This window comes from Streptomyces sp. Je 1-79 (assembly GCF_025195125.1).
Taxonomy (GTDB): Bacteria; Actinomycetota; Actinomycetes; order Streptomycetales; family Streptomycetaceae; genus Streptomyces.
Genome location: NZ_JAMGSL010000017.1, coordinates 57,672 through 150,016, shown reverse-complemented (window position 1 = coordinate 150,016; position 92,345 = coordinate 57,672). Strand labels below are relative to the sequence as shown.

General features: G+C 72.0%; 84 protein-coding genes, 7 tRNA genes, 1 other RNA gene and 4 pseudogenes (1 of these 96 only partly in view). 44 read left to right on the top strand and 52 right to left on the bottom strand.

The features are described from left to right. Positions 1–411 precede the first annotated feature (411 nt). Positions 412–1,299 carry a bifunctional DNA primase/polymerase gene (locus tag M5362_RS29690; RefSeq protein WP_260230895.1) on the bottom strand — a complete coding sequence of 296 codons (888 nt, stop codon included), beginning with the start codon at positions 1,297–1,299 and terminating at the stop codon, positions 412–414. 412 nt (positions 1,300–1,711) lie between these two features. Here M5362_RS29690 and M5362_RS29685 point away from each other — a divergent pair, with 412 nt between their 5' ends. The 8 genes and pseudogenes from M5362_RS29685 to M5362_RS29650 all read left to right on the top strand — a co-directional run bounded on the left by M5362_RS29685 (position 1,712) and on the right by M5362_RS29650 (position 10,108). After that, positions 1,712–2,020: a hypothetical protein gene (locus M5362_RS29685; protein WP_260230894.1), complete on the top strand. Its 309-nt coding sequence runs from the start codon at positions 1,712–1,714 to the stop codon at positions 2,018–2,020. A gap of 361 nt (positions 2,021–2,381) precedes the next feature. Continuing rightward, positions 2,382–3,548 (top strand): acyl-CoA dehydrogenase family protein, encoded by a 1,167-nt coding sequence (locus M5362_RS29680; protein WP_260230893.1) that lies wholly within the window; start codon positions 2,382–2,384, stop codon positions 3,546–3,548. Next, positions 3,545–4,531: a bifunctional MaoC family dehydratase N-terminal/OB-fold nucleic acid binding domain-containing protein gene (locus M5362_RS29675; RefSeq protein ID WP_260230892.1), complete on the top strand. Its 987-nt coding sequence runs from the start codon at positions 3,545–3,547 to the stop codon at positions 4,529–4,531. Before M5362_RS29680 ends, M5362_RS29675 begins: the two co-directional genes overlap by 4 nt. A 1-nt stretch (position 4,532) precedes the next feature. Next, the gene (locus tag M5362_RS29670) at positions 4,533–5,561 is read left to right on the top strand and encodes an acyl-CoA dehydrogenase family protein (protein WP_260230891.1); all 1,029 of its coding nucleotides are present in this window, start codon (positions 4,533–4,535) and stop codon (positions 5,559–5,561) included. Between the two features lie 16 nt (positions 5,562–5,577). Next, positions 5,578–5,955: pseudogene (locus tag M5362_RS29665) on the top strand (MaoC family dehydratase); the annotation flags it as partial. A gap of 182 nt (positions 5,956–6,137) precedes the next feature. After that, positions 6,138–7,304, top strand: a complete 1,167-nt coding sequence (locus M5362_RS29660) for a lipid-transfer protein (protein WP_260230890.1) — start codon at positions 6,138–6,140, stop codon at positions 7,302–7,304. A gap of 352 nt (positions 7,305–7,656) precedes the next feature. Beyond that, positions 7,657–8,202, top strand: a complete 546-nt coding sequence (locus M5362_RS29655; RefSeq protein ID WP_260230889.1) for a SigE family RNA polymerase sigma factor — start codon at positions 7,657–7,659, stop codon at positions 8,200–8,202. Between the two features lie 253 nt (positions 8,203–8,455). Next, a complete protein-coding gene (locus M5362_RS29650) occupies positions 8,456–10,108 on the top strand; it encodes a long-chain fatty acid--CoA ligase (protein ID WP_260230888.1) in 1,653 nt (550 codons plus the stop codon). Between the two features lie 132 nt (positions 10,109–10,240). Here the strand turns inward: M5362_RS29650 and M5362_RS29645 are convergent, their stop codons facing one another. Both M5362_RS29645 and M5362_RS29640 read right to left on the bottom strand, forming a co-directional pair. Next, positions 10,241–14,110: a PAS domain-containing protein gene (locus tag M5362_RS29645; RefSeq protein WP_260230887.1), complete on the bottom strand. Its 3,870-nt coding sequence runs from the start codon at positions 14,108–14,110 to the stop codon at positions 10,241–10,243. Between the two features lie 163 nt (positions 14,111–14,273). After that, complete coding sequence (locus M5362_RS29640) at positions 14,274–14,717, bottom strand: subtilase-type protease inhibitor (protein ID WP_260230886.1); 444 nt, start codon at positions 14,715–14,717, stop codon at positions 14,274–14,276. A 246-nt stretch (positions 14,718–14,963) separates the two neighbouring features. On the opposite strand from M5362_RS29640, the gene M5362_RS29635 reads away from it, so the two are divergent. The 12 genes from M5362_RS29635 (at position 14,964) to M5362_RS29580 (ending at position 26,988) form a co-directional block, all read left to right on the top strand. Further along, a tRNA-Ser gene (locus tag M5362_RS29635) sits at positions 14,964–15,054 on the top strand. Positions 15,055–15,306: 252 nt separating this feature from the next. Next, positions 15,307–15,379, top strand: a tRNA-Arg gene (locus tag M5362_RS29630). Positions 15,380–15,716: 337 nt separating this feature from the next. Beyond that, positions 15,717–16,082, top strand: coding sequence for a PH domain-containing protein (locus M5362_RS29625; protein ID WP_260230885.1), 366 nt, complete (start codon positions 15,717–15,719; stop codon positions 16,080–16,082). A gap of 198 nt (positions 16,083–16,280) precedes the next feature. Next, positions 16,281–17,123, top strand: a complete 843-nt coding sequence (locus tag M5362_RS29620) for a DUF2797 domain-containing protein (protein ID WP_260230884.1) — start codon at positions 16,281–16,283, stop codon at positions 17,121–17,123. 90 nt (positions 17,124–17,213) lie between these two features. Beyond that, on the top strand, positions 17,214–17,549 hold the full coding sequence (locus M5362_RS29615) for an antibiotic biosynthesis monooxygenase (protein ID WP_260230883.1): 336 nt from the start codon (positions 17,214–17,216) through the stop codon (positions 17,547–17,549). Between the two features lie 88 nt (positions 17,550–17,637). Then, positions 17,638–18,513 carry an amidohydrolase family protein gene (locus tag M5362_RS29610; protein ID WP_260230905.1) on the top strand — a complete coding sequence of 292 codons (876 nt, stop codon included), beginning with the start codon at positions 17,638–17,640 and terminating at the stop codon, positions 18,511–18,513. A gap of 40 nt (positions 18,514–18,553) precedes the next feature. Beyond that, the gene (locus M5362_RS29605) at positions 18,554–19,291 is read left to right on the top strand and encodes a response regulator transcription factor (protein ID WP_308354922.1); all 738 of its coding nucleotides are present in this window, start codon (positions 18,554–18,556) and stop codon (positions 19,289–19,291) included. Between the two features lie 188 nt (positions 19,292–19,479). Continuing rightward, the gene (locus M5362_RS29600; RefSeq protein WP_260230882.1) at positions 19,480–21,126 is read left to right on the top strand and encodes a cell wall metabolism sensor histidine kinase WalK; all 1,647 of its coding nucleotides are present in this window, start codon (positions 19,480–19,482) and stop codon (positions 21,124–21,126) included. A 26-nt stretch (positions 21,127–21,152) separates the two neighbouring features. Next, complete coding sequence (locus M5362_RS29595; protein ID WP_260230881.1) at positions 21,153–22,412, top strand: bifunctional glycosyltransferase family 2/GtrA family protein; 1,260 nt, start codon at positions 21,153–21,155, stop codon at positions 22,410–22,412. After that, positions 22,409–24,583: a glycosyltransferase family 39 protein gene (locus tag M5362_RS29590; RefSeq protein WP_260230880.1), complete on the top strand. Its 2,175-nt coding sequence runs from the start codon at positions 22,409–22,411 to the stop codon at positions 24,581–24,583. Before M5362_RS29595 ends, M5362_RS29590 begins: the two co-directional genes overlap by 4 nt. Before the next feature lie 73 nt (positions 24,584–24,656). After that, positions 24,657–26,168 carry an MFS transporter gene (locus tag M5362_RS29585; RefSeq protein WP_260230879.1) on the top strand — a complete coding sequence of 504 codons (1,512 nt, stop codon included), beginning with the start codon at positions 24,657–24,659 and terminating at the stop codon, positions 26,166–26,168. 43 nt (positions 26,169–26,211) lie between these two features. After that, positions 26,212–26,988, top strand: a complete 777-nt coding sequence (locus tag M5362_RS29580; RefSeq protein ID WP_260230903.1) for a TetR/AcrR family transcriptional regulator — start codon at positions 26,212–26,214, stop codon at positions 26,986–26,988. Positions 26,989–27,007: 19 nt separating this feature from the next. On the opposite strand, the gene M5362_RS29575 is transcribed toward M5362_RS29580, so the two are convergent. From M5362_RS29575 to M5362_RS29565, 3 genes are all read right to left on the bottom strand, one after another. After that, positions 27,008–27,811, bottom strand: a complete 804-nt coding sequence (locus tag M5362_RS29575) for a YceI family protein (protein WP_260230878.1) — start codon at positions 27,809–27,811, stop codon at positions 27,008–27,010. 109 nt (positions 27,812–27,920) lie between these two features. Next, positions 27,921–30,335 (bottom strand): MFS transporter, encoded by a 2,415-nt coding sequence (locus M5362_RS29570; protein ID WP_374214547.1) that lies wholly within the window; start codon positions 30,333–30,335, stop codon positions 27,921–27,923. A gap of 16 nt (positions 30,336–30,351) precedes the next feature. Beyond that, positions 30,352–30,795: a MarR family winged helix-turn-helix transcriptional regulator gene (locus M5362_RS29565; protein ID WP_260230876.1), complete on the bottom strand. Its 444-nt coding sequence runs from the start codon at positions 30,793–30,795 to the stop codon at positions 30,352–30,354. Between the two features lie 233 nt (positions 30,796–31,028). Between M5362_RS29565 and M5362_RS29560 the strand changes: the two genes are divergently transcribed. Then, positions 31,029–31,262: a hypothetical protein gene (locus M5362_RS29560; protein ID WP_260230874.1), complete on the top strand. Its 234-nt coding sequence runs from the start codon at positions 31,029–31,031 to the stop codon at positions 31,260–31,262. Positions 31,263–31,372: 110 nt separating this feature from the next. Here the strand turns inward: M5362_RS29560 and M5362_RS29555 are convergent, their stop codons facing one another. Further along, positions 31,373–32,032, bottom strand: a complete 660-nt coding sequence (locus M5362_RS29555) for a formylglycine-generating enzyme family protein (protein ID WP_261366642.1) — start codon at positions 32,030–32,032, stop codon at positions 31,373–31,375. 133 nt (positions 32,033–32,165) lie between these two features. Between M5362_RS29555 and M5362_RS29550 the strand changes: the two genes are divergently transcribed. Further along, positions 32,166–32,504 carry a DoxX family protein gene (locus M5362_RS29550; RefSeq protein ID WP_260230872.1) on the top strand — a complete coding sequence of 113 codons (339 nt, stop codon included), beginning with the start codon at positions 32,166–32,168 and terminating at the stop codon, positions 32,502–32,504. Positions 32,505–32,536: 32 nt separating this feature from the next. Here M5362_RS29550 and M5362_RS29545 read toward each other — a convergent pair whose 3' ends face one another. The 3 genes and pseudogenes from M5362_RS29545 to M5362_RS29535 form a co-directional block, all read right to left on the bottom strand. Beyond that, complete coding sequence (locus tag M5362_RS29545; protein WP_260230871.1) at positions 32,537–32,926, bottom strand: hypothetical protein; 390 nt, start codon at positions 32,924–32,926, stop codon at positions 32,537–32,539. Further along, positions 32,923–33,024: pseudogene (locus M5362_RS29540) on the bottom strand (DUF397 domain-containing protein); the annotation flags it as partial. The pseudogene M5362_RS29540 and the gene M5362_RS29545, both read right to left, overlap by 4 nt. After that, positions 32,996–33,940, bottom strand: a complete 945-nt coding sequence (locus M5362_RS29535; RefSeq protein WP_260230870.1) for a helix-turn-helix transcriptional regulator — start codon at positions 33,938–33,940, stop codon at positions 32,996–32,998. The pseudogene M5362_RS29540 and the gene M5362_RS29535, both read right to left, overlap by 29 nt. Positions 33,941–34,058: 118 nt before the next feature. Between M5362_RS29535 and M5362_RS29530 the strand changes: the two genes are divergently transcribed. Continuing rightward, entirely contained in the window at positions 34,059–34,460 is a 402-nt protein-coding gene (locus M5362_RS29530; RefSeq protein WP_260230869.1) for a hypothetical protein, read from the top strand. Here M5362_RS29530 and M5362_RS29525 read toward each other — a convergent pair. The 10 genes from M5362_RS29525 to M5362_RS29480 all read right to left on the bottom strand — a co-directional run bounded on the left by M5362_RS29525 (position 34,441) and on the right by M5362_RS29480 (position 42,093). Then, positions 34,441–35,190 carry a hypothetical protein gene (locus tag M5362_RS29525; RefSeq protein ID WP_260230868.1) on the bottom strand — a complete coding sequence of 250 codons (750 nt, stop codon included), beginning with the start codon at positions 35,188–35,190 and terminating at the stop codon, positions 34,441–34,443. The genes M5362_RS29530 and M5362_RS29525 overlap by 20 nt on opposite strands. 96 nt (positions 35,191–35,286) lie before the next feature. Beyond that, a complete protein-coding gene (locus M5362_RS29520; protein ID WP_260230867.1) occupies positions 35,287–36,210 on the bottom strand; it encodes an RNA polymerase sigma factor SigF in 924 nt (307 codons plus the stop codon). 235 nt (positions 36,211–36,445) lie between these two features. Then, positions 36,446–37,336 carry an RNA polymerase sigma factor SigF gene (locus M5362_RS29515; RefSeq protein WP_260230866.1) on the bottom strand — a complete coding sequence of 297 codons (891 nt, stop codon included), beginning with the start codon at positions 37,334–37,336 and terminating at the stop codon, positions 36,446–36,448. 255 nt (positions 37,337–37,591) lie between these two features. Beyond that, a complete protein-coding gene (locus tag M5362_RS29510; protein ID WP_260230865.1) occupies positions 37,592–37,885 on the bottom strand; it encodes a Dabb family protein in 294 nt (97 codons plus the stop codon). Between the two features lie 23 nt (positions 37,886–37,908). Continuing rightward, positions 37,909–38,073, bottom strand: coding sequence for a hypothetical protein (locus M5362_RS29505; protein ID WP_175439350.1), 165 nt, complete (start codon positions 38,071–38,073; stop codon positions 37,909–37,911). 359 nt (positions 38,074–38,432) lie between these two features. Continuing rightward, entirely contained in the window at positions 38,433–40,166 is a 1,734-nt protein-coding gene (locus M5362_RS29500) for a VCBS repeat-containing protein (RefSeq protein WP_260230864.1), read from the bottom strand. A gap of 229 nt (positions 40,167–40,395) precedes the next feature. Beyond that, a tRNA-Ser gene (locus M5362_RS29495) sits at positions 40,396–40,480 on the bottom strand. 68 nt (positions 40,481–40,548) lie between these two features. After that, positions 40,549–40,977, bottom strand: coding sequence for a tRNA adenosine(34) deaminase TadA (tadA, locus tag M5362_RS29490; RefSeq protein WP_260230902.1), 429 nt, complete (start codon positions 40,975–40,977; stop codon positions 40,549–40,551). A 155-nt stretch (positions 40,978–41,132) separates the two neighbouring features. Then, complete coding sequence (locus M5362_RS29485) at positions 41,133–41,663, bottom strand: hypothetical protein (RefSeq protein WP_260230863.1); 531 nt, start codon at positions 41,661–41,663, stop codon at positions 41,133–41,135. Between the two features lie 217 nt (positions 41,664–41,880). Next, positions 41,881–42,093, bottom strand: a complete 213-nt coding sequence (locus M5362_RS29480) for a hypothetical protein (RefSeq protein ID WP_260230862.1) — start codon at positions 42,091–42,093, stop codon at positions 41,881–41,883. A gap of 87 nt (positions 42,094–42,180) precedes the next feature. Between M5362_RS29480 and upp the strand changes: the two genes are divergently transcribed. After that, positions 42,181–42,816, top strand: a complete 636-nt coding sequence (gene upp / locus M5362_RS29475; RefSeq protein ID WP_260230861.1) for a uracil phosphoribosyltransferase — start codon at positions 42,181–42,183, stop codon at positions 42,814–42,816. A gap of 42 nt (positions 42,817–42,858) precedes the next feature. Here the strand turns inward: upp and M5362_RS29470 are convergent, their stop codons facing one another. Both M5362_RS29470 and M5362_RS29465 read right to left on the bottom strand, forming a co-directional pair. Further along, positions 42,859–43,488 carry a LytR C-terminal domain-containing protein gene (locus M5362_RS29470; protein WP_260230860.1) on the bottom strand — a complete coding sequence of 210 codons (630 nt, stop codon included), beginning with the start codon at positions 43,486–43,488 and terminating at the stop codon, positions 42,859–42,861. 245 nt (positions 43,489–43,733) lie between these two features. Further along, positions 43,734–44,030: a type II toxin-antitoxin system VapB family antitoxin gene (locus tag M5362_RS29465; protein WP_260230859.1), complete on the bottom strand. Its 297-nt coding sequence runs from the start codon at positions 44,028–44,030 to the stop codon at positions 43,734–43,736. A gap of 98 nt (positions 44,031–44,128) precedes the next feature. Here M5362_RS29465 and M5362_RS29460 point away from each other — a divergent pair, with 98 nt between their 5' ends. After that, the gene (locus tag M5362_RS29460) at positions 44,129–45,694 is read left to right on the top strand and encodes a DUF853 domain-containing protein (protein WP_260230858.1); all 1,566 of its coding nucleotides are present in this window, start codon (positions 44,129–44,131) and stop codon (positions 45,692–45,694) included. Positions 45,695–45,868: 174 nt separating this feature from the next. Here the strand turns inward: M5362_RS29460 and M5362_RS29455 are convergent, their stop codons facing one another. The 5 genes and pseudogenes from M5362_RS29455 to M5362_RS29435 all read right to left on the bottom strand — a co-directional run bounded on the left by M5362_RS29455 (position 45,869) and on the right by M5362_RS29435 (position 51,659). Continuing rightward, positions 45,869–47,431 (bottom strand): M28 family metallopeptidase, encoded by a 1,563-nt coding sequence (locus tag M5362_RS29455; protein WP_260230857.1) that lies wholly within the window; start codon positions 47,429–47,431, stop codon positions 45,869–45,871. 115 nt (positions 47,432–47,546) lie between these two features. Then, positions 47,547–48,149 (bottom strand): HhH-GPD-type base excision DNA repair protein, encoded by a 603-nt coding sequence (locus M5362_RS29450; protein WP_260230856.1) that lies wholly within the window; start codon positions 48,147–48,149, stop codon positions 47,547–47,549. A 110-nt stretch (positions 48,150–48,259) separates the two neighbouring features. Beyond that, positions 48,260–48,499: pseudogene (locus tag M5362_RS29445) on the bottom strand (prolyl aminopeptidase); the annotation flags it as partial. 94 nt (positions 48,500–48,593) lie between these two features. Then, on the bottom strand, positions 48,594–49,169 hold the full coding sequence (locus M5362_RS29440) for an alpha/beta hydrolase (RefSeq protein ID WP_260230855.1): 576 nt from the start codon (positions 49,167–49,169) through the stop codon (positions 48,594–48,596). A 219-nt stretch (positions 49,170–49,388) separates the two neighbouring features. Continuing rightward, positions 49,389–51,659 carry an excinuclease ABC subunit UvrA gene (locus tag M5362_RS29435; protein ID WP_260230854.1) on the bottom strand — a complete coding sequence of 757 codons (2,271 nt, stop codon included), beginning with the start codon at positions 51,657–51,659 and terminating at the stop codon, positions 49,389–49,391. 98 nt (positions 51,660–51,757) lie between these two features. Here M5362_RS29435 and M5362_RS29430 point away from each other — a divergent pair, with 98 nt between their 5' ends. Then, complete coding sequence (locus tag M5362_RS29430) at positions 51,758–52,543, top strand: TetR/AcrR family transcriptional regulator (protein WP_260230853.1); 786 nt, start codon at positions 51,758–51,760, stop codon at positions 52,541–52,543. Here the strand turns inward: M5362_RS29430 and M5362_RS29425 are convergent. From M5362_RS29425 to M5362_RS29415, 3 genes are all read right to left on the bottom strand, one after another. After that, entirely contained in the window at positions 52,515–53,324 is an 810-nt protein-coding gene (locus M5362_RS29425) for a TetR/AcrR family transcriptional regulator (protein ID WP_308354921.1), read from the bottom strand. The two genes, M5362_RS29430 and M5362_RS29425, sit on opposite strands and share 29 nt — an antisense overlap. A gap of 206 nt (positions 53,325–53,530) precedes the next feature. Further along, positions 53,531–54,676: an RNA polymerase sigma factor gene (locus M5362_RS29420; protein WP_260230852.1), complete on the bottom strand. Its 1,146-nt coding sequence runs from the start codon at positions 54,674–54,676 to the stop codon at positions 53,531–53,533. Then, positions 54,673–55,080: a YciI family protein gene (locus M5362_RS29415; RefSeq protein ID WP_260230851.1), complete on the bottom strand. Its 408-nt coding sequence runs from the start codon at positions 55,078–55,080 to the stop codon at positions 54,673–54,675. The genes M5362_RS29420 and M5362_RS29415 overlap by 4 nt, the downstream gene beginning before the upstream one ends. A 311-nt stretch (positions 55,081–55,391) precedes the next feature. Between M5362_RS29415 and wrbA the strand changes: the two genes are divergently transcribed. After that, entirely contained in the window at positions 55,392–56,000 is a 609-nt protein-coding gene (wrbA, locus tag M5362_RS29410) for an NAD(P)H:quinone oxidoreductase (RefSeq protein ID WP_260230850.1), read from the top strand. A gap of 20 nt (positions 56,001–56,020) precedes the next feature. On the opposite strand, the gene M5362_RS29405 is transcribed toward wrbA, so the two are convergent. The 5 genes from M5362_RS29405 to M5362_RS29385 form a co-directional block, all read right to left on the bottom strand. Next, the gene (locus M5362_RS29405) at positions 56,021–57,229 is read right to left on the bottom strand and encodes an RNA polymerase sigma factor (protein WP_260230849.1); all 1,209 of its coding nucleotides are present in this window, start codon (positions 57,227–57,229) and stop codon (positions 56,021–56,023) included. 2 nt (positions 57,230–57,231) lie between these two features. After that, a complete protein-coding gene (locus M5362_RS29400) occupies positions 57,232–57,657 on the bottom strand; it encodes a YciI family protein (RefSeq protein WP_260230848.1) in 426 nt (141 codons plus the stop codon). Between the two features lie 175 nt (positions 57,658–57,832). Continuing rightward, positions 57,833–59,062 (bottom strand): winged helix DNA-binding domain-containing protein, encoded by a 1,230-nt coding sequence (locus tag M5362_RS29395; RefSeq protein WP_260230847.1) that lies wholly within the window; start codon positions 59,060–59,062, stop codon positions 57,833–57,835. 209 nt (positions 59,063–59,271) lie between these two features. After that, positions 59,272–60,333, bottom strand: a complete 1,062-nt coding sequence (locus M5362_RS29390; protein WP_260230846.1) for an aldo/keto reductase — start codon at positions 60,331–60,333, stop codon at positions 59,272–59,274. Positions 60,334–60,537: 204 nt separating this feature from the next. After that, positions 60,538–61,545 (bottom strand): helix-turn-helix domain-containing protein, encoded by a 1,008-nt coding sequence (locus tag M5362_RS29385; RefSeq protein ID WP_260230900.1) that lies wholly within the window; start codon positions 61,543–61,545, stop codon positions 60,538–60,540. Between the two features lie 85 nt (positions 61,546–61,630). Between M5362_RS29385 and M5362_RS29380 the strand changes: the two genes are divergently transcribed. Continuing rightward, positions 61,631–62,824 carry an MFS transporter gene (locus M5362_RS29380; RefSeq protein WP_260230845.1) on the top strand — a complete coding sequence of 398 codons (1,194 nt, stop codon included), beginning with the start codon at positions 61,631–61,633 and terminating at the stop codon, positions 62,822–62,824. Between the two features lie 79 nt (positions 62,825–62,903). Here M5362_RS29380 and M5362_RS29375 read toward each other — a convergent pair whose 3' ends face one another. From M5362_RS29375 to M5362_RS29360, 4 genes are all read right to left on the bottom strand, one after another. After that, positions 62,904–65,177, bottom strand: a complete 2,274-nt coding sequence (locus tag M5362_RS29375; protein ID WP_260230844.1) for an FtsX-like permease family protein — start codon at positions 65,175–65,177, stop codon at positions 62,904–62,906. Beyond that, positions 65,174–65,833 (bottom strand): ABC transporter ATP-binding protein, encoded by a 660-nt coding sequence (locus M5362_RS29370; protein ID WP_260230843.1) that lies wholly within the window; start codon positions 65,831–65,833, stop codon positions 65,174–65,176. The genes M5362_RS29375 and M5362_RS29370 overlap by 4 nt, the downstream gene beginning before the upstream one ends. Before the next feature lie 33 nt (positions 65,834–65,866). Beyond that, positions 65,867–66,280 carry a hypothetical protein gene (locus M5362_RS29365; RefSeq protein ID WP_260230842.1) on the bottom strand — a complete coding sequence of 138 codons (414 nt, stop codon included), beginning with the start codon at positions 66,278–66,280 and terminating at the stop codon, positions 65,867–65,869. A 637-nt stretch (positions 66,281–66,917) separates the two neighbouring features. After that, the gene (locus M5362_RS29360; RefSeq protein WP_260230841.1) at positions 66,918–67,067 is read right to left on the bottom strand and encodes a hypothetical protein; all 150 of its coding nucleotides are present in this window, start codon (positions 67,065–67,067) and stop codon (positions 66,918–66,920) included. A gap of 832 nt (positions 67,068–67,899) precedes the next feature. Here M5362_RS29360 and M5362_RS29355 point away from each other — a divergent pair. Beyond that, a complete protein-coding gene (locus tag M5362_RS29355; protein WP_260230840.1) occupies positions 67,900–68,331 on the top strand; it encodes a hypothetical protein in 432 nt (143 codons plus the stop codon). 69 nt (positions 68,332–68,400) lie between these two features. Here M5362_RS29355 and M5362_RS29350 read toward each other — a convergent pair whose 3' ends face one another. Further along, complete coding sequence (locus tag M5362_RS29350) at positions 68,401–68,952, bottom strand: hypothetical protein (RefSeq protein ID WP_308354920.1); 552 nt, start codon at positions 68,950–68,952, stop codon at positions 68,401–68,403. 135 nt (positions 68,953–69,087) lie between these two features. On the opposite strand from M5362_RS29350, the pseudogene M5362_RS29345 reads away from it, so the two are divergent. After that, positions 69,088–69,582 (top strand): annotated as a pseudogene (locus M5362_RS29345) (tyrosine-type recombinase/integrase); the annotation flags it as partial. An 81-nt stretch (positions 69,583–69,663) separates the two neighbouring features. Here M5362_RS29345 and M5362_RS29340 read toward each other — a convergent pair. Continuing rightward, positions 69,664–69,751: transfer RNA gene (locus M5362_RS29340), tRNA-Ser, on the bottom strand. Positions 69,752–69,869: 118 nt separating this feature from the next. Between M5362_RS29340 and ffs the strand changes: the two genes are divergently transcribed. The 6 genes from ffs (at position 69,870) to M5362_RS29310 (ending at position 78,514) form a co-directional block, all read left to right on the top strand. Then, positions 69,870–69,968, top strand: an RNA gene (gene ffs, locus M5362_RS29335) — signal recognition particle sRNA small type. A 145-nt stretch (positions 69,969–70,113) separates the two neighbouring features. Then, on the top strand, positions 70,114–72,309 hold the full coding sequence (locus tag M5362_RS29330; protein WP_260230839.1) for a DNA polymerase III subunit gamma and tau: 2,196 nt from the start codon (positions 70,114–70,116) through the stop codon (positions 72,307–72,309). 61 nt (positions 72,310–72,370) lie between these two features. Next, entirely contained in the window at positions 72,371–73,669 is a 1,299-nt protein-coding gene (gene purD, locus M5362_RS29325; RefSeq protein ID WP_260230838.1) for a phosphoribosylamine--glycine ligase, read from the top strand. A gap of 217 nt (positions 73,670–73,886) precedes the next feature. Continuing rightward, positions 73,887–75,818: a hypothetical protein gene (locus M5362_RS29320; protein WP_260230837.1), complete on the top strand. Its 1,932-nt coding sequence runs from the start codon at positions 73,887–73,889 to the stop codon at positions 75,816–75,818. A 181-nt stretch (positions 75,819–75,999) separates the two neighbouring features. Next, the gene (locus M5362_RS29315) at positions 76,000–77,460 is read left to right on the top strand and encodes a N,N-dimethylformamidase beta subunit family domain-containing protein (RefSeq protein WP_260230836.1); all 1,461 of its coding nucleotides are present in this window, start codon (positions 76,000–76,002) and stop codon (positions 77,458–77,460) included. A gap of 136 nt (positions 77,461–77,596) precedes the next feature. Next, positions 77,597–78,514, top strand: a complete 918-nt coding sequence (locus M5362_RS29310; RefSeq protein ID WP_260230835.1) for a phosphoribosylaminoimidazolesuccinocarboxamide synthase — start codon at positions 77,597–77,599, stop codon at positions 78,512–78,514. A gap of 51 nt (positions 78,515–78,565) precedes the next feature. Here the strand turns inward: M5362_RS29310 and M5362_RS29305 are convergent. From M5362_RS29305 to M5362_RS29270, 8 genes are all read right to left on the bottom strand, one after another. Next, a tRNA-Gly gene (locus M5362_RS29305) sits at positions 78,566–78,641 on the bottom strand. Positions 78,642–78,663: 22 nt separating this feature from the next. Continuing rightward, entirely contained in the window at positions 78,664–79,320 is a 657-nt protein-coding gene (locus M5362_RS29300) for a response regulator transcription factor (RefSeq protein ID WP_260230834.1), read from the bottom strand. Continuing rightward, complete coding sequence (locus M5362_RS29295; protein ID WP_260230833.1) at positions 79,317–80,543, bottom strand: sensor histidine kinase; 1,227 nt, start codon at positions 80,541–80,543, stop codon at positions 79,317–79,319. Before M5362_RS29295 ends, M5362_RS29300 begins: the two co-directional genes overlap by 4 nt. 25 nt (positions 80,544–80,568) lie before the next feature. After that, positions 80,569–81,333: an ABC transporter permease gene (locus M5362_RS29290; protein ID WP_260230832.1), complete on the bottom strand. Its 765-nt coding sequence runs from the start codon at positions 81,331–81,333 to the stop codon at positions 80,569–80,571. After that, on the bottom strand, positions 81,330–82,247 hold the full coding sequence (locus M5362_RS29285; RefSeq protein ID WP_260230831.1) for an ABC transporter ATP-binding protein: 918 nt from the start codon (positions 82,245–82,247) through the stop codon (positions 81,330–81,332). The genes M5362_RS29290 and M5362_RS29285 overlap by 4 nt, the downstream gene beginning before the upstream one ends. A 166-nt stretch (positions 82,248–82,413) precedes the next feature. Continuing rightward, a tRNA-Gly gene (locus M5362_RS29280) sits at positions 82,414–82,486 on the bottom strand. A gap of 79 nt (positions 82,487–82,565) precedes the next feature. After that, positions 82,566–82,637, bottom strand: a tRNA-Gly gene (locus tag M5362_RS29275). A gap of 112 nt (positions 82,638–82,749) precedes the next feature. Beyond that, a complete protein-coding gene (locus tag M5362_RS29270; protein ID WP_260230830.1) occupies positions 82,750–83,103 on the bottom strand; it encodes an Lsr2 family protein in 354 nt (117 codons plus the stop codon). Between the two features lie 322 nt (positions 83,104–83,425). On the opposite strand from M5362_RS29270, the gene purS reads away from it, so the two are divergent. The 5 genes from purS (at position 83,426) to M5362_RS29245 (ending at position 88,113) form a co-directional block, all read left to right on the top strand. Then, positions 83,426–83,695, top strand: a complete 270-nt coding sequence (gene purS / locus M5362_RS29265; protein ID WP_260230829.1) for a phosphoribosylformylglycinamidine synthase subunit PurS — start codon at positions 83,426–83,428, stop codon at positions 83,693–83,695. Beyond that, a complete protein-coding gene (purQ, locus tag M5362_RS29260) occupies positions 83,692–84,372 on the top strand; it encodes a phosphoribosylformylglycinamidine synthase subunit PurQ (protein ID WP_260230828.1) in 681 nt (226 codons plus the stop codon). The genes purS and purQ overlap by 4 nt, the downstream gene beginning before the upstream one ends. Continuing rightward, the gene (gene purL, locus M5362_RS29255) at positions 84,372–86,621 is read left to right on the top strand and encodes a phosphoribosylformylglycinamidine synthase subunit PurL (protein WP_260230826.1); all 2,250 of its coding nucleotides are present in this window, start codon (positions 84,372–84,374) and stop codon (positions 86,619–86,621) included. Before purQ ends, purL begins: the two co-directional genes overlap by 1 nt. Before the next feature lie 100 nt (positions 86,622–86,721). Further along, positions 86,722–87,228 (top strand): helix-turn-helix transcriptional regulator, encoded by a 507-nt coding sequence (locus M5362_RS29250; RefSeq protein ID WP_260230825.1) that lies wholly within the window; start codon positions 86,722–86,724, stop codon positions 87,226–87,228. Between the two features lie 51 nt (positions 87,229–87,279). Further along, on the top strand, positions 87,280–88,113 hold the full coding sequence (locus tag M5362_RS29245; RefSeq protein WP_260230824.1) for a M23 family metallopeptidase: 834 nt from the start codon (positions 87,280–87,282) through the stop codon (positions 88,111–88,113). Here M5362_RS29245 and M5362_RS29240 read toward each other — a convergent pair. Further along, positions 88,101–88,505 (bottom strand): nuclear transport factor 2 family protein, encoded by a 405-nt coding sequence (locus M5362_RS29240; protein WP_260230822.1) that lies wholly within the window; start codon positions 88,503–88,505, stop codon positions 88,101–88,103. The genes M5362_RS29245 and M5362_RS29240 overlap by 13 nt on opposite strands. Before the next feature lie 77 nt (positions 88,506–88,582). Between M5362_RS29240 and M5362_RS29235 the strand changes: the two genes are divergently transcribed. Continuing rightward, complete coding sequence (locus M5362_RS29235) at positions 88,583–89,371, top strand: maleylpyruvate isomerase family mycothiol-dependent enzyme (protein ID WP_260230821.1); 789 nt, start codon at positions 88,583–88,585, stop codon at positions 89,369–89,371. A gap of 58 nt (positions 89,372–89,429) precedes the next feature. After that, positions 89,430–90,272, top strand: a complete 843-nt coding sequence (locus M5362_RS29230) for an META domain-containing protein (RefSeq protein WP_260230820.1) — start codon at positions 89,430–89,432, stop codon at positions 90,270–90,272. A 24-nt stretch (positions 90,273–90,296) separates the two neighbouring features. Here the strand turns inward: M5362_RS29230 and M5362_RS29225 are convergent, their stop codons facing one another. Both M5362_RS29225 and M5362_RS33360 read right to left on the bottom strand, forming a co-directional pair. Continuing rightward, positions 90,297–91,709 (bottom strand): sulfatase, encoded by a 1,413-nt coding sequence (locus M5362_RS29225; RefSeq protein ID WP_260230819.1) that lies wholly within the window; start codon positions 91,707–91,709, stop codon positions 90,297–90,299. 173 nt (positions 91,710–91,882) lie between these two features. Then, positions 91,883–91,975, bottom strand: coding sequence for a putative leader peptide (locus M5362_RS33360; RefSeq protein WP_374214546.1), 93 nt, complete (start codon positions 91,973–91,975; stop codon positions 91,883–91,885). A 306-nt stretch (positions 91,976–92,281) separates the two neighbouring features. Between M5362_RS33360 and purF the strand changes: the two genes are divergently transcribed. Then, positions 92,282–92,345: the 5' portion of an amidophosphoribosyltransferase gene (gene purF / locus M5362_RS29220; protein ID WP_260230818.1), read on the top strand. 1,463 nt of this gene lie beyond the right edge of the window; the window shows 64 of its 1,527 coding nt (coding positions 1–64); the start codon lies at positions 92,282–92,284; its stop codon lies beyond the right edge, outside the window.

Below are 92,345 nucleotides of genomic sequence, written 5' to 3'. Positions count from 1 at the left end.
CTGGTGAGTCAGGCACGAGCCACAGCCGCTGACGTGCTCGCACGGTCCGGAATCGACCCAACTCCTCTGTCACACGGGTCCTTGGAATTCTGCACCGGGGTGGATTCGCCCGGCTCTCCGGTCCGACCGTGCGGATGTCCGGGATTTCGTGGTGATTCCGACTTCTGCTTCAGCCAATACCAGGATTTCACGGGGCCGGACTTCGGCGCAGGTGCGATCATCCGCGTCTGCGGGCATCCGCGGGACGCCCACGAGGTGATCTGACGGCGCCTGCGGAGGCCCATGAGGTGATCTGACGGCACCCGCGGGACGCCCACGAGGCGGTCTGACGGCACCCGATCGGTCGTGTTGGACGATGAGGGCCGGGCGCCCGGGAGATCCACTTCCCGGGCGGCTCGGCGGTTGAGCGGGTCAGAGAACGCGTTCGGTGTTCTGGGTGAGGCGGGCCGCCGAGAGGATCGTCGTGCGGGCCTCGTGTTCGGTCAGGCCCGTGTGGACGGCCGCCGTGGTGAGGGCCTCGGCGAGGGAGTCGCCGAGGCCGTTCTCGTACGCCCGGCAGGCCGCCCAGAACAGGCGCGTGTTGCGCTGGCCCTCGTGCGCGGTGCGGACGAAGTGGACCAGCCCGCGGCCCTGTCGGGGGCTCACGGGGGCGTGGTGGGGGCGCGGGGGTGGCGTAGGGGGCGCGATCAGGGCGAGGAGGGCGCGCGGGCAGGGCGCAGGATCGAGGTGCTCGCTGCCCGGTGCCAGCCGGTACGCGCCCTTGGCGGTGACGGAGCCGGGTCCCACGAGGTAGCCGCCGGCGCCTCGGATGTCGATGCCGGGGGCGAGGCGGCTCGCCGAGTTCGGGACCACGATGTCCGGCGGGCCGGTCAGCCACAGGTGGCGGCCGCCGCTCGGGGTGAGCACGGTCACCGTGGGCGGCAGCGTGAACAGGTGCTGGAGCGCGAGGTGGCGCAGCTCGGCCGTGGCGTCCGCGGGGGTGTCCCCGTGGGGCACGTCGAGGTCGACGCCGATCAGGTGGAGGGGCGGGCGGCCGCAGGCGATGCCGTAGCCGGTGGCCCAGGGCGCGGCGGCGAACAGCGCCCGTACGGCCGCCGGGTCGGTGGTCGCGTCGTGCACCCCGTGTCCGGGGCGGCCGCACTCGCCGTGGCAGGGGGCCGGCTCGGGGTCGTCCCGGTGGGGTGAGCGCAGCGCGGGGAGCTTCGAGGGCGACAGGGGGATGACGGGGAGCCCACGTTCTGCCGCGGACAGCGCGTGGGCGAGGGCCAGGGTGGCGGAGCGCCGGTCGGAGGTGGCCATGGACCCAGTTTCGTACATGCGTTCGAAAAAGGGAAGCGGGGAGGATTGGCTGAAAATCTGCCGGAACGCTTCCTCCCTTGTTGCGGTGCGGTTTCGGCGGAGCGGCCCCCGCCCCGACCTCCGTGAGCTGCGGCTTTGGGTGCGTGAAGGGGGTTTATCGACTTGTCCTCACGCTTGAGGGGGAATCGGTCTGTGAGGGGTGGTTCGCCGGGGATTGCGTGGGCAACTCTGGAGTCGCGACGTCGAGCACAACGACCGAGGCGGCCGGCCAACTGCCGTGTAAATAGCCCTACTTCAGTGATTCTTCAGCAGCACCGCAGGCTCAGTAGCACCACAGCTTCAGCACGACCACAGCTTCAGCACCACGACTTCAACACGGCTCAGCTTCAGCTCAGCTCACGGAGGAAAAGACATGGCAAGCATCCGTACCGCCCGCGTTCTCGCCGCTGCCGCCGCGCTGCCCCTGGCCGCCGCTCTCTTCGGCGGCGTCGCGCAGGCCGACAACGGCGGCTTCGCGGACGACGGATCGAACACGAGCGTCGCCACCATCATCGGCAGCGGCGTGGGCGGCGACAACGTCGGCAACTCGACGACCACGCAGCAGGTGGCCACCGGCTCGGGCGCCTCCAATCAGAACAACACCGCGAGTGTGAACGGCTCCGGGTTCACCTCCATCGGTCAGTCCAACCCGGTGGTGAACTTCCACCCCTGGTGGTTCTAGCCGAGAGCTGGGGACCGGCCCGACGGGGGGAATGACCGGGGGGAATGACCGGGGGGAATGACCGGGGGGTGAACGGCGGCCTGTGCGGCGGCGCTTCGGCGCCGGCGTGCAGGCCGCTGAGCGTGGAGGCCGCTGAGCGTGGAGGCCGCCGCGCGTGCGCCCGCGGCTCTCCGCATGGACCCTCGGCCGGGCCCTTCGCCGGACGGGGCGCCGACGGGGCGCCGAACCCGGGTGCCGGGCGGGGTGTCGACGGGGTGCCGGCCGGGGGCGCCGGGGTGGCGGCCGCGTCCGTGACCTTGACACGCTCCCGCATCTGACGGACAGTCAGAAACATTAGCCGTACCCCCGGGAGGCCGTCGCCGTGCACCTCGCCCCGACCGAGCGGCAGCTGCGGCTGCGCGCCGAACTCCGCGCGTACTTCCGCGACGTGATGCCCGACGGCCCGCCGCCTCCCGCCGACACCGCCGCGCAGCGCGCGCTGCTGCGCCGCATCGGCGGCGACGGGATGCTCGGGCTCGGCTGGCCGCGCGAGTACGGAGGGCAGGGCCGCGGCCCCGACGAGCAGTTCGTCTTCTTCGACGAGGCCTACCGGGCGGGCGCCCCCGTCTCCATGGTCACGCTCAACACCGTCGGCCCGACCCTGATGAAGTACGGCACCGAGGAACAGAAGGCGTACTTCCTCCCCCGGATCCTGCGTGGCGAGACCGTCTTCGCGATCGGGTACAGCGAGCCGGAGGCCGGTACCGACCTGGCCTCGCTCCGTACGAAGGCGGTACGGGACGGGGAATCCTGGCGGGTCGACGGGCAGAAGATCTTCACCTCGAACGCCCAGAACGCCGACTGGATCTGGCTCGCCTGCCGCACCGACCCCGAGGCCCCCAAGCACCGCGGGATCTCCATCCTGCTGGTCCCGACGGACGCCGCCGGCTTCTCCTGGACGCCCATCGAGACGGTCGGCGGGCTGACGACGACGGCGACCTACTACGACTCCATCCGCGTCCCCGCCGGAAACCTGGTCGGGGAGGAGAACGGCGGCTGGGGGCTGATCACCAACCAGCTCAACCACGAACGCGTCGCCCTCGCCGCGATCGGCATGCAGGCCGAGGACTTCTACGAGGCGGCGCTCCGCAGCGCCCGCACACCCGATCCGGTGACGGGGCGGCGTCGCATTGACGAGCCGTGGATACGGATTCGGGCCGCCGAGGCGCATGCCCGTCTCGCGGCAACGCGCCTGCTCAACTGGCGTTTGGTGGGGGATGTGGGGGCGGGCCGGCTGGCCCCGGGAGACGCCAGCGGCGTGAAGTTCGCGGGAACCGAATCGGCGGTGGAGGTGTACCGAATATGTCAGGAGATCGCGGGCGGAGCGGGTCTCGTGCGGGCGGGGTCGCCGGGGGAGTTCGACGGCGGTGAGCTCGAGCGGATGAACCGCGCCGCGCAGATCAACACCTTCGGGGGAGGGGTGAGCGAGGTGCAGCGCGAGATCGTCGCGACGATGCGACTCGGCATGAAGGGGAGGGGGCGGCGATGAGTGAGGGACTGCGTGGCGGACTGAGTGACGGACGGAGTGACGGGCTGGGCGACGGTCGGAGCGAACTGAGTGACGGGCTGTACGAGCGGTTGAAGGCGTACGAAGGGCAGCCCGCCGCCACCGCGGGCGTCGGCAAGGACCTGGTCAACGAGCCCATGATCAGACACTGGTGCGAGGCGATGGGGGACACCGACCCGGCCTACAGGGGACCGGACGCCGTCGCGCCGCCCACGATGCTCCAGGCGTGGACGATGGGCGGTCTCTCCGGCCACACCGACCGCTCCGGGGCGTACGACGAGCTGCTCACGCTCCTGGACGAGGCGGGATACACGTCCGTGGTCGCCACCGACTGCGAGCAGGAGTATCCGCGTCCGCTGCGGCCCGGCGAGGCGATCACCTTCGACGCCGTCATCGAGTCGGTGTCGGAGCGCAAGACCACCAAGCTCGGGGCGGGGCACTTCGTCACGACCCGGATGGACATCCAGGCCGACGGCGAGCTCGCGGGCACCCACCGTTTCCGCATCCTCAAGTACGCGCCGGCGGCACCGAAGCCGAAGGGCAGCGGCGCGCCCGGCGCCAGGCGCCCCCGGCCGGTGATCAACCGGGACAACGCCGGTTTCTGGGAGGGCGTGGCCGCGCACCGGCTGCTCGTCCAGCGCTGTGGAGCCTGCGCGACCCTCCGCTTCCCGTGGCTCCCCGGGTGCAACGCCTGCGGCTCGCAGGAGTGGGACGCCGTCGAGGCGAGCGGCACCGGGACCGTCTTCTCGTACGTGGTGATGCACCACCCGCCCTTCCCGGCCTTCGACCCTCCCTACGCGGTCGGTCTGATCGAACTGGCGGAAGGCGTACGGATGATCAGCAACGTGGTCGGTGTGCCGTACGACAAGGTCCGGATCGGGGTGCCGGTCCGGCTGGAGTTCCTCCGCGTGGACGAGGAGCTGGAGCTGCCCGTCTTCCGGGCGCAGGACGGCGGTGAGGGCTGACATGGACTTCACGCCCACGGAGGAGCAGGCCGCGGCCCAGGAGCTGGCGGCGCGGATCTTCGGCGACCTCGCCACGCACGAGCGGCTCGCGGCGGCCGGCACGGGCACGGACGCCGAGCTGTGGAAGGCCCTGTGCGCGGCCGGACTGCCCGGAGCGGTCGAGGAGATCGGGCTGCTCGGCCTGGTGCTGCTCGCCGAGGAGCAGGGGCGGACGACGGCTCAGGTGCCGTTCGCCGCGAGCGGTGTGTTCGGCCTCCTCGCCGTGGCCCGGCACGGCACGGCGGAGCAGCGCGAGCGGCTGCTGCCGGGGCTCCGGGACGGTACGAGCGTGGCGACCGGGGCGTTCCCGCCCGCCGGCCACGTGCGGGCGGACGCGGACGGCCGCCTCACGGGCGAGGTGGAGTGGGTGCCCTGGCTCAGGGATGCCACGCACGTTCTCGTACCGGATCAGGACGCCGCGCTCCGGCTGGTGCCCACGTCGGAAGCGTCGGTGCTGCCCGTGGAGCTCACCGCCCCCTGGGCAGCGGGGCGGCTGGTCCTCGACGGCGCGCGGGGGGAACGGATCGGGGGCCAGGGCGCCTGCGCGGACGTGCTGGCCATGGCCCGGATCGTGTTCGCGGGACTCCAGGCGGGGGTCTGTGCGGGTTCACTGGCCCGGGCCGTCGCGTACACCTCGGTACGGGAGCAGTTCGGGCGCCCGCTCTCCACCCACCAGGCCGTCCAGCTCCGGGCCGCCGACGCCCACATGGACACCGAGGCGATCCGGGTCACCGCCTACGAGGCCGCCTGGCGCCACGACGAGGGGCTGCCGGCCGTCGAGCACGCGCTGACCGCCGCCTGGTGGGCGTCGGAGGCGGGGAAGCGGGTCGTCCACGCGGGGCAGCATCTCCACGGCGGTATGGGAGCCGACCTCGACCACCCCGTCCACCGGCACTTCCTCTGGGGCAGACAGCTCGACGCGTATCTCGGCTGCGGCACCGAACTCCTCGCCGAACTGGGCGACCTGATCGCGAACGGAGAGCACCGATGAACGCCGGAGAGCACCGATGAAGGCCGGGGACACGCTGGAGCCGCTGGAGATCCCGATCACCCGCACCCTCGTCGTCGCCGGGGCCGTGGCATCCCGGGACTACCAGGACGTGCACCACGACGCGGAGCTGGCCAGGGCGAAGGGCTCCCCCGACATCTTCATGAACATCCTGACGACCAACGGCCTGGTGGGCCGGTACATCACCGACCGGCTGGGGCCGGGGGCGGTTCTGCGCAAGGTGGCGATACGGCTCGGCGCGCCCAACTACCCCGGAGACACGATGACGTTGACGGGGACGGTCACCGGGGTGGACGGCGCGACGGCCCAGGTGCGGGTGGTCGGTGCGAACGGGCTCGGTCACCACGTGACGGGCACGGTGACGGTCACCTTGCCGGACGCCCGGCCGGGGGCCCTGTCGGATTCCCGGGCGGCGGCCCAGCCGGATTTCCGGCCGGACGGCCTTTCGGATACGGGGGCCCGGCCGGACAGGGAGTCGGTCGGGGAGCCGGTCGGGGAGCCGGACCAGCGCGGGGAGCGGCGGGAACGGGACGGGTCCGAGCCGAAGGGAGCGGGGGCATGAGCATCCGGAGGGCCGACCGGCTCGGCGGGCGCGCCGCCATCGCCGGGATCGGGGCGACCGAGTTCTCCAAGGACTCCGGCCGCAGCGAACTCAAGCTGGCCGTGGAGGCGGTGGGCGCGGCCCTCGACGACGCCGGGCTGACCCCCGCCGACGTCGACGGCATGGTCACCTTCACCATGGACACCAACCCGGAGATCACCGTCGCGCAGGCGGCCGGGATCGGCGAGCTGTCCTTCTTCTCCCGCATCCACTACGGAGGTGGGGCGGCCTGCGCCACCGTCCAGCAGGCAGCCCTCGCCGTGGCGGCCGGGATCGCCGAAGTCGTCGTCTGCTACCGGGCGTTCAACGAACGCTCGGGACGCCGGTTCGGGTCGGGGGTCCAGCAGCGGGAGCCCTCCGCCGAGGGCGCCGCGCTCGGCTGGCAGCTCCCCTACGGGCTGCTCACCCCAGCCTCCTGGGTCGCCATGATCGCCCAGCGGTACCTCCACACGTACCGGCTGACCCCGGACGCCTTCGGGCATGTCGCCGTCACCGACCGCCGGTACGCGGCCACCAACCCCGCCGCGTACTTCCACGGGAAGCCGATCACGCTCGCCGACCACGCCGCCTCGCGCTGGATCGTCGAACCGCTCCGGCTCCTCGACTGCTGCCAGGAGACCGACGGCGGCCAGGCGATCGTCGTCACTTCCGCCGAGCGCGCCCGCGACCTGCGCCACCCGCCAGCCGTGATCGTGGCAGCCGCGCAGGGAGCCGGACGCGCGCAGGAGGCGATGACGAGCTTCTACCGCGACGATCTGACCGGCCTGCCCGAGATGGGTGTGGTGGCGAGACAGCTGTGGCGGACGTCGGGGCTCGCGCCGGGCGACATCGACGTCGGCATCCTCTACGACCACTTCACCCCGTTCGTGCTGATGCAGCTTGAGGAGTTCGGATTCTGCGGACCGGGGGAGGCGGCCGACTTCGTCGCGGCGGACGCGCTGCCGCTGAACACCCACGGGGGCCAGCTGGGGGAGGCGTATCTGCACGGGATGAACGGGATCGCGGAGGCGGTCCGGCAGGTCCGGGGCACGTCCGTGAACCAGATACCGGGAGCGGCCAGGACGCTGGTCACGGCGGGCACGGGCGTCCCCACGTCCGGCCTGATCCTGGGCACGGACGCCTGAGCCCAGGACACGCACTGCCGCCAGGCCAGGGCCAGGCCAGGGCCAGGGCCCCAGGGCCCCAGGGCGGCCAGGGCAGCCAGGGCCCAGGGCGGCCAGGGGCACGGGGGACGGGCAGGGGGCGTGCACTGTCGGTTCCCGAGCCGGGTCGCGTGGCACCCGGCTCCCGGGCACCGGGCCCGGGTTCCGGAAGCGTTCCCTCGGCCGCCCCGGGCGGTCCCGACCCTGACTTCACGGTCGTACGGCCTCCACCTTCAGGAGGTCCAGCCGTCCCCACCCCTACAACCTGAGGGGGAGTGCGGTTCGGGACCTGGGGCCGATCCGCCGCACACGTGCCCGCTCCTAGCGTGGAGTCATGACCCCGCCTCCCTCCGGCCCCGTCTGCGTCGGCGCCTCCACGGCCGCCGGCTACCCGTCGTTCTCGTCGTACGTACGGGCGCGTGGGCCCGTGCTGCTGCGCACCGCGCGCTCGCTGACCGCGAACCCGTCGGACGCCGAGGACCTGCTCCAGACCGCGCTCACCAAGACGTTCGTCGCCTGGGAGCGGATCGAGGACCACCGCGCCCTGGACGGTTACGTACGGCGCGCGCTGCTGAACACCCGTACGTCCCAGTGGCGCAAGCGCAAGGTCGACGAGTTCGCGTGCGAGGAGCTTCCGGAGCCGGCGGGACTGCCCGAGCCGGACCCGGCCGAGCGGCAGGTGCTGCACGACGCCATGTGGCGTGCGGTGATGAAGCTCCCGGACCGCCAGCGGGCGATGGTCGTCCTGCGGTATTACGAGGACCTCAGCGAGGCGCAGACGGCCGAGGTGCTCGGCGTCTCGATCGGTACGGTCAAGAGCGCGGTGTCGCGTGCGCTCGGCAAGCTCCGCGAGGACCCGGAGCTGTCCCCCGTGCGCTGACGCCCAGCCCCCCGCGCCCCCCGCCCCGACCCGCCCCTCTGGCCCCCGCACCCGGAGCCCCCCCCGGCCGAGCCCCCGGCCCGCGCCCCCTGTCGGTCCCCACCCGGAGCCCGCACCCCCCGCCGGCCCCCTCCCGCCGCCTTTGCCAGCGATCACTGGCAATTTCAGTACTCCCGGGTAGTGACATACCGCGCGGTACGTGCGCAGAATCTCCACACCCTTACTGCCACGTAGCGCCCACCGGGAGGACGCCGTGCTGAGCACCATGCAGGACGTACAGCTGACCGTGACCCGCATCCTGAACCACGGGATGACGATCCACGGAAAGTCCCTGATCACCACCTGGACCGGAGAGCCCGAGCCGCACCGACAGACCTTCGCGGAGACGGGCGCCCGCGCGACCCAGCTGGCGAACGCCCTGCGCGACGAGCTCGGAGTCACCGGCGACCAGCGGGTCGCGACCCTCATGTGGAACAACGCGCAGCACGTCGAGGCGTACTTCGCGATCCCCGCCATGGGCGCGGTCCTGCACACCCTCAACCTGAGGCTTCCCCCCGAGCAGCTGGCGTTCATCGTCAACCACGCCGACGACCGCGTCGTCATCGTCGACGGCACGCTGCTCCCCCTCCTCGCGCCGCTCCTCCCGCACCTGCCGACGATCGAGCACATCGTGGTCTCGGGCCCCGGCGACCGCTCCGTCCTGGAGGGCGTGACGCCCCGCGTGCACGACTACGAGGAGCTGATCGCGGGCCGCCCGACCACCTTCGACTGGCCCGAGATCGACGAGCGTTCGGCCGCCGCCATGTGCTACACCTCCGGCACCACCGGAGACCCCAAGGGCGTCGTCTACTCCCACCGTTCGATCTACCTGCACTCCATGCAGGTCAACATGGCCGAGTCGATGGGTCTGACGTCCAAGGACACGACTCTCGTCGTCGTCCCGCAGTTCCACGTCAACGCCTGGGGCCTGCCGCACGCCACGTTCATGACCGGCATCAACATGCTGATGCCGGACCGTTTCCTCCAGCCCGCCCCCCTCGCCGACATGATCGAGCGCGAGAAGCCGAGCCACGCCGCCGCCGTTCCCACCATCTGGCAGGGCCTGCTCGCCGAGGTCACCGCCAACCCCCGCGACCTCACCTCGATGAAGCAGGTCACCATCGGCGGCGCGGCGTGTCCGCCCTCGCTCATGGAGGCGTACGACCGGCTCGGCGTCCGCCTCTGCCACGCGTGGGGCATGACGGAGACCTCCCCGCTCGGCACCATGGCGCACCCGCCGGCCGGTCTGACCGCCGAGGAGGAGTGGCCGTACCGCGTCACCCAGGGCCGCTTCCCCGCCGGAGTCGAGGGCCGTCTGGTCGGCCCCGGCGGCGAGCGCCTGCCCTGGGACGGCGAGTCGGCCGGTGAGCTGGAGGTGCGCGGGACCTGGATCGCGGGCTCGTACTTCGGCGGCGTCGACGCCGAGCCGATCCGCCCCGCCGACAAGTTCAGCGAGGACGGGTGGCTGAAGACCGGTGACGTCGGCGTCATCAGCCCGGACGGTTATCTGACGCTCACCGACCGCGCCAAGGACGTCATCAAGTCCGGCGGCGAATGGATCTCGAGCGTCGACCTGGAGAACGCCATCATGGCGCACCCGGAGGTCGCCGAGGCCGCCGTCGTCGCCGTGCCGGACGAGAAGTGGGGGGAGCGCCCGCTCGCGACCGTCGTGCTCAAGGAGGGCGCGACGGCGGACTACAAGGCGCTGAAGGCCTTCCTCGCCGACGAGGGCGGGATCGCCAAGTGGCAGCTGCCCGAGCGCTGGGCGATCGTGGCGGCGGTGCCGAAGACGAGCGTGGGCAAGTTCGACAAGAAGGTCATCCGCAGGCAGTACGCGGAGGGCGAGCTGGACGTCACCCAGCTGTAGCCACTCATTCGCGTCCCGGTCTGGTTCCCGGCGGAGGAGGGGGAGCGGTGCATCTGCGCCGCTCCCCCTCCTTCCGTGTTTCCACCGAGCTCAGTCGATACCGGGCTCAGTCGATGCGGAGCCCAGCCGGGCTCAGTTGGTGCCGATCTTCGCCAGCAGGTCGACGATCCGGGCCTGTACCTCGTTGCTCGTGGAGCGTTCCGCGAGGAAGAGGACCGTCTCGCCGGAGGAGAGCGTCGTCAGCTCCTCCTCGTCGAGTCCGGCGGAGGTGTAGACGACGAGCGGGGTGCGGTTCAGCTGCCCGTTCGCGCGCAGCCAGTCGATGATCCCGGCGCGGCGGCGGCGTACCTGCATCAGGTCCATCACCACCAGGTTCGGCCGGATCTGCGTGGCCAGCGTGACCGCCTCGGTGTCGGTCGCCGCCCGCGCCACCTGCATCCCGCGCCGCTCCAGGGTCGCGGCGAGCGCCTGCGCGATGTCCTCGTTCTCCTCGATGAGCAGCACGCGCGAGGGGTGCTGCTCGCTGTCGCGGGGCGCCAGCGCCTTGAGGAGTACGGCGGGATCGGCGCCGTACGCCGCCTCCCGGGTCGCCTGCCCGAGCCCGGCCGCGAGCAGTACGGGCACCTCGGCGGCGACGGCCGCCTGGCGCAGCGACTGGAGCGCGGTACGGGTGATGGGCCCGGTCAGGGGGTCGACGAAGAGCGCGGCCGGGAAGGCGGCGATCTGGGCGTCGACCTCCTCGCGGGAGTGGACGATGACAGGGCGGTAGCCGCGGTCGCTCAGCGCCTGCTGGGTGGAGACGTCCGGCGCGGGCCAGACGAGCAGCCGGCGAGGGTTGTCCAGGGGCTCCGGGGGCAGCTCGTCGTCGACGGGCCGCGGCTGAGGCTGGTGCGCGACCTCGACCGCGCCACCGGGACCGTCGAGCGGCTCGGGGCCCTCGTCGGAGCCCTCGGCGGGGGCTCCTATCGCGTACGAGCGGCCTTCGGGCGCCGCGGGGGCCAGCTTGCGCTGCGGGTGCGGCTGGCTGGTGGGCTCCGCGGGGGCGGCGGGGGCCGCGGTCACGGCCGCGGGGGCCGGACGGTCGCCCTCGGGCGGAGTGGCGAGCTTGCGCCGCCGCCCGGAGCCGTTGGTCGCGGCGGGCTGGACGGTCTGGCCGTTCTGCTGCGCGGCGATCTGCTGGGCGAAGGGCACGCCCTGCCCGAGCGTCCGCACGCTGAACGCCCGCCCACCCTGCGACCCGTCCTTCGGCTCCTTCGCCGCGGGGGGAGCGGCCGGAGCGGCGGGAGCGCCGGGAGCGCCTGGAGCGGGCATCTCAGGCGGCAGGGGTACGGATCCGGTGCCGGTACCGCTCCGGGTCTCCTGCGGCGCACTCGTACCCGAGCCCGTACCCGCATTCGTACCCGTACCCGTATTCGTACCCCCACCCGCGCCGGTGTTCCGGCGGCGGCCGGTCGGCTCGGGCTGTGCGGGCGCCTGAGGATGGGGGTGCGGCTGGCCGGGCGTGTGGTCGGCGTCCGGCACGGACCGTACGGCGTCGTGCTGCCCCTCGTCGCTCACGGCCATCGGCGCGGGCATGGGCATCGGCGCGGGCATCGGCATGGCCATGGGCGCCGCCTGGGGCATCTGCTGGGCAGACGCGGGCTGCGGGGACGCGGGCTGGACCGCTCCGGGCTGCGCGGATACAGACTGCGCGGATACAGACTGCGCCGCTACCGACTGCGGCTGTCCGCTCGCTGCTGCCTCCGGGGCGCGGTCCGCGTCGGCAGGGGGCAGCGCGAACGGCGTGCGGGGCCCGGCCTCGGCGGCCGCGGTCCGCTCCTGGGCCGCGAGCGCCCGGCGCGCCCGGCGCCCGGTGGGCTGGGGGGCGCCCGACTCGCCGCCGCCCGCCGCGGGCAGGGCCCGGGCCAGGGCGTGCGCCTCGGCGGGAGCGCCCTGAGCGGGTACGGGTACGCCCTGCGGGGGCACGGCCGCGCCGAGCGCGGCACGGCCCTGAGCGCCCTCGGCCGCGGTCACCACGGAGCCCTCGGCGGGCCGTCCGCGACGGCGTCCGGTCGGCTCGACGGCAGCAGGGCCACCGGCGACGGCCGAACCGTCACCCAAACCAGCCTGGTTCGCCGCGTTCACCCCGTTCGTCCCGCTCGCCCCGTCGGCCGCGCCGGCGTTCTGGGCCGGGATCAGCTCGGCGGGGGCGGCCGGAGCCTGCTCCGTACGGCCCCGGCGGCGGCCGGTCGGTTCGACGGGGCCGGCGCTGCCGTCCTCGGCGGCCACCGGGCTCTCCAGGAAGGCGTCGGTGGAGGCCCGTCGGGCGCGCCGCCGCCCGCCGCCGTTCGTGTCCGAGGCCTGCGCGGGCAGCGCGAGCGCCGCCCCTTCGTTGGGGGCCGCCTCGGGTGCCGGAGCGGGCGGCGGGGCCGTGATCGTGCCCTGGCCGGCGCCGAGCGGCACCTCCAGAACGTACGCGCTGCCGCTCATCCCCGGCACCTCGTGCGTCTGCACGACACCGCCGTGCGCCGCCACGATGCCGCGGACGATGGGCTGGTGGACGGGGTCGCCGCCGGCGTACGGTCCGCGGACCTCGATCCGTACGACGTCACCGCGCTGCGCGGCGGCCACCACGATCGTCGAGTCGGCGTAGCCGGTGCCGGGTACGACCCGGGCCTTGCCGGTGGAGTCGACCCCGGCCACGTCCGCGACGAGATGGGCGAGCGCGGTCGCGAGCCGGCCCGCGTCCACCTCGGCCTCGATCGGCGGGGCGTGCACGGCGAACTGCGCCCGGCCGGGCCCGATGAGCTCCACGGCCCCGTCCACGCCCGCGGTGACGACCGTGTCGAGCAGGGCGACGGACTTGGCGAGCGTCTCGGCACCGGCGTCCAGCCGCTGGTAGCCCAGCACGTTGTCGACGAGGGTGGTCATCCGGGCGTACCCGGCGGCCAGATGGTGCAGGAGCTGGTTGGCCTCCGGCCAGAGCTGCCCGGCGTCGTCGTCGGCGAGGGTGGAGAGCTCGGTACGCAGCTCCACCAGCGGCCCGCGCAGCGACTCGCCGAGTACGGCGGTCAGCTGCTCGTGCCGGGCGGCCAGGGCTTCGTACCGCTCCTTGTCCGCCGTCGCCCGTTCCTCGTGGCTCTTCCTGAGCTCGGCGAGTTCCGCGGTGTGCTTCTCGGTGAGGGCGGTGAGCTCGTTCGTCCGCTCCTCGGCGAGCTGCTCGTACGGCCGGCGGTCGGTGAAGGTCATCACCGCGCCGACGAGCTGGTCCCCGTCCCGTACGGGAGCGGTGGTGAGGTCGACCGGCACCTGGGAGCCGTTCTTCGCCCACAGCACCTGCCCGCGGACCCGGTGCTTGCGCCCCGACTTGAGGGTGTCGGCGAGCGGGGACTCCTCGTACGGGAAGGGCTCGCCGTCCGCGCGCGAGTGGAGGATCAGGGGGTGCAGGTCCTTGCCGCCGAGATCGCTGGCGCGGTAGCCGAGGATCTGCGCGGCGGCGGGGTTGACGAGGACGACACGCCCGTCGGTGTCCGTACCGACGACGCCCTCGGCCGCCGCGCGCAGGATCATCTCGGTCTGGCGCTGCGAGCGGGCGAGTTCGGCCTCGGTGTCGAGCGTGCCGGTGAGGTCGCGGACGACGAGCATGAGCAGCTCGTCGCCGGTGTAGGCGCTGTACGAGTCGTAGGCCTCGCGCCCGTCCTCCAGGCTGGCGCTGGTCACCTCGACGGCGAACTCGCTGCCGTCGGTGCGGCGGGCGATCATCCGGGTCGGCTTCGTACGGCCCTGTTCGTCGGCGCCCTCGGGGCGCCGCATGGAGCCGGGGATCAGCCGCGAGTCGAAGCTCGGGAGCAGATCGAGCAGCCCGCGCCCGACGAGCGCGGTGCCGGGGGTCTCGAACATGCCGAGGGCGATGGTGTTGGCGTTGACGACCGTGCCGTTGCAGTTGACGAGCACGAGGCCGTCGGGGAGGGCGTCAAGTATGGCTGCGAGGCGAGCAGCGCCTCGGGATGGCCTGCTGCTCACGACGACGCTTCCTCCCTGACCCACTGCACCTTGCCCGGCTGGCCGGCCCCATCTTGCCCTTCGGGCCGCAGCCTGTCACTGAGAGGGAGTCTAAAGGCAGCCCCGGCGGTCGCGGGGTGCGGTCGCATGCCCCCGGCAACATCCGACCGTCATCCTCACCTCATCACCGCACGTGGGGCAGTACGGGCTCCAGGTTCGTCCACCGCTCGATCTCGCATCCGCCGGCCCGGGAGAAGCGGGCGTCGACGGTCCGTCCCTGCCACTGTCCGGTGATGTGTGCGAGGGCGGGACCGCCGTGCTGGAGGGAGCAGAGCCGGTCCTCGGCGACGGGCGCGAACGGGTCCTCGCCCGCCTTGGCGTACCCGTCGAGCCGCGCGCAGGCGCGCTCGGCGGCCGGGTGGTTCCCGCCGCCGGCCCGGTCGCCGTCGCACTCCAGCGTGAAGGAGCCGTCGGCTGCCCTGTGCCCGCTCTTGGTGATCGTCACGGTGAGCGCGTCGGGCGCGGAGGGGGACAGCAACGGCAGGCCCGGCAGGGGCCCGAGCCCGCCCGCGCCGCCGAGACCGGCGGCGGTGGTGACGAGGGAGGCGATGACGAGGCGGCGCAGCATACGAACTCCAGGGGGTGGGGCGGGCGGGGGCGCGGGGGCGACGGGGGCCGTCGAGGCCCCGGGGCCGTCGGGCGGGCCGGGCCCGTCTCCTCTAACGCTCCGTACTGCCGTTCGTTGCGCAAGCCGGGTGCGCCGAGGGGCTTTGCTCTCCGCCCCGCAGGCCTAGTACGGTGAGAAGCGATTGGTGACAGCAGGCTCGCCTGTGTCATCATCTGCACGCACCACTCGCGCCCGCGCGGGGTGCATGGAGGCGTCGCCTAGTCCGGTCTATGGCGCCGCACTGCTAATGCGGTTTGGGTCTTAAAGCCCATCGAGGGTTCAAATCCCTCCGCCTCCGCCCCACCCGAAGCCCCGGCCCCACAAGGCCGGGGCTTCGGCCGTTCGGGGGGATGCTTCGGCTCCGCTTCTGCCCGCGACCGGGGATCCAGCCGTCACCCGTCCGGCGGTCGCGCGGGGCGACGGGGGATGGCCCTGGATGGCGTTTCCGCAGGTCAGGCGGGGTTTGGGTAATGGATTTCGCGCTACGGCGCAGGTCATGTAATGTTGTCCACGCAACGCCGACCGGCAAGAAAAAAGCCGAGAAGCACAAGCACTCGTAGCTTAACGGATAGAGCATCTGACTACGGATCAGAAGGTTGCAGGTTCGAATCCTGCCGAGTGCACAGCACGCAAGAGGCCCGGACGAGAGTCCGGGCCTCTTGCGTTTCCGGGCCGCAGACCGCCGCAGCCCCGGAGGGTGGGGCGGGGAGGACTGTGAAGGCCGCTTCATGACGACGGGGTGCGGGCCAACGCAGAGCAGCCGGGTGCCGCAACCTCGGCAACCGCCCGCGTCCGGTAGTGCCGTACGGGGCCTCTCGCGTTTCCCGTACGGTCCGCCGCCTCCCTCCCGGATGCGGTCCGTGCCTACGTCCGCCGCCATCACGTACCGCTGAACGAGGGCCCGACACAGTCGGGTTAGTCTGAAGATCGTTCTTTCATCGGAATTTGTGGGGGTTGGGCATGGCACTCTTCGGCAACGCGCACAAGATCGACCCGGCGCAGGCGCAGCAGGAGTACGCGCGGCTGCTCGGGCCGGGGGAGCAGATCCACGCCGCGTATCTGCTGATCCGCGACACCATCTTCTTCACCGACCGGCGGCTCGTCCTCGTCGACAAGCAGGGCATCACCGGCAAGAAGGTCGAGTACCACTCGATCCCGTACCGCAGCATCACCCACTTCGCGGTCGAGACCGCCGGTACGTTCGACCTGGACGCCGAGCTGAAGATCTGGATCTCCGGCAACTCGGTCCCCGTCCAGAAGACCTTCACCAAGGGCGTCGACATCTACGAGGTGCAGGCGATCCTCACGCAGTTCGTGGCGCGCTGAGCCCGTAGCGCTCGTGCCGGTGGGGGCGCCCTGCGTGCCCCCGCCGGACTACCGGCCGTCCCGCGCCGGTACCGCCCCCGCCACCACCTGGCCGGCGTCCGCGTGGGCGGCGATCCCCTTGCTGTCGTACCAGTGGAGCAGACTGGACACCTCACGAGAGCGGGGCGGAGCGAGCGCGTGGTGTGGCGGTGTGCCGGAATGCGGTGGAGCGGGGGTGTGCCCGGGCTCCGCTGGGAAGGCGGGCGCGTCTCCACGCTCGCGTACGGGCAGCGGCTCGCCTTCCGTGCCGTCGGCGGGAGGCTGTGCCCAGGCGCCCGGGGGAACCCCTGCCCGCTCGACGCCACCGTGTCCGCCCGCGCCACCGGCGGGCAGTGCGCCGAGTGCGCGCGGCTCGACCGGGCCCACTCGGTCGCCGCCGACACGATCGCCGACGACCCCCGGACGTACCGCGTGTACCTCGCCTGGTTCGGGCCCGGGATGACCAAGGTCGGGATCACGGGCGAGGAGCGCGGTGACGCCCGGCTCCTGGAGCAGGGGGCCGTCGCCTTCGGCTGGCTCGGGCGCGGGCCGCTCATGGCTGCACGGCGGACCGAGGAGCTGCTGCGGCACGCCCTCAAGGTGCCCGACCGGATCCCGTACGCCCGGAAGCGCGCCGTACGGCACGCCCTTCCCGGCCCGGAGGCGCGCCGCCGCGAGATCGAGGAGCTGTACGAGCGGGCCACCGCACTCGCCGGCTGGGCCGAGACCCTGGAGCGGCTGGAGTTCCGGGCGTACGACCATGCCGAGGCGTTCGGGCTCGACGGGCTGCCCGCGCTCTCCGGCACCGTCACCGAGCTGGTCGACGACGGTGTCGTCGCCGGGCGGCTCCTCGCCGCCGCCGGGCCCGACCTGCACCTGCTCGACTCCGACGGGCGCTGCCTCGCCCTCGACACCCGTGTCGTACGGGGATGGGCGCTCGTGGCGGCGGACCCCGGCCACCCCCTCACCGTGCCCGTCGCGAAGGCGGTCAACGACGTTCAGGGCTCGCTGTTCCCGGAGTGAGTGCCGACAGGACAGGACCGGGGAGTAAAGACTTGGATCCCTTCCGGCGGCCCTTCTGGACATGCCCGCCCCGCCCGGAGGGTGATCCACATGACCCCGAACCTGATGGCGGGCCTCGAACCGCCTTACTACACCGCTGTCTTCACCTCGATCCGTCCCGACGCCCCCGAGGGGTACGCCGAGACCAGTGCCCGTATGCAGGAGATCGTCGGCGACCTTCCCGGCTTCCTCGGTTACGAGTCCGCCCGCACCCCCGGCGGCATCGGCATCACCGTCGCGTACTTCCGCGACCTGCCCTCCCTCGACGCCTGGCGGGACAACGCCGAGCACCAGGCCGCCAAGCGTCACGGCAGGGAGCAGTGGTACGAGAGCTACAGCGTCCACATCGGCAAGGTCGAGCGGAGCTACGGCTTTGAGCGCTCCTGAGACCCCCGATGCGGGCGGGACTCCCCGTACCGGCGAGCCCCGTACCGGCTGTACCAGCGAGCCCCGTACCGGCGAGACGGCCGAGGGCATTCGGCACATCGTCCAGCGGCTCGGGATTCCCGGGCTCGTCGACGTCCACACCCATTTCATGCCCCAGAACGTCCTCGACAAGGTATGGGCCTACTTCGACGCCGTCGGCCCCCTGACCGGCCTGGAGTGGCCGATCACCTACCGCGAGGAGGAGGACCGGCGGGTCGCCATCCTCCGCGAGTTCGGGGTCCTCGCCTTCACCTCGATGCTCTATCCGCACAAGGCCGGCATGGCCGAGTGGCTCAACAGCTGGGCCGCCGGCTTCGCCGCCCGTACGCCGGACTGTCTGCACACCGCCACGCTCTTCCCCGAGCCGGGCGCCACCGGCTACGTACGGCACGCCCTCGCCTCCGGCGCCCGCGTCTTCAAGGTGCATCTCCAGGTCGGCGGGTTCGATCCCAACGATCCGCTTCTCGACGGGAGTTGGGGACTCCTCGCCGAGGCAGGAGTGCCCGTCGTTGTCCACTGCGGCTCCGGTCCCACCCCCGGCAAGTTCACCGGCCCCGGGCCCGTCGGGCGGTTGCTCGCGCGCCGCCCCGGGCTGCGGCTGGTCGTCGCGCACATGGGGATGCCCGAGTACACCGACTTCCTCGACCTCGCCGAGCGGTACGAAGGCGTCCACCTGGACACCACCATGGCGTTCACCGATTTCAGCGAACGCCTCTCGCCCTTCCCCACCGACGAGCTGCCCCGGCTGCGGGCTCTGGGCGACCGGATCCTCCTCGGCTCCGACTTTCCGAACATCCCCTACCCGTACCTCCACCAGCTCCAGGCCCTCGAACGCCTCGGCCTCGGGGACGACTGGCTGCGCCGCGTCCTGTACGAGAACGGGGCCGCGCTCTTCCCCCGGGTTTCTCAGGGAATTCACAGGTAAGGGAAAGGGCGCTCTCAGTACCTCCGGCCAGCGTGGCCGTATGACTGCGACGAAGCCCAAGGGGCGCACCGACATGCTCCGGCCCGACGGCTCGGCCGTCCGCGTTCTCGTCGTGGACGACGAGGCCTCGCTCGCCGAGCTGCTCTCCATGGCGCTGCGGTACGAGGGCTGGCAGGTGCACAGCGCGGGCGACGGCGCCGGGGCGCTGCGCGCGGCGCGGGAGTTCCGGCCCGACGCGGTGATCCTCGACGTCATGCTGCCCGACATGGACGGGCTCTCCGTCCTCGGCCGGCTGCGGCGCGAGCAGCCGGAGGTGCCGGTGCTCTTCCTGACCGCCAAGGACGCCGTCGAGGACCGGATCGCCGGGCTCACGGCGGGCGGCGACGACTACGTCACCAAGCCGTTCAGCCTGGAGGAGGTCGTGGCGCGGCTGCGGGGGCTGATCCGGCGGTCGGGCGCGGCGCAGGCGCGGAGCGAGTCGCTGCTCGCGGTCGGGGACCTGACCCTGGACGAGGACAGCCACGAGGTCACGCGCGGCGGCGAGTCGATCCATCTGACCGCGACCGAGTTCGAGCTGCTGCGCTACCTGATGCGCAATCCGCGCCGGGTGCTCAGCAAGGCGCAGATCCTCGACCGGGTCTGGTCGTACGACTTCGGCGGCCAGGCCAACGTCGTCGAGCTGTACATCTCCTACCTGCGGCGGAAGATCGACGCGGGCCGCCCGCCCATGATCCACACCCGGCGCGGGGCGGGATATCTCATCAAGCCCGGGGAGTAGGCCGCCACATGCGAGGCTCCCGCAACGGGTCGGTCGGTCCCGGATTCCGGCTCCGGGGTTCCCGCAACGCGTCGGTCGGTCCCGGATTCCGGCTCCCAGGCTCCCGCGACGGGTCGGGCGGTTCGCGAGCCCGGGCGCGGGTTCCTCGCTCCTGGTCGCTCCGGACCCGGCTCGTCGTCTCCGCCGTCATGCTGATCGCGATCGTCGCCACCGTCATCGGGACGGTGACGACGATCGCGTACCGCTCGTACCTCTACGACCAGGCCGACGGGCAGCTGCGGAACGTCTCCACCCGGGCCAAGGGCCCGCCGCCCTCCGCGCGTGCCACCGGGGATCCCGGCGGCGACCCGCTCGCCTTCGTCCTCGGCCCCGGCGCGCCGCTCGGCACGGTGGGCGCGGTGGTCGTGGGCGGCGGGGCGCTCGGCGCGGCCGACCGCTCGGTCGAGGTCGACGCCGAGCAGGACGGGTACGGGCCGAAGCCCGAGAGCAGCCCGCTCGACGAGGCGCAGCGCGCCGCGCTCGAAGCCGCCCCGCGCGACGAGGAGCCGCACACCGTCGAGCTGCCGGGCCTGGGGGACTACCGGGTCGCGTACGTCTCCGGGGGCAACGGCGACATCCTCGTCGGGCTGCCGCTCACCGAGCTCCAGAGCTCCCTCTCCACCCTCGTCCTCGTCGAGGTGAGCGTCACGGGCGCCGGTCTCGTCGCCGCCTCGCTCGCCGGCGGCGCGCTCGTCGGGATCGCGCTCCGCCCGCTGCGGCGGGTGGCCGCCACCGCGACGCAGGTCTCCGAACTCCCCCTGCACAGCGGCGAGCCGGCCCTCCACCACCGCGTGCCCGAGGCCGATCCGCGCACCGAGGTCGGGCAGGTCGGCGCGGCCATCAACCGGATGCTCGACCACGTCCACTCGGCGCTCCACGCCCGCCAGCAGAGCGAGACCCGGGTACGGCAGTTCGTCGCGGACGCCAGCCACGAGCTGCGGACACCGCTGGCCTCGATCCGCGGGTACGCGGAGCTGACCCGGCGCGGCCGGGAGGAGTGCGGGCCGGACACCCGGCACGCGCTCGGACGGATCGAGTCCGAGGCGACCCGGATGACGGGGCTCGTCGAGGACCTGCTGCTGCTCGCCCGGCTCGACGCCGGACGCCCGCTCTCGTACGAGAGCACCGCTCTCGCTCCCCTGGTCGTGGACGCGCTCTCGGACGCCCGGGCGGCCGGCCCCGGCCACCACTGGCGGCTCGAACTGGCCGAACCCGCCGTGTCCGTACGGGCGGACGACGCCCGCCTCCACCAGGTCCTGGTCAACCTGCTCGCCAACGCCCGTACCCACACCCCGCCCGGCACGGTCGTCACCGCGCGCGTACGGACGGAGGGCGGCCGGGCCCTCGTCGAGATCGAGGACGACGGCCCCGGCATCCCGCCCGAGCTCCTGCCGGTCGTCTTCGAGCGGTTCGCCAAGGGCGACGCCTCCCGCACCCGGCAGGCCGGCGGCAGCAGCAGCGGGCTCGGGCTCGCCATCGTCCGCGCGGTGACGGCCGCCCACGGCGGGGAGGTGACCGTGCGCAGCCGGCCCGGGAAGACCGTCTTCACCGTGGCGCTCCCCTTGGAGTACGGCCCGGGCGACGGACCGCAGCCCGGCCCCGACCATGACCACCGGCCCGGCCCCGACCATGACCACCGGCCCGACCCCGACCATGACCACCGGCCCGACCCCGACCATGACCGTGACCGTGACCACCGGCCCGGCCTGGGCGACCACCAGCCCCACCCCGACCACGCCCACCGCCACGGTCCGCACGACTCACAGGCAGGGCACAGGCTCATCACACAGCCGTGACAGCCGTTCTGGCGAGGGTCTGTGCCATGCGAACCCAAACGATCGCGGGCACCCTCCCCGCCCGGGACCACCTGCCCGTGGGGATGGCCGGGCGGCCCGTCCTCGACGTGGTGATTCCCGTCTACAACGAGGAGAAGGACCTGGAGCCGTGCGTCCTGCGGCTCCACGACCACCTCTCCCGCACCTTCCCGTACGGCTTCCGCGTCACGGTCGCCGACAACGCCTCCACCGACCGGACCCCCGAAGTGGCGGCCGAGCTGGCGGCGAAGCTGCCCGAGGTGCGGTCCGTACGGCTGGAGCAGAAGGGCCGCGGCCGGGCGCTGCGCACCGTCTGGTCGCACTCGGACGCCCCCGTCCTCGCCTACATGGACGTGGACCTGTCCACGGACCTCAACGCCCTGCTCCCGCTGGTCGCGCCGCTCATCTCCGGCCACTCCGACCTCGCGATCGGCTCCCGGCTCGCCCGCTCCTCGCGGGTCGTCCGCGGGCCGAAGCGGGAGTTCGTCTCGCGGGCGTACAACCTGATCCTGCGCGGCTCGCTCGCCGCCCGGTTCTCCGACGCGCAGTGCGGGTTCAAGGCGATACGGGGCGAGGTCGCCGAGCGGCTGCTGCCGATGGTCGAGGACACCGGCTGGTTCTTCGACACCGAGATGCTGGTCCTCGCCGAGCGCGCCGGGCTGCGCATCCACGAGGTGCCCGTCGACTGGGTCGACGACCCCGACTCCACCGTCCACATCGTGCGGACCGCGACCGACGACCTGAAGGGCGTCTGGCGGGTCGGCCGGGCGCTCGCCACCGGCTCGCTGCCGCTCGACCGGCTCGCCCGCCCCTTCGGCGACGACCCGCGCGACCGCCGGCTCGCGGGCGTTCCCGGCGGGCTTGCCCGGCAGCTGCTCGGCTTCTGCGCCGTCGGCGCGCTGTCCACCCTCTTCTACGTGGCGCTGTACTCGGCCTTCCGGCTCGGCGTGGGCCCCCAACTCGCCAACGCCGCCGCCCTCCTGGTCTCCGCCGTCGCCAACACCGCGGCCAACCGGCGCCTCACCTTCGGCGTACGGGGCCGGGACCGGGCCGTCCGCCACCAGGCGCAGGGGCTCGTCGTCCTCGGTATCGGCCTCGCCCTCACGAGCGGCTCGCTCGCCGCGCTCGGGGCGGCCACCGGCGACCCCGCGCACTCCACCGAACTCGCCGTGCTGATCGTGGCCAACCTCGCCGCGACCGTCGTGCGCTTCCTCCTCTTCCGGCTCTGGGTCTTCCCGGACACCTCCCTCGCAAGGAACACCCGATGACCACGACGTACGACCCGTCGGCGCTGCCGGCGCCTCCTGCCGGGCCCGCGCCGGCCGGCCGCCTCGCGCGCCTCCGGCGGGGGCGGGCCGAGGACGCCCCCTGGGTGCGCCCCGCGTTCCTCGCCCTCCTCGCCGTCACCACCGCGCTCTACGTCTGGAACCTGAGCGCCTCCGGCTACGCCAACTCCTTCTACTCCGCCGCCGTCCAGGCCGGCAGCGAGAGCTGGAAGGCCTTCTTCTTCGGCTCGCTCGACGCCGCCAACGCCATCACCGTCGACAAGCCGCCGGCCGCCCTCTGGCCGATGGCCCTGTCGGTGCGCCTCTTCGGGCTCGGGTCCTGGCAGATCCTCCTGCCCGAGGTGCTGATGGGGGTGGCGACCGTCGCCGTCCTCTACGCGGCGGTACGGCGCCGCTTCGGCGCGGGCGCCGGGCTGATCGCCGGCGCGGCCCTCGCCCTCACGCCGGTCGCGGCGCTGATGTTCCGCTTCAACAACCCGGACGCGCTGCTCGCGCTGCTGATGACGGTCGCCGTGTACTGCGTGCTGCGGGCGCTGGAGGACGCGGAGAGCGGCGCGAAGTGGCTGGTGTGGGCCGGGGTCGCCCTCGGTTTCGCGTTCCTCGCCAAGACGCTCCAGGCGTTCCTGATCCTGCCGCCGCTGGCGCTCGTGTACGGGGTGTGCGCGCCGGGCGGGTTCCGCCGCCGGCTCGGCCGGCTGGCGCTCGGCGGGCTCGCGATGGTCGTCTCGGCCGGCTGGTGGGTGGCCGTGGTGGAGCTCTGGCCGGCGTCCTCGCGGCCGTACATCGGAGGCTCGCAGAAGAACAGCTTCCTGGAGCTCACCTTCGGCTACAACGGCCTCGGCCGGATCAACGGCAACGAGACCGGAAGCGTCGGCGGCGGGGGCGGTGGCCGCGGCGGCGGTGGTGGTGGCGGCTGGGGCGAGACCGGCATCGGGCGGATGTTCGACGACGCCGTCGGCGGCCAGATCTCCTGGCTCCTGCCCGCCGCGCTGGTCCTGCTCGTGGCCGGTCTGGTGATCACCTGGCGCTCGTCCCGCACGGACACCGCCCGCTCCGCGTTCCTCGTCTGGGGCGGTTCGTTGCTGATCACGCTGGCCGTGTTCAGCTTCATGGCCGGGATCTTCCACGAGTACTACACGGTGGCCCTGGCCCCGTACGTCGCGGCGCTCGTCGGCATGGGCGCGAGCGTCCTGTGGGAGGAGCGGGGCCGCTTCCTCGCCTCGGCGGCCCTCGCGGTGACGGTCGCGGCGACGGCGGTCTGGGCGTACGTCCTGCTCGGCCGGACTCCGGACTGGCTGCCGTGGCTGCGCTGGGCGGTCCTGGCGGCGGGCTCGGCCGCCGCGATCGGGCTCCTGCTCGCGGGCCGGCTCGACCGGCGGATCGGGCTCGGGATCGCGGGGCTCGCTCTGGCGGCGGGGTTCGCGGGACCGTTCGCGTACACGCTGGAGACGCTGGGCACCGGACACCAGGGGTCGATCGTGACGGCGGGCCCGTCGGGCGGCGGCATGGGCGGCCGCCCGGGCGGCATGCGCATGGGCGACGGCCAGGGCCCCGGCGGCCAGGGCGGCCAGGGCCCGGACGGCCAAGGCCAAGGTCAAGGCCAGGCGCCGGGAGGCATGGTGCCGGGTGGCCAGGGCGGGCAGATGCCGGGTGGTCAGATGCCTGGCCAGGGCGGGCAAGGCGGCCAAGCTCCCGGCGGTCAGGCCCCCGGCGGTCAGGGCGGCCAGATGCCCGGGGGTACGCCGCCGCAGGGCATGGAGCGCGGCGGTCCCGGCGGCGGTGGCGGCATGGGCGGGCTCCTCAACGGCGCCTCCGTCGGCTCCAAGACCAAGGCCACCCTCCTCGCCGGCGCCGACGACTACACCTGGGTCGCGGCGGCCATCGGCGCGCAGAACGCCGCCAGTTACCAGCTCGCCACCGGGGAGCCCGTGATGGCGATCGGCGGCTTCAACGGCAGCGACCCGTCCCCGACCCTCGCCCGGTTCAAGCAGTACGTCGCCGAGGGGAAGATCCACTACTTCATCGGTGGCGTCACGGGCGGTGGCGGAGGGGGCATGGGCGGTGGATCGGACATCTCCGCGTGGGTCACGGACACCTTCGAGCAGGTCACCGTCGACGGCACCACCCTCTACGACCTGACCCGCGCGAAGTAATCGCTATACAGCGTAAGAGGCGCCCTTGTACGGTGTACGGGACCTCATCCCGTACACCGTACAAGGGGGAACCATGACGGCGACGACCGCCGCCTCCTCACCCGCCACCACCGGCGGCCACCCGCAGCGCTGGCTGATCCTCGGCGTCATCTGCCTCGCCCAGCTCACCGTGCTGCTCGACAACACCGTCCTGAGCGTCGCGATCCCCTCGCTGACCTCCGAACTCCACGCGACCACCACCGACATCCAGTGGATGATCAACGCGTACTCGCTCGTCCAGTCCGGCCTCCTGCTCACCGCCGGAAACGCCGCCGACCGCTACGGCCGCAAGAAGCTCCTCGCCGTCGGCCTCGCGCTCTTCGGCCTCGGCTCGCTCGCCGCCGGACTCGCCGGTTCCACCACGCAGCTGATCGCCGCCCGGGCCGGCATGGGCGTCGGCGGCGCGCTCCTGATGACCACCACCCTCGCCGTCGTCATGCAGATCTTCGACGACTCGGAGCGGGTGAAGGCGATCGCGCTCTGGTCCACGGTCAGCTCGCTGGGCTTCGCCGGAGGCCCGCTGATCGGCGGCGCCATCCTCAACCACTTCTGGTGGGGGATGATCTTCCTCATCAACATCCCGGTGGCGCTGATCGGCCTCGTCGCCGTCCTCAAGCTCGTGCCGGAGTCGAAGAACCCCCAGGGCGAGCGCCCCGACCTGCTCGGCGCGCTGCTCTCCACGATCGGTATGACCGCCGTCGTCTACGCGATCATCACCGGCCCCGAGCACGGCTGGACCTCCGCCGAGGTGCTGTTCCCGGCCGCCGTCGGCGCGCTCGTCCTCGGCGCCTTCGCGCTCTGGGAGCTGCGCACCCCGTACCCGATGCTCGACATGCACTTCTTCCGCAACCAGAAGTTCATCGGTGCCATCGGCGGTTCGCTGCTCGTCGTCTTCGGCATGGGCGGCTCGCTCTTCCTCCTCACCCAGCACCTGCAGTTCGTCCTCGGTTACGAGCCGCTGGAGGCCGGTCTCCGGATGGCGCCCCTCGCGCTGACGATCGTCGGCCTCAACCTGACCGGTCTCGGCCCGAAGCTGGTGATGAGGACCGGCACCCCGGTGGCGGTGCTCCTCGGCATGACCCTGGTCGCCGGCGGTCTCACCTCGATCGCCGTGCTCGGCGGAGGTACGGACGGCAGCTACTGGGGCATGCTCCTCGGCCTGGTCCTGATGGGCGCGGGCATCGCCGTCTCGTCCCCCGCCATGGCCAACGCCATCATGAGCGCGATCCCGCCGGAGAAGGCGGGCGTGGGCGCCGGGATCAACGGCACCCTCGCCGAGTTCGGCAACGGCCTGGGTGTCGCCGTCCTCGGCGCCGTGCTCAACGCCCGGTTCGCGGCGCTCGTCGCCGTCACCGCGACCTCGCTGCCCGCGGCCCTCGCCGCGGCCGGGAGCGACGCCGAACGGGCGGAGATCTCCGACGCCTTCGCCTCCGGACTCCAGACCAGCCAACTGGTCGGCGCGGTCGCCGTCTTCGCGGGCGGTCTGGTCGCGGCGGCGCTGCTGCGCCGCGCCGAACGGTCGGAGAAGCGGGAAGCGGCTGCATAGCATGGTGACGGACCGCTGACAGGTGAGCTCACGGAGGAACGCGATGGTCAAGGCCGCCGACCGGGCCAAGAACCCGGCGGGTTCCAGTGTGTGGCTCGACCAGCGGACACCGCGCGGCGGAGGCGGGCCGGCCGGCCTCGACCGCGACCGGATCGTGGCGACCTCGATCCGGATGCTGGACGAGGACGGCCTGGGCGGCCTCTCGATGCGCAAGCTGGCGACAGAACTGGGCGTCACGGCGATGTCGTTGTACTGGTACGTGGACACCAAGGACGACATCATCGAGTACGCCGTCGACTCCGTCTACGCGGAGATCGACCTCGACGCGGTCGACGCCGCCGGCAGGTGGCAGGACCGGGTCCGGGTACTCGCCCTGGACTACCGGCGGATGCTGGTCCGCCACCCGTGGATGTCGCCGAGCGCGGGCCGGTACCTGAACATCGGGCCGAACGCGATCGCCGTGGGCACCAAGATCCAGGACGCGATCAGGGACACCGGGCTGCCGATGCAGCGGCAGCCGGGTGCGATGTCGGCGGTCTTCCAGTTCGTGTACGGCTACGGGACGATCGAGTCGCAGTTCGAGCGCCGGGCGGCCGAGGCGGGGATGTCGCAGGACGACTTCTACGGCGAGTCGATCAAGGCCTTCCGTGACGATCCGCAGTTCGTGGAGGCGCTCGAACCGATGGCGGAGATCCTCGACGAACGGGCCTCGCACGGCAGCGTCAGCGAGATCTGGGACCGCGACTTCGACTACGCCCTGGAGGTGCTGGTCGCGGGCATCGAGGCCATGGTCGCCCGCGAGGCCCGCGAAGGCTCCTGACGGCGGGTACGGGCGGCGCTCAGTCCTCCCGTACCGCCTGGATGTCCAGGGTCACCCGCAGCGTCGCGCCGATCGCCGCGATGCCCGCCGACACCACCTGGTTGTAGTTCATCGCGAAGTCCTCGCGCCGCAGTTCGGTCTCCGCGCGGAACGCCGCCCGCACCCCGCCCCACGGGTCCGCGCCCGTGCCCAGGTAGGTGAGGTCCACAGGCACCTGCCGGGTGACGCCCCGCAGGGTCAGCTCGCCGTCCACCGTCCACCGGTCCGGGCCGGCCGCCCGCAGCGCCGTGCTGCGGTACGTGAGGTCCGGGAAGCGGTCGACGTCGAGGAAGTCCTCGGACCGCAGGTGCTTGTCGCGCAGGCCGTTGCCGGTGTCGATCGACGCGGCCGCGACGACCGCCTCCACACGCGAGGCCAGGACGTCCGGCGCGATCTCGACCCGGCCGGTGAACTCGGTGAACCGGCCGTGCACGCTGGAGATCCCCAGGTGCTGGGCCACCGCGCCCACCGAGGAGTGCGCCGCGTCCACGGTCCACGTTCCCGGCGGCGGCAGCTCCGTACCGCCCGAGCGGGCCAGGACGACCGTCCCCACCTCCGCGCGTCCGGCGCCGCCCACCAGCGCGGTGCGCGCGTCCGGCGCGTAGCCGAGCGCGGTCACCACCACCGTGTACGCCCCCGGGGCCAGGGCGGCCTCCGCCCGGACGACGCCGTCCCCGTCGGCCGTCGCCCGCAGGACCTGCCCGCCCGAACCGTCCGTCACGGTCACCACCGCGTGCTCGACCGGCCACCCGTCGCGGGTCCGTACCTGTGCGTGCAGTCCCATCCGTACCCTCAACCCTCACTACGAAGAACAAGCGGGGCGGCAGGCCGTCCCCATGACCCCTGCCGCCCCGGACCCGGCCGCGTCCGCTCGAAGCGCGGCCGGGAGTCGGTCACTCGCCCGGGTGGGCGAGTTCGATGTCGTGACCGTCGACCCCGGCGCCGGTCACGGTCAGCCGTCCCGCCACCGGCGGGTAGCCGGTCGCGATGAGCGTGTACTCGCCGGTGTCCAGGTCCGCGAAGGCGTACGCGCCGTCCGTGTCGGTCGTCGCCGAGGCCTTCACGTTCCCGGCGGCGTCGACCAGGGTCACCCGCGCGTCGGCCAGCGGCCGGTGGTCGAGGCCCGCGCGGACCGTCCCGTGGACGACCGCTCCGGCCGCGAGGGCCACGTCGAGCCGGGTCACGCCCTGGCCGCCGATCTCCACGGGCAGTGCCTGCGGGCGGTACCCGCCGGCGGTGACCGCGACCGTGACCGCGCCCGGGACCAGCTCGGCGAAGGCGAAGGAGCCGTCCGCGCCGGACTTGCCGGTGGCCAGCACCTCGCCCCGCACGTCCGTGATCACGACCATCGCCCCGTCCACGGGCGCGCCGTTCCCGGCGGCCGTCACCGAGCCGGTGAGTCCGCTGGTGCCGGTCAGGAGCACGTCGTGGGAGAGCGGGCCGTCGTTCACGACGACCGTGGAGGCCTGCGGCTGGAAGCCGTCGGCGGAGGCGATGAGGACGTACGAACCGGCGGCCGGGGCGTCGAGGGCGTACCGGCCCCCGGCGTCGACGACCGAGCGGCCGAGCTGCTGCCCGCCGAGCGAGATCAGCGTGAGCGTCGCGCCGGGCAGGTCCGCCCCTTCGCCCGTGCGGACGGTGCCGCCGACGGTCAGGCCGGTGGAGACGGCGACCGGGGTGCCGGCCGCGGTGGCCGTGTCGGCCTCCGGCTCGTCCGGCGTCACCGGGGCGGTCTCCGCCTTGGCGGCCGTACCGCTCTTCAGCGCGACCTCCTTGATGAAGAGCGTCACCAGGAAGGCGAGCAGCGCGAAGGGGGCCGAGTAGAGGAAGACGTCTCCGACGCCGTGTCCGTAGGCGTCCTCCATGACGGTACGGATCGGGGCCGGCAGCTTGTCCATGTCCGGGATGCCGCCGCCCGTGCCGCCTCCGGCCATGCCCGCGGCCTTCGGGCCGAGGGCGGCCATGCCGTCCTGGACGTAGTGGGTGACCCGGTGGGCAAGCACGGCGCCGAGCGCCGAGACGCCGATCGCGCCGCCGAGCGAGCGGAAGAAGGTGACGACGGAGGAGGCGGAACCGAGGTCGGCCGGGGCCACCTGGTTCTGCGTGCAGAGCACCAGGTTCTGCATCATCATGCCGAGGCCGAGACCCATGACGCCCATGAAGAGCGCGATGTGCCAGTACTCCGTGTCGTAGCGGATCGTGCCGAGCAGGCCGAGTCCGCCGGCCGTCAGGGCGCCGCCGGCGACCAGCCAGGCCTTCCACCGGCCGGTCTTGGTGATGATCATGCCGGAGACGGTCGAGGAGACGAAGAGACCGGCGATCATCGGGATGGTGAGGACGCCGGACATCGTCGGCGACTCGTTGCGGGCCAGCTGGAAGTACTGGCTGAAGAAGACCGTGCCCGCGAACATCGCGACGCCCACGAAGAGCGAGGCGAGCGAGGCGAGGGTGATGGTGCGGTTGCGGAAGAGGCGCAGCGGGATGATCGGCTCGCTCGCCCGGGACTCGACGAGGACGAAGAGCGCGCCGAGGAGGACGGAGCCGCCGACCATGGCGGCCGTCTGCCAGGACATCCAGTCGTACTTGTCGCCCGCGAAGGTCACCCAGATCAGGAGGAGGGAGACGGCGGCGCTGATGACGAAGGCGCCGGTCCAGTCGACCTTGACCTTGCGCTTCACGACGGGGAGCTTCAGCGTCTTCTGCAGGACGAGCAGCGCGATCAGCGCGAAGGGCACGCCGACGTAGAAGCACCAGCGCCAGCCGAGCCAGTCGGTGTCGGTGATGACGCCGCCGAGCAGCGGGCCTCCGACGGTGGCGACGGCGAAGGTGGCGCCGAGGTAGCCGCTGTACCGGCCGCGCTCACGCGGGGCGATCATCGCGGCCAGGATGATCTGGGAGAGGGCGGTCAGACCGCCGACGCCGATGCCCTGGACGACACGGCAGGCGATGAGCATGCCGGTGTTCTGGGAGAGACCGGCGACGACCGAGCCCCCGACGTAGATGAGCAGGGCTATCTGGACGAGCAGCTTCTTGGAGAAGAGGTCCGCGAGCTTGCCCCAGAGCGGGGTGGTCGCGGTCATCGACAGCAGGGCCGCCGTCACGACCCAGGTGTAGGCGGACTGGCCGCCGCCCAGGTCCGTGATGATCTGCGGGAGGGCGTTGGAGACGATCGTCGACGACAGGATGGCGACGAACATGCCGAGCAGCAGCCCGGAGAGCGCCTCCATGATCTGCCGGTGCGACATGGGCGCACCGTCGGAGGTGTGGCCGCCCGCCTGCACTGGCGGGGCGGGTGTTGTCGTGGCCAATGAACTTCCTTTGCTGTTACGCGTGGTGGGCCCGGCAGTCCCCGAAGGAGTCGCGGAGGCGGGCGAGCAGGTGGGTGAGCAGTGCGACGTCGTCGTCGGACCAGTCCGCGAGGTTGCGGGTGAGCATCGCGGTCAGCCGCCGGTCGAGCTCGTCGAGCTTCTCCCTGCCCTCGGCGGTGAGGTGCAGGATGCGGGAGCGCCGGTCGTCGGGGTCGGGCAGCCGCTCGACCCAGCCGCGGTCGACGGCGTGGGAGACGTGGCGGCTGCTGACCGACATGTCGACGGCCATCCGCTCCGCGATCCGGCTCATCCTCATATCCCCGTCGTGCTTGAGGAGGGCGAGGACGATGGCCGAGCCGCTGGGGCAGTCGGCGGGCAGTGAGCGGGCCATCCCGCGCTTGACCGCGCCGATGGCGCTGACCTGTCGGGCGAGGTTCTCGTACCGGTTCGGCTTGTCCACTCTGACCCCATGACCCGATGCATCTTGTTGCTTAGGGCAACCATAGAGATGGATGGTTGCTCCAGGCAAACTAAATCGGTCAAACGGCGCTAAAGAATCGGCAAAGGGGGAGCGGGGGCTGGGGAGGCGTGCGGGGGATCGGTGCCAGTCCCGTGCCGGACCGGTGCCGGACCGGTGCTCGGACCCGGCCGGGGCTTGGGGCCGGAAGCCGGGGTTCGCTAGGGTCCTGGCTCATGGCACACAACCCCCAAGCTCCGTACGGTCAGGGCCCCGGCCCCGAGGGCAACTACGACCCCGCCGGCAGCACCCAGATGTTCCGCGCCTTCGTCGACGAGGGCGCCCCGCAGGGCGGCGGCCGCCAGGCGGCCCCGGCCCCCCAGCCCTCCGGCCCCCGCGTGGGCCTCATCGTCGGCGTGGTCGCGGCGATCGTCGTCCTGGCCGCGGTGGCCTGGCTGGCCCTGGGCTGACCCGGTCCGGCGACCGACGGCGTCCCCGCCCCACGCGCGGCGGGGACGCCGTCGTCCGGTGCTCCCCGTGAGGGCGCCTCCCTGTGGAGGCGGATCCCTGCGAGGGCGGATCAGCGGACGACGGACCGCGCGAGGCGGAACCCGACGTCGTCCACCCGGAAGGTCGGGTGGCTGCGGCGCCTCACCGACGCCCGGCAGCTCCAGTGCTCGTCGAACCAGCCGCCGCCGCGCAGCACGCGGTAGCCGCCGTAGACCTCGGCGTCGTAGACGTCCCAGCACCACTCCCAGACGTTCCCGAGCATGTCGTGGAACCCCCACGCGTTGGGCCGCTTGCCGCCCACCTCGCGGATCCGCTCCTCCGAGTTGCCCCGGTACCAGGCGATCTCGTCCAGGGGCCCGTACCGCGGTCCGTCCGTCCCGGCCCGGCACGCGTGCTCCCACTCCGCCTCGGTCGGCAGACGGTAACCGTCGGCCGACCCGTCCCGGTCGATCTCGTCGCTCTCCTCGCCCTCGGCCGGGATCCGGTAGACGGGCATGAGCCCCTCGCGCTCCGACAGGGCGTCGCAGAACCGGGCCGCGTCCCAGAAGGACACCCCCTCGACCGGCAGCCGCCCGCCCTGCGCCGTACTCGGAGAACCGCCGGTGACCTGCGCGTACAGAGCCTGGGTGACCGGGTGCGCCGAGAGCAGACACGGCGCGACCTCGACCGTCCAACGGCGCTCGGTCCGACGGTCCGACAGCGTGACGGGCCCCGCCGGGACCGCGATCATCCGGTGCTCCACAGGCGCGTCCACGGAAGCGACCCTATGTCTCCGCCCGTACCTGTCACACATGTTCGGCGCGCTCCGTCAGTGGAGCAGGCGAGCGGGAACCCCCGCGGCCCCCGAGCTGAGGAGCCTTCCGATGTCCACCACCTACATCGTCGTCACCGCCGTCGCCGCGTTCATGGTCGGCTTCTCGGCGCTCTCGGTCTTCATCAAGGCCCCGTGGGTCACCCAGCCGCTGACCGAGTACGGCGTCCCCCGCTCCTGGTGGACCTGGCTCGGCCTCGCCAAGGCGGCCGGCGCGGCGGGCCTGGTGGCCGGCCTGTGGATCCCGGCGATCGGCCTCGCGGCGGGCATCGGCGTGGCGCTGTACTTCACGGGAGCACTGATCACCGTGGTCCGCGCCCGCTCGTACGCCCACGTGGTCTGGCCGATGATGTACGCCGCCCCGGCGGTCGCGGCGCTGGTCCTCGCCTGAGGCCGGGACACCGGCCCCCGACTACGGCCCGACTACGGATCGATCCACCGCCGCAACGCGTCGACGGTGGTCTCCGGCGAGGTGTTGAAACAGAGCCGGATCCCCGGTACGGCCTCGGTGAGGACGTTCACGAGCCGCTCGAACAGCAGGGTGTGCTCAGGGATCATGCGCACCCCACCCCCGATCATCGCCAGCCCGAACGCCCCACCCGCGAGCTGCCCTCGCACGGCGGCCTCGGCGTCGTCCGGGGAAGGGTCGACCAGACAGGTCACGACGTCGAACCCGGCCTCACGCAGCGCGGCGTTCCCGGCGGCGATCCGCGCGGTGAGCGACGCCTCGTCGACACCGTCGGGCAGGGCACTGAAGTCGAGCGAGCGGGGGTCCAGCCCGATGGACAGGACCTTGGTGGTCGCCAGGGTCACAGGGCGCTCACGAAGGAGTCCCACGCGGTACGGCTGACGACAAGGGCGGGGCCTTCAGGGGCCTTGCTGTCACGCACGGGGACGAGGCCGGGGAATCCGGGGGCGACCTCTACGCAGTTGCCGCCGTTGTCGCCGCTGTAGCTGCTCTTGATCCAGGTCACGGAGCTCAGATCGTGCCTCTGCATGGTGACCGAACCCTTCCATCATGTCGCTGATGAGAGCGGCAGATTCCTCGGCTGACAGGGCGTCTGCCCTGAGCACATCATAGGTCCGGCCATGTCGCGCCAGGACGGCTGGATCGTCGCTGAAATGCCCCAGGTCGAGCGATTCCGAGTACACCCACTCACGGCCGTCCGGCAGTTTGATCAGAGACATCGAGGTGTTGGGGCGATGGATGCCGAGCCGGTCGGACGGGGCGACCTGCACACGGATGTTGGGCTGCCGGCCGACTCGCAGCAGGTGGGCGCACTGGGCGCGCATGACCTCCTCGCTCCCGATCGAGGTCTGCAGACAGCTCTCGTCCAACACCGCTACGTACAGCGGTCCGTCCTCGGCCAGGAAACGCTGCTGGCGGCTCAGCCGGGCCCGGACCCGCTCCTCCAACTCCTCGCCCGTGGCCGCTCGGGAGAACAGCGAACGGGCGTACTCGGGCGTCTGCAGCAGGCCCGGGACCATCTGCACCTGGTACTCGCGCAGCGACACCGCCTCCGCGTCCATCCGGGCCCGCCGCTCGAACCAGTCCGGGTGCTGGACCTCCGGGTACCAGTCGATCCGGCCCCACAGTCTCAGTAACACCCCACCCGTCCCCAGCAGTTCGTCGCACGCCTTCGCGAACGTGTCCTGCGGGACCCTCGTCCCCGCCTCCACCCGCGCCACGTGCGACCGGTCGCACGGGATCTGGCGGGCCAGGCCGTCCTGGGTCAGCCCGGCCGCCTCCCGGTGGTGGCGCAGCACTTCGCCGAAGACGCCGGCCGTCGTCGTGGCCGTCCCCCCGGTGGCGTTGCGTCGGCTCACTCCATCCCCCCTTGTGACAGTGGGCCCTTGGCACGCGTCGAGCGTTGTGGCCGCCCTCTCCATTGAGCAACGCTGGAGCGACAGAGAGTAGTCGCCCGATCGGGTGAGGAGCTGAGGAATGGCAGGGCACATGGAGTGCGGGGGGTTCGTCTTCGATCCCGCCGTCCGCAGGGTGGGCGAGTACCGGGGCGAGGCGGGGCCGTACGCCATGCTGCGGCCCGTGGGCGGCGGGCGGGAGTGGCAGGCGGATCCGGCGCGCGTACGGCCGGCCACGGCGGCCGAGCGGCTCAGCGCCGGGGTGCGGGCGGCGAACGAGCGGGCGGAGGCGGAGTACGAGCTGAGCCGGCCGCCCGTGCCCGTGCCGGGGTGCGCGGCGTGCGGGGAGCTCGCGGCGCGGCGGGCGGAGGCTCGTGGCCGGTTCGACTGGAGCGCGGAGACGGATGCCAATGTGCTGCTGCGCCGGCACCGGTCCGAGCGTCATCCGCCGGAAGGGTCCCCGGTCATTTCCAGGTCGCCGTGACCTTCTGGGTGTCGACGTGCATGCCGAGCGGGACCCGCCAGGACTCCACGCAGACCGTGTACGTGCGGGTCTTCGACGTTCCGCCCGGGATCGGGGCGGGGAGGGGCTGGGCCGATTCGATCGTCTTCCAGTCGACGCCGAGCGCGCCGATGATGTGGGTGGCGAAGGTGACCGTTCCCGAAGTGGCGGCCCTGCCGCCCGTGTTGCGGAAGGTGACCGTCACGCGCTCGCACCACCGCTGGTCCGCGTCCCCGAGGACCGGGGCGGAGAGAGTGATCGTGGCGGGGGTGGTCGGGGGCTGGGGCGGCGGTGGGGCCGGTGTGGTCGTGCCGGGGGCAGGGGCGGTCGCGGTGCCGGGCGGGGTCGTGCCCGGCCGGGCGGGCGTCGTGCCGGGGTGCGAGGTCCCCGTACCCGTACCCGTACCCGTACCCGTACCTGTGGATGTGTCCGTGCTCGTACCGTCGCCGGACGGGGCCGGAGTCGGGCCGGGGGTCGTGCCCGGTGGGCGGGGGGACGGACGGGACGTGCTCGATGTCGTCCCGCTCGCCGACGCGGACGGGCCGTCCAGCGGGATCAGGGTGACCGATCCCGACGGGGGGACAGCGCCGTGGGGGGAGGAGCCCGCGCCGACCGCCGCGTAGCCCTCGCCGTCGTCTCCGCTGCCGCACGCGGTCAGCGCTCCGCCGAGGCAGAGCGCGACCACTGTCAGAAGTGACCTCTGTCGCCGCATGGAGCCAGTCTTACTGACGGGCCGTCAGTTGGGAACGGGAACGGCGAACTTCCGTCGCCGCCCACCGGTCTCCGTCTTCTCCCCGGGTTCGCCGCCTCAGTCGGCGATCAGGCCCTGCCGCAGCTGGGCCAGCGTCCTCGTCAGGAGCCGCGAGACGTGCATCTGCGAGATGCCGACCTCTTCGCCGATCTGCGACTGCGTCATGTTGGCGAAGAACCGCAGCATGATGATCTGCCGTTCCCTGGGCGGCAGTTTGGCGAGCAGCGGCTTCAGCGACTCGCGGTACTCGACGCCCTCCAGCGCCGTGTCCTCGTACCCGAGCCGGTCCGCGAGCGAGCCCTCGCCGCCGTCGTCCTCCGGGGAGGGGGAGTCGAGCGAGGAGGCGGTGTACGCGTTGCCGACCGCGAGGCCGTCGACGACGTCCTCCTCCGACACCCCGAGCACGGCGGCCAGTTCGGGGACGGTCGGGGAGCGGTCGAGCTTCTGGGCCAGCTCGTCGCTGGCCTTCGTCAGCGCGAGCCGCAGCTCCTGGAGCCGGCGCGGGACGCGCACCGACCAGGAGGTGTCGCGGAAGAAGCGCTTGATCTCGCCGACGACGGTCGGCATCGCGAACGTCGGGAACTCCACGCCACGTTCGCAGTCGAAGCGGTCGATCGCCTTGATCAGGCCGATCGTGCCGACCTGGACGATGTCCTCCATCGGCTCGTTGCGGGAGCGGAAGCGGGCCGCCGCGTACCGCACGAGCGGCAGGTTGAGCTCGATGAGGGTGTCGCGGACGTAGGTCCGCTCGGGGCTCTCCGCGGCGGCGCCGGCGTCGTCCAGGGCGCGCAGCCGCAGGAAGAGGGAGCGGGAGAGCGTGCGGGTGTCGATGGCTTCCGTGACGACAAGCGGCGCGGCGGGCTCGGCGGTCTCCGCCGTCGGCTGGACGGGCATCGGCGCCTGCATCGGCACCGGCGCCGGCGTCTGCGGAGCCGCGGGCGTGAGCGTGAGCACCTTCGAGCTGCCCTGTTCTGCGGACATGCCACCCCCTTGAGGTCGCGGACGGTCGCGGCGGCCACGACCATCGGAGGAACGCAGCCTCCACCTGAATACCGGAGGCGGGGCTGCGGCAAACGCGGTTCCAGCAGAATGTCACATGTCGGCAACACGCTGTAGTGACTTGTCGACATGGAGTGGGGGAATATCCGCAGGAAACAAGGGGTGTACGGCATTTGTGGCGCCGCGGAACTGCTCCGAACCGGTCTACCCGTTTCGGTTACGCCTCGATCCTGTTTGCGGATCTCAATCGGGCGAAGCTGCGGGCGAGGAGCCTTGACACATGCATCTGCGAGACGCCCAGTTCCTGACTGATCTGGGACTGCGTCAGATTGCTGTAGTAGCGGAGCATCAGGATCCGCTGTTCGCGTTCCGGGAGCTGTACGAGCAGATGCCGTACGAGATCGCGGTGTTCGACCCCGGCGAGCGCGGGGTCCTCGTAGCCGAGCCGGTCGAGCAGTCCGGGCAGTCCGTCGCCCTCCTGGGCCGCCTCCAGGGAGGTGGCGTGGTACGAACGCCCGGCCTCGATGCAGGCCAGAACCTCGTCCTCGCCGATCTTCAGACGCTCGGCGATCTCGGCGGTGGTGGGGGAGCGGCCGTGGGCGGTGGTGAGGTCCTCGGTGGCGCCGTTGACCTGGACCCAGAGCTCGTGGAGCCGGCGCGGTACGTGCACGGTGCGGACGTTGTCGCGGAAGTACCGCTTGATCTCGCCGACGACGGTGGGCATCGCGAAGGTCGGGAACTGCACGCCGCGGTCCGGGTCGAAACGGTCGATGGCGTTGATCAGACCGATGGTTCCGACCTGGACGACGTCCTCCATCGGCTCGTTGCGGGAGCGGAAGCGGGCCGCCGCGTACCGGACGAGGGGGAGGTTGGCCTCGATCAGCGCCCCACGGACGCGGTCGTGTTCCGGGCTGCCCGGCTCAAGCCCCTTGAGCTGCCCGAAGAGCACCTGGGTCAGCGCGCGGGTGTCGGCGCCCCTGCTGCTCTGGGGCCTGGTGCGCGACGTCTGGGGCCGCGGGGTCTCCGCTCGCGGGGCATCCGGCCGCGGGGTCTCCGTCCCGCCGGCTTCGTTCTGGGGTGGGACTTGAGGCGCTGTACTGGCCGGCACGTTCACGCCACCCCTTCGGCTGGTCTTGCGGTCGTCACTGGCTGGTCAACTACGATCAACTCATCCGTCAAAAGCGGTCATAGCATCACAAGACATGTCCACTGTGTGCAAGCACCGTATAACGACGTGTTGACGCCGCGGGGGCATCGCGGGGGGTCGGAGGGGACGTCAACACCCGGAAGGCCCTCACTCCGTGACGCGGAAGGCCCCCCGCCACGACGGCGGGGGGCCTTCCGGAAAAGAACCGGACGTGTCCTAGAACGCGTAGTCCGCGATCACCCACGTGGCGATCTCGCGCCACAGGGCGACACCGGCCTGGTGCGCGGGGTGGTCCAGGTAGCGCTGGAGCGCATCGCTGTCCTCGACCGCCGAGTTGATGGCGAAGTCGTAGGCGATCGGCCGCTCGGAGACGTTCCAGCCGCACTCCCAGAAGCCCAGCTCCGGGATCTCCTTCTCCAGCCCGTCGAACGCCTCGGCGGCGGCGACGGCCCGCGGGTCGTCCTTCGCGATGCCCTCGTTGAGCTTGAACAGGACCAGATGGCGGATCACAGCAGGACTCCTCGTCGGTGGTTCTAGTTGACGAGTTCGGTCATGAACTCGCCGACGCCCTGTGCGGCGGACGATATGCCCTCGAACCCTACCTGGACGAGATCCGCGGCCCTGTCGGGGGAATTGATGATCGTGTACAGCACAAAGACCACCAGCGCGTAGAGCGCGACCTTCTTCGCTTGCGCCATCTGCCGCGCCCTCCCCTGTCTGCACCCCTGCGTGGACGCGTGAGTCTAACCGAGCCACTTCAGCCACTTCACCGGGCCTTTATGGACCAAGGACCCGGAGGTCGGGGCCTTTTGCCGCCCCCCGGAAGGGTGACGGCAGAGCAGTATGGATGTCGAGCCCGGCGGATCTGGCAGGAATCCGCGGGGCCGAGGAACCGGCCCTCACTGCGGGGTCCGCGCCGCAAGCTTCCCCCTGACTGCGGCGCAGGACTTGCAGGACCGGTTCTCATCGGGGGGAGCGGCTTGTCCCCCCGATGCCGCTCCCCCCGTCCGACGAAAAGGCCCCGGCCGCGCACAGGCGCGGCCGGGGCCTCTTCGCGTCAGCTCATGTGGTTGTACGTGCTGCCCTTGTGCGCATCCGAGACCGTACGGGCCTTGAACGGCTTGTGCCGGTCGCCGGTGCCGGAGTACAGGTAGACGGTCTTCGAACCCGGGTGGTGCGCGAAGAGGTCGGCCTTGCCGTCGTGATCGACGTCTCCGGCCCCGACGAGCTGGGAGTACGCCTGCCAGCCACCGCCGATCCCCGTGCGCTGGGTGTAGGTGCCGTCACCCTTGCCGAGGTAGAGCCACAGCACGCCCTCCTTGTCACGGGCGACGAGGTCCCCGGCGGGGCCTCCGGCGAGGTCTCCGACCGCGACGACCTGGTTGTAGGTGTTCCAGCCCGTGCCGATGCGCTTGCGGGGCTCGAAGGGGCGGAAGGTGTCGCCGGTGCTCCGGTAGAGCCAGAGTGCGCCGGCCCTGTCGACGGCGACGACATCGGGTCGGCCGTCGCCGGTGAGGTCGCTGCCGCCGGTGATCGTGGCGTACGTCTGCCAGCCCGCGCCGACCCGGAGCCGCTCGCCGAAGCCGCCGTACACCCGGCCCTCGTACAGCCAGAGCACACCGCTCTTGTCGCGGGCGAGGAGTTCGGGGGTGAAGCCGGGGCCGGTCCTTCCGGCGATGTCGCCGACGGTCTCGATCTTGTCGTAGATCTGCCAGCCGCCGCCGATCCGCGACCGCGGCTGTCCGTCCTTGGCGCTGTCGCGCCACAGTGCCCCGGAGGCGTCCCGGCCCAGCAGGTCGGCCAGGCCGTCGTTGTCGAAGTCGTGCAGGGCGGAGGTGGGGGTGCCGGCGTGCGCGAGGAGCCGGACCGTCGGCCGGCCGTCCGCGCCGGGCGTCACGCGGAAGATGCCCTCGCCCTCGGCCGTGCCGGCGCCCTGGACGATCAGGGCAGAGCCGTCAGGGGTGGCGGACGTGCCGTGGACGCGGTCGAGGAACGTGAGCTTCTCGCCGGTCCTCGTGTGGAGGGCCGTCCCGCCGTGGGTCACCCAGTCGCCGAGGAGGTCGATCCTGAGCTCCTGGCCTGCCGTCGTACCGGGGACCGGGACGACCGTTTCGGCGCCGGTGGTCCGGTCGCGGACGACCGCACGGACCGCGTTCGCGGCGGTGTCGTCCTCGACCCAGGCCAGACGGTTCCCGGAGATGACGGGGTTCCGCGCGTGGGCCGGGTAGGGGTAGGTGAGGGTGGCGCTGGTCAGGTCGATGAGGCCGATACGCGACTCGCCCCCCGCGCTCGTGTCGACCAGGCCGTGCGTGGCGTCCCCCGGCCACACCCGGCCGGTATCGGCGCCGTCCAGGCCTTGCACGGCGCGGGGTTCGGCGTCCTTGGTCTGCAGCCACAGGTGCGCGGTCCCCCTGGCGAACAGGGCCTGGCCCGCCGTACCGGCGTCGAGGACGTCGATACCGTCGTCGATCGCACGCTTTTCGATTCCGAACGACGTGCCGGTGGACATGTCCGTCGCCGAGGTCCCGTATATCTCGCTCGACGTGACGGCCATCTCCCCGGACGTCCGAACGGTGCCGTCGATCACGTGGTAGCTCAGGTCGCGCGCCGCGCCGCCCTCGTACGGGGTCCAGCGCAACCTCCCGTCCTCGCCGTCATAGGGAACGTACGTCAGGAAGCCTTTCGCGCCGGCGGATGCCAGCCGGGCGCCCGGCACCGACGGCAGCAGACCACTCGCCCCCTCGGTGGCGACCGGCACCTCCGCCGCGCCCACCGGGGCAGCGGTCAGCACGGCGGCTCCGAGGGTGACGGCGAGACAGGCGGCGATCGAAGCGCCAAGACGGCGTCGGCCAGAGCTTTGTGACAGCAAGGAACGATCCTCCTGGGAACCGGGTGGAACGCACGGCACTGCGTCCCGCCCCGTCCGACCGTCGACCAAACGAATGGGTTGTACGGCAACCCGCAGCCGACACAAAGAGAAGAGGGCCGGTCCCTTTCGGGACCGACCCTTCATCTACAAGCGGTAGCGGAGGGATTTGAACCCTCGGTGACTTGCGCCACACTCGCTTTCGAGGCGAGCTCCTTCGGCCGCTCGGACACGCTACCGAGAGAGAGCTTAGCCCAAAGATGCCGCTGCGATGAAATCCGTATCGCTTCGCAGGTCGGAGACGGGTTCAGCGGGTTCGGAAGAAGGCCGTGAGCTGCGCCGCGCACTCCTCGCCGAGCACGCCCTGGATCACCTCGGGACGGTGGTTCAGCCGTCGGTCCCGGACGAGGTCCCAGAGCGAACCGGCCGCGCCCGCCTTCTCGTCGAGCGCGCCGAAGACCACCCGCTCGACCCTGGACTGCACGAGCGCGCCGGCGCACATCACGCAGGGCTCCAGGGTCACGACGAGCGTGCAGCCGGTCAGCCGCCACTCCCCGGTCCTCGCCGCGGCCCGGCGCAGGGCCAGGACCTCGGCGTGGGCGGTCGGGTCACCGGTCGCCTCGCGCTCGTTGCGGCCGACGGCGAGGACCGTGCCGTCCGGGGACAGCACGACCGCGCCGACCGGTACGTCACCGGTCGGCACGGCACGGTCGGCCTCGGCGAGAGCGAGCCGCATGGCCCCGCGCCAGGGATCCCGTACGGGATCGGGCACGGGGCCGGGATCGGATGCGGTGACGGGATCAGGGCCGGAATCGGGATCGGGTACGGGTACGGGGTCAGGTACGGGTACGGGATCGGGTACCGCTTCGGGATCGGGTACTGCTTCGGTCACTAGCGAACGGTCTCCAGAACCTCCGCGGCGCCCAGGGCGTCCGCGATCTCGGCCAGCGCGTCGCTGTCGAGTTCCTGGAGCTGGCTCTCGGACATGCCGAGGTCCGCGAGGAGCAGCCGGTCACCGACCGGGGCGGCGGGCACGGACTCGGCGGACGCACCCGCCTCGTCCTCGTCGTCGTCCCGGCCGAGGGGTTCACCGTCCTCCGTGCCGTCGAGGTTCAGGTCTTCCAGGGTGTCGGCGTCGTCCAGGTCGTCTCCGAGGATCTCCTTGGTCAGGATCTCCCCGTACGAGGAGCGGGCGGCGGCCGCCCCGTCCGACACGTAGATGCGAGGGTCGTCCTCGCCCTCGACCCGGAGCACGCCGAACCAGGCGTCCTCCTGTTCGATGAAGACGATCACCGTGTCGTCGTCGACCGAGGCCTCACGGGCCAGGTCGATCAGATCCGACAGGGTCTCCACATCGTCGAGCTCTGTGTCGCTCGCTTCCCACCCGTCTTCGGTGCGCGCGAGCAGTGCGGCGAAGTACACCGTGACTCTCCCACTGATCAGAGGTGTGACGAACCGGCGGCGCGCTTCCGATGCCCCGCCCAATCGGCATCGTGGCAGAAACAGCGGCTTCAGGAGAGGTCTTCGGCTCTTGCGTCGTGCATCAGTCTGATCCGCACGCCCGACGGGCGAGCGCGCGGACCCGGCGCACGGCCCCGGCGCACGGGAGGCGCACACGGGCGCCCGGGCGCCGCCCCGGTCACCAGCGGAAGGTCCTCATCCGCATCTGCTGGCGCATCCGGGCCGCCCGCGCGCGCCGGGGCTGCACACGGTCGCGGAGCGCCTTCGCCTCGTGCAGTTCGCGCAGGAACTGGGCGCGGCGCCTACGGCGCTCCGCGTCCGTCTCGGGCGGCTTCTCGCCGTCCTGGCTCCTGCCGCCACGCGGCTGCGCCGGGTCTGCCGGGTCGGGCATGCACCACACCACCCCACGACTGGGTCCTGTGCCCCCACCTTCCCTCCACGGCGTGGGTTGATGCCAGTGCGGGCTACTGTTGGGGTCATGCGTCTCCACGTCGTCGATCACCCGCTGGTCGCCCACAAGCTCACCACGCTGCGCGACAAGCGCACCGACTCCCCGACCTTCCGCCGGCTCGCCGACGAGCTGGTCACCCTGCTCGCCTACGAGGCCACCAGGGACGTGCGGACCGAGCAGGTCGACATCGAGACCCCCGTCACTCCGACGACCGGTGTGAAGCTGTCGTACCCGCGGCCGCTGGTGGTCCCGATCCTCCGCGCCGGCCTCGGCATGCTCGACGGCATGGTCCGGCTGCTCCCCACCGCCGAGGTGGGCTTCCTCGGCATGATCCGCAACGAGGAGACGCTGGAGGCGTCGACCTACGCGACGCGGATGCCGGAGGACCTCTCGGGCCGCCAGGTGTACGTCCTGGACCCGATGCTGGCGACCGGCGGCACGCTCGTCGCGGCGATCCGGGAGCTGATCAAGCGCGGTGCGGACGACGTCACCGCGGTCGTGCTGCTCGCCGCCCCGGAGGGCGTCGAGATCATGGAGCGCGAGCTGGCGGGCACGCCGGTGACCGTCGTGACGGCCTCGGTCGACGAGCGCCTCAACGAGAACGGCTACATCGTGCCGGGCCTCGGCGACGCGGGCGACCGCATGTACGGTACGGCCGACTAGTCGGCCGTACCGGTCGAGAAGTACCGGTTCAGAAGTACCGGTTCAGCACTTTCCGGCGGGCGCGGCCCTGGGCTTGTTCAGAGCGATCAGGGCGGCGTCCGCCGTCGCTTTGGGGTCCAGGTTCTTGAAGGCCGTCCCGATGATCAGGTCCACGTCCGCCGTCGCGCGGGTGTCCGTCTTCGTCGTGACGCCCTTCAACTGGGTGCCGAGGACCGGGAACGCGCCCTTCGCGGCCCCGGGAGCGCCGAGCAGGACGCCGGCGCCGGCGACCTTCTTGTCGTACGCGGCGGGGGCGTTGCCGACCTTGCCGATGACGAAGCCGCGCTTCTTCAGCTCGTCGGCGGTCGACTTCGCGAGTCCGCTGCGCGGGGTCGCGTTGTAGACGTTCACCGTGATCTGCGCGGGCTTGGGCAGCAGGGCGACGGGTGCCGCGGTCGCCTTGGGGGCGGGCTTGCAGTCGGTCTTGTGACCGGCCGTCGTCGTCGTGTCGTCGCCGCCCGAGAACACGTCGACGAGCTGCAGCGTCCCCCACCCGGCCGCGCCGAGCACGACCATGGCGGCCGCGGCCGCGAGGACGATCCTGCGTCGGTGTCGAGGGCGGCGCATACGGGGGTACTTGTCGCCCGTGATGCGGTACTTTCCGCCCATTCCGGGGGGAGTGAGCATGCTCATGGACGCAGCGTAATGCCGTCCGTCGGCATTGGATACTTGACGATCATGTGATCGCGTCCGGATGGCCCGGCAGAGCCCCCGAAAGGGTCAGAACGGCGCGTCGCGAAGGGGCGTAACGGCGGACCGCGAGGGTCGGCACGGCGCGTCGCGAAGGGGCGGAACGGCGCGTCGCGAAGGGGCGGAACGGCGCGTCGCGAAGGGGCGGAACGGCGCGTCGCGAAGGGGNCGGAACGGCGGGCGCCGCGTCAGTCCATCTCGAGGACGCGGGCGTGCAGTACCTGCCGCTGCTGGAGCGCCGCGCGCACCGCGCGGTGCAGTCCGTCCTCGAGGTAGAGGTCGCCCCGCCACTTCACGACGTGCGCGAAGAGGTCGCCGTAGAAGGTGGAGTCCTCGGCGAGCAGCGTCTCCAGGTCCAGCTGGCCCTTCGTGGTGACCAGCTGATCGAGGCGGACCGGGCGCGGGGCGACGTCCGCCCACTGCCGGGTGGATTCCCGGCCGTGGTCGGGGTACGGCCGGCCTTGTCCGATGCGCTTGAAGATCACACGGAAAGCCTACCGGGCGAGCGGCTCCCGGCGCAGCCACGCGGAGCCGGTGGGATGCTGGGGCAAACCGTGATGATTCCGGCATTAAGGGTCCTGCCATGAGCGTCAGCGAACAGTCTCCGACCGGTGAGATCGCGGCGGGGTACGCCTTCTCCGGACCCGCGCTGGAGCTGGGCGCTCTGCTCTGGGACGGCGAATGTCACCCGGACGCGCGCATCCGCATCCCGCTGCCGATGCTCAACCGCCACGGCCTGGTCGCGGGCGCGACCGGCACGGGCAAGACGAAGACCCTCCAGCTGGTCGCCGAGCAGCTGTCCGCCAACGGGGTGCCGGTCTTCCTCGCCGACATCAAGGGCGACGTCTCGGGGATCTCCGCGCCGGGCGCGGAGGGCGAGAGGGTCAGGGAGCGCGCGGCGCAGGTGGGCCAGGAGTGGGTGGCGAGGGGTTTTCCCTGCGAGTTCTACGGGCTCGGGGGCGTCGGTCAGGGGATTCCCGTACGGGCCACGGTGACGAGCTTCGGGCCCGTCCTGCTGTCGAAGGTGCTCCAGCTCAACCAGACGCAGGAGCAGTCGCTCGGGCTGATCTTCCACTACGCGGACCAGAAGGGCCTGGAGCTCGTGGATCTCAAGGATCTGCGGGCGGTGGTGGCCTTCCTCGTCTCCGACGTGGGTAAGCCGGAGCTGAAGGGGATCGGCGGCCTGTCGACCGTCACGGCCGGGGTGATCCTGCGGTCGATCACGGCGTTCGAGCAGCAGGGGGCGGGCGGGTTCTTCGGGGAGCCGGAGTTCGACACGGCCGAGTTCCTGCGGACGGCGCCGGACGGGCGCGGGACGGTGTCCCTGCTGGAGCTGCCGTCGGTGCAGGACAAGCCGCAGCTGTTCTCGACCTTCCTGATGTGGATGCTGGCGGACCTGTACGGGGATCTGCCGGAGGTCGGGGACCTGGAGAAGCCGAAGCTGGTCTTCTTCTTCGACGAGGCGCACCTGCTGTTCAACGGGGCGTCGAAGGCGTTCCTGGAGGCGATCACGCAGACGGTGCGGCTGATCCGCTCGAAGGGGGTCGGGGTCTTCTTCGTCACCCAGACGCCGAAGGACGTGCCCGGCGACGTGCTGGCGCAGCTGGGCAACCGGGTGCAGCACGCGCTGCGGGCGTTCACCCCGGACGACGCGAAGGCGCTGAAGGCGACGGTACGGACGTTCCCGAAGTCGGCCTACGACCTGGAGGAGGTCCTGACCGGCCTGGGTACGGGCGAGGCGGTGATCACCGTGCTGAGCGAGACGGGCGCGCCGACCCCGGTGGCGGCGACGCGGCTGAGGGCGCCGGAGTCCCTGATGGGCCCGATCGCGGCGGACGCGCTGGAGGCGGCGGTGAAGGGTTCGGTCCTCTGGGGGCGGTACGCGGAGGCGGTGGACCGGGAGTCGGCGTACGAGAAGCTGACGGCCGAGCAGCGGGCGGCGGAGGAGGCGGCGCTGAGGGCGGCCGAGGAGGCGCGGGCGGAGAAGGCCGCGAAGACGTCGGCGCGGGCCCCGCGGAAGGAGGACCCGTCGCTCGCCGAGCAGGTGGCGGGGAGCGGGATGTTCACGTCGCTGGCGCGGTCGATCGGGACGCAGCTGGGCCGCGAGATCAGCCGCTCGCTCTTCGGCACGGCGCGGCGGAGAAGGTGAACGGGCAGGGCCCGGACCCCGTGGGGGGTCCGGGCCCTGCCCGGCATGGCGCGGGTGGAGGCTGTCGCTCCGGTGGGAGCGGGCCTCCGATGGAGGCTGCCGCTCCGGTCGAGGCCGTCGCTCCGGTGAGGCTGCTGCTCCGGTGGAAGCGGATCTCCGCTGGGAGCGGGGTCGTTACTCCGTGACCTCGTGGCCGTGGTCCTCGTGCAGGCCGCCGCCGCTGCCCGCGTCGCCCTCCGTCGGGACGGAGACGACCGGGCGCCTGAGGGAGCTGATGTCGTGGGCGTAGGTGCCCACGGCGTTGGCGATGACGTCGATGTTGGCGTCGAAGGCCTTCATGTTGACGTTCGACAGGTTGTCACCGGCCGCGTGGTAGTTCACGTCGTACGCGACCCCCGCCGTACCGCCGAACTTGGCCGCCTGCGCCGCAGTCTTGATGCCCTCGGCGCCGGTGAAGGTGCCGCCCGACGGGATGCCGATCTCGATGAACGGCCCGTAGTCCGAGCGTCCCGTGAAGTCGGTGCCCTCGTGCGGGAGGCCGCGCTTGTCCATGAAGTCGGTGATGTCCCGCTCCAGTTGGGCGGAGCCCGTCGGGCCCGCGCCTGCGCCGGTGTTGTCGGAGTCGTCGCCGTCGTAGACGAACAGGCCGTAGTTCGGCGAGGCGATCATGTCGAAGTTGAGGTAGAGCTTGACTTCCTTCTTGTCCAGCTCGCTCATGTTCGCGACGTAGTGCTCGGAGCCGAGCAGGCCGTTCTCCTCCGCCGACCACCAGGCGAAGCGGACCTTGTTGCGGACCTTGTCCTTCGACTTGGCGAGCTCCAGGGCGGCCTGGAGGAGGCCCGCGGAGCCGGAGCCGTTGTCGTTGATGCCGGGGCCGGCGGTCACCGAGTCCAGGTGCGAGCCGAGCATCACGGTGTTGGCGGCGTTGCCGCCCTTGGTCTCCGCGATGACGTTGTTGGTGGTGCGGTTCTCCTGGAGCTGACGGATCTCGAAGGAGAGGTTCACCGGGCCCTTGGCGAGGTCCGCGGCGAGCTTGTCGCCCTCGGCCTGGGTGATGCCACCCGTCGGGATCTTGCCGGCGGCCGGGTCGCCGAGGGTGCCGGAGAGGGCGCCGTCGGTGTTGTTGTAGATGATCGCGCCCACGGCACCGGCCGCGGCCGCGTTCTCCTGCTTGACCGCGAAGGTGCAGCCGCCGCGCTTGACCAGGGCGATCTTGCCCGTGAAGGCGCCCGCGGCGAAGTCGCCCGGCTCACAGCCGTTCGTGCCGTCCGCGTCGACCGGCGCGGCCGCGAGGTCGGCCTTGATGCCGCCGACCGGCGTCGACTTCGTGTACGTCATCGCCGCGATCGGAAGCGCACGGGGCGCCGGGGAGACGACGGAGGCCTTCTCGGCCAGCGTCTCGGTGTAGATGAAGCTGAACTTCTGGTACGAGACGTTGTAGCCGGCCTTCTTCAGCTGCTGGTACACGTACGCCGCGGAGGCGTCGTGCCCGAGCGATCCGGCCGCGCGGTGACCGCCGGCCGAGTCGGCTATCGCCTGGAACTTCTGCAGGTGCTGGTAGGCGTCCTTGCCGGACGTCTCGCGGACCAGCTTCTTCGCCAGCTTCGCGGCGTCCCGGGCGGGCTTGGCCCCGGGATCCGGAGTGGCGGTGGCGGGGGAAGCGGCGGCCAGCAGGAGCGGGGTGGCGAGTGCGGCTGCGGCCAGGGTGGCCGCGGCTCTGCGAGAGGATGCGTTCACAGAGGTCCTTCCCGATGTTAGCGAGGTTGAGGGGAAGTTAGCGATCTCTGACGGCTCCTGTGAACAGCTCCGGCACAATTCATGTCGGATTTAGCAGGATTGACATCCGGAACGATCAATTCCCTGATGCTTTCTGTGCTTTCGCCGCCTTTGCGGCCGCCTTGGCCTCCTGCTTGAAAGCCCGCACCTTCGCCAGCGACTCCGGCCCGGTGATGTCGGCGGCCGAACGGTACGAGCCCTGGTCGCCGTAGGCTCCCGCCGCCTCGCGCCAGCCCTCGGGTCGTACGCCGTACTGCTTGCCCAGCAGGGCCAGGAAGATCTGTGCCTTCTGCATCCCGAAACCGGGCAGCGCCTTCAGCCGGGCGAGCAGTTCCTTCCCGCTCCCCGCGTCCGCCCAGACGGCCTCGGCGTCACCGCCGTACTCGTCGACGAGGAACTGGCACAGCTGCTGGATCCGCTTGGCCATCGACCCCGGATAGCGGTGCACGGCGGGCTTGTCGGAGAGCAGCGCCCCGAAGGCCTCGGGGTCGTACGCGGCGATCTGTCCCGCGTCGAGATCGTCCGTGCCGAGCCGCCGCGCGATCGTGTACGGCCCGGAGAACGCCCACTCCATGGGCACCTGCTGGTCGAGCAGCATGCCGACGAGCGCGGCGAGCGGGGAGCGCCCGAGCAGCTCGTCGGCCTCGGGCTGCTGGGCGAGATGGATCTCGGTGGTCATGATCCGATCATCGCGCCGCCGAGGACTCCCCGCACGGCCTGTCACCCGATACGGTCACACCGCCGACGACCGCCCGGCACGCCCCCGCCCCGGGCACCCCTCAGGCCCGGTCACGGCTGCGCGAATCGCTCCAGGCCCGAGAGGATCAGCGCGCGGGTCCGCTCGCCGCCCAGGTGGCCCGCCGACTCCACCATGTGCAGCTCGGCGTCCGGCCAGGCGCGGGCCGGCTCCCAGGCGGTGACCGACGGGCTGCCCATGTCCTGACGGCCGTGGATCAGCACGCCCGGGATGCCCGCGAGCCGGTGCGCGTCGCGGACGAGGGCGCCCTCCTCCAGCCAGGCCGTCTCCGAGCGGCGGGTCGTGGTCACCCGCCGCGATGACGATCTCCGACACCCGCTCGGGGTACGCCTCCGCGTACGCCAGGATCAGCGGACGAGCCGGTCCCTACCGGGGCGCCAGCCGCGTATCAGGGTCCTCGCACCACTGGAGGACCGACGGCCACTCCCCGTACCCGGAGTCCGGGGTGAGGTGTTCACCGCCCGGGACGAGGTCCATGTCGAGGCCGAGCGGGATCCCGTAGGGGACGTCGGCGCCCTCGGGGCAGTAGGGGTCCTGGGCGGCGTAGACGAGCCGGGCCGGTGCCTTGAGCCGTACGGAACCGAGGTCGAGCCCCTCCGCGAACGCGGCGATCTCGGGGATCGAGGCCGTCACGGCGGGGGAGGGCGGGGCGACGAGCAGGACCCGGTCGACGGGAAGGCCGTCCGGGGTCCGGGCCGCCGCGTGCAGCCAGAGGAGGACGGAGAGGCTGTGGGCGACGACCACGAACTCGCCGTCGGCGGGCCGCTCCAGCTGTTCCCGCAGCGCCGCCAGCCAGTCCTCCAGGACCGGGGCGTCCGGTTCCGGCAGTTGGGGATAGCGGACCGCGTGGCCGCGTGCGGAGAGCCGGCCGGCGAGCCAGTGGTGCCAGTGGCCGGGCGGACGGTGGTTCTGGAAGCCGTGGAGGAGGAGGAAGGTCGCCATGCCAGTGATAGTGCGGTGCGGGTGCGTGCAGGGTCCAGATGGTTTCGCTCCATGGACGGCATGGCGGACCTGGGCCCCGCCCTCGGCGGCCGCCGGTCGTGGTCAACCGGCTGGGACCCGCGCCGGAGGGCACCCTGGAGGCGTTCCTCGCGGCACGGAACCCGGCCGCGCACCTGGTGGACCTACCGGTGTCGACCCCGTCGCAGCCCCTGTGAGCGCTCAGACCCCCACGTACTCCCGAAGGTGACGTGCCGTCAGGGTGTCGCCCTTCTCGACCAGTTCCGACGGCGTGCCCTCGAAGACGATCCGGCCGCCGTCGTGACCCGCGCCGGGGCCGAGGTCGATCAGCCAGTCCGCGTGGGCCATGACCGCCTGGTGGTGCTCGATGACGACGACCGTGTTGCCCGCCTCGACGAGACGGTCCAGGAGGGCGAGGAGCTGGTCGACGTCGGCCAGGTGGAGGCCGGTCGTCGGCTCGTCGAGTACGTAGGTCGCGCCCTTCTCCGCCATGTGGATCGCCAGCTTCAGCCGCTGGCGCTCACCGCCCGAAAGGGTGTTGAGGGGCTGGCCGAGCCGGAGGTAGCCGAGGCCGACGTCCTTCAGCCGGCCGAGGATCGTACGGGCCTGGCCCTTGGCGGTGAAGAAGTCGTACGCCTCCTCGATCGACATCGACAGGACCTCGTGGATGTTCTTCCCGTCGAGGGTGTAGGAGAGCACCGCACTCGTGAACCGCTTCCCCTCGCACTCCTCGCAGACCGACGCGACGCCCGCCATCATCGCCAGGTCCGTGTAGACGAGCCCGAGCCCGTTGCACTTCGGGCAGGCTCCCTCCGAGTTGGCGCTGAAGAGAGCCGCCTTGGCCCCGTTGGCCTTGGCGAAGGCGGTACGGATCGGGTTCAGCAGGCCCGTGTACGTCGCCGGGTTCGAGCGCCGCGAGCCGCGGATCGGGGACTGGTCGGCGACGACGACCCCCTCGCGGCCCGGCAGGTTGCCGTGGATGAGCGAGGACTTGCCGGAGCCGGCGACGCCCGTGACGACGGTCAGGACGCCGGTCGGGATCTCGACGCTCACGTTCCGCAGGTTGTGCTGGGCCGCGTCCGTGATGGAGAGCGAGCCCGTGCGGGGCCGTACCTCGGGCCGGAGCTTCGCCCGGTGGGAGAGGTGCGCGCCGGTCAGCGTCCCGGAGGCGCGCAGGCCCGGCACGTCGCCGGAGTAGCAGATCTCGCCGCCTCCCGTACCGGCCCGCGGGCCGAGGTCGACGACGTGGTCGGCGATCTCGATGACCTCCGGCTTGTGCTCGACGACGAGGACCGTGTTGCCCTTGTCGCGCAGCCGCAGCAGCAGGTCGTTCATACGGCGGATGTCGTGCGGGTGCAGCCCGATGGTCGGCTCGTCGAAGACGTACGTGACGTCGGTGAGGGACGAGCCGAGGTGGCGCACCATCTTCACGCGCTGCGCCTCGCCGCCGGAGAGCGTGCCGGAGGCCCGGTCCAGGCTCAGATAGCCGAGCCCGATCTCGACGAGTGATTCGAGCAGTTCGCGCAGGCCGGCGAGGAGCGGGGCGACGGAGGGGTCGTCGATCCGGCGGACGAAGCCGGCGAGGTCGCTGATCTGCATCGCCGAGCACTCGGCGATGTTCACCCCGTCGATACGGGAGGACAGCGCGGCCTGCGTCAGGCGGGTGCCCGCGCAGTCGGGGCAGGTGCGGAAGACGACGGCCCGGTCGACGAAGGCGCGGATGTGGGCCTGCATGGCGTCCCGGTCCTTGACCAGGACGGTCCGCTGGAGCTTCACCACCAGGCCCTCGTAGGTGAAGTTGTTGCTGCCGACCCGCACCTTGCAGGACGGCCTGTGGAGGAAGTCCTCCCACTCCTGCTCGGTGAAGTCCGCGAGCTTCTTGTCGGGGTCGTAGAACCCGGAGCCGGCCATGATCTGCCACATCCAGGAGTCGACGGCGTACCCCGGGACGGTGATGGCGCCCTCGTTGAGGGACTTGGTGCGGTCGACGAGTTCGTCGACGTCGATGTCGGAGATCTGGCCGACCCCCTCGCAGCGCGGGCACATGCCCTCGGGCAGGTTGAAGCTGAAGGCGCCGGAGGTGCCGACGTGCGGGGTGCCGAGGCGGCTGAAGACGATCCGCAGCATCGTGTACGCGTCGGTCGCCGTGCCCACCGTGGAGCGGGAGTTGGCGCCCATCCGCTCCTGGTCGACGACGATCGCCGCGCTCAGGTTGTGCAGGCCGTCCACGTCCGGGCGGCCGAGGGCCGGCATGAAGGACTGGAGGAAGGCGCTGTAGGTCTCGTTGATCAGGCGCTGCGACTCGGCGGCGATGGTGCCGAAGACGAGCGAGGACTTTCCGGAGCCGGAGACGCCGGTGAAGACGGTGAGGCGGCGCTTGGGCAGGTCGACGTCGACGTTCCGCAGGTTGTTCTCGCGGGCCCCGCGGACCTGGATGACGTGGTGGTTGTCCGCTGCGGCGGGGGTGGTCATGGCTGCGCCCTCCGATAGTGGTCCCGTACCCGTGCCACGTTACTCTATACAGCGTACGAAGTAATGAGGAACGAGTCTGACCTGCGAGAATGGACGGCATGGCGAAGGAACGGAGCAGCGGGGCGGGGGATCCGGCGCGGACGTTGGAGCTGTTGTGGCGGGATGCCGCGAGCGCCCCGGCGGGCCGCCGCGGGCCGCGTCAGGGGCTGACGGTCGACGCCGTCGTCGAGGCGGCCGTCGCCCTCGCCGACGAGGGCGGCCTCGACGCGCTCTCCATGCGCGCGGTCGCGCAGCGCCTCGGCGTGACCCCGATGACGCTCTACACGTACGTCCCCGGCAAGGCCGAGCTGCTCGATCTGATGCTGGACCTCGTCTTCCTGCGGATGGAACGGGCCGCCTTCGCGCCGGACGAGCCCTGGCGGGAGCGGGTGAGAGCGGTCGCCGACGGCAACCGCGCGCTCTATCTCCGCCACCCCTGGCTGGCGGAGCTGCGGGTCCACCGGCCACCGCTCGGGCCGGGCGTGATGACGAAGTACGAACACGAACTCGGCGCCTTCGAGGGGCTCGGCCTCGACGACGTGGCCATGGACTCGGCGCTGGCCCACCTCCTGGGCTTCGTGCAGTCCGCCGCCCGTGCGGAGCTGGACGCGCGGGCCGTGGACCGGGAGAGCGCGATGTCCGACCACGAGTGGTGGGACGCCCACGCGCCGCTGCTGGCCCGGATGTTCGACGAGGAGCGCTTCCCGCTGGCGTCGCGGGTGGGGGAGGCGGCGGCCGTCGCGTACCAGGGCATGTACAGCCCCGAGTACGCCTACGGGTTCGGTCTCGCCCGGGTCCTGGACGGGCTCGCGGCGCTCATCCCCCCAGGTGCAGCAGGGCGTTGACCCCGGCCTTCAGCTCGTCGGCGGTGACGTCGCGCTCGACGGTGAGGTGGTGCATCAGGCTCGGCGAGAACGGCGCGAGCAGCATGTGGGCCAGGAGCGCGCTGTCGCCCGCGGGCCGGAGCCGGGAGAGCAGCAGCGTGACGTGGGTGTGCATGGCGAGGTACGCGCCGCTGGTGTAGGTCGCGCTGGGGGCGGCGGCCTGGGCGGCGAGCAGCAGCTCGCGCTGTTCGAGGACCCGGTCGACGAGGGCGTCGAGGAAGGCGTGCAGCCGCTCGTCGTCGGGGGCACCGGGGCCGAGCGGGGGCGGGCCGCCCATGTACGCCTCCTGGAACTGCCGTTCCCGGTCGTCCAGGAGCGCCCACAGGAGCTGGGAGACGTCGCCGAAGCGGCGGTAGACGGTGCCGACGCCCATACCGCTGGCGTGGGCGACCTGGTTCATCGTGACGGCGGCGGGCCCCACCTCGGCGACGAGCCGGGCGGCGGCGTCGAGGATCTTCCGCCGGTTCCGCGCGGCGTCGGCCCGCTCGGGGGCGGCGCGGCCGGAGGTGGGGAGGAGGGGGATCCCGGGGGTGGTGGGGGGTATGGCGATGAGGCTGACGGGCTGGGCGGCGTCCGCGTCGCCTGCGTGCCCGGCCTGCTTGGCGTCGCCCGCGTGCCCGGCCTGCTTGGCGTGCCCGGCCTGGCTGGCCTCCCCGGCCTGCTTGGCGTCGCCGGCGGCGTCCGTGCCGCCCACGTGGCCCGCGTCCTGGGCTCTGTCCGCCCGGGTTTCCTTCGCGCTCATCATGTCCGCCTCCGCCTGCCCTTCGCTCCGAACCCCCTCGGTCGGTCCCTGTCACGAGCATAACGGAGCACTATCCGGTTCTGAGTGTTGCGGACGGCATCGAAGCGGAACCCAGGGCCCCCGCACCCAGGGCCGAAACCCACACGGCGGCCGACCACGGCCGTACCGGCTCGCTCACCCGCTGACCCGCTGACCCGCTCACCCGCTCACCCGCGCAGCTGCGCGTTGAGCCGGGCGGCCTGTCGCGTGAGGTGGTCGCGTTCGGGGATGTTCGGCGCCGATCGGGCGGCCTGGGCGTAGAGCCGGGCCGCGGTCACCGGATCACCGTCACGTTCATGCAGATAGGCCGCGACGGCGGTGTGCCGGGGCAGGGACGGATCGAGCTCCGTCAGGGCGGCCAGGCCGGCCCGCGGGCCGTCGGCCTCGCCGACCGCGACGGCCCGGTTGAGGCGGGCGACGGGGCTGTCGGTGAGGCGCACCAGTTCGTCGTACCACTCGACGATCTGCACCCAGTCGGTCTCCTCGGCCGTCCGGGCGTCGGCGTGGAGCGCGGCGACGGCCGCCTGGGCCTGGAACTCGCCCAGGCGGTCGCGGGCGAGGGCGGCCTGGAGCACCTCGACGCCCTCGGTGATCAGCCGGGTGTTCCACAGGCCGCGGTCCTGCTCGGCCAGCGGCACGAGCCTGCCGTCCGGGCCGGTCCGCGCGGGGCGCCGTGCGTGGTGGAGCAGCATGAGCGCCAGCAGCCCCGCGACCTCCTCGTGGGAGGTCCGGGCCGCCAGCTGGCGGGTGAGCCGGATCGCCTCGGCGGAGAGGTCGACGTCGCCGGAGTAACCCTCGTTGAAGACCAGGTAGAGCACGCGCAGCACCGTGGCGACATCACCGGCCTGGTCGAACCGGACGGCGGAGACGGTCCGCTTGGCCCTGCTGATCCGCTGGGCCATGGTCGCCTCCGGCACGAGGTAGGCCCGCGCGATCTGCCGTGTGGTCAGACCGCCGACCGCGCGCAGCGTGAGCGCGACGGCCGAGGCCGGTGTCAGGGACGGGTGCGCGCACAGAAAGTACAGCGCGAGCGTGTCGTCCACCGTCCCGCCCGGGCCGGGCGGCGGCTCGGCCTCGACCAGCTCCTCCCGCCGCCGCCGGGACGTGTCCGCGCGGACGGCGTCGAGGTACTTCCGCCAGGCCACCGTGACCAGCCAGCCCTTGGGGTCGCGCGGCGGGTCGTCCGGCCACCCGCGCACGGCCTCGACCAGGGCTTCCTGTACGGCGTCCTCGGCCGCCGCGAAGTCGGCTCCGCGACGGACGAGAACACCGATCACCGCCGGCACGAGCTCCCGGAGCAGCGGCTCGTTCACTCGGTGACCGTGGGCTGCACGCCGTAGAACGGGCGCAGTTCGAGCCACTCGTGGATCGGCTTCCCGCCCGCACCCGGAGCCGCGGACAGCTCGCCGGCCAGCTCGACCGCACGCTCGTAGGTCTCGACGTCGATCACCATCCAGCCGGCGATCAGGTCCTTGGTCTCCGCGAACGGGCCGTCGGTGACCGGCGGCCGCCCCTCGCCGTCGTAGCGGACGAAGGTGCCCCCGGGGGAGAGCGCCTGGCTGTCGACGAACTCGCCGGTCTCCTCGAGCCGGGCGGCGAAGTCACGCATGTACTGCAGGTGCGCCGAGACCTCCTCCGGCTCCCACTGGTCCATCGGCACGTCGTTGACCGATGCCGGCGCGCCCCGGTAGTGCTTGAGCAGCAGGTACTTGGCCATGGTGATCTCCCTGGTGAGGTACGGCCCATTGTGGCCGTGTTCGCTCCTGGGACGGAGCCGCGCGCGGGTTCTCGACATCCCTCGACATCCCTCGCGAAATTTTTCCGGCGGACTTCAGGCGGACTTCAAAAGACTCCGCGCTCGGGCCCGCTCGCGCACGTCGGCGGCCCACGGCCACGTGTTCGCGTCCGGCGAGGCCCTGACCGTCAGCGGCCCCGCCGACATCCCGGGTTCCCCTTGCGAAGTGGAAGGCTATCCGCTTAACCTCGGACCACTGAAACGGAAGCAAATCCGGTTAGAGGGAGCTCGTCATGTCCGTCAAGGTCGCTGTCATCTACTACTCGGCCACCGGGAGCGTGCACCACCTCGCCCAGGCCGTCGCCGAAGGCGCCGAGAAGGCCGGCGCGGAGGTCCGGCTGCGTCGCGTGACCGAGCTGGCCCCGGAGGCCGCCATCGACGGCAACCCGGCCTGGCGCGCCCATGTGGAGGCCACCGCGGACATCGAGACCGCCACGCTCGACGACCTGGAGTGGGCCGACGCCTACGCGTTCGGTTCGCCGACCCGGTACGGAAACGTGGCCGCCCAGCTGAAGCAGTTCATCGACACGACCGGCGGCCTGTGGGCCGCCGGCGCCTTCGCGGACAAGCCCGCGACCGCCTTCACCAGCGCCCACAACGTGCACGGCGGCAACGAGTCGACGCTGCTCGCGCTCTACAACACCTTCCACCACTGGGGCTCGGTCATCGTCTCCCCCGGCTTCACCGACGCGTCCGTCTACGCGGCGGGCGGCAACCCCTACGGCACCTCGCACCCGGGCGGCAACGGCGCCCCGGACGAGAACACGCTCCAGGCGGCGCGCTACCAGGGCGAGCGCCTGACGAAGATCGCCAAGCGCCTGAAGGGCCTCGCCACGGACTGACCTCTCTGGACGGCCGCGGCTCAGGGTGCCAGGCGGGCGGCCCTGGTGTTGAGGTAGTGGCGCTCCGGGAGGCTGAGGGTGAGGCGGGCCGCCTCCTGGTAGGCCTCGCGGGCCGCGGGCAGGTCGCCGGTGCGTTCCAGGAGGTGCGCCCGGACGGCGGCGAGGCGGTGGTGGTCCTTCAGCCGGGGCTCCAGGGCGGCGAGTTCGGTGAGTGCCTTCTCCGGGCCGTGTGCCATCGCGACGGCGACCACGCGGCCCAGTTCGGCCATCGGGTCGGGCCAGTCGGCGATCAGGACGTCGTACAGGGCGAGGATCTGCGGCCAGTCCGTGTCCTCCGGCACGCGGGCCTCGTCGTGGAGCGCGGAGATCGCCGCCTGGAGCTGGTACGGACCCGGCGGCCCCTCGGTCAGGGCCTCCTCCACCAGCGCCGTACCCTCCTCGATCGCGGCCCGGTCCCAGAGCGTGCGGTCCTGCTCGTCGAGCGGGATCAGCTCGCCGTGCGGGCCCGTACGGGCGGCGCTGCGGGCCTCCGTGAGCAGCATCAGCGCGAGCAGCCCGGTCACCGTGGCCTCGCGCGGGAGCAGTCTGCGGGCGGCCCGGGTCAGGCGGATCGCCTCCTGGGCCAGGTCGGCCCGGTGGAGGGCCGCGCCGGAGGTGGCGGTGTAGCCCTCGTTGAAGATCAGGTACAGCACATGGAGGACCGCGGCCAGGCGCGTGTCCCGGTCCTCGGGACCGGGAGGATGGAACGGGCGGTCGCGCAGCTTCGCCTTCGCCCGGCTGATCCGCTGGGCGATCGTCGCCTCCGGTACGAGATGGGCCCGGGCGATCTCCGCCGTGGTGAGACCGCCCACCGCGCGCAGCGTCAGTGCGATCCGGCCGGCCGGCGCGAGCACCGGGTCGCAGCAGAGGAAGAGCAGCGTCAGGGTGTCGTCGTCGGACGGCGCCGCCCGGGTCTCGCGGGGTTCGAGGCGCGCGGCCGTCTCCTCCCGCCTGGCCCTCGCCTCGTCCGCCCGCAGCTGGTCCGTCAGCCGCCGCGAGGCCACCCGGATCAGCCAGCCGCGCGGATTGGCGGGCGTCCCGGTCTCGGGCCACTGCCGTGCCGCGGCCAGCAGGGCCTCCTGTACGGCGTCCTCAGCGGCGTCGAAGTGCCCGTACCGGCGTACGAGCGCGCCGAGGACCTGCGGCGCGTGGCGGCGCAGCAGGTCCTCGACCGGCTCCTTCTCCTCCACGCTCAGCCGGCGAGCATCTCGGTCGCGGACCGCTCGTCGATCTGGCGGATCACCACCGGGTACTCCGGCGCCCCGTCGGGCTGCGGGCACCGGGCGACGCGCGCCGCGATCTCCGTGACCCGCTCCAGGCTCGCGCAGTCGAGCACCCAGTAGCCGGCGAGCAGCTCCTTCGTCTCGCTGTACGGCCCGTCGGTGATCACCGGCTGCCCGGCCTTGTCGACGGACACGAACCGGGTCCTGGCCGGCTCGACGAGCCCCTGGGCGTCGACCAGCTCGCCCGACTCCGCGAGGTCGTTGTTGATCGACCCCATGTGCTCGAACATCGCCTTCATGTCCTGCTCGCTCCACCGGGGGCCCTGCCCGGTGGACTTGCCGCTCATGACGTCGTAGTCGGCCTGCGATCCCTGCACCATGACGAGGTACTTCATGACGTTCTCCTTCGGTGGTGGCCTCACCCGTTCCCGGATGCCTTTCACAGGGGACGTCGGAGCCGCGTGCCGATTCTCGACACCTCGCCGGGACAGGGTGCGGTTTTCCCGGGATTCCACCCGGGGGAACCAGAGAAGGCGGCAGGGGGCGTCACCGGCCTGCGGGTTCGGGGCGTCAGCCGCCCGAGAGTTCCCGTTCCAGTGGCGTACGGAATCGGGGCGTCACCCGCACGGCGCCCACCCAGCCGCGCAGCCGTTCCGCCTCCGCCTCGACGGCCGCCTTCGCCTCACGGCCCACACCGCCGACGCCCTCCCCTCCGCCCCCGGTCCCGTCGCCGCCCAGGAACCGGACCGCGATCTCGCCGTCCGGGCGCTGGGCCCAGCCGCCGACGACGCGGCCGTTCCACCACACCGTCGGCCCGATGTTCCCGCTGCGGTCGAAGAGCGCGGCCCTGTGCGCCGGGTCGGTGTACCAGTCGCGGTACTGCCAGCCCATCGCCGTCGGGTCCAGGGCGGGGAGCAGCGCCGCCCACGGCTCGGGGGATACCGACGGGGGATCGACGTCGTCCGGCAGGACATGGCCCGTACCCTCCGCCAGCTCCACCGGCTCCGCGCCGATCGCCGCGAGAGCCTTGCGGACGTCGGTCACCTTCCACCCCGTCCACCACTTCAGGTCCGCCTCGGTCGCGGGACCGGAGGCCGCCAGCCACCGCCGTACGAGTTCGGCGTGGGCGTCCTCGTCGGCCGGATCGGGCTGCCGGGGCGTCGGCGCCCAGCGGAAGCGGCTGGAGGTCCACGCGCCCTGCGGCCGGCCGCGCGCGATCCGGCCCTCCATGCCGAGGACCCGCAACAGCCGGCTGGAGAGCGACTGGGGCCCCTCCTGGCGGGTGCCGACCCCGTACACGTACTGCGCGCGCAGCCGGGGGACGGCCCCGCCCAGCTCGGCCCCGGTGGCCTCGCCCCGTACCGCCAGCTCGGCCAGGAGCAGCCGCTCGGTCTCGGCGAGCCAGGCCTCGTCGTACTCGCTGCCCTTGCGCAGGTCCCTGAGCAGCATGGTGCGCTCCCGGGCGGCGACGTCGCGGGTGGTCGAGGCGTGGACGGCGGGGACGAGGGCGGTCGGGAAGACGAAGAGCGTGTGCCGCATGCCGTGCATACGGGTCAGCGTCCGGTCCTCGTACAGGGCCCGTTCCAGCCCGGCCACCGGACCCTCGGCCCCCCGTTCCTCGGCCAGCCGTGCCCCGACGGCGAGGAACACGCTCGCGGGGTCGGTCGCGTGCAGGGCGACCAGGGCCCCGGCGACCTCTTCCGCACTCGATGCCCGCGCCGCGCCGGCCAGCCGGTGGCGTACGGCCAGCCGGGCCCTTCGTTCGTCGGCGTCGATGCGGCGCCGTGTGTGGGTCCCCATACGGGCAAGCATGGCTCAGCCGCAGCCCCGGAGACGCCCTTTCGAACACGCGGCCGCCGACGGGGGCCGGGGTCTCTCACTCCGCCCGCGCAGGCTCGTGCCGGCCCGCCGCCTTACCCCCCGGCCCCCTCAGCCCGCCGGCTCCTCACCCTGCCGCCTCCTCACCCTGCCGGTTCCTCACCCTGCCGGCTCCTCACCCTCCGGCCCCCTCAGCCCGCCGCGGCGGCGCGGTCGGCGGTCGGGCGGCGGCGGAGGGACGCGTCCGTCAGGGCTTGCGGGCGCCAGACGCCGTCCGCCCGGTAGAGGTCCGTCCCCGGCGGGACGATCTCGTCGATCCGGTCGAGGACGTCGTCGTCGAGGACGAGCGACGCGCCCTTCAGCAGCCCCTCCAGCTGCTCCCCCGTCCGCGGCCCGATGATCACCGAGGTCACCGCCGGGTGCGCCGTGACGAAGGCGAGCGCCAGCTCGGGCAGTGAGCAGCCGATCTCCTCGGCCAGGGCGGCGAGTTGCTCGACCGCGTCGAACTTGGCGGCGTTGCCGGGGAGCGACGGGTCGAAGCGGTGCGGGGTGAGCGCGGGGCGCCCGCCGCTCAGGTCGACCGGCCGTCCCTTGCGGTACTTCCCGCCGAGGAACCCGGAGGCCAGCGGGCTCCAGGTCAGCACGCCCATCCCGTACCGCTGCGCCACCGGCAGCACCGCCGTCTCGATGCCCCGCGCGAGCAGCGAGTACGGAGGCTGCTCGGTCCGGAACCGGCGCAGCCCGCGCCGCTCGGCGACGGCGTGCGCCTCGACGATCTCCTCGGCGGGGAAGGTGGAGCAGCCGAACGCCCGTATCTTGCCCTGCGCCTGGAGGTCGCCGAGGACGGAGAGCGTCTCCTCGATGTTCGTACGGGGGTCGGGCCGGTGAACCTGGTAGAGGTCGATCCAGTCGGTGCCGAGCCGCGTCAGGCTGTCCTCGACGGCCCGGGTGAGCCAGCGCCGGGAGAGCCCGCCGCGTGCGGGGCCCTCGCCCATCGGGAAGTACCCCTTGGTGGCGAGGACGGTCTCGGCGCGGCGGCGCGGGTCGCGCAGGGCCTTGCCGACGATCTCCTCGGACTCGCCGGTGGAGTACATGTCGGCGGTGTCCACGAAGTTGATGCCGTGATCGAGCGCGGCGTGGATGACCCGTACGGAGTCCGCGTGGTCGGGGTTGCCGACGGCGCCGAACATCATGGTGCCGAGGCAGTACGTGCTGACTTCGATCCCGGTCCCGCCGAGTACGCGATGACGCATGTCCCGAACCCCCTGTATGGCATGTGGTCGCGTGCAGTTGTTCGCGCGGCACTCTAGGAGCTGGAGTGGACTCCAGCGCAAGAGCCGACAGTGCCCCGGCCGCCCGTGTGGGCGCCCGCCCGGCCGGCCGCCCGCCCGTCCACCCGCCCGTGCGGCGACGGACAGGCATGTGCCGGAGCGGAGGCGGATCATCCATACCCCGGGTCAGACGAGTTCCTCCGAGGGGGCGAGCAGGGCGTCGGCCACCGCGGTGCGGGCGTAGAGGACGGAGCGGCCGCTGCGGTGCGCGGTGACGAGGCCGGCGTTGCGGAGCGCGGTGAGGTGCTGGGAGACGGCGGCGGCCGACAGGCCGCAGTGGGCGGCGAGTCGGGTGGTGGAGGCCGGGGTGTCGAGCTCGGTGAGGAGCAGGGTCCGGGAGCGGCCGATGACGGCGGCGACGGCGTCGGTCGCGGCGGAGGTGCGCGGCGCCCAGAGGTTGCCGATACCCCGGGCGGGATAGGCGAGTTGGGGCGGGTCCGGGGCGACCGCGCGGGTCAGGACGCGCGGCCAGGCGAACGCCGAGGGGACGAGCAGCAGCCCGGAGCCGGCCTTGTCGCGGGTCAGCGCGCAGTGACGGCGGACCAGGTGCAGGGTGCCGTCGTCCCACCGTACGGTCTCGTGGAGTTCGCTCAGGACGCGCGCCGATCCGTGTTCGGCGACCTGCCGGGCGCGGTGGAAGACATCGGCCTCGAGGAGCTGACGGATGCGGGCCCAGTAGGGGGCGAGGGCGAGTTCCCAGTACGTCTCGATCTCGGCGACGACCTTCTCCAGGGCCTCCTCGGGGGCCTCGCGCAGCAGCCGCAGCCGGGGTGAGGGGCGGTGCCCGGCCGCCGGCTCCTTGGAGCGGAGGATGTCCAGGTCCTTGCGCACCTGGGCGGGGGCAGCGGCGCGGATCGCGTCGAGTTCGGCGGCGAGGGCGGGGAAGGGGGTGGCGGGGGTGGGGTTGAGGAAGTCGGCGAGAAAGCCGTGGCCCGGGACGAGTTCGGCCAGCCAGCCCCTGTCGAGGCCGGCCTGCGCGAGCCGAGGTCGTACCTGAGCGGCCCAACGGCGGTGCAGGGTCGGCTCGTTGGGGGCTCTGAGGAGGCGGAAGCTGGTGACGACCTCCCACATGGGGGAGACCGCGAACCGCGTCTGCGCCAGATCCGCGGCTGAGAAACTGAGTCCGGACTCGATCTCCACCCTGCCTCCGAACCGTAGATGGATTCGGTCTGAGCTTAATCAATGGATGGCACGGGTGTCCCGGGCGCATGGTCCTCGCATGTTCTCCTCCTTCCGCGGACTCCCGCCCACCGTGTGGACCGTCTTCGCCGGCACGGTCGTCAACCGGCTCGGCTACATGGTCACGCCCTTCCTCGTCTTCTTCCTCGCCGCGCGCGATGTCACGGGGCCCGAGACGACGTACGTCCTCGGCGCCCTGGGCGCGGGCAACCTGCTCGGCCCGGCGGTCGGCGGCGTCCTCGCCGACCGCGTCGGCCGCCGCCCGACGATGCTCCTCGGTCTCGTCGGCTCGGCGGCGGCGCAGGGCGCGCTCTTCGTGGCGCCGGGCGTGTGGACGATGGCCGCGGCGGCGCTGCTGATCAGCGCGATGGGCGCGCTGGTCGGCCCGGCCGCGTACGCACTGATGGCCGACGCCGTCGACGCGGAGCGCAGGCAGCGCGCGTACGCCCTGTTCGGCTGGGGCGTGAACATCGGTACGGCGGTGGCCGGCGTGCTCGGCGGCTTCCTGGCGGCGCGGGGCTACTGGCTGCTCTTCGCGGTCGACGCGGGCACGATGCTGATCTACGCGGTGGTGGTCGCGACGCGACTGCGCGAGCCGCGGCGCGCGAAGGCGACGGCCGGGGGCGAGAAGGACGGCATCGGCTACGGAGTGGTGTTCCGGGACCGGCTGGCCCTCGCGCTCCTGCCCCTCTTCGGCATCCAGCTCTTCGTCTACTCCCTCACGGAGGTCGCCCTGCCGCTCGCCGTCCACGACAGCGGTCTCTCACCGGCGGTGTACGGGACGATGGCGGCGGTCAACGCGGTCCTGGTGGTCGCGCTCCAGCCGCTGGTCACGGCCTGGCTGGCACGTCTGCCCCAGCTCAGGGTCCAGTGCGCGGGCAGCGTGCTGATCGCGGCGGGCGTGGCGATGACGGGCCTCGCGGACGGCGTGGTGGGCTTCACGGTCTCGGTGGTCGTCTGGTCCCTGGGCGAGGTGTGCGTGGCGGGCATCGCCGCGTCGGTGGTGGCCAACCTGGCCCCGCCCCACGCCCGCGGCCGCTACCAGGGCGCGTTCAGCTGGACCTGGGGCATGGCCCGCTTCGCCGCCCTGACCCTGGGAGTAACCCTCTACACGAGCGCCGGCCCGTCGACCCTCTGGTGGGCAGCCCTGGCCTCGGGCCTGACAGCAGCGACGGCGACCCTGGCCCTGACACGCCGAGTATCCGCCCGCACGGCACACGCACTGGCGGCGTGAGGGCGGCGGGGGCAGTCGGGCGAGGAGGGGCCCGGGCCCGATCGGCGGGGGCCCGGGCCCCGGTCGAGGGGGCCGCCGGTCAATCGCGCCGGATGTGCTCGGGATCGATGTGGCGCTGTACGAGGGGCAGCGAGGCGAGCGCGGCGGCGATCAGCACGCCGAGACAGCAGACGAGCAACAACGGCAAACCACTCCAGTCCCAGTGAACGGCTCCGCCCCCGGTGATCAGATAACTCGACTCGGCCAACCACCCGGTGACGACGGCGGCCCCGAGCCCGAGGGCAAGCGGCAGAACGACCTGCGCACACTGCACCCCCCGCAGGGTCGCGGCCCTGGCCCCGAGCAGAGCGAGCGCGGCAACCTGCCCACGCCGCTCCATGGCCCGATCGGCAACGGACACGACGAAGGCGGCAACGCTGATGACGAGCCCCAGAACCATGCCGGCGGCGAGGAGGCTACGGATGACGATGAGTTGAGCAAGGGAGTCGACAACGATGCCGACGGGCTCGACGTCGGCGAGAGGGGCGATGGTGCCGATGGCGTCGAGCGTGGTGCGGATGGCCTCGGGATCCGCAGAGCTGAGGAGTACGAGCGTGGAGTGAGCCGGGAGCTCGTCAGCGGGGATGAGGGAAGGGGGGATCAGTACGTCTGCCCCAAAGGCCGAGGGGTCGAACGTCGTTACGCTCACCTGTTTCCTGGGGACGGTGACTCTGACTACCCGGCTCTTGATGTGGAACGGGAAGCTGAGGCCGGGCTGCGCGTGCTCGTTCGTCGAGAGCGTCGCATCGCGCAGTCGGAGAACCTGTCCGTCGACGCAGCCACTCGACCACTCGACGAAAGACTTCAGCTGGGCACAGGTGGCGACCACGGCGCGCAGCGAAGGCTGGCGGAAGCCGTCGGGGGGTACCCAGGAGGAAAGGGTGGCCGCGTGGGCCCGTACGCCTTCGGCTCCGATCATTCCGTTGGCCTGCTCCGCCGTGAGTTCCTCGCGGGCCAAGTTGTACTCCTGAACCGGTGCCGTACGCCGACTGACCTGGTCGAGCTCGACCAGCACCCCCTGGGTCAGAGAGGTGGCGAAGATCAGGAGCACGAGCCCGGTGACCACGCGCATGGAAGCACCCGGCTCTACTTCGGCACGGCGCATCGCGAGCGCTAGTGGGAGGGACCGCGTCACGCCTGCGAGCCGTCGCGCGAGCCACATCGTGATCGGCGGCAGCCCGAGAACCAGACCTGCTCCAGTGAGCAGGACAGCGCCGGGAACGAGAAGGGAGTTGGCGGAGCCACCGGACGGATCCTTCCCCAGCACACTGAGCGTGCAGTAGCCGCCGATGACCCCGAGCCCGGGGAGCAGGAGCAGCGTTCCGTACATCCGGGGCAGCTTGGGTTCCGCGGTGCGTCTGACGTTGAGCGGGGTAAGGGCGGCTGCGCGGGCGCTGTGCCGTCCGACGAACCAGGCGAGGGCCGGGCAGAGGATCAGGCAGGCGGCGAGCGTGGTGGCCTCGGGGCGCCCGTCGGCGGGGTACCAATGGAGACCAGGCAGGCCGACCCTCGCCATGACCTCGTTGAAGACGAGATAGCCTCCCACACCGAGCAGCGCGCCTAGGAAGGCAGCCGACACCGTCTCACCGGCGTTGACCCGCAGGGTGTCCTTGACACTCATACCTACGAGCCGCAGCGCCGCGAGCCTGCGGGCGCGGGATTCGGCGGAGAGCCGGGCGCACACCGAGAGGAAGACGGCGAGTGGCAGTAGGACGACGCAGGCGAGCGTGAACCGAAGGATGTCGAGGGTGGACGAATCCACCACCGTGTACGGCGGCCACCTCCCGCCGTAGTAATCCACCTCTCGGGCCTCATGCAGGTGATCCCGTGTGCTGCCGACGTATGCGAAGAGCTCGTCCGGTCCGGTCAGGCCCGCCGGCCCGATCGTCCCGGTCACCCTCCCGGGCAGCAGCCCTGCCAGGGCGGGACGCTGCGCCAGTTCGTCCCGTAGCCGGGGTGACAGGAGCACCTCGCCGGGTGCAGGAAGGTGATCCACGCCAGGAGGGAGCGGGGTCGGACCGGAAGGCGGTCGGGCGACGAAGACCCGGCGGAGCGGCTGGGATCCGTACGAGTCCACAAGCGGGGCCATGACGAAGGTGTTGGACGGCGCCGGCGGATGTTCCGCTTCGAGCACCACCTGCGGACTGCGAGCGGCGGCTCGATTGTCGTGGGCGGCGAGGATGGCCGGAATGGTGAGAACAGCGGCCAGACAGGCGACCCCGAGCGCGCAGCCGAACGTCATCAACATGAAGCGGACTTGGCTCCTGCGTCCGCCACGCCACAACAGCCGCATCCCGAGCAGGAAAGGGTTCATTTCAGGAGCCCGTCGGTCATCGTGTACCGGCTGTCGGCGTGCTCGGCCACCGCAACGTCGTGCGTGACGACGACCACGGCGGTGCCTTGATCCCGTGCGAGCCGCAGGAACTCCTCCAGTACGGCAGAGGCATTGACGCTGTCGAGCGCGCCGGTCGGCTCATCGGCGAACACCACGTCCGGCCGGTGGACGAGAGCCCGGGCGACGGCGACCCGCTGGCTCTGTCCGCCGGAGAGCTGGGAGGTTCTCCGTTGCAGGAGCTCGGTCATCCCGAGCCGCCCGAGAACCTCCCCGGCGGCCTCGTGAGCGGGCGCCTTGCGCTGGCCGGCGAGACGCAACGGAAGCGCGGCGTTCTCCTCGACCGTCAACTCGGGCAACAACTCCCCGTACTGGAAGACGAATCCGAACCGTTCTCGCCGCAGGGTGCTCAGTTCGTCGTCGGTGAGTGCCGAGAACTTGGTTCCGTCGAACGAGACGGTGCCGTTCGTCGGGGCCAGCACCCCGGCCAGGCAGTACAGCAGCGACGACTTTCCGGAGCCACTGCTCCCCATGATGGCCGTCACCTCCCCGCGCCTCAGCGAGAAGTCCGCACCGCTGACCGCTTGGTGCGTCCCGTAGAAGAGATCCACGCCCTCGGCGCGGAGAATGGCGTTCATAGTGGTGCGACTCCTGGGTGCAGTGGCTGGCGACTACGAGCGCTGGTACGACTTGAGGTGCGAGCAGTTGTCAGGCCGCAGGGACCCTCGATCGCGACAGACGCGAATGTCCGCAGTGCGCGTGTATTGGGCCGCGCCGTCGTAGACCACCTTGTCCAGAGCGACGGTCCTTTTCTGCGTGCCGTTGAAACGGTTCCAGCTGTAGCCCTCGACCTTGGCCTGCACGTACACGTTGTGCCCGTCCTCGGGCTTCCTGTCGACGAGGTCGCCCTTGAAGTGGAAGCCGCCGTGGTTCCTGCCCCTTGGCTCCCAGGTGTAGGACCAGTCCGTGAACCACGCACCAGTGGTCGTGAGGGCGCCTGGGTGGCGCCATGAATCGGCCGCGGCAGCCCCCGCCCCGCCCAGGAACAACCCCATCGCCACAGCCACCGTCATCAACTTCCGCATGCTTCCTCCAACTTGAGAGCACCCCTAAACGGGCGTTGCGGAGAGTGTTGCAGCGATCACGGAGTGCATGTCCGGGCGGAACGTCTCTGCCGTCACGGACCCCTCGAACCGGTGACATCACCACACGAGTCGGACCATCGACCGGCCGCAAAAATGCCGAGGAACCGGACTCAGCCCGTCAACGCCGCCACCGCTAGGAGTGATCACCGGTGTGACGGCGCGAGCCGGGCGCCGTCCCGCGGCCGGGGAAACGCGATTGCCTGTCGGAGTCGGGCGGGCGAGGTTCCCATGGCCAATCGGCGGTGCGTCTTCGTGCCCGCGCTGTGCCTCCCGGAGAGGAAGCCGGCCTTGCGCGACGGGAGCGGGCGTCCCGGTCTACGTACGTGCCCAGCCGAGGGAGCGGCCGCGCCGGCCGGCGCATGTGGGTCTCGTCCGACGACCGCGCGCCGTGGCAGGAGCTGATCGACGAGAAGGCGCCCCTACCGACGGTCCCGGAACCGCGCTGGGATGCCCGCCGGCTGTGGCCAGTTGCTGCGGCGCTACGGACGGAACGCCATCCCGTACTGCCGCGCGTGCAGGACCGTCGGGATGCCCCCGCCCGGACGAGGGCGAATGAGGGTTCAGGATCGTGCTGACCTCAGTTCAGCGCCGACCACCAGGCCGGGGACAGGCTGATGGTCCGGACGTCACCTGGCTGCGGTTCGATGGTGTCGTTCGGATCCACCACGCTGTATCCGTAGGGATCGGGGTCGCCGGCGACGAGGATCCTCGCGCCGGACTCGGGCACCGCGGTACCGCGTCGCCTCCCACTCGACGGGTTGGCCGCCGATACCGGCTCCCAGCACGTCGCAACGGGTGGCGACATGGGCGTAAAAATCGAGGTCGGACCTCTACGTCTTCTCCGTCGCGTCGATCAGCCCGGACGGGTCGTGGCCCCCTGGAGGGGCCGGTCCGGCGCTCCCACTTTGACCCGGGCTCGGCGGCGGGCGGTAGGCGGGAACTGCAACCACGCACGAAGAAGGGCCCCACCGCAAGCGGTGGGGCCCTTCGACATCGTGCCCGGTGGGGCACTGGCGGAGGATACGAGATTCGAACTCGTGTGGGGTTGTCCCCAACTCGCTCTCCAACTGTCCGCAGGGTCGTTCCTGGGCCCTGATTTCGACGCCTGATAGGCCGTGCACGGTGCTTCAGCAAGCCGGTGCCCCGACTTCCGCAGTGGGTCTGCGGGGACGGGACACCACCTGCGCGGCCTGCTGACCGCCTACCAAGTCCTGGAGCCCCGGGATGAACTCGCGGTGCAACACCCGGATCGCGCGCAGGCACCCAGCCGGACAGGTCATCGTCAGGATCGTGCAAGGTCATGGCGGCTTGTCTGCCTGGCACTCTCCACGCAGCATCGCTCGTGGTCAGTCTGGCCAGATAACCCGCGCGGTCCGTCGGTCCCCTCGAGCACGGGCTGATTGTCCCGTCTCAATGGACCTTGACCGGGCTCACCTACGTTTGACGACAGCCCTGTTCGTCTCATCGGTCATCAAGGCCGGCTTGGCGATTCTTGATCAACTTTGGGTAGTGTTCGGCTCGCCGCAGACGCGGAACGTATGACACGGGGGAGCAGGGTAATGGCGATGAGGCGCTGGGCGAAGCGGACGGCCGTCGGAGTGGTGGGAGTGCCGGTGGCGCTCGCAGTGGTGGCCTGTGCCGGGGGGAAGTCCCTGGAGGAGGCGGCGAAGGGCACCTGGGATTGCACGATCTCCCAGGGGAGTCTGGCGTTCTCCGGGACTGTGACTGTCGGGGACGGGACGTACCAGGTGAGCCAGGGCGGAGGCGATGGCAGCTCCGGGACGTGGACGCTGTCCGGCGGCAAGCTTGAGGTCAAGGGCGACGACGGCCCGTACCAGGTGAACGGCGTGCCCGGCGAGGTGGACGAGCTCATGGGTATGGAGTTCGGCGAAGACGGCAGTGAAGAGTTGTCCCCGTGGAGCGTGGGGTGGAAGGGCGACACTGTCACCTTCCCCTACCACGGCGCCAAAGTCGCTTGTCAGAAGATGTAGTTCCGTTCCGTTGCGGGTGAACTGGCGCCGTGGCGGCTGGCCGGCGGGGCGAAAGGCGTGTGCCTGCTGTCAGCAGGACTCGACCGGCGCCCACGCCGAGAAGCCCAGTGCCGCCGTACAGAGAACCGCACGACAGGTGTTGGCGCGGACGCATCGGCGCTCGCATCCGACGGCCGGACGACCAGAGCGGTGGTGGACGTAGCGGGCTTTGGTGCCGGTTCCGATGCGGACGGCGGTGCCGTCGTCGGTCCACGTCTTGAGCCACACGACGACCGTCTGCCGGGAGGTGCCGTGCGCGTCGGCGAGGGCCCGCGCGATGGCGGAGGCCCCGGTCCCGTCCGGCCCGGAGGCGAGGAACAGGGCGAGCGCGGCGGTGCGCGCGGCGTTGTCCTCGTCGCGGAGCGCGCACAGGTTCAGCCCGTCCGCCGCCGGCGGCTGCTCACCACCGACTCTGTCCCGTTCGGGGGTGGTGGCGAACTGGGCGTCGATCTGCTCGCGGAACTGCCGTGCGAGCGCGTCCGCTTCGGATTCGACCGCGGGAGGCTGCTCGGTGCGGAGGGCGGACAGGTTCAGCCCGCCCGAGGTGCCGGCCGTTGCGGGAGGCGTCTCCGCAGTGGGCATGCGGTCGTGCATGCAGGCGATGCGGACTGAGTCCCAGCGGCGGGCGTAGTCCGGCCCGTCGGTTCCTGCTCTCAGCAAGCCACCCAGGGCTCTTCCTGGGGGTGGGGACGACAAGCGACAAGCGGTCATGCTCCGGGTGCGTGGGCCGGCTACTGCCCCAAGCGCGAGCAGGTACGGCGGGAGACCAAGTACACCAAGTCACGGGCGGGCCGCCGCGCCGTGCCGCTGCCCGGGCCGTTGGTCGTGATGCTCCGTGCCCACAGGGAGGCACAAGCCCTGGAGCGGGCGGCGGCGGGAAACCTGTGGACCGCCTCGGACTACGTGTTCACCAAGCCGCTCGGTGGCCCGCTCAGCCCGAACACGGACTTCCACGACTGGAAGAAGCTGCTGGGCGACGCGAAGGTGCGTGACGCGCGTCTGCACGCTGCCCGGCACACGGCCGCAACCGTACTCATGCTGCTCGGCGTCCCGGACCGCGTCATCGACCAGATCATGGGGTGGGAGCCCGGTACGTCCTCCCGGATGCGGGCGCGGTATCTCCACGTGCCGGACGCCATGCTGAAGGACGTGGCTCGGAAGATCGCTGATGCCATCTGGGGAGCCCCGGAAGCAACCGCTGTGGACAAAGACTCAGGACAACGAGGTCTGAGGAACGAAGAAGGGCCCCACCGCGAACGGTGGGGCCCTTCGACATCGTGCCCGGTGAGGCACTGGCGGAGGATACGAGATTCGAACTCGTGAGGGGTTGCCCCCAACACGCTTTCCAAGCGTGCGCCCTAGGCCACTAGGCGAATCCTCCGCCGCAAACAATACAAGACGTTGAGGGGTGCTCGCGAACGTGATCCACACGAGCTTCCCGTGATCGGACCGCGAGCGGATGGGGGGACCGTGGGGCCCCTGGGATCAGGTACCCTTGGCGGAGCCCCTCACGTGGCGCTATCTGACTGAACTCCCCCAGGGCCGGAAGGCAGCAAGGGTAGGTTGGCTCTGGCGGGTGCGTGGGGGGCGCTTGCGTTTCCGGGGGCCGCCGCTGGAACCCAGCGCCGCTGCCGCGCCCCAGGTCCCCGCGCCCCAGGCCCCCAGGCCCCAGGTCCCCAGCCCCCAGCCTCCTCAGCTTCCGTCGTGCCCGGGTTGTCGGTGCGCGCCTATAACCTCGTATACGTGTCGTCTCTCGCGCTGTACCGCCGCTACCGCCCCGAGTCCTTCGCCGAGGTCATCGGGCAGGAGCATGTCACCGACCCGTTGCAGCAGGCCCTGCGGAACAACCGGGTCAATCACGCGTACCTGTTCAGCGGACCCCGTGGCTGCGGCAAGACGACCAGCGCGCGCATTCTCGCCCGCTGTCTGAACTGTGAGCAGGGTCCCACTCCCACGCCCTGCGGTGAGTGCCAGTCCTGCCGTGACCTGGCGCGGAACGGGCCGGGTTCGATCGACGTCATCGAGATCGACGCCGCCTCCCACGGTGGTGTGGACGACGCCCGTGACCTGCGGGAAAAGGCATTCTTCGGGCCCGCCTCCAGCCGGTACAAGATCTACATCATCGACGAGGCGCACATGGTCACCTCGGCGGGCTTCAACGCCCTGCTGAAGGTGGTCGAGGAGCCGCCGGAGCACCTCAAGTTCATCTTCGCCACGACGGAGCCCGAGAAGGTCATCGGGACCATCCGCTCCCGGACGCACCACTACCCCTTCCGTCTCGTGCCGCCCGGCACTCTGCGGGAGTACCTGGGCGAGGTCTGCGGGCGGGAGGGCATCCCCGTCGCGGACGGTGTGCTGCCGCTCGTCGTGCGCGCCGGTGCCGGGTCCGTGCGTGACTCGATGTCCGTGATGGACCAGCTGCTGGCCGGCGCCGCCGACGACGGTGTGACATACGCCATGGCGACCTCTCTTCTCGGGTACACGGACGGGTCCCTGCTCGACTCGGTCGTGGACGCCTTCGCCGCCGGTGACGGCGGAGCGGCCTTCGAGGTCGTGGACCGGGTCATCGAGGGCGGCAACGATCCCCGGCGCTTCGTCGCCGACCTTCTGGAGCGGCTGCGCGACCTCGTGATCCTCGCCGCCGTGCCGGACGCCGCCGAGAAGGGGCTCATCGACGCTCCCGTGGACGTCGTGGAGCGCATGCAGGCGCAGGCGTCCGTGTTCGGCGCCGCCGAGCTCAGCCGGGCGGCCGACCTCGTCAACTCGGGACTGACCGAGATGCGCGGGGCCACCTCGCCCCGGCTGCAGCTGGAGCTGATCTGCGCGCGTGTGCTGCTGCCCGCCGCCTTCGACGACGAGCGGTCGCTCCAGGCCCGGATCGAGCGGCTCGAGCGCGCCCCCGCGACCGCCCCCGCGGCCGTCTTCTCCGGCGGCTCGCCCGCGCCCGCCATGGGGTACGTGCCCGGGCCCGAGGCCCACACGCCGATGGCCCCGCCCCCGCCCGCCCCGGCCCCGCAGGCTCCCGCGCCCACCCCCGTACAGCAGCCTGCCCCCGTGCAGCAGCCCACCCCTGTACAGCAGCCCACCCCCGTACAGCAGCCCGCGCAGCCGGAGAGCGCGCCGCGCCCCGGGGCCTGGCCCGGGGCCGCGACGCCCGGCGCCCCCGCGGCACCCGCCCCCGGAGCCTGGCCGGGCGCCGCCTCCGCCCCCGCGCCCCAGGCGGCCGCCCCCGTGCCGCAGGCCGCCGCCGCCCCGGCACCGGCCGCCCCCGCCGGCGACATGGCCCAGGGCGCCGCCCAGGTGCGGAACATGTGGCCGTCGATCCTCGACGCCGTCAAGAACCGGCGCCGCTTCACCTGGATCCTGCTCAGCCAGAACGCCCAGATCGCCGGGTTCGACGGCACCACCGTCCAGCTCGGCTTCCTGAACGCCGGTGCCCGCGACAACTTCGCGAGCAGCGGCAGCGAGGACGTCCTGCGCCAGGTCCTGGCCGACCAGTTCAACGTGCAGTGGAAGATCGAGGCGATCATCGACCCCTCGGGCGGCGCCACCCCGCCGCCCGCCGCGACCGGCTTCGGCGGCGGCCGCCCGCCCGCCCCCCAGCAGTGGGCCCCGTCACAGCCGAACCAGCAGAGTCAGCAAGGCCAGCAGAGCCAGCAAGGGCAGCAAGGGCAGCAGGGGCAGCAGGGGCATCAAAGCCCGCAGGGGCAGCAGACGCAGCCGGGTCGGGGCCACCAGAACCCTGCCTCCCCGCCCGTCCAGCAGACTTCCGCGCAGCAGCCCGCCGCGCCCGTGCACCACGCGCCGCCGCCCGTGGCGCCCGAGGACGACGTGCCGGAGGAGGACGATCCGGACCTCGTCGACTCCGCCCTCTCCGGCCACGACCTGATCGTGCGCGAGCTCGGAGCCACGGTTGTGGAGGAATACACGAACGAGTAGGGACGTCTCGCTCGGTGGCCCGCACAAGGGGCATCCCGCCACGCGGGCTACCCTGGCTGGCGTGAAGGTCCTCGTCATCGGCGGCGGCGCCCGCGAACACGCCCTGTGCCGCTCTCTCTCCCTCGATCCCGACGTCACCGCTCTGCACTGCGCGCCCGGCAACGCCGGAATCGCGGAGGTCGCCGAGCTGCACCCCGTCGACCAGCTGGACGGCGACGCCGTCGCACGGCTGGCCGCCCGCCTCCAGGCGGACCTGGTCGTCGTCGGCCCGGAGGCCCCGCTCGTCGCGGGTGTCGCCGACGCCGTCCGCGCGGTCGGCATCCCCTGCTTCGGCCCGTCCGAGCAGGCGGCGCAGCTGGAGGGCTCCAAGGCGTTCGCCAAGGACGTCATGGCCGGGGCCAACGTCCCGACCGCCCGCAGCTACGTCTGCACCACCCCCGAGGAGATCGACGAGGCGCTCGACGCCTTCGGTGCTCCCTACGTCGTGAAGGACGACGGCCTCGCGGCAGGCAAGGGCGTCGTGGTCACCGGCGACCTCGCCGAAGCCCGCGCGCACGCGCTCGCCTGCGTGTCACAGCGTCGCGAAGCGACCCGTTCCGGGGCGGTGGCGGACGACGGGCGGGCCGTCATCGAGGAGTACCTCGACGGCCCCGAGGTCTCCCTCTTCGCGATCACCGACGGCGTCACCGTGGTCCCCCTCACCCCCGCGCAGGACTTCAAGCGCGCGCTCGACGGCGACGAGGGTCCGAACACCGGTGGCATGGGCGCGTACTCCCCGCTGCCCTGGGCCGACCCCAAGCTGGTCGACGAGGTCATGGACACCGTCCTCCAGCCGACGGTCGACGAGCTGCGCCGCCGTGGCACCCCGTTCCAGGGCCTGCTGTACGCGGGTCTGGCGATCACCAGCCGTGGCGTCCGGGTCATCGAGTTCAACGCCCGCTTCGGCGACCCGGAGACCCAGGTCGTCCTGGCCCGGCTGCGGACCCCGCTGGCGAGCGTCCTGCTGAACGCCGCCAACGGCACCCTCGACAACGAACCGCCGCTGAACTGGCGCGACGACGCGGCCGTGACCGTGGTCGTCGCCTCCCACAACTACCCGGCGACCCCGCGCACGGGCGACCCGATCGAGGGCCTGGACGAGGTCGCGGCGCAGGATGCCCCGCACGCGTACGTCCTGCACGCCGGAACCAAGCGGGACGGCCACGCGATCGTGAGCGCCGGCGGCCGCGTCCTGTCGGTCACCGCGACCGGAAAGGACCTGGCGCAGGCGCGCGAGCGGGCGTACCAGGCGGTCGGCCGCATCCGTCTGGACGGATCGCAGCACCGTACGGACATCGCGCGCAAGGCCGCGGGGGAGTGAACCTCTAACCGCCCCGAACCGTCATCACCTTTACCCAAAGCCATTCCATCGAGTGACGGCTGAGCCATCCGGATGACGCCTGCCGAAGCCCCAACTAGGGTGCGGCGCAGGCGTTCCGGCACTTGGCCCACCGGCATTGCGATGTCAGTGGCGGGTGCCACAGTGGGGGAGTGAGCTACACCGCCACAGGCAGTCCCGACGAGGGCAGGAGGGGGTGATGTACGGCGTGTCCGGTACCGGATCGGTTCCCGGCGAGGAGATGGGCGCGCGCGCCGCGCGCACCCGCGCCCTCGGCGTGCTCCGGGTCCGCGGCAGGGCGCTGGGCGTCGCCGTGCTTCCGGCCGCGGCGGCCGTGATCCTGTACGCGGGCGGGGTCACCGGTCACATGACCGGGGCCGGCTGGGACACCGCCCGCGGGCTCACGACCGCGCTCGCGGTGGTCGTCCTGCTCGCCGCGGCGGCCGTCGCCCTGGTGATCGCGCGCTCGCGGCCCGCCGTCACCCCCACCGTCGAGCTCGCCGAGAGGTCGGCCCCCGACCTGTACCGGATGGTGCGGGACCTGGCCGACCGGCTCGGCGTGCCCGCGCCCTCCGCGATAGCCCTGACGCCGGACTGCGACAGCTGGCTCGAGGACCGTACGCATCCGGCGCACGGCCCCGGTCGTACGCCGGGACTGCGGCGCTCCACCGACGCGCCGGTCCTGGTCATAGGCTCGCCGTTCCTGTGGTGGATGCGCGTCGGCGAACTGCGCGCGGTCCTGGCCCCCGTCGTCGCCGGTACGGCTCCGGCGGCGCACCCGGACATAGCCGCGGCCCGCCGCTTCGTCCAGGGGCTCGACGCCGCCGTCGCCGCTCCCCGTACGCCCGGGCTCGGCCCGGTCGGCAGGCTCGGCGCGCACGCGATCGGGCGGGTCGCCCGGGTCCTGCTGCTCCTCTGCCGCGGCCACGCCGCCGAGATGGAGCGGGGCGTCGCGGTGGCGGGCTCCGAGCGTGCACAGGCTGTGGACTACGGGATCCGGATCGTCGCCCAGGAGCAGGTCGGCCTCGCCTACGCGGGCTGGGACCGGCTGCTCACCCGTGTCGCGCTGCCCGCGTGGCGGATGGGCCGCTGGCCTTCGAGCCTCGACGTGGGCGTGGTGGCGGCCCTCACCGAGCTCTCCCGCCGCGACCGCCTTGCCAAGGGCTTCACCACCCGGCTCGGCGAGCGCCCGGCCTGCGACCTGCTCGAAGAGCCCGGCGCCGTCGACGAGGCCGCCTCGCTGCTCGCCGCCCGGCTCTTCCACGGCGGTCCGGCGGAGGTCGGCCCGGACTGGTCCCCGGTGGACTGGAGCCAGTATCCGGAGGAGGTCGTGGACCGGAAGTGGCGCAGCGACGCGGCCCGCCTCCACCAGGTCCTCGACGAACTGGGCGTCCTCCCGGCAGGCCCGACCGTGCGCCCCGGCCCCGGTGCGGGCCGGGCGGGCGGTCCCGCCGAAGGCCCGACGCTGACCCGCGTGATGACCCACCTCTCGACCCACCCGGCCCCGGACCCGGCTCCGGCCACCCCCGAGCTCCGTGAGCCCGTCGCGGCCGATCGGGAGGCCCCCGAGCCCGCACCGGCCACCCCCGAACTCTCCGGGACCCCCGAGCCCGTCCCGGCCGGCCCCCAGGCCCCCGACGACCTCGCCGCCGGCCCCCAGGCCCCGGACAGCCTCGACGGCCTCGTCGACCTGTCCGACCTCGCCGAGCTCGACGTCCTTGAGCTTCCCGCCTCGAATCCCGCCGCCGACACCCTCGCCGCCGCTCTCACCGCCCGGGTCGCGCGCGAGGAGGCCGCCGCGCCCGCCGCGCCGGCGCCCACGCCGCACGCCGCACCGGAGGCTCTCGGCGGCGACTCGCTGCCGCTCTTCCCGCTCGCGCCGCCCCGGACCGGGCGGGACCTGCTCGCCGACCACGTGACGGCGATGGTCTGCTGCGCCGCCGTGGACACCGCAGGCGCCGCCCCCGGCCTCGACTGGCTCGACGGGCCCGCGCTCCTCGTCGGCGGCGTGCGGAACACCGACCTCGCCGCCCGCGTCCTCGCCCTCGTCGAGGACGGCGACCCCGAGCCCCTGAGCGCCTGGCTCACCGAGACCGGCGTACGCCCCGAGAAGCCCGTCCGCCTCGTGTAGGCCGCGACGGCCCCGGAAGCTCGCCTTCCGTTCACGTCAATTCGCGACGAACGGTGACGGAGTGCGTGCGTTATGTGATGTGCTGGAGACCGGCACTGACAGCAGCACATGACAGCCCATGACAGGCGATGTGCGTAACGACGGCAGACGGCACGCGGGGGAGTCGAGGGAGGGGCGCGGTATGGGGGCGGACCAGATCAGGCGGTGGGAGTCGGGCGCGCTCGCCCACGCCGTCACGGACCCCTTCGGTCAGGGCCCCCTGCCCTGGCTGCGCGGTTCGGAGAACTACTTCGACGACACGGGCCAGGTCGTCCCCTGGTACGCCGACGAGACGCTGGCCCGGGGCGGCAGCGGCGGCCCGCGCACCGCCGACGACGTACGGAGCCAGGTCAAGGGGTTCGTGTCCAACGGGGCCGTCGCCCCCGGTGAGGCGATCGATTTCCACATCACGGTGGACCCGCCGCAGCAGTTCTCGGTCGACATCTACCGGATCGGTCACTACGCGGGCGAGGGCGCCACCAAGATCACCACGAGCCCCCGGCTCTCCGGCATCGTCCAGCCCGCCCCGCTCGCCGCCGACCGCACCGTCTCCTGCCACCACTGGTGGCAGTCCTGGCGTCTGCAGATCCCCTCCCACTGGTCGATCGGCGCGTACGTCGCCGTGCTCACCACCGTCGGCGGCTACCGCTCCCACATCCCCTTCACCGTCCGCGACAACCACCCCGCCGACCTCCTCCTCGTCCTCCCGGACATCACCTGGCAGGCGTACAACCTCTATCCCGAGGACGGCCGGACGGGCGCGAGCCTCTACCACGCGTGGGACGAGCAGGGTCGGCTCCTCGGCGAGGAGGACGCGGCGATCACCGTCTCCTTCGACCGCCCCTACGCGGGCGCCGGCCTGCCCCTCCACGTCGGTCATGCCTACGACTTCATCCGCTGGGCCGAGCGGTACGGCTACGACCTCGCCTACGCCGAGACCCGCGATCTGCACGCCGGCCGCGTCGACCCCACCCGCTACCGCGGCCTGGTCTTCCCCGGCCATGACGAGTACTGGTCCGTCCCCATGCGCCGGACCGTCGAACTCGCCCGCGAGCAGGGCACCTCGCTCGTCTTCCTCTCCGCCAACACCATGTACTGGCAGGTGGAGCTGGGCCCCTCCCCGTCCGGCGTCCCCGACCGGCTGCTCACCTGCCGCAAGCGCCGTGGCCCCGGCCGCTCCGCGCTCTGGCGCGAGATCGACCGCCCGGAGCAGCAGCTGCTCGGCATCCAGTACGCGGGCAGGGTGCCGGAGCCGCACCCCTTGGTCGTACGGAACACGGACCACTGGCTCTGGGAGGCCACAGGCGCCGGGGACGGGGACGAGATCCCCGGCCTGGTCGCGGGCGAGGCCGACCGCTACTTCCCGCGCACCGCGCTCCCCGAGCACGAGGGCCGCATCCTGCTCGCCCACTCGCCCTACCGGGACGGGGACGGCGCCCTGCGCCACCAGGAGACCTCGCTCTACAGGGCCCCCTCCGGAGCCTGGGTCTTCGCGTCGGGCACCTTCGCCTGGTCGCCCGCCCTGGACCGGCCGGGCCATGTCGACGAGCGGATCCAGCGCGCCACCGCGAACCTCCTCGACCGGATCTGCAAAAGGGACTGAGCACAGGACGGAGCCAAGAGCCTGGCCACAGGGCTGACCCACAGGTCCGACCAGGCCCGCGAGGGGCCGATGGGTCGGCGGTCCGCGGAGTGCGAGAGAATCGAACCGCTCCTGGATCAACCTACGCGGAGGAACCGTGTCCGGATTCGTAGAAAAGCCCGAGCCTGTTCAGGTCCCGGGCCTGACCCACCTCCACACGGGCAAGGTGCGTGACCTCTACCGGAACGAGGCGGGCGACCTCGTGATGGTGGCCAGCGACCGCATGTCCGCGTACGACTGGGTCCTGCCGACCGAGATCCCCGACAAGGGGCGGGTGCTCACCAAGCTCTCGCTGTGGTGGTTCGACCGGCTCACCGACCTCGTCCCCCACCACGTCCTGTCCACCGACGTTCCGGCCGGCGCCCCCGCCGACTGGGAGGGCCGCACCCTCGTCTGCAAGTCGCTGAACATGGTGCCGGTGGAGTGCGTGGCCCGCGGCTATCTGACGGGCTCCGGCCTCGTCGAGTACAACGAGTCCCGTACGGTCTGCGGTCTCGGGCTCCCCGAGGGCCTCAGCGACGGCTCCGAGCTGCCCGCGCCGATCTTCACCCCGGCCACCAAGGCCGCCGTCGGCGACCACGACGAGAACGTGCCGTACGAAGAGGTGGCCCGCCAGGTCGGCGCGGAGACCGCCGCCCTGCTGCGCCAGACGACCCTCGCCGTCTACGGCCGGGCCCGGGACATCGCCCGCGAGCGGGGCATCATCCTCGCCGACACCAAGTTCGAGTTCGGCTTCGAGTCCGGCGAAGACGGCGCGACCCCGGCCCTGGTCCTCGCCGACGAGGTCCTCACCCCGGACTCGTCCCGCTTCTGGCCGGCCGACCAGTGGGAGCCGGGCCGCGCCCAGCCCTCGTACGACAAGCAGTTCGTCCGCAACTGGCTGACCTCCCCGACCTCCGGCTGGGACCGTAGGAGCGAGCAGCCGCCGCCCGCGCTGCCGCAGGAGATCGTGGACGCGACGCGCGCCAAGTACATCGAGGCGTACGAGCTGCTGACCGGCACCCGCTGGTCGTAGCCCCGGAACACGAAGAAGCCCCCGGTCCGAGAGGACCGGGGGCTTCTTTCATGGAGCGGACGACGAGATTCGAACTCGCGACCCTCACCTTGGCAAGGTGATGCTCTACCAACTGAGCCACGTCCGCATGCGCCGTAGCGCGGAGCCAACTATACCCAACCTTTCTCCCGTGCGAGACGCACCGCCGTGTGACGGTTCTCGGCACCGAGCTTCGCGGCGGCCGAGGAGAGGTAGTTCCGGACCGTTCCCTGCGAGAGCGAGGCGCGCTCGGCGATCTCCGCGACCGGGGCGCCGTCGGCCGCGAGTTCGAGCACCTCGGCCTCGCGCACGGTCAGCGGGGAGTCCCCGGCGGCGATCGCGTCGGCCGCCAACTCCGGGTCCACGTAACGGTTCCCGGCGTGTACGGAACGGATGAGTTCGGCCAATCGCTGGGCGCTGACGGTCTTCGGGACGAAGCCGCGCACGCCTGCCGCCAGGGCCCGCTTGAGGTGTCCGGGGCGGCCGTGACTGGTCACGATCATGGTGCGGCAGCCGGGGAGTTCGTCCCGCAGCGATGTGGCGACCCTCACACCGTCGAGGCCCGGCATCTGCAGATCGAGGACGGCGACGTCGGGCCGGTGGGCGCGGGCCATGGCGAGCGCCTCGGGTCCGGTGGCGGCCTCGGCGACGACCACGAGATCGTCCTCAAGGCCGAGCAGCGCGGCGAGCGCGCCCCGGATCAGATGCTCGTCGTCGGCGAGCAGCACGCGTACGGGTACGGGTGCGGGTGTGGACGCGGCCACGTGCGCCGGTACAGATCCAGTCACGCCGCCGCCCTCCAGCCCGGTACGGGTACCAGCGCCGTCACCTGGAACCCGCCGTCGTCGTCCGGACCCGCCTCCAGGGTCCCGTCCACCGCGGCGAGCCGTTCCCGCAGCCCCGCGAGGCCCGAGCCGCGGCCCATCGGCGCCCCTTCCCGTACACCGTCGTTCCGTACCGACAGCACCACCGAACCGTCCTTCTCCCGCAGCGAGATGCCGCACCGCCGCGCGTCCCCGTGCCGCAGCACGTTGGTCGTCGTCTCCCGCACCACCCAGCCGAGGACCGACTGGACGCTCGCGGGCAGGTCGACGGTGACCGGGTCGATCGCGCAGTCGATGCCGGCGGCGCCGAGCACCCCGCGCGCGCCCTCCAGCTCCACCCGCAGGTCCGCCTCCCGGTAGCCGCGCACCACGTCCCGTACCTCGCGCTGCGACTCCTGCGCGATCCGCTGCACCTCGATCATCTGGTCCACCGCCTCGGGACGCTCGCGCCGGGCGAGCTGCACGGCGAGCTCGCTCTTGAGCGCGATCACCGAGAGGTTGCGGCCCATGACGTCGTGGAGGTCGCGGCCGAAGCGGAGCCGTTCCTCGGCGACGGCGAGGCGCGCCTTGAGGTCACGGGAGCGCTCCAGCTCCCAGACGATCTTCATCAGCCAGCCGGAGAACGCGCAGGCGGCGACGAGTCCGCCGCCGCTCAGGGTGATCCCGATCGCGTAGCCGAGGGCCTCGCCCGGGTGGATGCCCATCGCCGCGACGGAGCCGCCGGTGGCGAGCGCGGCGGCCAGCACGGCGTACAGCATCCGGCGGGGGCGGCGCAGGCAGAGCGCGAGGCTGCCGAGGCTGAAGGTGACCATGCCGGTGACGACGGCGGCGGCGTCCGCGGCGTCCGTGAGCGCCCCCGTGGCCCGCAGTGCGAGCGTGGTCAGCGCACCGGCCGCCGTCAGGACGATCTGCGCGGTCGCGAGCCTGACCGGCCGCTCGCGTCGGTCGAGGGCCCAGTCGAGGGCCTGCGAGAAGAGGAAGCCGTTCAGCACGGCGTGCGCGCAGACCAGCAGCGCGAGCGCGACGGCGAGGGGGGCGTCGACCGGGTTGTCGCCGACGCTCGTGAGAGGTACCAGAGCGATGGCGGCGATCTCGAGCACCGCGAAGAAGTGGAAGCTCCACCGCGTGTACAGCTCGACCTTGGCCGCACTGCTGCGCCCGCTCCACCACCCCGTCAGCCTGGACACGCGTCCGGACCCCTCTCCCCGACCGTCATCGTCGCGGTTCCCAGCGGAACCACCGTCGGACAGCAAACACGGTGACGGCGCCCCAGGCCAGCGTGGTGAGCACGGCGGTCAGCAGCTCGCCGGTGTCGCCGGCGCCGAGCCAGCCGCTGCGGATGAGGTCCATGACCCCGCTGAGCGGCAGCAGTCGGCACAGGTCGGCGGCGAGGTCGGGAAGCAGGTCACGGGGGACCATGATTCCGGAGCCCATGGCGGAGACCAGGAAGAACGGCAGGGTGGTGAGGCCGGCGCTCTCGACGTTGCGGGTGATGGCCGTGGTCGCGGCGGCCAGTCCGGCGAGCAGCAGGATGCCCGCGAGCAGCCCGAGCACCAGCAGGTCCGGCCTGCGCGGCGCGGGTACGTCCAGGGCGAGGGCGCCGCCGACGGCCAGTACGGCGCACTGGGCGAGCGCGATGGCCGTCGAAGGGAGCGCGGCGCCGGCGAGGATCTCCAGGTCGGTCGCCTCTCCGGTGCGCAGCCGCTTGAGGACCAGTTCCTCGCGCCGGGCCACGAGGGCGGAGACCAGGCCCATGTAGACGACGAGCACGAGGACCATCCCGGTGCCGCCGATGAGGGTGGCTCCCGCCATGCCCAGGGGCAGTTCGGCGTCGTCCATCTGCACCAGCGTGGACCGCAGCACGAAGATCATCAGCAGCGGCATCAGGAGGGCGATGAAGAGGTTGTTCTTGTTCCGCCCGAGGAGGGTCAGTTCGGCCCGCCCCAGCGCGGTCATCCGGCGTGCGGTCGCGTTCATCGGACAGTCTCCAGGGCGTCGGTGCGGGAGGCGATCTCCAGGAACGCCTCTTCGAGGGAGGCCGAGCGGGCGTCGAGCCCGTCGAGCCGTACGCCGGCCTCGCGGGCCCAGTCGAGGAGTTCGCCGAGCGCGTCCTGCAGCCGGTGCGTACGGATCTCGACGGTCCGCCCGTCCGCCGCGGCCTTCAGCGTGAGCGGGAGCCGGCCGGGCTCGACGCCTTCGGGGAGGGCGAAGCGGATGCGGGCGGGCCGGGCGGCGGTGACCTCGGCGGGGGTGCCGGAGAGCACGATCCGCCCCTGGTGCATGATCGCCAGCCGGTCGGCGAGGGATTCGGCCTCTTCCAGGTAGTGCGTGGTGAGGACGACGGTCGTGCCTCCGTCCCGCAGCGCCCGCACCAGCTCCCAGGTGTCGCGGCGGCCCTCGGCGTCGAGGCCGGTGGTCGGCTCGTCGAGGAAGAGGACCTCGGGGCGGCCGAGGAGAGCGAGCGCCAGGTCGAGGCGTCGCCGTTCGCCTCCGGAGAGCTGCTTGATCCGTACGTCGCCGCGGGCGGCGAGGCCGACCATCTCCAGGGCCTCCCGGAGCGGGCGGGCGCCGCTGGTGCAGCCGGCCCACATCCGTACGGTCTCGGTCACCGTCAGGTCGGAGGGGAAGCCGCCCTCCTGGAGCATCACCCCGATCCGGGGGCGGACGGCGGCGCGTTCGCGGTACGGGTCGTGGCCGAGGACGTGGACCGTGCCGCCGCTGGGCGCGGCGAGGCCCTCCAGGAGCTCGACCGTGGAGGTCTTGCCGGCTCCGTTGGTCCCGAGAAGGGCGAAGATCTCACCCCGGGGGACGGCGAAGGAGATCCCGTTGACGGCGGTGAATCCGCCGGAGTAGGTCCGTCGGAGGTCGTCGGCCTCGATCACGTTGGTCATGGCTTCAGCCTTCCGCCGGACGGGGGCGGTCGGCAGTGCGTGCTGTCATCGCCGCAGATGACAAATGTCAGTACGGGCCCGGGACATGGGCAGTCGGGACAGGGGGCTGGGACATGGGGATACGACAAAGGCCCCGGTTCCTGAGAACCGGGGCCTTTGCTTCCTGAGCGGACGACGAGATTCGAACTCGCGACCCTCACCTTGGCAAGGTGATGCTCTACCAACTGAGCCACGTCCGCATGCCTCCGACCGGCTTTCACCGGGCGGTGCGAGCACCACTGTACCTGATCCACAAGAGTGGCCGGTAATGCGATGCAGAGCGGGTGACAGGAATTGCACACTGCGCCTTCCCCCTGGAAGGGGGATGTTCTACTACTGAACTACACCCGCACGCTGCGTGAGGTCCGGCCCTGCGGCCTCGCCCCTCGGCGTGATCCAGACTCTAGCCGATGCGCGGGGGTGCTGTGCAACTCCGTTCCTGACGGGAGGTCGGCGGACCGGATCAACTGGCCTCGCGGAACGCCTCGTAGACCCGCTTCGGGATGCGTCCCCGGGCGGGCACGTCCATCTTGTTGGACTGCGCCCAGGCGCGGACCGCGGCCGGGTCGGGGGCCAGGGCGGTGTGCTTGTACGAAGCCACGGAAGCGGGCGCGCCGCCGGCCCTGGCGAGGGCGGCCCTGCCCGTCAGCTTCCGGCCCGCCGCGAGGTAGGGCGCAAGCGCCTTGCGCAGTTTCTTTGCATTGGCGGGATTCAGGTCGATCTCGTACGTCTTCCCGTCCAGGCCGAACGCCACCGTTTCCGCCGCTTCTCCTCCGTCGATGTCATCGGAGAGAGTGACCACTACTCGCTGAGCCACGGATATCGGTCCTTTCCTGCGGTGTGCCATGATCGTCTCGGCGCGCGAAGCGCTTCTGACGTGCGGCGACACCGGCTTTGCGGCTACCCCGGGGCAATGCTGCTTTCCTCTGTATTCCTTTGTACAGCGGAAGGCCTCGCATTGTGAAGCCCAGCCAATTACATCAGCGTGTCTCCCGCAATGGGCCGCGCAATATTTCACTTGAATTTTCCGTGGGGATCTTCGGGTGCCTTTGTAGGGTCCTCCAGTCGTCTACTCGCGTAGAATTTGGAGACAGGTACGCTGAGGGAACCGCCCACGCAACACACCACCGGGAGTGCCAGTGGCACGCGTCGTAGTCGACGTCATGCTCAAGCCGGAGATCCTCGACCCCCAGGGCCAGGCCGTGCAGCGTGCACTGCCCCGCCTCGGATTCGAGGGAATCGCCGACGTCCGCCAGGGAAAGCGCTTCGAGCTGGAGGTGGAGGGACCGGTCGACGAGGCCGCCCTCGCCCGCATCCATGAGATGGCCGAAACCTTTCTCGCCAACACCGTGATCGAGGACTTCACCGTGAAGGTCGAGTCCACGGAGACCGCCGGGGCTTCCTCGTGACCGCACGCATCGGCGTCGTCACGTTCCCCGGAACGCTCGACGACCAGGACGCGCTCCGGGCCGTCCGCCTGGCGGGCGCCGAGCCCGTCTCGCTCTGGCACCGCGACAAGGACCTCAAGCAGGTCGACGCCGTGGTCCTGGCCGGTGGCTTCTCCTACGGCGACTACCTGCGGGCCGGCGCCATCTCCCGCTTCTCGCCGGTGATGGAGCCGCTCATCGAGCAGGCGAAGGCGGGCATGCCCGTCCTCGGCATCTGCAACGGCTTCCAGATCCTCACCGAGGCCCATCTGCTGCCGGGCGCGATGCTGCGCAACAACCACCTGCACTTCATCTGCCGCGACCAGAAGCTGCGGGTGGAGAACGCGGACACCGCGTGGACCGCCGACTACGAGCAGGGCCAGGAGATCCAGGTCCCGCTCAAGAACATGGACGGCCGGTACGTCGCCGACGAGCGGGTGCTCGACGAGCTGGAGGCCGAGGGGCGGGTGGCCTTCCGCTACCTGGACATGAACCCCAACGGCTCGCTCCGTGACATCGCCGGCATCACCAACGCCGCCGGGAACGTCGTCGGGCTCATGCCGCACCCCGAGCACGCCGTCGAGCCGCTGATCGGTACGGGCCGTACCGACGGCCTCGGTTTCTTCACCTCGATCCTCAAGAAGCTGGTCAACGCCTGATGAGCCTCGACACCGTCAAGCACGCCACCGAGACCCCGGACAGCGAGCAGCCCTGGAAGGAGCTCGGCCTCAAGGAGGACGAGTACGCGCGCATCCGCGAGATCCTCGGCCGCCGTCCCACCGGTGCCGAGCTCGCCATGTACTCCGTCATGTGGTCCGAGCACTGCTCGTACAAGAGCAGCAAGGTCCACCTGAAGCAGTTCGGCGAGAAGGTCCCGGAGAACGACGCCATGCTCGTCGGCATCGGCGAGAACGCGGGCGTCGTCGACGTCGGCCAGGGCTACGCGGTCACCTTCAAGGTCGAGTCGCACAACCACCCCTCGTACATCGAGCCCTACCAGGGCGCGGCCACCGGCGTCGGCGGCATCGTCCGCGACATCCTCGCCATGGGGGCCCGTCCCGTCGCGGTGGTCGACCCGCTGCGCTTCGGCGCGGCCGACCACCCCGACACCAAGCGCGTGCTCCCCGGGGTCGTCGCGGGCATCGGCGGCTACGGCAACTGCCTGGGCCTGCCGAACATCGGCGGCGAGGTCGTCTTCGACGAGTGCTACCAGGGCAACCCGCTGGTCAACGCCGGCTGCATCGGTGTCATGAAGCACGAGGACATCCACCTCGCCAAGGCCTCCGGCCCCGGCAACAAGGTGATCCTCTACGGCGCCCGTACCGGCGGCGACGGCATCGGCGGCGTCTCGGTCCTCGCGTCCGAGACCTTCGACGACACGAAGCCGACGAAGCGCCCCGCGGTCCAGGTCGGCGACCCGTTCCAGGAGAAGCTCCTCATCGAGTGCACCCTGGAGATCTTCCAGGAGAAGCTGGTCGCGGGCATCCAGGACCTGGGTGGCGCCGGACTCTCCTGCGCGACCTCCGAGCTGGCCTCCGCCGGCTCCGGCGGCATGCGGGTCGAGCTCGACCGGGTCCACCTGCGCGACGCCACGCTCTCGCCGGAGGAGATCCTCATGAGCGAGTCGCAGGAGCGCATGTGCGCGATCGTCGAGCCCCAGCACGTCGACCGCTTCCTGGAGATCTGCGAGAAGTGGGATGTCATCGCGGTCGTCATCGGTGAGGTGACCGAGGGCTCACGCCTTGAGATCTTCTGGCACGGCGAGCAGATCGTCGACGTGCCGCCGCGCACGGTCGCGCACGAGGGCCCGGTCTACCACCGGCCGTACGCCCGCCCGGAGTGGCAGGACGCGCTCCAGGCCGACGACGCGAACAAGCTGCCCCGGCCGCAGAGCGGCGAGGAGCTGAAGGACCAGGTCCTGAAGCTGGTCTCCTCCCCGAACCAGGCGTCGAAGTCCTGGATCACGGACCAGTACGACCGGTTCGTGCAGGGCAACACCGTCCTCGCGCAGCCCGAGGACGCGGGCATGGTCCGCATCGACGAGGAGACCAACCTCGGCGTGGCCATGGCCACCGACGGCAACGGCCGGTACGCGAAGCTCGACCCGTACACCGGTGCGCAGCTCGCGCTGGCGGAGGCGTACCGCAACGTCGCCGCCTCCGGCGCCAAGCCGCTGGCGATCTCGGACTGCCTGAACTTCGGTTCGCCCGAGGACCCGGCCGTGATGTGGCAGTTCGCCGAGGCCACCCGTGGTCTCGCCGACGGCTGCCTCCAGCTCGGCACCCCGGTGACCGGCGGCAACGTCTCGCTGTACAACCAGACGGGCGAGGTCGCCATCCACCCGACGCCGGTCGTGGCCGTGCTCGGTGTGATCGACGACGTCAACCGCCGTACGCCGATCGCCTTCGCGGAAGAGGGCCAGCTCCTCTACCTGCTCGGCGACACGCGTGAGGAGTTCGGCGGCTCTGCCTGGTCCGAGGTGATCCACCAGCACCTCGGCGGTCTGCCGCCGGCCGTGGACCTCGACCGGGAGAAGCTGCTCGGCGAGATCCTGATCTCGGCCTCCCGCGACGGCATGATCGACGCGGCGCACGACCTGTCGGACGGCGGTCTGGTCCAGGCGGTCGTCGAGTCCTGCCTGCGGGGCGGCACGGGCGCGCGCCTGGTCGTCCCGGACGGCCTGGACGCCTTCACGTTCCTCTTCAGCGAGTCGGCCGGCCGTGCGGTCGTGTCCGTCCCGCGCAGCGAGGAGCTCCGCTTCACCGACATGTGCGGCGCGCGGGGTCTCCCGGCGGCGCGGATCGGTGTCGTGGACGGCGAGGAGATCGACGTGCAGGGCGAGTTCAGCATCGCGCTGAGCGAGCTGCGCGCGGCGCACGAGGCGACGATCCCGGCTCTGCTGGCCTGATACGAGCATCGCGGGAGCCCCTGTCCGGACCTTCGGGTCCGGGCGGGGGCTTTCTCGTTCCCTGCTTGCGCGAGATTACGTAATTACGTAATCTCGACGTATGGAGCTGGAAGAGCGGGTCGCCGCGCTGGAACGGCGGATGGCGGCCCTGGAAGGCGCTGAGCGCCCCGCGCCCGAGGTCGTCGACGCCACGTTCTGGGCCCTGGAGGGGCTCAAGGCGCAGATCGCCGAGGCGGGCGCGCCGGGCGAGGACGGCGCGGTGCTGTTCACGGGGTCGGTCCGACTGCCGACCGAGGAGCGGTACGAGTGGCAGTTCGGCGCGTTCACCGAGCGGCTGCTCGACGGGGACTGGGCCGAGACGGCCGAGTCGTTCGCCGCGCTCGGTCATCCCGTACGGCTCCGGCTGCTGCGGGAGATCGTCGGCGGCCGGCGCACGGCCGCCGAACTGGCGGAGCTGGAGGAGACGGGCACGACCGGCCAGATCTACCACCACCTGCGTCAACTGACCGGCGCCGGCTGGCTCCACACCACGGGACGGGGCCGCTACGAGGTTCCGGGAGCCCGGGTCGTCCCGCTCCTGGTGGTCCTCACCGCGGCCCGTCCGTAACCGCAGGCCCGTCCGTAACCGCAGTCGTTCAATCGTTCAGGGGGAACGATCATGTCCGCACGCAAGTTCGCGGTGGTCCTCCACCGCCTCCTCTGGCTGGTCTTCGTCGCGCAGGCGGTCGCCTCGCCCTTCGTCGACCTGCCGTATCCGTACTGGGCGGGCTGGCTGCCGGCGATCGCCGCGGCCGCGCTCGGGATCACGCTCTCCGTGACCGCCCGCAGGCAGGCCGCCCTGGCGCCGGCCAGGGCCGCGGTGGAGGTGGACCCGCCCGTGAGCGGCCGATGGTCGGCGCTGAACAGCCCGGCGGACCGCACGCCCAGCCACGGCACCCACCAGTTCGGTCAGACGTACGCCATCGACATCGTCGAGGAGGACGAGGCACGGCCCCGCCCCGCCTTCGCCCTGCTGTGGCCGGTGGCCCGCCGGAGCCGGGACTTCCCCGCCTTCGGCGCCCCGCTGCTCGCGGTGGCCGACGCGACCGTCGTGCACGCCGAGGACGGACAGCGCGACCACCTCAGCCGCAACTCGCTGCCCGCCCTGGTCTATCTGATGCTGATCGAGGCCACCGTCCGTGCTCTGTCCGGGGCGCGCCGCGTCACCGGGAACCACGTGATCCTCGAACTCGGCGACGGTACGTACGCGATGTACGCGCATCTCAAGCGCGGCTCGCTCACCGTGCGGCCGGGCGACCGGGTGGTGGCCGGGCAGGAACTCGCCCGGTGCGGCAACTCCGGCAACTCCACCGAGCCGCACGTGCACTTCCAGCTGATGGACGGCCCGGACCTGGACACGGCGCGGGGCGTGCCGTTCACCTGGCGCGGGGTCGGCGTGCCGAAGAACCGCGAGACGTTCGTGGCGCCGGAACCTTCCGCCTACTCGGCCTGACCCCAGAACGCGTCGTTCTCGTCCATGTCCTCGACACACTCGTCGATGTCAGTGATCTTGCCGCCGACGATGGTGAAGAAGAGCGCGCCGTCCATCTCGATCCCGCGGTCGCCGCGGTCGGCGTGGAACCTGTGGGCCGCTATGGCGTGCCCGCGGCCGTCGACGGTGATGCTCTTGAGGTCGACACGCATGGTGCCGTGGGTGAGCTCGCCGAGCTGCCCGTAGTAGGCGACGCAGTTGTCCAGGCCCTTGTGATGCCCGGCTATCCGGTTGTCACCCGGCGAATGGTGGGTGCAGTCCGAGGTCATCAGCGACCGGAGGGTGTCCATGTCTCCCTGGGAGAACGCTTCGTAGCCCCGGCGGACCAGGGCGGTGTCAGGGTGCTCAGCCATGGCTGATCGACCCCTCTCAGGCGAATAGGTGCGGTGCCGGAACCCTCCCCTTCCAGTCTCCGACTACCCTCGCCCCCATGCCACCGGCCAAGAAGCGCATCCGCAGCTACGACTCCGCGAAGACCCGGGCCGCCGTGCTCGCCCAGTTCGAGAACGTACGCACGGCCGTGGACGGGCTCACGGAGAAGCAGCTCGACGGCCCGACCCGGCTGGGGCGGTGGACGGTACGGGAGCTGGCCGCGCACCTGACGACGGCGGTCGGCTCCGTCGCCCGCGCGCTCGGCGAGCCCGAGCCGGCCGAGCGTGAACTCGCCCTGCTGGACTGGCCCGCGGCGACGGCGACCGCCGCCGCGCGGATCGACGAGGACACCCGGGCGATCGACACGGACGACCTGCCCGGTCTGTTCGCGCGGACGGCCGCGCTGTACGAGGAGCGGATCGCCGGGGTCCCCGACGAGCGGCTCGTCCTGATGCGGTTCGGTGCCATGCGGCTCGCGGACTTCCTGGTGACCCGTACCGTCGAGCTCGTCGTCCACACCGACGACCTCAACGCGGCGACCGGCCTGGACATCCCGTACGACCGTCAGGCCCTGGCCGCCTGCACCCGGCTGCTCGCCGACGCGCTCGCGGTGAAGGCCCCGGGCGGGGCGGTCGAGGTGCGGGTCCCGCCCTTCGCGGTCGTGCAGTGCGTGGAGGGGCCGCGCCACACCCGCGGCACGCCGCCCAACGTCGTCGAGACCGATCCGCTCACCTGGATCCGACTGGCGACCGGCCGGGCGCGGTGGGCGCAGGAGCTGGACGCGGCGCGGGTCGGCGCGAGCGGGGAGCGGGCGGACCTCGCCGCCCTGCTGCCTCTGATGGGCTGAGCGGCTCCGTGGGAGAAGGCGGGCGGAACCGTCCGTACCGTTCGCCCGTCCCATCCCCATGCTGAAGACACGCACCACCGCAGCCACCGCCGTTCTGGCCTCGCTCGTCGTGCTCTCGGCGTGCGGCACCCAGAAGTCCGGCTCCGACCCCGGCTCCGAGCCGGGGGCCGGCTCCGTCGCACCTGACGTGCCCGTCGCCGGAGCCCACTGGGCCTTCGACACGGTGACGGTGGCGGGCAAGGAGACCCGGGCGCCCGACGGCGCCCACATCGCGATCGCCGCGGACGGCAAGGCGTCCGGGAACAGCGGCTGCAACGGCTTCGGCGCCGAGGTGTCGGTGCGGGGGGACACGGTCACCGTGAAGCAGGGCCAGGGCACCGAGATGGCGTGTCCCGGTGAGCGGGGAGCCTTCGAGGCGGTCCTGCAGAAGGCCCTCACCGGCGCGCTGAAGGCGCGGGTCGACGGCGACCGGCTCACCCTCACCTCGCCCGACGGCAAGAACGTCCTCGCCCTGACCTCCGAACCGGCCGCCCCGCTCAACGGCACCACCTGGACCGTCGACTCCCTGGTCTCCGACGGCACGGCCGCCTCGCTGCCCCAGGGCAGCGAGGGCAAGGCCACGTTCGTCATCGACAAGGAGGGCCGGGTCCGCGGCAACCTGGGCTGCAACCGGTTCACGGCCACGGCGAAGGTCACCGCCGAGACCCTCACCGTCACGGGGCCGGTCGCGACCACGCGCATGATCTGCTCGGGCCCGCAGATGGAGCTGGAGACCAAGCTGTACGAGCTCCTCGACGGACCCCTCTCGTACGAGCTGCGCCACCGCACCCTGACCCTCACCGGCGCCGACGGCCAGGGCTTCGCCGCGACGGCGAAGCCCGCCGCGAGCGCGACACCGTAGGGAAGGCCGGGGCCCCGGGGAACCTCAGGACGCGTACGGCAGCAGACCGGCGTCCGTCCGTTCCCACGCCGCCCGCAGTGCGGCGAGCCGCTCCGGCTCGAACGGGGCGCGGTCCGCCTGTTCGCGGGCGTCCTCGGTCAGGTCGAAGAGCTGGTCGCGCCCGCTCCTGCCCCGGTAGTACTTCCAGTCGCCGCGGCGCAGCGCCCGCTCGCCGCGCACCCGCCAGAACAGGTCGCGCTCGGCGACCCGCTCGCCGCGCAGCAGGTGGCCGGCGAGGCTGGTGCCGTCGAGCGGGAAGGCGGGGTGGGGGCGGGCGCCGCCCAGTTCGAGCAGGGTCGCCGTCCAGTCGGGGGTGTACACCGGCAGGTCGCTGACCTGTCCGCCGTCGATCCGGGCGGGCCAGCGAAGGACGGACGGCACGCGGATGCCGCCTTCCTGGAGCGAGCCCTTGTTCCCGGCGAGCGGCCAGTTGTACGAGAACCGCTCGCCGCCGTTGTCGCTGGCGAAGAAGACGAGCGTGTCCTCCTCCTGGCCCGAGCGCCTCAGCGCCCGCAGGACCTCGCCCACCGACCGGTCGAGGTCCTCGACCATCTCCGTGTACTTCTCGATCGAGCCGCCGTCCTGGTGCCAGAGGGCGGAGCGGTCGCCCGCCTTGATCCGCCGGACGATCTCGGCGCTCGCCTCCTCGTCGCCGTCGGCGATCCACGGCCAGTGGGGGGTGGTGAAGTTGAGGTTGAGCAGCCAGGGCTGCTCGTGGTCCCGGGCCACGTACTCGCTCGCCCGCTCGGTCAGGATCCGGGTGTAGTAGCGCAGGTCCTTGTACTCGGCGTCTCCCTCGTAGAGGTCGTACTCGCCGCCGAGGCCCAGCTTGGAGTAGTACTCCAGGGCGCCGCCGAAGTTGCCGAAGAACTCGTCCCAGCCCGAGCGCGTGGGGGAGTAGTCGGGGAGGTAGCCGCAGTGCCACTTGCCGATGAGGGCGGTGGCGTACCCGGCCTCGCGCAGCCGGGAGGCGAGCGTGGGGTGGGTCGGCTCCAGACCGACGGACCTGTCGGCGATCGGCTCGGCGAGCCCGCCCTTGGTACGGCCGGGGAAGCGGCCCGTGTAGAGGCTGAAGCGGGTCGGGGAGCAGGTCGCGGAGCCGGAGTAGGCGTTCGTGAACCGGACGCCCTGGCGGGCGAGGCGGTCCAGGTGCGGGGTCCGGATGTGCGGGGACCCGTAGGAGGACAGGTCGGCCCAGCCGAGGTCGTCGCCGAGGATGAACAGGATGTTCGGCCGCCGGGAGTGCCGGCCGCGAGCGGCACGGAACGGCCGCTCCCCGGCCTGCGCGGTGCCGACGGCGGCCTGCGCGGTGCCGGCACCCAGCGCGCCGACGGCGGCGGCACCGACGGCCGCCCCGCCGAAGGCGCGTCGGGACAGGGGGATCTCGGGCGTGGGCATGGGGACTCCTTGGAAGGTGCGGGGTGCGGGAAGGTCCGGGCGGGCGCGGGACGGCGCGTCGCACTGCGGCCCGGACACGGGCCGTGGCTCAGGAAAGGGCGCCCCGGACGCCGGGCAGGCGGGGGCCACGGGGGTACGCGGGTACTCCCGCGGTCAAGGGCGCGTGGGGGTGATCAGACGCAGCGACAGATCGCGCTGGCGACACGGACGAGGTCCACGTGTCGGCGCGCGACGAGGGTGACCGCACGGTCACGCACAGGCTGCATGGCGGGGAGCCTGGCCCAGAGCGCGTGCCCCTGTCAACGACCGTCCCACTCCCCGGAACGCGCTCTCCCGGGCACCCCGCCCGCAGGAACGGGTCCGCCGGTGCGACTCCCGTCACACTCCAGGCCTGCTCCGGGCACCGTACGAGCGTCCGCTTGCGCGCTCCCGGCCGTGCGCCAGCCCGCTCCCGCCTAGGCGGGAGGGTGTCTACGCACGTCAATGGATCACTTTGTGGGATCACACCACTCGGAGGGGTCCTGGATTTCCCCAATTCGGACCAGTGGTCGACCTCCCCTACACTCGGAGACGTGCCACGTGGTGACGGTCGACTCAATCACGATCTGCTTCCCGGCGAGAAGGGCCCCCAGGACG

Coding starts and splice junctions, on each gene's coding strand:
- M5362_RS29690 (WP_260230895.1), bottom strand. CDS start 1,299: ATGGCCACCTCCGACCGGCGCTCCGCCACCCTGGCCCTCGCCCACGCG.
- M5362_RS29685 (WP_260230894.1), top strand. CDS start 1,712: ATGGCAAGCATCCGTACCGCCCGCGTTCTCGCCGCTGCCGCCGCGCTG.
- M5362_RS29675 (WP_260230892.1), top strand. CDS start 3,545: ATGAGTGAGGGACTGCGTGGCGGACTGAGTGACGGACGGAGTGACGGG.
- M5362_RS29670 (WP_260230891.1), top strand. CDS start 4,533: ATGGACTTCACGCCCACGGAGGAGCAGGCCGCGGCCCAGGAGCTGGCG.
- M5362_RS29660 (WP_260230890.1), top strand. CDS start 6,138: ATGAGCATCCGGAGGGCCGACCGGCTCGGCGGGCGCGCCGCCATCGCC.
- M5362_RS29655 (WP_260230889.1), top strand. CDS start 7,657: ATGACCCCGCCTCCCTCCGGCCCCGTCTGCGTCGGCGCCTCCACGGCC.
- M5362_RS29640 (WP_260230886.1), bottom strand. CDS start 14,717: ATGCTGCGCCGCCTCGTCATCGCCTCCCTCGTCACCACCGCCGCCGGT.
- M5362_RS29625 (WP_260230885.1), top strand. CDS start 15,717: ATGGCACTCTTCGGCAACGCGCACAAGATCGACCCGGCGCAGGCGCAG.
- M5362_RS29620 (WP_260230884.1), top strand. CDS start 16,281: ATGCGGTGGAGCGGGGGTGTGCCCGGGCTCCGCTGGGAAGGCGGGCGC.
- M5362_RS29615 (WP_260230883.1), top strand. CDS start 17,214: ATGACCCCGAACCTGATGGCGGGCCTCGAACCGCCTTACTACACCGCT.
- M5362_RS29605 (WP_308354922.1), top strand. CDS start 18,554: ATGACTGCGACGAAGCCCAAGGGGCGCACCGACATGCTCCGGCCCGAC.
- M5362_RS29600 (WP_260230882.1), top strand. CDS start 19,480: ATGCTGATCGCGATCGTCGCCACCGTCATCGGGACGGTGACGACGATC.
- M5362_RS29595 (WP_260230881.1), top strand. CDS start 21,153: ATGCGAACCCAAACGATCGCGGGCACCCTCCCCGCCCGGGACCACCTG.
- M5362_RS29590 (WP_260230880.1), top strand. CDS start 22,409: ATGACCACGACGTACGACCCGTCGGCGCTGCCGGCGCCTCCTGCCGGG.
- M5362_RS29585 (WP_260230879.1), top strand. CDS start 24,657: ATGACGGCGACGACCGCCGCCTCCTCACCCGCCACCACCGGCGGCCAC.
- M5362_RS29580 (WP_260230903.1), top strand. CDS start 26,212: ATGGTCAAGGCCGCCGACCGGGCCAAGAACCCGGCGGGTTCCAGTGTG.
- M5362_RS29575 (WP_260230878.1), bottom strand. CDS start 27,811: ATGGGACTGCACGCACAGGTACGGACCCGCGACGGGTGGCCGGTCGAG.
- M5362_RS29560 (WP_260230874.1), top strand. CDS start 31,029: ATGGCACACAACCCCCAAGCTCCGTACGGTCAGGGCCCCGGCCCCGAG.
- M5362_RS29555 (WP_261366642.1), bottom strand. CDS start 32,032: ATGATCGCGGTCCCGGCGGGGCCCGTCACGCTGTCGGACCGTCGGACC.
- M5362_RS29550 (WP_260230872.1), top strand. CDS start 32,166: ATGTCCACCACCTACATCGTCGTCACCGCCGTCGCCGCGTTCATGGTC.
- M5362_RS29530 (WP_260230869.1), top strand. CDS start 34,059: ATGGCAGGGCACATGGAGTGCGGGGGGTTCGTCTTCGATCCCGCCGTC.
- M5362_RS29525 (WP_260230868.1), bottom strand. CDS start 35,190: ATGCGGCGACAGAGGTCACTTCTGACAGTGGTCGCGCTCTGCCTCGGC.
- M5362_RS29520 (WP_260230867.1), bottom strand. CDS start 36,210: ATGTCCGCAGAACAGGGCAGCTCGAAGGTGCTCACGCTCACGCCCGCG.
- M5362_RS29505 (WP_175439350.1), bottom strand. CDS start 38,073: ATGGCGCAAGCGAAGAAGGTCGCGCTCTACGCGCTGGTGGTCTTTGTG.
- tadA (WP_260230902.1), bottom strand. CDS start 40,977: ATGCGGCTCGCTCTCGCCGAGGCCGACCGTGCCGTGCCGACCGGTGAC.
- M5362_RS29480 (WP_260230862.1), bottom strand. CDS start 42,093: ATGCCCGACCCGGCAGACCCGGCGCAGCCGCGTGGCGGCAGGAGCCAG.
- upp (WP_260230861.1), top strand. CDS start 42,181: ATGCGTCTCCACGTCGTCGATCACCCGCTGGTCGCCCACAAGCTCACC.
- M5362_RS29470 (WP_260230860.1), bottom strand. CDS start 43,488: ATGAGCATGCTCACTCCCCCCGGAATGGGCGGAAAGTACCGCATCACG.
- M5362_RS29460 (WP_260230858.1), top strand. CDS start 44,129: ATGAGCGTCAGCGAACAGTCTCCGACCGGTGAGATCGCGGCGGGGTAC.
- M5362_RS29450 (WP_260230856.1), bottom strand. CDS start 48,149: ATGACCACCGAGATCCATCTCGCCCAGCAGCCCGAGGCCGACGAGCTG.
- M5362_RS29440 (WP_260230855.1), bottom strand. CDS start 49,169: ATGGCGACCTTCCTCCTCCTCCACGGCTTCCAGAACCACCGTCCGCCC.
- M5362_RS29435 (WP_260230854.1), bottom strand. CDS start 51,659: ATGACCACCCCCGCCGCAGCGGACAACCACCACGTCATCCAGGTCCGC.
- M5362_RS29430 (WP_260230853.1), top strand. CDS start 51,758: ATGGCGAAGGAACGGAGCAGCGGGGCGGGGGATCCGGCGCGGACGTTG.
- M5362_RS29425 (WP_308354921.1), bottom strand. CDS start 53,324: ATGAGCGCGAAGGAAACCCGGGCGGACAGAGCCCAGGACGCGGGCCAC.
- M5362_RS29415 (WP_260230851.1), bottom strand. CDS start 55,080: ATGGCCAAGTACCTGCTGCTCAAGCACTACCGGGGCGCGCCGGCATCG.
- wrbA (WP_260230850.1), top strand. CDS start 55,392: ATGTCCGTCAAGGTCGCTGTCATCTACTACTCGGCCACCGGGAGCGTG.
- M5362_RS29400 (WP_260230848.1), bottom strand. CDS start 57,657: ATGAAGTACCTCGTCATGGTGCAGGGATCGCAGGCCGACTACGACGTC.
- M5362_RS29395 (WP_260230847.1), bottom strand. CDS start 59,062: ATGGGGACCCACACACGGCGCCGCATCGACGCCGACGAACGAAGGGCC.
- M5362_RS29390 (WP_260230846.1), bottom strand. CDS start 60,333: ATGCGTCATCGCGTACTCGGCGGGACCGGGATCGAAGTCAGCACGTAC.
- M5362_RS29380 (WP_260230845.1), top strand. CDS start 61,631: ATGTTCTCCTCCTTCCGCGGACTCCCGCCCACCGTGTGGACCGTCTTC.
- M5362_RS29375 (WP_260230844.1), bottom strand. CDS start 65,177: ATGAACCCTTTCCTGCTCGGGATGCGGCTGTTGTGGCGTGGCGGACGC.
- M5362_RS29370 (WP_260230843.1), bottom strand. CDS start 65,833: ATGAACGCCATTCTCCGCGCCGAGGGCGTGGATCTCTTCTACGGGACG.
- M5362_RS29365 (WP_260230842.1), bottom strand. CDS start 66,280: ATGCGGAAGTTGATGACGGTGGCTGTGGCGATGGGGTTGTTCCTGGGC.
- M5362_RS29355 (WP_260230840.1), top strand. CDS start 67,900: ATGGCGATGAGGCGCTGGGCGAAGCGGACGGCCGTCGGAGTGGTGGGA.
- M5362_RS29350 (WP_308354920.1), bottom strand. CDS start 68,952: ATGCCCACTGCGGAGACGCCTCCCGCAACGGCCGGCACCTCGGGCGGG.
- M5362_RS29320 (WP_260230837.1), top strand. CDS start 73,887: ATGTACGGCGTGTCCGGTACCGGATCGGTTCCCGGCGAGGAGATGGGC.
- M5362_RS29315 (WP_260230836.1), top strand. CDS start 76,000: ATGGGGGCGGACCAGATCAGGCGGTGGGAGTCGGGCGCGCTCGCCCAC.
- M5362_RS29290 (WP_260230832.1), bottom strand. CDS start 81,333: ATGAACGCGACCGCACGCCGGATGACCGCGCTGGGGCGGGCCGAACTG.
- M5362_RS29285 (WP_260230831.1), bottom strand. CDS start 82,247: ATGACCAACGTGATCGAGGCCGACGACCTCCGACGGACCTACTCCGGC.
- purL (WP_260230826.1), top strand. CDS start 84,372: ATGAGCCTCGACACCGTCAAGCACGCCACCGAGACCCCGGACAGCGAG.
- M5362_RS29250 (WP_260230825.1), top strand. CDS start 86,722: ATGGAGCTGGAAGAGCGGGTCGCCGCGCTGGAACGGCGGATGGCGGCC.
- M5362_RS29245 (WP_260230824.1), top strand. CDS start 87,280: ATGTCCGCACGCAAGTTCGCGGTGGTCCTCCACCGCCTCCTCTGGCTG.
- M5362_RS29240 (WP_260230822.1), bottom strand. CDS start 88,505: ATGGCTGAGCACCCTGACACCGCCCTGGTCCGCCGGGGCTACGAAGCG.
- M5362_RS29235 (WP_260230821.1), top strand. CDS start 88,583: ATGCCACCGGCCAAGAAGCGCATCCGCAGCTACGACTCCGCGAAGACC.
- M5362_RS29230 (WP_260230820.1), top strand. CDS start 89,430: ATGCTGAAGACACGCACCACCGCAGCCACCGCCGTTCTGGCCTCGCTC.
- M5362_RS29225 (WP_260230819.1), bottom strand. CDS start 91,709: ATGCCCACGCCCGAGATCCCCCTGTCCCGACGCGCCTTCGGCGGGGCG.
- M5362_RS33360 (WP_374214546.1), bottom strand. CDS start 91,975: ATGCAGCCTGTGCGTGACCGTGCGGTCACCCTCGTCGCGCGCCGACAC.